This window comes from Nostoc sp. FACHB-888, from assembly GCF_014696655.1.
Taxonomy (GTDB): domain Bacteria; phylum Cyanobacteriota; class Cyanobacteriia; order Cyanobacteriales; family Nostocaceae; genus Nostoc.
Window position 1 is genome coordinate 1 of sequence record NZ_JACJQM010000011.1, and the last position, 115,343, is coordinate 115,343.

Annotated in this window: 90 protein-coding genes and 3 pseudogenes (1 of these 93 running past the window's edge); 59 read left to right on the plus strand and 34 right to left on the minus strand. The window is 43.0% G+C overall.

The annotated features are described in order from the left end of the window. Both H6G26_RS09205 and H6G26_RS09210 read left to right on the plus strand, forming a co-directional pair. Window positions 1-200 (plus strand): annotated as a pseudogene (locus tag H6G26_RS09205) (hypothetical protein); the annotation flags it as partial. Then, window positions 201-437, plus strand: a complete 237-nt coding sequence (locus H6G26_RS09210; protein ID WP_347242452.1) for a hypothetical protein — start codon at window positions 201-203, stop codon at window positions 435-437. 108 nt (window positions 438-545) lie between these two features. Here H6G26_RS09210 and H6G26_RS09215 read toward each other — a convergent pair. Continuing rightward, window positions 546-776 (minus strand): annotated as a pseudogene (locus H6G26_RS09215) (M24 family metallopeptidase); the annotation flags it as partial. Between the two features lie 129 nt (window positions 777-905). Beyond that, a complete protein-coding gene (locus tag H6G26_RS09220) occupies window positions 906-1,586 on the minus strand; it encodes a class I SAM-dependent methyltransferase (protein ID WP_190728966.1) in 681 nt (226 codons plus the stop codon). A gap of 791 nt (window positions 1,587-2,377) precedes the next feature. Between H6G26_RS09220 and H6G26_RS09225 the strand changes: the two genes are divergently transcribed. Continuing rightward, window positions 2,378-3,799, plus strand: coding sequence for a HAMP domain-containing sensor histidine kinase (locus tag H6G26_RS09225; protein WP_190728967.1), 1,422 nt, complete (start codon window positions 2,378-2,380; stop codon window positions 3,797-3,799). A gap of 76 nt (window positions 3,800-3,875) precedes the next feature. Continuing rightward, a complete protein-coding gene (locus tag H6G26_RS09230) occupies window positions 3,876-4,655 on the plus strand; it encodes a response regulator (RefSeq protein WP_190728968.1) in 780 nt (259 codons plus the stop codon). 259 nt (window positions 4,656-4,914) lie between these two features. Here H6G26_RS09230 and H6G26_RS09235 read toward each other — a convergent pair whose 3' ends face one another. The 8 genes from H6G26_RS09235 to H6G26_RS09270 form a co-directional block, all read right to left on the minus strand. Continuing rightward, a complete protein-coding gene (locus H6G26_RS09235; protein ID WP_190728969.1) occupies window positions 4,915-5,172 on the minus strand; it encodes a hypothetical protein in 258 nt (85 codons plus the stop codon). 41 nt (window positions 5,173-5,213) lie between these two features. Beyond that, window positions 5,214-8,555: a type 2 lanthipeptide synthetase LanM family protein gene (locus tag H6G26_RS09240; RefSeq protein ID WP_190728970.1), complete on the minus strand. Its 3,342-nt coding sequence runs from the start codon at window positions 8,553-8,555 to the stop codon at window positions 5,214-5,216. A gap of 51 nt (window positions 8,556-8,606) precedes the next feature. After that, the gene (locus H6G26_RS09245) at window positions 8,607-9,731 is read right to left on the minus strand and encodes a zinc-binding alcohol dehydrogenase family protein (RefSeq protein ID WP_190728971.1); all 1,125 of its coding nucleotides are present in this window, start codon (window positions 9,729-9,731) and stop codon (window positions 8,607-8,609) included. A 684-nt stretch (window positions 9,732-10,415) separates the two neighbouring features. Beyond that, window positions 10,416-10,754, minus strand: coding sequence for an NHLP leader peptide family RiPP precursor (locus H6G26_RS09250; protein WP_190728972.1), 339 nt, complete (start codon window positions 10,752-10,754; stop codon window positions 10,416-10,418). A gap of 495 nt (window positions 10,755-11,249) precedes the next feature. After that, window positions 11,250-11,597, minus strand: a complete 348-nt coding sequence (locus tag H6G26_RS09255) for an NHLP leader peptide family RiPP precursor (RefSeq protein ID WP_190728973.1) — start codon at window positions 11,595-11,597, stop codon at window positions 11,250-11,252. Between the two features lie 86 nt (window positions 11,598-11,683). After that, window positions 11,684-12,034, minus strand: coding sequence for an NHLP leader peptide family RiPP precursor (locus tag H6G26_RS09260; protein WP_190728974.1), 351 nt, complete (start codon window positions 12,032-12,034; stop codon window positions 11,684-11,686). Window positions 12,035-12,095: 61 nt separating this feature from the next. After that, window positions 12,096-12,413 (minus strand): NHLP leader peptide family RiPP precursor, encoded by a 318-nt coding sequence (locus H6G26_RS09265; RefSeq protein ID WP_190728975.1) that lies wholly within the window; start codon window positions 12,411-12,413, stop codon window positions 12,096-12,098. An 85-nt stretch (window positions 12,414-12,498) separates the two neighbouring features. Beyond that, window positions 12,499-12,831: an NHLP leader peptide family RiPP precursor gene (locus H6G26_RS09270; protein ID WP_190728976.1), complete on the minus strand. Its 333-nt coding sequence runs from the start codon at window positions 12,829-12,831 to the stop codon at window positions 12,499-12,501. A gap of 700 nt (window positions 12,832-13,531) precedes the next feature. On the opposite strand from H6G26_RS09270, the gene H6G26_RS09275 reads away from it, so the two are divergent. The 7 genes from H6G26_RS09275 to H6G26_RS09310 all read left to right on the plus strand — a co-directional run bounded on the left by H6G26_RS09275 (window position 13,532) and on the right by H6G26_RS09310 (window position 20,295). Then, window positions 13,532-13,813: a Nif11-like leader peptide family natural product precursor gene (locus H6G26_RS09275; protein WP_190728977.1), complete on the plus strand. Its 282-nt coding sequence runs from the start codon at window positions 13,532-13,534 to the stop codon at window positions 13,811-13,813. Between the two features lie 101 nt (window positions 13,814-13,914). Continuing rightward, on the plus strand, window positions 13,915-15,189 hold the full coding sequence (locus H6G26_RS09280) for a nif11-class peptide radical SAM maturase 3 (RefSeq protein WP_347242453.1): 1,275 nt from the start codon (window positions 13,915-13,917) through the stop codon (window positions 15,187-15,189). After that, window positions 15,186-15,395 carry a hypothetical protein gene (locus H6G26_RS09285; protein ID WP_190728979.1) on the plus strand — a complete coding sequence of 70 codons (210 nt, stop codon included), beginning with the start codon at window positions 15,186-15,188 and terminating at the stop codon, window positions 15,393-15,395. Before H6G26_RS09280 ends, H6G26_RS09285 begins: the two co-directional genes overlap by 4 nt. Before the next feature lie 30 nt (window positions 15,396-15,425). Continuing rightward, on the plus strand, window positions 15,426-17,135 hold the full coding sequence (locus H6G26_RS09295; protein WP_242053647.1) for a Nif11-like leader peptide family RiPP precursor: 1,710 nt from the start codon (window positions 15,426-15,428) through the stop codon (window positions 17,133-17,135). Between the two features lie 56 nt (window positions 17,136-17,191). Then, window positions 17,192-18,004, plus strand: a complete 813-nt coding sequence (locus H6G26_RS09300; protein ID WP_190728980.1) for a MinD/ParA family protein — start codon at window positions 17,192-17,194, stop codon at window positions 18,002-18,004. Continuing rightward, entirely contained in the window at window positions 18,001-19,149 is a 1,149-nt protein-coding gene (locus H6G26_RS09305) for a hypothetical protein (protein ID WP_190728981.1), read from the plus strand. Before H6G26_RS09300 ends, H6G26_RS09305 begins: the two co-directional genes overlap by 4 nt. Before the next feature lie 63 nt (window positions 19,150-19,212). Continuing rightward, on the plus strand, window positions 19,213-20,295 hold the full coding sequence (locus H6G26_RS09310; protein ID WP_190728982.1) for a cyclic nucleotide-binding domain-containing protein: 1,083 nt from the start codon (window positions 19,213-19,215) through the stop codon (window positions 20,293-20,295). Window positions 20,296-20,458: 163 nt separating this feature from the next. Here the strand turns inward: H6G26_RS09310 and H6G26_RS09315 are convergent, their stop codons facing one another. After that, on the minus strand, window positions 20,459-21,139 hold the full coding sequence (locus tag H6G26_RS09315; protein WP_190728983.1) for an SDR family oxidoreductase: 681 nt from the start codon (window positions 21,137-21,139) through the stop codon (window positions 20,459-20,461). 351 nt (window positions 21,140-21,490) lie between these two features. Here H6G26_RS09315 and H6G26_RS09320 point away from each other — a divergent pair, with 351 nt between their 5' ends. The 6 genes from H6G26_RS09320 to H6G26_RS09345 all read left to right on the plus strand — a co-directional run bounded on the left by H6G26_RS09320 (window position 21,491) and on the right by H6G26_RS09345 (window position 35,299). Continuing rightward, window positions 21,491-22,936, plus strand: a complete 1,446-nt coding sequence (locus H6G26_RS09320; RefSeq protein ID WP_190728984.1) for an NHLP bacteriocin system secretion protein — start codon at window positions 21,491-21,493, stop codon at window positions 22,934-22,936. Next, the gene (locus H6G26_RS09325; protein ID WP_190728985.1) at window positions 22,923-25,208 is read left to right on the plus strand and encodes an NHLP family bacteriocin export ABC transporter peptidase/permease/ATPase subunit; all 2,286 of its coding nucleotides are present in this window, start codon (window positions 22,923-22,925) and stop codon (window positions 25,206-25,208) included. The genes H6G26_RS09320 and H6G26_RS09325 overlap by 14 nt, the downstream gene beginning before the upstream one ends. A gap of 2 nt (window positions 25,209-25,210) precedes the next feature. Continuing rightward, window positions 25,211-28,126, plus strand: a complete 2,916-nt coding sequence (locus tag H6G26_RS09330) for an NHLP bacteriocin export ABC transporter permease/ATPase subunit (protein WP_190728986.1) — start codon at window positions 25,211-25,213, stop codon at window positions 28,124-28,126. 450 nt (window positions 28,127-28,576) lie between these two features. Continuing rightward, window positions 28,577-30,016 (plus strand): NHLP bacteriocin system secretion protein, encoded by a 1,440-nt coding sequence (locus H6G26_RS09335; protein ID WP_190728987.1) that lies wholly within the window; start codon window positions 28,577-28,579, stop codon window positions 30,014-30,016. 131 nt (window positions 30,017-30,147) lie between these two features. After that, window positions 30,148-32,382, plus strand: coding sequence for an NHLP family bacteriocin export ABC transporter peptidase/permease/ATPase subunit (locus H6G26_RS09340; protein WP_190728988.1), 2,235 nt, complete (start codon window positions 30,148-30,150; stop codon window positions 32,380-32,382). Between the two features lie 7 nt (window positions 32,383-32,389). Next, entirely contained in the window at window positions 32,390-35,299 is a 2,910-nt protein-coding gene (locus H6G26_RS09345; protein WP_190728989.1) for an NHLP bacteriocin export ABC transporter permease/ATPase subunit, read from the plus strand. Here H6G26_RS09345 and H6G26_RS09350 read toward each other — a convergent pair. Then, window positions 35,296-37,638 (minus strand): response regulator, encoded by a 2,343-nt coding sequence (locus H6G26_RS09350; protein WP_190728990.1) that lies wholly within the window; start codon window positions 37,636-37,638, stop codon window positions 35,296-35,298. The genes H6G26_RS09345 and H6G26_RS09350 overlap by 4 nt on opposite strands. 247 nt (window positions 37,639-37,885) lie before the next feature. After that, window positions 37,886-39,007 (minus strand): ferrochelatase, encoded by a 1,122-nt coding sequence (locus H6G26_RS09355; protein WP_190728991.1) that lies wholly within the window; start codon window positions 39,005-39,007, stop codon window positions 37,886-37,888. Between the two features lie 329 nt (window positions 39,008-39,336). Between H6G26_RS09355 and H6G26_RS09360 the strand changes: the two genes are divergently transcribed. The 5 genes from H6G26_RS09360 to dacB all read left to right on the plus strand — a co-directional run bounded on the left by H6G26_RS09360 (window position 39,337) and on the right by dacB (window position 45,603). Continuing rightward, entirely contained in the window at window positions 39,337-39,930 is a 594-nt protein-coding gene (locus tag H6G26_RS09360; protein ID WP_190728992.1) for a hypothetical protein, read from the plus strand. Window positions 39,931-40,095: 165 nt separating this feature from the next. Continuing rightward, window positions 40,096-41,358 (plus strand): MFS transporter, encoded by a 1,263-nt coding sequence (locus H6G26_RS09365; protein ID WP_190728993.1) that lies wholly within the window; start codon window positions 40,096-40,098, stop codon window positions 41,356-41,358. Between the two features lie 133 nt (window positions 41,359-41,491). Beyond that, on the plus strand, window positions 41,492-43,405 hold the full coding sequence (gene ilvB / locus H6G26_RS09370; RefSeq protein ID WP_190728994.1) for a biosynthetic-type acetolactate synthase large subunit: 1,914 nt from the start codon (window positions 41,492-41,494) through the stop codon (window positions 43,403-43,405). A 191-nt stretch (window positions 43,406-43,596) separates the two neighbouring features. Beyond that, window positions 43,597-44,064 carry a tellurite resistance TerB family protein gene (locus H6G26_RS09375; RefSeq protein ID WP_190728995.1) on the plus strand — a complete coding sequence of 156 codons (468 nt, stop codon included), beginning with the start codon at window positions 43,597-43,599 and terminating at the stop codon, window positions 44,062-44,064. 75 nt (window positions 44,065-44,139) lie between these two features. Next, on the plus strand, window positions 44,140-45,603 hold the full coding sequence (gene dacB / locus H6G26_RS09380) for a D-alanyl-D-alanine carboxypeptidase/D-alanyl-D-alanine-endopeptidase (RefSeq protein WP_190728996.1): 1,464 nt from the start codon (window positions 44,140-44,142) through the stop codon (window positions 45,601-45,603). 16 nt (window positions 45,604-45,619) lie between these two features. Here the strand turns inward: dacB and H6G26_RS09385 are convergent, their stop codons facing one another. Next, on the minus strand, window positions 45,620-46,123 hold the full coding sequence (locus tag H6G26_RS09385) for a GNAT family N-acetyltransferase (protein ID WP_190728997.1): 504 nt from the start codon (window positions 46,121-46,123) through the stop codon (window positions 45,620-45,622). A 208-nt stretch (window positions 46,124-46,331) separates the two neighbouring features. Between H6G26_RS09385 and H6G26_RS09390 the strand changes: the two genes are divergently transcribed. Then, the gene (locus tag H6G26_RS09390; protein ID WP_190728998.1) at window positions 46,332-47,378 is read left to right on the plus strand and encodes an alcohol dehydrogenase catalytic domain-containing protein; all 1,047 of its coding nucleotides are present in this window, start codon (window positions 46,332-46,334) and stop codon (window positions 47,376-47,378) included. 133 nt (window positions 47,379-47,511) lie between these two features. Here the strand turns inward: H6G26_RS09390 and H6G26_RS09395 are convergent, their stop codons facing one another. Next, window positions 47,512-47,796: a hypothetical protein gene (locus H6G26_RS09395; RefSeq protein ID WP_190728999.1), complete on the minus strand. Its 285-nt coding sequence runs from the start codon at window positions 47,794-47,796 to the stop codon at window positions 47,512-47,514. 36 nt (window positions 47,797-47,832) lie between these two features. On the opposite strand from H6G26_RS09395, the gene H6G26_RS09400 reads away from it, so the two are divergent. The 3 genes from H6G26_RS09400 (at window position 47,833) to hetR (ending at window position 54,723) form a co-directional block, all read left to right on the plus strand. Next, window positions 47,833-49,110 (plus strand): inorganic phosphate transporter, encoded by a 1,278-nt coding sequence (locus tag H6G26_RS09400; protein WP_190729000.1) that lies wholly within the window; start codon window positions 47,833-47,835, stop codon window positions 49,108-49,110. 701 nt (window positions 49,111-49,811) lie between these two features. Beyond that, on the plus strand, window positions 49,812-52,145 hold the full coding sequence (locus H6G26_RS09405; protein WP_190729001.1) for an EamA family transporter: 2,334 nt from the start codon (window positions 49,812-49,814) through the stop codon (window positions 52,143-52,145). A 1,678-nt stretch (window positions 52,146-53,823) separates the two neighbouring features. Continuing rightward, window positions 53,824-54,723, plus strand: a complete 900-nt coding sequence (hetR, locus tag H6G26_RS09410) for a heterocyst differentiation master regulator HetR (protein WP_190729002.1) — start codon at window positions 53,824-53,826, stop codon at window positions 54,721-54,723. Window positions 54,724-55,177: 454 nt separating this feature from the next. Here the strand turns inward: hetR and H6G26_RS09415 are convergent, their stop codons facing one another. Further along, window positions 55,178-55,876 carry a hypothetical protein gene (locus H6G26_RS09415; protein WP_190729003.1) on the minus strand — a complete coding sequence of 233 codons (699 nt, stop codon included), beginning with the start codon at window positions 55,874-55,876 and terminating at the stop codon, window positions 55,178-55,180. 454 nt (window positions 55,877-56,330) lie between these two features. Here H6G26_RS09415 and rpsD point away from each other — a divergent pair, with 454 nt between their 5' ends. Continuing rightward, window positions 56,331-56,939: a 30S ribosomal protein S4 gene (rpsD, locus tag H6G26_RS09420; protein WP_190729004.1), complete on the plus strand. Its 609-nt coding sequence runs from the start codon at window positions 56,331-56,333 to the stop codon at window positions 56,937-56,939. Window positions 56,940-57,270: 331 nt separating this feature from the next. Here the strand turns inward: rpsD and moaA are convergent, their stop codons facing one another. Next, window positions 57,271-58,257: a GTP 3',8-cyclase MoaA gene (gene moaA, locus H6G26_RS09425; protein WP_190729005.1), complete on the minus strand. Its 987-nt coding sequence runs from the start codon at window positions 58,255-58,257 to the stop codon at window positions 57,271-57,273. 162 nt (window positions 58,258-58,419) lie between these two features. Between moaA and H6G26_RS09430 the strand changes: the two genes are divergently transcribed. Continuing rightward, entirely contained in the window at window positions 58,420-59,463 is a 1,044-nt protein-coding gene (locus H6G26_RS09430) for a hypothetical protein (protein WP_190729006.1), read from the plus strand. A 323-nt stretch (window positions 59,464-59,786) separates the two neighbouring features. On the opposite strand, the gene H6G26_RS09435 is transcribed toward H6G26_RS09430, so the two are convergent. Both H6G26_RS09435 and H6G26_RS09440 read right to left on the minus strand, forming a co-directional pair. Then, the gene (locus H6G26_RS09435) at window positions 59,787-62,129 is read right to left on the minus strand and encodes a filamentous hemagglutinin N-terminal domain-containing protein (protein WP_190729007.1); all 2,343 of its coding nucleotides are present in this window, start codon (window positions 62,127-62,129) and stop codon (window positions 59,787-59,789) included. A gap of 429 nt (window positions 62,130-62,558) precedes the next feature. Then, entirely contained in the window at window positions 62,559-62,837 is a 279-nt protein-coding gene (locus H6G26_RS09440) for a hypothetical protein (protein ID WP_190729008.1), read from the minus strand. 426 nt (window positions 62,838-63,263) lie between these two features. Between H6G26_RS09440 and H6G26_RS09445 the strand changes: the two genes are divergently transcribed. Next, a complete protein-coding gene (locus H6G26_RS09445; RefSeq protein WP_206757533.1) occupies window positions 63,264-63,458 on the plus strand; it encodes a hypothetical protein in 195 nt (64 codons plus the stop codon). Window positions 63,459-63,462: 4 nt separating this feature from the next. Here the strand turns inward: H6G26_RS09445 and H6G26_RS09450 are convergent, their stop codons facing one another. The 3 genes from H6G26_RS09450 to H6G26_RS09460 all read right to left on the minus strand — a co-directional run bounded on the left by H6G26_RS09450 (window position 63,463) and on the right by H6G26_RS09460 (window position 67,416). Beyond that, window positions 63,463-65,907, minus strand: coding sequence for a filamentous hemagglutinin N-terminal domain-containing protein (locus H6G26_RS09450; RefSeq protein ID WP_190729010.1), 2,445 nt, complete (start codon window positions 65,905-65,907; stop codon window positions 63,463-63,465). A 172-nt stretch (window positions 65,908-66,079) separates the two neighbouring features. Then, on the minus strand, window positions 66,080-66,343 hold the full coding sequence (locus H6G26_RS09455; RefSeq protein ID WP_190729011.1) for a hypothetical protein: 264 nt from the start codon (window positions 66,341-66,343) through the stop codon (window positions 66,080-66,082). Window positions 66,344-66,588: 245 nt separating this feature from the next. Further along, window positions 66,589-67,416 carry a carbohydrate ABC transporter permease gene (locus tag H6G26_RS09460; protein ID WP_190729012.1) on the minus strand — a complete coding sequence of 276 codons (828 nt, stop codon included), beginning with the start codon at window positions 67,414-67,416 and terminating at the stop codon, window positions 66,589-66,591. A gap of 179 nt (window positions 67,417-67,595) precedes the next feature. On the opposite strand from H6G26_RS09460, the gene H6G26_RS09465 reads away from it, so the two are divergent. The 5 genes from H6G26_RS09465 (at window position 67,596) to folE (ending at window position 72,554) form a co-directional block, all read left to right on the plus strand. Continuing rightward, on the plus strand, window positions 67,596-68,294 hold the full coding sequence (locus H6G26_RS09465; RefSeq protein WP_190729013.1) for an aldehyde oxygenase (deformylating): 699 nt from the start codon (window positions 67,596-67,598) through the stop codon (window positions 68,292-68,294). Window positions 68,295-68,455: 161 nt separating this feature from the next. Continuing rightward, complete coding sequence (locus H6G26_RS09470; protein ID WP_190729014.1) at window positions 68,456-69,475, plus strand: long-chain acyl-[acyl-carrier-protein] reductase; 1,020 nt, start codon at window positions 68,456-68,458, stop codon at window positions 69,473-69,475. 201 nt (window positions 69,476-69,676) lie between these two features. Next, window positions 69,677-70,657, plus strand: coding sequence for an acetyl-CoA carboxylase carboxyltransferase subunit alpha (locus H6G26_RS09475; RefSeq protein WP_100898945.1), 981 nt, complete (start codon window positions 69,677-69,679; stop codon window positions 70,655-70,657). A gap of 355 nt (window positions 70,658-71,012) precedes the next feature. Beyond that, entirely contained in the window at window positions 71,013-71,738 is a 726-nt protein-coding gene (locus H6G26_RS09480; protein WP_190729015.1) for an SDR family oxidoreductase, read from the plus strand. A 108-nt stretch (window positions 71,739-71,846) separates the two neighbouring features. Continuing rightward, window positions 71,847-72,554: a GTP cyclohydrolase I FolE gene (gene folE, locus H6G26_RS09485; RefSeq protein ID WP_190729016.1), complete on the plus strand. Its 708-nt coding sequence runs from the start codon at window positions 71,847-71,849 to the stop codon at window positions 72,552-72,554. A 191-nt stretch (window positions 72,555-72,745) separates the two neighbouring features. On the opposite strand, the gene H6G26_RS09490 is transcribed toward folE, so the two are convergent. Next, window positions 72,746-73,399: a phosphoribosylanthranilate isomerase gene (locus H6G26_RS09490; RefSeq protein WP_190729017.1), complete on the minus strand. Its 654-nt coding sequence runs from the start codon at window positions 73,397-73,399 to the stop codon at window positions 72,746-72,748. Window positions 73,400-73,521: 122 nt separating this feature from the next. On the opposite strand from H6G26_RS09490, the gene psaK (H6G26_RS09495) reads away from it, so the two are divergent. The 11 genes from psaK (H6G26_RS09495) to H6G26_RS09545 all read left to right on the plus strand — a co-directional run bounded on the left by psaK (H6G26_RS09495) (window position 73,522) and on the right by H6G26_RS09545 (window position 86,370). Next, complete coding sequence (gene psaK, locus H6G26_RS09495; protein ID WP_190729018.1) at window positions 73,522-73,776, plus strand: photosystem I reaction center subunit PsaK; 255 nt, start codon at window positions 73,522-73,524, stop codon at window positions 73,774-73,776. 262 nt (window positions 73,777-74,038) lie between these two features. Beyond that, entirely contained in the window at window positions 74,039-74,317 is a 279-nt protein-coding gene (psaK, locus tag H6G26_RS09500; RefSeq protein ID WP_190729019.1) for a photosystem I reaction center subunit PsaK, read from the plus strand. A 334-nt stretch (window positions 74,318-74,651) separates the two neighbouring features. Continuing rightward, the gene (locus H6G26_RS09505; RefSeq protein WP_190729020.1) at window positions 74,652-75,848 is read left to right on the plus strand and encodes a site-2 protease family protein; all 1,197 of its coding nucleotides are present in this window, start codon (window positions 74,652-74,654) and stop codon (window positions 75,846-75,848) included. Window positions 75,849-76,188: 340 nt separating this feature from the next. Beyond that, entirely contained in the window at window positions 76,189-77,559 is a 1,371-nt protein-coding gene (der, locus tag H6G26_RS09510) for a ribosome biogenesis GTPase Der (protein ID WP_190729021.1), read from the plus strand. 128 nt (window positions 77,560-77,687) lie between these two features. Next, window positions 77,688-78,605, plus strand: coding sequence for an energy-coupling factor transporter transmembrane protein EcfT (locus tag H6G26_RS09515; RefSeq protein ID WP_190729022.1), 918 nt, complete (start codon window positions 77,688-77,690; stop codon window positions 78,603-78,605). A gap of 117 nt (window positions 78,606-78,722) precedes the next feature. Beyond that, window positions 78,723-80,225 (plus strand): anthranilate synthase component I, encoded by a 1,503-nt coding sequence (locus tag H6G26_RS09520; protein WP_190729023.1) that lies wholly within the window; start codon window positions 78,723-78,725, stop codon window positions 80,223-80,225. A gap of 478 nt (window positions 80,226-80,703) precedes the next feature. Beyond that, window positions 80,704-80,982 (plus strand): transcriptional coactivator PipX, encoded by a 279-nt coding sequence (pipX, locus tag H6G26_RS09525; protein ID WP_069068710.1) that lies wholly within the window; start codon window positions 80,704-80,706, stop codon window positions 80,980-80,982. Continuing rightward, on the plus strand, window positions 80,979-81,647 hold the full coding sequence (locus H6G26_RS09530) for a YggS family pyridoxal phosphate-dependent enzyme (RefSeq protein ID WP_190729024.1): 669 nt from the start codon (window positions 80,979-80,981) through the stop codon (window positions 81,645-81,647). The genes pipX and H6G26_RS09530 overlap by 4 nt, the downstream gene beginning before the upstream one ends. Window positions 81,648-82,031: 384 nt before the next feature. Continuing rightward, window positions 82,032-82,634, plus strand: coding sequence for a cell division protein SepF (locus H6G26_RS09535; RefSeq protein ID WP_190729025.1), 603 nt, complete (start codon window positions 82,032-82,034; stop codon window positions 82,632-82,634). A 107-nt stretch (window positions 82,635-82,741) separates the two neighbouring features. Next, window positions 82,742-83,560, plus strand: coding sequence for a pyrroline-5-carboxylate reductase (gene proC / locus H6G26_RS09540; RefSeq protein WP_190729026.1), 819 nt, complete (start codon window positions 82,742-82,744; stop codon window positions 83,558-83,560). A gap of 134 nt (window positions 83,561-83,694) precedes the next feature. Beyond that, window positions 83,695-86,370, plus strand: a complete 2,676-nt coding sequence (locus H6G26_RS09545; RefSeq protein ID WP_190729027.1) for a DEAD/DEAH box helicase — start codon at window positions 83,695-83,697, stop codon at window positions 86,368-86,370. A 515-nt stretch (window positions 86,371-86,885) separates the two neighbouring features. On the opposite strand, the gene H6G26_RS09550 is transcribed toward H6G26_RS09545, so the two are convergent. Beyond that, the gene (locus H6G26_RS09550; RefSeq protein ID WP_190729028.1) at window positions 86,886-87,260 is read right to left on the minus strand and encodes a hypothetical protein; all 375 of its coding nucleotides are present in this window, start codon (window positions 87,258-87,260) and stop codon (window positions 86,886-86,888) included. 540 nt (window positions 87,261-87,800) lie between these two features. Between H6G26_RS09550 and H6G26_RS09555 the strand changes: the two genes are divergently transcribed. The 3 genes from H6G26_RS09555 (at window position 87,801) to H6G26_RS43725 (ending at window position 90,907) form a co-directional block, all read left to right on the plus strand. Further along, window positions 87,801-89,789, plus strand: coding sequence for a heavy metal translocating P-type ATPase (locus H6G26_RS09555; RefSeq protein ID WP_190729029.1), 1,989 nt, complete (start codon window positions 87,801-87,803; stop codon window positions 89,787-89,789). A gap of 111 nt (window positions 89,790-89,900) precedes the next feature. Then, a complete protein-coding gene (locus tag H6G26_RS09560; protein ID WP_190729030.1) occupies window positions 89,901-90,575 on the plus strand; it encodes a hypothetical protein in 675 nt (224 codons plus the stop codon). A 197-nt stretch (window positions 90,576-90,772) separates the two neighbouring features. Next, window positions 90,773-90,907 carry a hypothetical protein gene (locus H6G26_RS43725; RefSeq protein ID WP_277883781.1) on the plus strand — a complete coding sequence of 45 codons (135 nt, stop codon included), beginning with the start codon at window positions 90,773-90,775 and terminating at the stop codon, window positions 90,905-90,907. A gap of 423 nt (window positions 90,908-91,330) precedes the next feature. On the opposite strand, the gene H6G26_RS09565 is transcribed toward H6G26_RS43725, so the two are convergent. The 4 genes from H6G26_RS09565 to H6G26_RS09580 form a co-directional block, all read right to left on the minus strand. Then, window positions 91,331-92,419 carry an aromatic ring-hydroxylating dioxygenase subunit alpha gene (locus H6G26_RS09565; protein ID WP_190729031.1) on the minus strand — a complete coding sequence of 363 codons (1,089 nt, stop codon included), beginning with the start codon at window positions 92,417-92,419 and terminating at the stop codon, window positions 91,331-91,333. Window positions 92,420-92,719: 300 nt separating this feature from the next. Next, window positions 92,720-92,947, minus strand: a complete 228-nt coding sequence (locus tag H6G26_RS09570; RefSeq protein ID WP_190729032.1) for a hypothetical protein — start codon at window positions 92,945-92,947, stop codon at window positions 92,720-92,722. Between the two features lie 19 nt (window positions 92,948-92,966). Continuing rightward, window positions 92,967-95,285, minus strand: a complete 2,319-nt coding sequence (locus H6G26_RS09575; RefSeq protein ID WP_190729033.1) for a heavy metal translocating P-type ATPase — start codon at window positions 95,283-95,285, stop codon at window positions 92,967-92,969. 83 nt (window positions 95,286-95,368) lie between these two features. Beyond that, window positions 95,369-95,563 (minus strand): heavy-metal-associated domain-containing protein, encoded by a 195-nt coding sequence (locus H6G26_RS09580; protein WP_190729034.1) that lies wholly within the window; start codon window positions 95,561-95,563, stop codon window positions 95,369-95,371. Window positions 95,564-95,765: 202 nt separating this feature from the next. Here H6G26_RS09580 and H6G26_RS09585 point away from each other — a divergent pair, with 202 nt between their 5' ends. From H6G26_RS09585 to H6G26_RS09615, 7 genes and pseudogenes are all read left to right on the plus strand, one after another. Further along, window positions 95,766-95,915: a hypothetical protein gene (locus tag H6G26_RS09585; RefSeq protein ID WP_229562233.1), complete on the plus strand. Its 150-nt coding sequence runs from the start codon at window positions 95,766-95,768 to the stop codon at window positions 95,913-95,915. 605 nt (window positions 95,916-96,520) lie between these two features. After that, a complete protein-coding gene (locus H6G26_RS09590) occupies window positions 96,521-98,938 on the plus strand; it encodes a sucrose synthase (RefSeq protein WP_190729035.1) in 2,418 nt (805 codons plus the stop codon). 438 nt (window positions 98,939-99,376) lie between these two features. Next, a pseudogene (gene pgmB / locus H6G26_RS09595) lies at window positions 99,377-102,430 on the plus strand (beta-phosphoglucomutase). 245 nt (window positions 102,431-102,675) lie between these two features. Next, window positions 102,676-104,025: an ATP-binding protein gene (locus H6G26_RS09600; RefSeq protein WP_190729036.1), complete on the plus strand. Its 1,350-nt coding sequence runs from the start codon at window positions 102,676-102,678 to the stop codon at window positions 104,023-104,025. A 238-nt stretch (window positions 104,026-104,263) separates the two neighbouring features. Next, window positions 104,264-104,701 (plus strand): Rrf2 family transcriptional regulator, encoded by a 438-nt coding sequence (locus tag H6G26_RS09605; protein ID WP_190729037.1) that lies wholly within the window; start codon window positions 104,264-104,266, stop codon window positions 104,699-104,701. A gap of 66 nt (window positions 104,702-104,767) precedes the next feature. Continuing rightward, the gene (locus H6G26_RS09610) at window positions 104,768-105,160 is read left to right on the plus strand and encodes a pentapeptide repeat-containing protein (RefSeq protein ID WP_190729038.1); all 393 of its coding nucleotides are present in this window, start codon (window positions 104,768-104,770) and stop codon (window positions 105,158-105,160) included. A 97-nt stretch (window positions 105,161-105,257) separates the two neighbouring features. Beyond that, window positions 105,258-105,746, plus strand: a complete 489-nt coding sequence (locus H6G26_RS09615) for a DUF2243 domain-containing protein (RefSeq protein ID WP_190729071.1) — start codon at window positions 105,258-105,260, stop codon at window positions 105,744-105,746. A gap of 106 nt (window positions 105,747-105,852) precedes the next feature. Here H6G26_RS09615 and H6G26_RS09620 read toward each other — a convergent pair whose 3' ends face one another. Continuing rightward, complete coding sequence (locus H6G26_RS09620; protein WP_190729039.1) at window positions 105,853-107,136, minus strand: acetylornithine/succinylornithine family transaminase; 1,284 nt, start codon at window positions 107,134-107,136, stop codon at window positions 105,853-105,855. A 149-nt stretch (window positions 107,137-107,285) separates the two neighbouring features. Between H6G26_RS09620 and H6G26_RS09625 the strand changes: the two genes are divergently transcribed. Next, window positions 107,286-108,350 (plus strand): potassium channel protein, encoded by a 1,065-nt coding sequence (locus tag H6G26_RS09625; RefSeq protein ID WP_277883783.1) that lies wholly within the window; start codon window positions 107,286-107,288, stop codon window positions 108,348-108,350. Between the two features lie 55 nt (window positions 108,351-108,405). Here H6G26_RS09625 and H6G26_RS09630 read toward each other — a convergent pair whose 3' ends face one another. From H6G26_RS09630 to rsmH, 5 genes are all read right to left on the minus strand, one after another. Next, window positions 108,406-109,350 carry a DUF3445 domain-containing protein gene (locus H6G26_RS09630; protein ID WP_190729073.1) on the minus strand — a complete coding sequence of 315 codons (945 nt, stop codon included), beginning with the start codon at window positions 109,348-109,350 and terminating at the stop codon, window positions 108,406-108,408. Between the two features lie 171 nt (window positions 109,351-109,521). After that, a complete protein-coding gene (locus H6G26_RS09635; RefSeq protein WP_190729040.1) occupies window positions 109,522-110,079 on the minus strand; it encodes a methylmalonic aciduria and homocystinuria type D protein in 558 nt (185 codons plus the stop codon). A 583-nt stretch (window positions 110,080-110,662) separates the two neighbouring features. Further along, window positions 110,663-110,869 (minus strand): glycogen debranching protein, encoded by a 207-nt coding sequence (locus tag H6G26_RS09640; protein WP_190729041.1) that lies wholly within the window; start codon window positions 110,867-110,869, stop codon window positions 110,663-110,665. Between the two features lie 138 nt (window positions 110,870-111,007). Then, window positions 111,008-111,661, minus strand: a complete 654-nt coding sequence (locus H6G26_RS09645) for a MotA/TolQ/ExbB proton channel family protein (protein WP_190729042.1) — start codon at window positions 111,659-111,661, stop codon at window positions 111,008-111,010. A gap of 268 nt (window positions 111,662-111,929) precedes the next feature. Then, entirely contained in the window at window positions 111,930-112,826 is an 897-nt protein-coding gene (rsmH, locus tag H6G26_RS09650) for a 16S rRNA (cytosine(1402)-N(4))-methyltransferase RsmH (RefSeq protein ID WP_190729043.1), read from the minus strand. 676 nt (window positions 112,827-113,502) lie between these two features. On the opposite strand from rsmH, the gene H6G26_RS09655 reads away from it, so the two are divergent. The 3 genes from H6G26_RS09655 to H6G26_RS09665 form a co-directional block, all read left to right on the plus strand. Further along, a complete protein-coding gene (locus tag H6G26_RS09655; RefSeq protein ID WP_190729044.1) occupies window positions 113,503-114,687 on the plus strand; it encodes an NAD(P)H-quinone oxidoreductase subunit H in 1,185 nt (394 codons plus the stop codon). Between the two features lie 183 nt (window positions 114,688-114,870). Continuing rightward, the gene (locus tag H6G26_RS09660; RefSeq protein ID WP_190729076.1) at window positions 114,871-115,008 is read left to right on the plus strand and encodes a hypothetical protein; all 138 of its coding nucleotides are present in this window, start codon (window positions 114,871-114,873) and stop codon (window positions 115,006-115,008) included. Window positions 115,009-115,061: 53 nt separating this feature from the next. Next, window positions 115,062-115,343: the 5' portion of a Uma2 family endonuclease gene (locus H6G26_RS09665; protein WP_190729045.1), read on the plus strand. The gene runs 279 nt beyond the window's last position; only the first 282 of its 561 coding nucleotides appear in the window; the start codon lies at window positions 115,062-115,064; its stop codon lies beyond the right edge, outside the window.

The window sequence follows — 115,343 nt, forward strand, 5'->3', positions numbered from 1 at the left end:
AAGCCATTAACCCGATCTCAAAATCCACAGGTTTCTCTTTTGAAGATAACCTTGTTTACAACGGCAGTTTCAAAAATACTGGAAGCGGTAACATTATTGGGCAAGACCCTTTATTTGTTAACCCAGCAAGCGGTAACTTTGATTTGCAAGCTTTAAGCCCTGCAATTATAGGAGCAACAACATTAGGAATTATTGATTAGATGGCAATAACATTCCCTAGCGATCGCATAGTGAAAGATGTTGTGGATAGGATACGCCAAAGGATTAAAATCCCCAATCCTTACCATATTGGTGAAATATGCATTCTCTTGCCAAAAGATAACCCAGACTTGAGAGGTAAAGCGGGTTATTGGGGCGTAGTCAGTCATGTTAAAGAATACAGTTGTACACTCCAGACAGCAATACCTGCCGCCAATCGTCAGCGCAGAAATGGTTAGCTAGCGCATTCATGTTGATCCAACAGGCTAGCATCGGTGGGACGAAGAGATGTTGGCGTTTGCGCCTCCAATTTATGAAAGAGTCCAAATTTCCACTCCTGTTTCTGTTCCAATATCACCAATTCTTGCACCAGGCTTAATTTCAGCAATTCCCCGCATCATGCTTTCTTGAGTAACTTCAACTAGTTTTTTGGCTACTGCTGATGGGTTGCCAAAGAGAAACATTCTAGAAGTATCACCGTAATAACCGTTTAGAATTGGAGTCACATCGATATTGATGATGTCTCTGTCTTGGAGAATTTGTTTAGAGTTGGGGATTCCATGACAAACAACTTCATTGTCCAGCTTCAAATCAATCTTGTCGAGTAACTTCTGTGCAAACGCCACTGGGGTAAATACCTCCGAAATATTCAAATATTTCTTAATAACTTGCGGATGCTCCACTGCGATTAAACAAACCTTTTAAGGTTAAGTTGGTCGATACCCACCAAATACTGCAAAGCTAAAATTTTTGTACCAGCAATCTACATTTTGAAAACCTGCGGCTTCTAACCAACTAATTTGAACATCGAGGGGTGTCATGCAATCGTATTCCATACGTTTTTGTGCGGTTTTGAGATCCTCCTGTGAAACACCCAAAGCAAGTACAGAATTCAGCCAGTGTTGACGATAGAGTTTTTCTAAATCAGTAGTTTTGCCTAACACCTGATCAGCGTTAACAAACATCCCTCCTGGATTGAGAATATTATAAATTTTTTGATACAGAAGTTTCTTATTATAATCAGGCAAATGGTGAATAGATAAGGCTGATATAACAAGGTCATAGGAATCACCCAAATCAACTTCTACATAGTTACCAATTAAAAGTCGGGGAAACTTCCCCATCTTGCTAAATCGCAACTGAGCTTTTTCTAGCATCTCAAAAGCTAAATCCAGTAAGGTGAATTCTGCATTAGGAAAGACTGATTGAACCATACCTGAGTAAAGTCCAGTACCAGCGCCCAAATCTAAAACTTTCAGGGATGCCTGGCGATTAATTGGAATAATTTCAACTGCTGTTTTATAAAACTCATCAAAACAGGGGATTAAGATGCGGCGTAAGTTATCATAATCTGCGGCAGCGTTATTAAAAGCTTCTTGAATGTTCATTGTTTTAATTTTTAATAAAGGTAATACCTTTTGCTTTAACAGGTTAGATTACTAGAAAGGAATCATACCTAAACCACCTTCTAAACGCAACAAAGCCACCTCTGCTGCATCTACCGATTCAAAAGCATCTGCTAACTCTGCAAATAAGGAAAGGATATCTCCTAGCAAGTAGATCCAGGTTCAGCAACAATTACGGTTGCTGCTGTCGAAATTCCAGAGTTGACAGAGGAAGAACAGCGTGATATGCCTGACGGCATGGCTACGCTTACCGCCTACATCTGACGGGGGGACAAAAAACGTTAGGATGCAGATAAAATAAGCTCCATAGCCCTTAGACTTCGTTGATAATACTTATGCTTATTGCAATTTATTTTTATTAAATCTGTGACTAAATCTTGACATTTTTCAAGACAAGGGACAACCTCCTGATTAGTAATCCGAAGCAAAAAACTGACTTTTGCTTAAAAAGCTAAGTAAACTTTTGTAACCAAAATCCGATACTCGCGTAAAAAAAGTTGCATTAGCAAGAGAAACAAATAGGGGCTGTATCGAAACTACATAGGTTATGAGTATAAAAAACTCCACGCACAAAGGAATAAAGTTTATCGTCGCTTTCGATGAATTCGAGAAAACAAAGCCTGACTTAAAGGATTGAAATGCTTTCGTAGTTTGCAGGAAGCGGTAATTCTGGTTTAATACGACAAAAGTCGTATTAAACCAGATGTAACCAGCAGCTTAGTGATGAAAAGTCATTTTTAAAAGCTTATTCAGTAATTGCAGTGGCTTGAACTATGGTTATTAGCAACCGCATTTTAGAGCAAAACAACTTTCCAATCAGACTGCTACTAGAAAAAGAGTTACAGCATACTAGGTCCGTAATTGTTGATATGGAAGATGCAGTTTTCTGGGTAAAGCCAGATGCGCGGTTTCTCTACGCTAATGATGCAGCGTGTAGTTTGGTGAGATATTCTCGTGAAGAATTACTCTCTATGACTATGCACGACATCAAACCAGACTTTTCGCCAGCAGTCTGGTCAAAGCATTGGAGAACTATTAAAGAGCAGGGCTACCTATATTTTGAATCTTTATATAGAACTAAAGAAGATCATACCTTTCCCGTAGAAATTACTATTATCTATTTGGAATACAACTCTAGGGAATATGGCTGTATCTTGATCCGCAATATCAGTCAACGCCAGCAGGTGTCTATCCTCTTACAAAAGGTTAATGAAGTATTAGACTGCAAAGTCCAACAGCTTACAGCTGAATTAAGAGACGCTAATCAGCAGTTATGCCAGGAGAAAGTTTTGCGCCAGCAGGTAGAGACGGCTTTAAAACAAGAAAAACTACTCACTGAACACAGAGCGCACTTTTTCTCTATGCTTTCTCATGAATTTCGCACTCCGTTAAATATCATCTCACTATCCGCTAGTCTACTGAAACGTCATCTTCATCGGTGGACTGAAGAGAAAAAATTACAATACTTGCAGCGCTTGGAAATGGCAGTTGAACAAATCAGCCAATTGATGGATGAAATTTTCCTCAACGGTAGAGCAGAAACAGGAAAGCTCAAGTTTGAGCCAAAACCACTTAACCCGATTCAACTGTGCACTGAGATATTGGCAGAAATGAATTTGAACGAAAGCAACGCCCCTTGCTTGATGCCAAGAGACCCTTTTGAAATTTTCTCCTGCGAAGAACCACACCACTTGGTACTACCGAGAGAATCCCCCGTCGCGTCTTTTAAGGGAGAAGTTTCGAGCAAAGAAAGCTTCTACTCCAACAACTCTGAACAACAGAAAAACTTCCCAATATCCGCGTTACCAAAGACGCCTCACAAGGCAGTCACCTTAATTAGCCAAGGTGATTGTACAGTCTGCGTAGATCAAAAATTGCTACAGCCTATTCTCAGGAATTTGCTCTCGAATGCGGTCAAGTATTCACCGAGTGATAGCACGATTGATTTAGTAGTTTCTTGCCAGGATGGAAAAGCGATTTTCCAGATTAAGGATCAAGGAATTGGCATTTCTGTAGCAGATCAAAAACGACTATTTAAGCCATTTCATCGCGGTACGAATGTCGGCAATATCCCTGGTAATGGATTGGGATTAGCACTTGTCAAAAAGCTTGTAGATATGCATGGTGGTCAAATTTCAGTTGCCAGCGAGGTTGGGATAGGTACTACATTCACAATTGCCCTGCCAGTGCAGTGACAATCTCTGCAAGCGGACAGCCAGAAAGTCTATGAAAATTCATAATTTATCTGACGCTTAACATCAAGGGGACACTATGACTAAAATTCTAGTGATTGAAGATGAAACCGAAAGCCGAGATATATTTTTAGATAGTTTAGAAGCAGAAGGGTTTGAAGCGATCGCTGCGGAAAATGGTCTTGTTGGTATTCAGCAAGCACAAGAACACTTGCCTGATTTGGTACTGTGCGACATTATGATGCCAGAACTAGATGGTTATGGTGTTTTGAATACATTGCGCCAAAACCCTTTAACGGCAACAATTCCCTTCATTTTTCTCAGCGCCAAATCTTCTAAAACTGAGGTTCGTCAAGGCATGAAATTGGGAGCAGACGACTATCTTACCAAGCCCTCAACAGTAGAGGAATTATTGGAAGCGATCGCAACTCGACTGGAAAAACAAGCAACTGTAAGGAACTGGTACACTGCTCAATCTCAGAGCGTGGAAACATCAAATATCACTGACACCGGAAAAACAGCAGCTTTGCATTTCATCTTTCCGGACTGTCCCCAGTTGAGTAAAGTCTTCGATTTTATTGAAGCGAATTATGATCAATCTATTGGGTTAGATGAGGTAGCCCAAGCTGTTGGTTACTCTCCGGCTTATTTAACTAGCCAGGTAAAACGCTTAACTGGACAAACAGTAAATCGCTGGATTGTCGCTCGTCGTATGGCAGAGGTATGTTTTTTGCTTCGAGAAACTGACCAGTCAGTAAATCAGATCGCAGAGGCGGTGGGCTATCAGACAGAGGGTCATTTCTTTCGTCAGTTTCGTCAATATCACGGAACTACTCCCCAAGCTTGGAGAGAGGCATAGTACAGCAATTCGTAAAGTAAGCGGGCGAGCAGATCGTCCGCTTACTTTACTAGTACAGCTTGGTGTAAATAAGCCACCCATTTGAAATGTCTAAAACCCTTACGCAACAGTAATTACGAATTACACGAAGCGGTACTATAGCAATCCTAAATGAGTTGTAAAAATCGATAGACTAAGATCCCCGACTTCTCAAAGAAGTCGGGGATCTTATTATTCATGAATGATTTAGGACTGCTATAGATAGTGATTGTCGGAATGGTTAAACTAAACGTCCATCTACAAAAAGCTCAAATTCAAAACCAGTTAAACCTCCTAAAGTTCCCGGACGTATTCGCAAAATACACGAATTCCCATTCACGTCAAAACGATGCTCACTGCCTGTGTCAAACAACTTTTGTGACTCTTCTACCAGTTGTCCGTCTACTTTTATGATCCTTTTTCCAGACCAGTATCCGTGATCTAGCTCAACAGTATGTTGACCATCGGAAAGATTAAATGTCCAAACTTTAGTTTTCATACTTAACTCCTTAGTTCTGTCAATAATGCAAATGCGGGTAATTATTGCCACAGTAATACTGAGGGCAGTAAATGTGGATGAACCAACCTTAATAACTCGTAGCCAATACCAGCTTTTCCTAAGAAGAAACCAGGATTGTAAACCTCATCTGGCAGATTTGGGAGTAGTTGAAAACAACCAGATTGGTTTGCCCTGGTTACAACCGAGGCTGCCTGCTTTTGGGCTATTTCTAGTAATTCCGGGCGCGAAAGCTGCCTAGCTGCTATTAGTAGCAACTCAATGTGACCAAAGTTACCGCAGTACAGGTTATCTAATGCTTGTAAGTCTAACTGAGCTGTTATTTGTAAAGCAATTTCAGTCTCTTGGAGAATTTCATCTTGAGCTAAAACTGCTAAATGTTCCAGGCAAGCTATAGCAATGCCGGATGCACCATTACACCAGCCAGTCATAGATGAGAGTGTACCGTTGTCCATACAAGTTGACTTGAAGTCTGGGCAATTGCCTTTTACAGAAAAGACTTTTTGCTCGTAGGCAATAGCTTCCTCAGCAGCTGAGAGAAAGACAAGGTTTTTAGTAGCTATATATAACTGTAGTAATGCGTAGGCAATACCAGCTGCACCATCAAAAAATCCAGTTACTAGCTTCTGATCGCTGTTTGTGCAAGTTTTATAATTGCCATCAGTAGTAATGCAGTTATCTAACAGATGCTTACCCCAAGCAGTCGCCTGCATCAGGGTTGCACGTTCTTGAGTTGCTTTATACAAAGCTAATAAGCTGAGAATAGTTCCAGCACCACCGTTCATAATTCCGAAGCTTTGATGAACAGCAGTTTCATTTAGTGTCATCCAAGAGGCTATTTTTTGGGCATCTTGAATTAGCTCCGCCTCGCCCAAAAATTCGCCGATGCGAACGAAGGTATAAACAATAGATGCTAAACCTTTAACACCACCGATACCCATCTGCTCAGTTAGCTTTTGCTGAGAATCACCATCTGAGCCATATAGAGTTTTGCGTAAGGACTGTAACGAAGCCAAGGCTAAATCACCAAACTCTGCTCTGCCCGTAACGGATGCTAGTGCTGCCAAAAATAGAGATATGCCAGAACAACCATCATATAAACTATAGCCTAGCGGTTGTAGTTGGAACTTTTGCGTCTCAGAGATATATCCCATACCGATCCAAGCGACAGTGCCATTATTGCCACGAATTGCTCGCTGCTGTACTTCTTGAGCGATCGCGATCGCCTGCTGCAACATTGCTGCTTGACTTAAGGGAGTAACTGTGTATTCACACAGTTCGGTGCTTTGTAGTGGCAACGAATGCAGATGCTCGTTGGACAGACATGAGTAGAGTGAACCCTGAATAATGCTAATCTGCTGGGCTAAATCTCCATCATTAAGTTGTTGCAAGCGGGAAATTACATCATCATAACTAGGGCGATTGAGAAACTTATCGATTGTTTGCTCAGGGTTGATGGCTATGGCATCACTGTCTGAATAAGCAGTGAAAAAGGGAATATCTAACTGTTCTAGAGCCTGTTTTTCTGCGGCTAACAGCGCCCAGAAAGGATGTTTATCTTTTGAGGTTAGAAACGCTCTACTTAGAATGTCTAACTCTATACTATGTTCTACACCATCTCGAAGACACTTATGATTCAGGGACTTCTGTAAGACTGAAAAGTAAACGCTAGTGTTACGAAGTACCAGGCGTACTTTCTGGTGAGCAAATGCTGCTATCGGGCTATCAGCCGCTAAGAGCGCTTCTTGATGTTCCATTAAGAACTGGTACATCTGGTGAAAACCATCTATGAGTTCTTTGTGATGGTTATTCAGCGATGCATCAACACCTTCCCCAAAAGGTCGATTTTGTTGTGGTAGCATCTTGGTGTATTCGTGCGCGATCGCCATACCGTCTGTATTTATGTGTTTCCATTTCAGCGCCCGGTAAGGCATTTCTTGTTCGCCAAAACCTCCCAAACCACTCAAATCCAGCCTCAGCCCCTCAGTCTGTCCATAAGGTATAAGTTGCCATCCTGGTAACAGAGCAGTACCAGCTACAGAATCTTGTAAGCGTTCATTTGCTAAAGCTTGAGCCTCAGCATCATCTTTATTCGCCCAAGTGCGGTGATGTAAAAGTGTCTCTAAATCTACGAGGACTGGCTGTTCTCCACAAGCAATTAGGTTCTCACAATGACAGTCTGTTCCTCTTAAGGCATATACGATGCACAACATCATCCCAGCACGCTGATAATAGCGTTTAACTGCCTGTTGGTCTTGACAGGGTATGGCATCCACAAACTCCATCCAGCCGTGACTGGAGCAGTTAATAACCTTAAGCAGCTTGAACAGTAGAGAAACACCTTGTTGGTTAACCCAGGCTAACAACTCAAAATAAGCTTGCTCTAAGCCCAGATTTTTAGGTTTGTAAACCAGCTTTAAGTCTGAGGCAAACTTAACGATAATCACAGAACGTCCGCAATTATGGGGGTCAGAAAGCGCTGAGTCAACAGCAACTACTTGTCCTAGTTCCTCTCCCTGAAAGGTCAGCTGAATTTTGCCCCAATCTGAAGCTAATCTGAGGAGGAATTCAGCTACAGCATCAACCCAAAAATCCATAGCTGTTGCTACCAATCGAGCCAGTACGCTGTATTCTTGGAAGAAAGATAGCAACCCATCGTTAAGCAAGTTTTTAACAAACTTAGTGTACTGCTGCCGAGAAAAATTATCTTGTAGTTGTGCGATCGCTCGAATTAGTGGAGAATCGTTAAAAGAGCGAAAAATTGAAAATTCCAGATCCAAAGGAGAGACACAAAGACCAGTTAACTGTTTTAAAAGACTACGTTCTAGTTGGGTGTGAGCTGCTTTTGATAATAGCTGATAGCTAGAACCAGCTCGCTCAACCAATCTCTTACTTGCTACATCAACAAATGGTAACAGCACTTCTTCAAAAGGAAGTGGCTTTTGGGGATTTAAATACTGACGCTGCTCTAAATCATTCTGATTAGAATCCCAGTCAGCAGCTTGCATCGCCTCCCTCAAAGTTTCTACCCAACTTGGTAGATATCGCTGATCAGCCAAACTGACGCTACCTAAAGCGCGGCGAACAGTACTAATGTCTAAACCATCCCAATCTAAACGCTTTTCAAATTTCTGCTGATTTCCTTTAGCAACAACCTGACACCATTTCTGCGATCGGGAGTTGATTAAATGCTCATCTGCTTCAGACTCATTGGCAACAAATCCCGCGCTCAGACGTTCAGGAATTGTACTAGCTTTTTCGACAATTTTAATTAAGTCTTGCGTAGAAAATTTGTCTTTAAAAACCAGCCTTTCCTGATAAAAATCAATTGATATATCTGATGTCGGAACAATTTCACTAACCATGTTCTCTAACCTGTAGTATTTAAATTGAACAAATGTTGACTTTCAGTTAGATTAATCATATTTATAGACGACTTTCCCAAATCTATCTTGAGCGTTATAGGTGCGATGGAAAAAAGCACCTATCTGTTTACCACTAAATACAGAATCTACGACTACGTTTAGATTACCTGAAACATAATCTTGTATGGCATTTTTGAGATCATCTGTCTGACCAATACAATTACCAATTATTTGCAAATTATTGAGCATGACTGATGACATGAGGCGTGAGCAATTTAAATGTAATGAGGGGATTTTTTGGCCAATGAGGTCAAAATATTGATCGTAAAGTCCACAGGTAATATATCTGCCACCAGTAGCCATCAAATTAACTACTTGTCCCAGATAGAGGTCGAAAAAGGGATCTAACACGCAATCAAATCCACCAATGCCTGAAACAATCTTTTTAAGAGCTTGATTCTCAAGTAAACTGTTAGGCGATCGCTCAATCAAAATAACTTCCTTAACTCCCATTGCTCTGAGTTCTTCCTCAAAACGCATTGAAGTAGTTGTGGCATGGATATTGACACTATGCTTTCTTAATGCATTAATTGCAAACAAGGAAGTATTGGACTTAGCAGCAGTAACTAAAACGTTGGAACCTTTAGTTACATTCAGTTTCCGAATCATGCTATAAGTAGTTTGTGCCCCAATACTAAATGCAGCAGCAACTTCATCAGGCATTTCTTGAGGCACTTTTGTTAACTTTACCTGATGAAACACCTGATATTCTTTTGAGGCATTGTTGGTAGGTATACCTGGGAGTATACCTTTAACTCCTGATTCTGGATAAGCATTATTGTTAATAACCCTATCTCCAATTTGTACCTCTGTTACTTCTGAGCCAATATCAATTACTTCACCAACAAAGTCTGAACAAACGACATAAAAGGAATTATCAGACCCTTTAGTAGTCATTTTAAAAATGAAATTCTTATCACGGTAGTTACAAGAAAAAGCTCTTTTTTTTACTAAAACACTGAAGCGATTCTCTGGAGCATTTCTGTCAAAATGAATATCTCCAGTATGAATCAAACCACAAAATACAGAAATCCCATTCATCTCTATGGTTTCAACAGAATTATAGTTAGATATTGAATTTTTGATTTTGCTACCACAAATTGCAACGTTTCTCATGAGCTTAATTCTCTTAAACGATAGTAATTCAAGCTATTTGCTATTCAATAGTCACAAGTTTCAATTAAAACGTATATAGCAGTCCCAAATCATTTGTCAAAAACTACAAATGACTAATGACAGCCTTAACGAAAAAACTACAACTCAAATAGGATTGCTATAGCTGCTAAACTTTCAAACCAATTTTTGAGTAAATTAGAAGTTTTAAAATGGAGTGACTCTGTAGATACTCGCTGTACAATTTGCTTTTACTATTGTTATTTAGGTAGTAACAATTAGTAGTGGCTTATCGCACTAATTAGGAGTCAAAAATGAGTTCGTAGTCGGTACTTTAGTTCGGGATTTTTCAGCACTTAAGTGCTTATTACCAACCTAAAAAATAACTAACGCAGTTGAGTTCAGAGTAGTTATCACCCCGTCATATCCAAAGTATTTAAAAATTACTTATATATACTTTGCTGTACGGGGTGAAAGCTAAACCCGCATTTCTCACAAGCGGTGCGTAGCTTGCCGCCGTAGGCATCGCTATGACCAAACCTTTATCAGGCTTAGATTTTGAGCGTTTTAGACACTGCATGAATCACAGCAGTATGTGAACGGGGTATTTTATCTCAAGTCTAAATGGCATAAGCGTTTTGGGCTACTCGTTTAAACCTTTGTGAGAAATCCGGGATTATAGCAAAACTAATCTGTAAGAGCTTTACTAAGAGCGTTACTAGCGTAAAAAGCAACACTACCAACCAAAGCAGGTATAACGCCACCAGCGACAGCTTCTAGTTGCGCATCAGATAATTCGACTTCAGATAAGTTAGGACGTATCGGTAGGACAAAGTAGAGGGTAGTAGGATTCTCTTCCAGGACTCTCACATTGACCTCAGAGGGCAGTTGTACACCAAATTCGCGCTCAATCACTGGCTTAGGATTACTTAGCAGTTGCTGCTTATAAGCTTCATCTTTCCAACTTTGAGCAATGATGTGTGCTTCAATATCTTTGCGAGTCCGTTGAGTAGATTGTTCGGTCATTTTTTTTATCTCCTATCAAGGGTTAACAATCAAAATCTGATGACTGATACCAATTCACGAAAATAATGAGATAGATGCGTAGGTTGGGTTGTCTTGCGGTAGCGTAAAGGTACGCAGTGAAACCCAACATTTAGAAGACTTTGAGGTGTTGGGTTTCGTTCCTCAAACGCCACTTCACTCAGGTCGGGAAACCTGCCCAGGTGAGTGGCTCCCCAACCTACATCTGCATCACATTTTTTGTGAAATAGTATTATGCGTGAAGACTTTAGCTATTAGTCTGAGAATTTATTCTCAGGGGGTTATTGCAACTGGTGCAAGTTGAGAGATCAGGACTTACGCAACTGGCATACCTGTCTTCTGATATAAGAGTCAAGGGTCAAAAGTCAAATGATTTTTAACTCTGGACTCTGGACTTTTGACTCTGGACAGCCTAAACGAAAAAATATAACACCTGCGTAAGTCCTAAAGATGACAAATTGAATCAAATTGCTAGCCTTAATCAGACAGATCCTCGATAATTCCTAGTGCTGCTCCCATATTAGCCGCTATCGTTACAGCAAGAGCACCAGGTGTAACGCCACCAGCGACAGCTTCTAGTTGTGCGTCAGATAATTCAGATCCAGATAGATTAGGGCGTATTGGCAGCACAAAATAGAGGGTAGTGGGGTTTTCTTCCAGCACTCTCACATTCACCTCAGCAGGTAGTTGCACGTTAAATTCCCGTGCAATCACTGCTTTAGAATTGCTGAGTAATTCTTGTTTGTAAACCTCATTTTTCCATGCTTGAGCAATGATGTGTGCTTCAATATCTTTACGATTCCTTGAGGAAATTGGTTCAGTCATGTTTTTTATCTCGTATCAAAAGTTAACGACTGGTTCACAAATTTTTAGTGTTCTAATAGTTTCAACTGGCTATACCCTAGAGAAATTTACTTAACCAAGTCAGAGATTTTATCAGCCGCAGCTGAAGCTGCGGATGCTAGTACTCCTATTGCAAAAGTACCAGGTGAGGTACCACCAGCAACAGCCTCTAGTTGCTCGTCAGATAATTCGGCTCCAGACAAGTTAGGACGCACTGGCAGCACGAAGTAAAGAGTGGTAGGGTTCTCCTCTAATACTTGCACTTTGACCTCAGAGGGAAGTTGCACACCAAATTCACGCTCAATCACTGACTTAGGATTATTCAGCAGTTGTTGCTTGTAAGCTTCATCTTTCCAAGATTGGGCGATGATGTGTGCTTCAATATCTTTACGAGTGTGTGAGGTAGTTTGTTCAGTCATGTTTGTGATTTCCTATCAAGAGTTAACAACTGGTTCAGAAATTTTTAGCTCTTAGAGAAATTTAATTAATCAAGCCAGTAACAAATTGGCTAACAATAGGAGCTACTACAGTGCCACCAGCAACAGCCTCTAGTTGCTCGTTAGATAATTCGGATCCAGACGAGTTAGGACGCACTGGCAGCACGAAGTAAAGAGTGGTAGGGTTCTCCTCTAATATTTGCACTTTGACCTCAGAGGGAAGTTGCACACCAAATTCACGCTCAATCACTGACTTAGGATTGTTCAGCAGTTGTTGCTTGTAAGCTTCATCTTTCCAGGTTTGAGCAATGATGTGTGTTTCGATGTCTTTGCGAGTGCGTTGAGAGGGTTGTTCGCTCATGTTTCCTATCTCCTAAATTACAATTTGAGAATTGAAGTCTGATTGAAGGCTATGAACTTGACAAATGGTATGTAATCTTAACCTCTCATGAATTTTCGCCAGCAAGGTAACTAATAGTAGCGGAAACTAGAGCACTCGCCGCTGGTAAGATACCACCAGCGACAGTCTCTAGTTGCTCGTCAGATAATTCGGCTCCAGATAAGTCAGGGCGCATTGGCAGCACGAAGTAAAGGTTAGTGGGATTTTCTTCTACTACTTTCACACTGACATTAGCAGGTAGTTGTATGCCAAATTCCCTTTCTATAACTGCCTTGGAATTACTCAACAATTCCTGTTTGTAAGCCTCATCCTTCCAAGATTGGGCGATGATGTGTGCTTCAATATCTTTACGAGTGCGTGGGGTAGATTGTTCGCTCATGTTTTTTCTCCTAAATAGAGTAAAGTTTTCCTGAGTTACTTATTAGACTATTAACTTTAATTTGCACCTCAATTATTATCTGGTGATTATTAACAGCCTTTTTTGTAACGTTCGTCTTTTTACGCTTAAACAATCAGGTTAGGATTGTTGAAGACACAACTATATTAATCCTGTATTTAAAACAATTACTATGCTTTATTTTTAGATGTAACTCACCATTTTTTTGATTCTATGATGATAGGTTTAATCTATTACTTTGCAAATGAATTGAATAATAATTCATAAAGCTAAATTAATGTCAAGAGCAAAAAGATTGAATTTTTAAGAAAATTTCAAGTTTTGAAATTGCAATTAACACCCTCTAGAATGTAGTGTATAGGCTGTATATATGAAGTTATAAGCCAAGAGTTGCTCTATTTGAGCTAACCAGCGATCGCATTCCATAACGTATCTTACAAAACCGAAAAATTGGTTAGTCTGACTGAAAGATTGTGCATTGTGAGCAGAACTTATATTTCCTAAGCTAAGTTGATAGTTCTTAGGTAAATCCTACTCGTGGTGATGCTCTTGATTTTGAGAAAACTTTTTACCAAACTCAAGTTTAGTTAGTGGTAATTGATAACTCAAGCTCCTCTTCAATTGAATGAAGCGATCGCATCCCGCTACACACTAAGCAATACCGAAAAAATGGGAGAAATCTATGTCTATTGAAAGTGCAAAGGCATTCTATTCCAGAATGACTACAGATGAAACGTTCCGATCGCAATTGGAGCAGGCGACTTCTATAGAAGAACGTCAGCAAATCTTGCAAGCTGCTGGTTATGAATTTACTTCCGAAGAATGGGAAGCCGCCAAAGCTCAATTTGAAACGTCAAATGCTAGTAGCGAACTGAGTGACTCGGAATTGCAAGCAGTTAGCGGTGGATTACCGATGGTGCTACCAGTTTATGGTACGCCAGCACTCTATAACCTTGCTGATTAACTGAGTACAGCTAATGGCCAAAAAGGAGAGAAAAACGTATTTTCTCTCCACAACACAGCATCCACATAACTGAATTTATTTCCTAAATGGAGAAAAATGTTGTGTCCAAGAAATACCGCAGAATCAGTTATGCCGTTTGGGAGATTACCTTAAAGTGCAACCTTGCTTGTAACCACTGTGGTTCGAGAGCAGGGCAAGCCCGCACTCAGGAACTTTCTACAGAAGAGGCTTTGGATTTAGTCAAACAGTTGGCTGAAGTAGGGATTAAAGAAGTGACGCTGATTGGCGGGGAAGCGTTTATGCGTCCCGACTGGCTGGAGATTGCTCAAGCCATCACGCAAGCGGGAATGCTCTGTGCCATGACTACAGGAGGCTTTGGCATTTCCCTAGAAACCGCACACCGGATGAAGCAGGCAGGGATTGCCAGTGTCTCTGTTTCTATAGATGGTGGCACAGCAGAAACCCACGATCGCCTACGTGGTAAAAAAGGTTCATGGCAGTCTGCATTCAAAACTATGAGCCACTTCCGAGAAGTTGGCATCTATTTTGGCTGCAATACCCAAATCAACCGCTTATCTGCTCCAGAATTTCCTCTAATTTACGAGCAAATTCGTGATGCAGGTGCTAGGGCTTGGCAGATTCAACTTACGGTTCCTATGGGCAACGCGGCAGACAACGCAGACATTCTCCTCCAGCCGTATGAACTACTAGATCTTTACCCAATGCTTGCCCGTGTGAGCAAGCGGGCTAGCCGTGAAGGAGTCAGGATGCAACCTGGTAATAACATCGGCTACTACGGCCCGTATGAGCGGCTGATGCGCGGAGGTGGGAATGAATGGGGATTTTGGCAAGGGTGCGGTGCAGGGCTGTCTACACTGGGTCTTGAGGCAGATGGGGCGATTAAAGGCTGCCCTTCACTACCGACAGCAGCTTACACTGGCGGTAATATCCGAAACCGCTCTCTACGGGAAATTGTTGAACAGACAGAAGAACTGCGGTTTAACCTTGATGCCGATACTCCCAAAGGAACAGAACACCTGTGGGGATTCTGTAAAACTTGTGAGTATGCTGAACTTTGCCGGGGAGGTTGCACCTGGACGGCGCACGTATTTTTCGATCGCAGGGGGAACAATCCTTATTGCCACCATCGCGCCTTAGAGCAGGCAAAGCGGGGGATGCGAGAGCGAGTTTATCCAAAAGTGCGGGCGCAGGGGCTTCCCTTTGATAACGGGGAATTTGCCCTAATTGAGGAACCTATTGAAGCTCCTTGGCCTGTTGATGACTCACTTCACTTTACTAGCGATCGCATCCAGTGGTCAGATAGCTGGCAGGATGAACCCAAATCTACTTACGCCCTAGCAAGAGGTGTAATATGAGCCAAACAACTAATTCTCCTGCTTTAGAGAAAGAACTACTTCCCAACGAAGGAACCGATGATTTTGAGTCTTTGAATGTTTCAGATGTTCGGTCTCCGATCCTACCGCGTTCTGGTTGGCAAAATCGGCGAGCCTTTTTAAAGGTTCTTGTTAAAGCGAAGCAGTCCCTGGACATGGCAGAAATTACTGCTACTCTCTGGGATTGAGGCAACTGATTTAATAGCCTCTTAAAATGTATGTCTGTTGAAAGCGCACGAGCCTTTTATGAGCGGATAGCCACGGATGAACTGTTGCAAAAGCAACTCCAAAACGCTGCCAGTGATGAGCAACGCCTAGAAATTGTACTAGCTGCTGGCTATACTTTTACACTGCCAGAATGGGAAGCTGCTTTAGCTAAAATCTCAAAGTCAGGTGATAGTATCAGTGATGCAGAGCTAGATGCAATTGCAGGTGGGCTAAAGGTTGCCCCTTACGAACCACCTACCAAGGTATGGTCGAGTTTAGAGCAAATCGGCTCAATTAAACTCTTGCGTCGGTTATTTAACCCCTCTGCCTGGTCTATCAGAACAAAACTCTCGGTAGCACTGCTTGCAGTTGCCCTCATACCGATGAGCTTCACCACCTATCACAACCTCCAAGAGAGCCTCAAGAGTGCAGAGGGCAGCGAATACCGCAAACTGGAACTCTTAGCCACCAGTAACGCTAGTCGCCTCGACCAGCTAATTATCGATATCCAGCGTGTTGCCGTCCAAGTCAGTACTGATAAGGATGTAGTGGGTTTTCTGGCTGCTACTAATCTCCAAAAGCAAACAGCCTTCCGCTCCTCGATGCAACGAACGCTAGATAACGTCTTTCGCTCCAACCCCGACTATGATGTTGTCTACATCATAGATACAAAGGGGCGCTGTCTTGGTGCTACCGACCCCACATTCATTGCTCAAAACTACGCTTTCCGTGAATACTTCCGCTTTAGCATTCAGGGACGCCCTTACGTCTCTAGCATTATAGTTGGTACAACGAGTGGACGAGCAGGCATTTACTTCTCCAATCCTGTACGGTCTGAGGGCGGTAAGATTGTCGGTGTAGCGGTTTTAAAAATCAAGGGAGAAGACATCTGGGCGATTGTAAATGCGTTGCAGGCTGGCTCTCAAAGTTATGCCTTCTTGGTTGACGAGCGTGGCGTAATCATTAGCCATCCTGATAAATCGCTACTTTATCATAGCCTAGTCCCCTTGCCAGCTAACAAACAACAGCAGAGCGAAACCGATAGGCTTTATGGTGTCGATCACATCAAAAGCTTGGACGTTCCAGAGTTGGCAGCTGCGATCGTGGGAGCTAAACAGACAAGTCACACCAGCTATTATTCCCCAATTGAGCAGACGCGCCAAATGATTGGCTTTGCGCCCTTACAAGAGCAACCTTGGGTTTTAGGGGTGAACAAAGCCCACGCACAGTTTGATGCTCCCTTGAATGAACTCATTTGGCAGAACAGCTACAGGTTACTGGCAGTAGGAGCGATCGCAACAATCATCGCCTTGATTTTAGCGCGGAGTATTGCCAAACCGATTCGTGCGCTAACAAAAGCAGCACAATCACTGGTAGAGCAGGATGATTTTGATACTCATCAGTTAACTAAAGTGTCTGATGCGAATGATGATATTGGTCAGCTGGTGCGCGTTTTCCTGCAAATGGCTCAAGAGGTGAAAGCGCGAGAGCGAAAGCTCAAACAGCAAGTGATGGAATTAAACGTTGAAATCGACGAAGCGAAAAAGGTACGTCAGGTAGCTGATATCACACAGACTGATTACTTCCAGGAACTGCAACAAAAAGCCCAAAAAATCAAGGGGCGAATGGCCAAAAATGATGAAACAGAAACCGACTATTTCCAGCAGTTACATCAAAAAGCACAAAATCTTAAAGGTCGCGTTGTAAAAGTAGCTGATTGAAGAAATCCGCAGATAGCAACTATATCAAAGTTTTCACATAGCTAGGGTATGACATTATGTCCAAAATTGTATCTATTCACTCGTTTCGTGGTGGTACGGGCAAATCAAATTTAACTGCTAACTTAGCCGCTACTATTGCACGTCTTGGAAAACGTGTAGGTATTATTGACACCGATATTCAATCACCAGGGATTCATATTATTTTTGGTCTAGACGAGTCAAAGATGAATCGCTCCCTCAATGATTACTTATGGGGGCGCTGTGTAATTAAAGATGCTGCCTACGATGTTAGTCATACTTTAAATGCGGAAGGGGAGACATCTAGAGCAAATGGCAGCCTCTACCTGATTCCTTCCAGTATTAAGGCAGGGGAAATTTCCCGTATTTTGCGCGAGGGTTATGACGTAGGCAAACTCAACGAAGGCTTTGAGGATTTAATCCGCTATCTCAACCTGGACTATTTGTTGATTGATACTCACCCTGGTTTGAATGAAGAAACCTTACTAGCGATCGCTATTTCTGATATCTTAGTCGTCATCCTGCGTCCAGACCGCCAAGACTTCCAGGGTACTGCGGTAACGGTGGAGGTGGCGAAAAAATTAAAGGTGGACAAAATGTTGCTGGTAATTAATAAGGTGCTACCAGCAATGGATTTCAACGCTCTCCAAGAACAAATGGAAACAATCTACAACATTCCAGTGGCTGGTATTGTGCCTCTTTCTGAAGAGATAATTCAGTTAGCCAGCAGTGGTTTGTTTTGCCTGCGTTACGCTGACCATCCATTTAGCCAGACGGTGCAAGAAATTGCTCGGCAGATTGTAGATAAAGTTGAGTTAAAAGAGGCATTGGTGGGAGGCGATCGCTCTTGAGCAATCAACACCAACTTCGTGCTAATGTACTTGCCTCCTATGGTGCTACTGCAAGGGAGACAGAAGAATTGCTTGCCTACAATCAAAACATTTTTGATCGCAGTTTTTCAAGACTCCCCGCCAAGTTTCCGCTTCCACCCGAACCCCATGTAGCCGCCTGGGAAGAATACGCCACTTTGGCTCAAGAGGTAGGAGTCTTTCAAGCTTTATCAACCAAGTTGGTACAGTTAAAGTTCCCCATACTCGAAGGCATCAGCCAAACAGAGACATACCGCTTTGCTACTCGTAAGGGTATTCCAGTGGATGGGATGATTGAGGCGACTGGTTTGATTTTGCAGCAACCTGAACAACTCCAGTTGATGCTACATCAAAGCTTGGCTGGAGTTATCCCGGTTTTGCTCACCAGAAACCGAGAAGATTTTGTTTCTTTGGTACAGGCGCTAACAATGCGGAATGAACCTAAGCCAGTCCCCGCTTCTATGGGAGCTTGCATAGTTACTGGTTTCAACAACTGGGATCGGGTTCGCCAATATCGCCAACAATGGTCAGTGAAAAATTTTGGTAACTGCTCCGAAAGTAGTTGGTTAGAAGAATTTGGGCGACTAATCCCGCAAAAGCAGCTCTATCAAGATCGGTTGATTATTTTGAGTGACGGTTTTTATAGCAATGTTTCAGCCAGCGACATCGGACTTTCGGAAGTAGAATGGCGGCGTATTTCCCTAAATATTCGGCTAGAACATGAATGTACTCACTACTTCACACACCGCTTATTTGGCTCAATGCGGAATAATCTACTCGACGAATTGATTGCCGACTACAGAGGTATTGTGGCAGCTATCGGACACTATCGGGCTGATTGGTTTTTGCGTTTTCTGGGGCTAGAGTCATTTCCAGATTACCGAGAAGGAGGCAGATTGCAAAATTATCGAGGTCAACCGCCGCTTTCAAAGGGCGCATTTAAGATTCTGCAAGCATTAGTGAAGTCTGCTGCTGAGAATTTGGAACGCTTTGATGCTGAACATGGAGGTGGGTTAAGAACTCTTAATAGTCAACCGATTATGTTAATAGCTTTAACTTATTTGACATTAGAAGAATTGGCTGACTCTCAGGCGCATTCGTATATCCAAAAAATTCTAGACCAATGACTGACAACTCTCACAAAGAGGCAAGCGGAGCATCCAGAAACTGAACTTAAATTTATATGAGTTATGACAGAAGTTCTACTTAAAGAATTGAATAATAGCGACATCAATTGGATGATCGCTACGGGTCAAAAAAAGGAAATACCTGCTGGCACTATCCTTGTGCAGCAAGGAAAAGCCCTGGATACCCTACACATAATACTTGATGGAACATTCACAATTACTGTTTCGCAAGCTACAAACAATCCTCTCGATCGAGCTTTTGCAGCGATGGAGGATAGCGAAACATTAGGACGAGAGATTGCACGGGTTTCAAGTGGTGAGATAATAGGAGAAATCCCGTTTATTAATGTCCGTCCATCTGCTACCACTGTTGAAGCAGCTGAAAAGTCAGTGGTAATATCGATTTCTCAGCAGCAATTGAGGGCAAAATTGCAGCAGGATATTGGTTTTGCTTGCCGATTTTATCGAGCGATCGCTATTCTACTTGCAAACAGAATCACTCAACTTGGTCATAGCAAACTTGTTAAGAGCAATACGCTCAGAGATATGCTGTTTGTTTTGGAACAATTGCATGATAGTGACATCGATTGGATGATTGCTACAGGAAGCAGCCAAAAAATTGCCGCTAACACAGTACTCATCCGTGAGGGAGGGCCTGTGGATGCGCTATATATCCTCCTAGATGGAACAATGACAGTTTCTGTTTCTGAGGATGAACGCAATCCTTTAACTCGTGCCTTTGCAGCTTTAGAGGGTGACGAAACTACAAGCAGAGAGATAGCAAGATTATCTAAGGGCGAAATCGTTGGAGAAACAGCTTTCATTGATACCCGTTTACCCTTTGCAACTATCAGGTCTACCGGAGACTCGCTTGTATTGTCAATTCCTCGACAACAATTAGCAGCAAAATTACAACAGGATATAGGTTTTGCTTCTCGATTTTATCGGGTGATTGCTACCTTGCTTGCAAATCGATTACAGGAAATGTTCAGTCGGTTTGGTTATGGTAGACGCATTTATAGCAAAGGTCAATCATTGGATGAAAATGTTGAATATGAAGATGAACTGGATTCTAATATTTTAGATAGTATGGCACTGGCTGGAACAAGATTTGATTGGATGTTAAGCCGTTTAAGAAAAAATTAGATTTATTTCGATACTGATAACTGTTTTAACAGTGCTGTCTGTTTGTCACATCTCCTCAAGATGCACACTATGAAAATCGACCGATTGCAGGAACTTAAGCAAAAACTGACGGACGGCAGCGATGTCTACGACGGGCTACGCCTACGCAATTGAGATTCACTCTTTAATGTATAGTCAAAGGAATCCCGTTATCTTTGGGTTTTAGTTTGAGAATAAAGGGAACAGCTTTCAATACCCAATCGGATACGGGTGTATAATTAGCAGCTTCTTCTCCAAAGCTAATAGAGAGCATATCTGTATGAATAATCCCTGGATTGAGAGGTATAGCTGCCATACCAGTCGGCAATTCTTGCGCCAAAGAACGAGTTAATCCTTCTATTGCCCACTTGGAAGCACAGTATGGTGCAACTTGGGCTGAAGTAGAACGTCCCCAGCCAGAACTAAAGTTAACAATAATACCCCGTTTGTTTTTCACCATTGCTGGTACAAAATGGCGAATTATATTCACTACTCCTTTGATATTGATATCTATTAAATCAGAAAATTCTTCGGAGGGAATTTCCCACAAAGGTGCTGGGTAATTAGTAATTGCCGCATTATTAATCACTATATCTGGCGGTGCATATTTGTGAAGTACGTCTTGGGCCCATTTTTTTACAAGCTGTTCATTTGCCACGTCTACAGATGTGAAATCATTGGGCGCACTAAACTTTTGGCGTATTTTATCGATAGCGTCTGATGAACGGGCGCAACCAATAACAGTATGTCCTTGTTGAATAAAACCCTCGGTCATGGCATAACCTAGACCTTTGCTTATGCCTGTAATCAAGATGAGTTTAGTCATATTTTTCTGTCATAATCTTCTACAAGAGTATCTAAAATTCTATCCGTTGTTATTAAAAAAATAAATCTAAAAAAATGCTAGTTTTATCAAAAAAAAGTAGATTGTTTTCAGAAATTTTACTACTTACACTTTTAAATAGAACAGGTACTAATGACGAAACAGAAAATAACTCTCCTAAAAAACTCATTAAACCTGGAATTGATTGAATACAAGGAGAAATAAAAGTGGAAAATATTTAATGTAAGCCATTTAACTTCAGCACCAACGGTAGCCTTTGATGAGGAATTCAGACCCGCCACCAAATTTTCCCAGTCCTCAGTTTAAGCACAAGTGATTGTCGAGGAATCCTAAATGGTCGAACAAAAGCAAAATTTATTCCGAAAAGAGTCATTAGAGCGTTTATCTTCACCTGAAAGACTAGACCAATTAATGCAGGTAGTCAGCCCTAAAAGCTGGCTGCCTCTAACAGCTTTGGGTTCCTTGGTAGCAGTCGCTGTAGTCTGGAGTATCTATGGACGGATTCCCATCACTGTAGAAGGTCAAGGGGTACTAATTTATCCACGCAACGTTTTGCCGTTGCAATCCAAAGGTGCAGGGCAGTTACTGGCTCTAAATGTCAATCCTGGAGATGTGGTCAAGAAGGGAGATGTACTGGCAACAGTTGACCAAGTTGACCTGCGTAAGCAATTACAACTAGCACGAGCTAAACTAGCCCAACTGGAGGATCAGGATCGCAACGCTAGTTTGTTACAAGGGCAGCGTCAGCAACTTGACACAAAAGCAATCCAAGAGCAACGCTTAACTCTTGAGCAAAGACTCAAGATTGTACAGGATTTGACACCCGTGTTGAGGGAGAAAGGGCTAGTGTCAATCGGGCGCGATCGCCTAAACCTACAGCGACGCTTACAAACACTCCAAGGGCTGCTTCCTACTCATAAAAAGAGATTAGAAAATCGCCAGAAGCTTTTAAAAGAAGGCGCAATTCCTGATGATGTAGTATTAGAAGCGCGGCAACAATACGACAATGCGCGTGCAAGCATCGATGAAGCACAATCTCAGTTGAAGCAACTAGACCTGAAAGAAGCAGATGCACAACAGCAATATCTCTCAAATCTGAACGAAATCAAAAACATCCAAGCTCAGTTGCAAGAACAAAATAGTAAAGTAGCTACTCTAGCTCAAGAAGACCTGCAAACTGCAACTACCCGCAAAAATGAGATTCAAGAAGTCAAGCGAGAGATTGCCAAACTGGAACAGCAGTTAGGCAATAACAGCCAGATTATCTCTCAACACTCAGGGCGTATTCTCGAAATCACTGTGACAACGGGGCAGGTGGTTGATGCTGGAACCCGTTTAGGGAGCATAGATGCAGAAAATCCATCTAGCAAAATGGTTGGCATTACCTATTTTCCGGTTGGAGAGGGTAAGAAAATTCAACCAGGTATGACGCTGCAAATTACACCCCAAACCGTGAAACGGGAACGCTTTGGCGGTATTGTCGGTAAGATTACCACTGTCTCACCATTTCCCATTACCAGAGAAGCAGCCGCTAGTGTAGTGGGTAATCCTGAAGTGGTTGCAGGTTTGGTGGGGGAAAAGCAAGAGGCACTTATTCAAGTATTTGCTGACTTGGAGCCAGATTCTACCACCTTTAGCGGCTACAAGTGGTCTTCTTCTGATGGGCCGCAGCTGAAAATCTCTTCCGGAACGACTACATCTGTGCGAGTCAAGGTAGAAGAGCGATCGCCGATTACGTTTGTTTTACCTATTATGAGGTCTGTCAGTGGTATCTACTAATCCATCATTAGTGGCACCGATTAATCCTTTGCAGTACCTGCAAAACCTGCTGGAAAATCCAGGTAAGCGGGTAAAGACACCCACGCTTTTGCAAATGGAGGCAGTAGAATGTGGTGCCGCAGCTTTAGGAATTATTTTGGGTTACTATGGTCGGATTGTGCCTTTGCCAGAACTGCGTGGGGAGTGTGGAGTCTCCCGCGATGGCAGCAAAGCTTCTAACGTCCTCAAAGCTGCCAGAAGCTATGGACTCCTTGCAAAAGGCTTTAAAAAGGAACTGGATCAACTTCTAGACCTCAGCCCTCCCTATATTGTGTTCTGGAACTTCAACCACTTCTTAGTAGTAGAGGGATTTAGTTCTAGTTGGGTTTATCTTAATGACCCAGGCACTGGGCCGCGAAAGGTGTCCCGACAGGAATTTGACGAGGGGTATACCGGAGTGGTGCTGGTTATGGAACCAGGGGCGGAGTTTGAAAAAGGGGGACGTAAACCTAGCCTGATTTTATCGCTGTGGTCACGGCTAAAGAGTGCTACTGGTGTCTTAATTTACTGTCTGCTGGCAGGATTTTTGTTAACACTCGTCGGGCTGGCAGTACCAGTATTTAGTCAAGTGTTTGTAGACGAAATCCTGGTACAAGGACGGCAGCACTGGTTGCGTCCGTTGTTATTGGCGATGGCGATCGCAGCAGTCCTCCAAGGAGTATTAACCCTACTGCGGTTGCGATATCTGCGTCGCTTGAAAGTCAAGCTGTCTGTGGGAATGTCCAGCCGTTTTCTGTGGCACATCCTGCGCTTACCAGTTAGCTTCTACGCCCAACGGTTTGCAGGTGAAATTAGTAACCGCACCAGTCTCAACGACCAAGTTGCTGATGTGCTTTCGGGGCGATTGGCGACTACAGTCATTGATGCGGTGATGGTAATTTTTTACGCTTTAGTCATGCTCCAATATGACTGGGTACTGACTTTATTGGTAGCTAGTTTTGCTACTGTGAATGTCTTAACCTTGCAGTGGATCTCCCGTCAGCGCGTCGATGCTAATCAGCGATTAATTCAAGAGTATGGTAAAGCTGCCGGCGCATCCATAGCGGCTCTCCAAAGTATAGAAACTCTCAAAGCATCAGGGTTAGAATCAGATTTCTTTTCGCGATGGTCAGGGTATTACACCAAGGCGATCAATTCTCAGCAAGAACTGGGGGTGACAAACCAGACTTTCTCAATATTACCTACACTTTTGTCTTCGCTCTCATCAATGGCTTTATTAGTTGTAGGTGGTTTACGAGTCATGGATGGACACCTCAGCATCGGAATGCTGATAGCCTTTCAAGCATTAATGCAGAGCTTTTTGCTACCTGTTAATAATCTTGTGAACTTCGGTAGTACCCTCCAGGAAATGGAGGGCAATTTGATTCGCCTAGATGATGTGTTAGATAACCCAATTGATGAGGCAGGGGAGCAGGGGAGTAGGGGAGCAGGGGGAGCAGGGAGCAGGGAGCAGGGAGCAGGGGGAGAAAAAATCTTTTTATCTGACTCATCTTTTCTGCCTAGATTACAAGGGTATGTCGAACTAGAGAATGTGACATTTGGCTATAGCCGTTTAGATCCGCCTTTGATTGAAAACTTTAGCCTCTCGGTCAAGCCTGGACAACGAGTAGCTTTAGTAGGCGGGAGCGGCTCTGGCAAGTCTACTGTTGCCAAACTGGTAAGCGGACTCTACGAACCTTGGGAGGGAGAAATTTGCTTTGATGGTCAACCTAGAAACCAGATTCCGCAATCGATATTAACTAACTCCGTCGCTTTGGTGGAGCAGGATATTTTGATGTTTGGCGGAACTGTCCGAGAAAACCTGACTTTATGGGATACCACAGTACCAGATAAAAATCTAGTGCGGGCTAGTAAGGATGCTGCTATTGATGATGTAATTTTCTCCATGTCTGGCGGATTTGATGCAGAACTAATTGAAGGAGCCGCTAATTTAAGTGGAGGTCAACGACAGCGATTAGAAATAGCCCGCGCTTTAGTTAACAATCCCTCAATCCTGATTATGGATGAAGCTACTAGCGCCCTAGATTCGGAGACGGAAAAAATTATTGACCAAAATCTGCGGCGACGTGGGTGTACCTGCCTAATTGTTGCACACCGATTAAGCACGATCCGCGATTGTGATGAAATCATCGTCCTTGAACGTGGAAAAGTAGTGCAACGAGGCACTCACGAGGAATTGTGGCAAGTAGAGGGGGTGTACTCACGGTTAATCAGTAGTGAAGAGGGAGCTTAATTATGGTCATCAACCAAGTTAGGATCAAAGACTTTGAGGGGCAACTGTACACCCTTAAAGGAAATGAACCAATACTGCTAGACGACCCACAGACCATTTGGGTGGTGCAGTCCGGCTCTGTAGCGTTGTTTGCTGTCACAATTAAAAATGGCATCACGGAAGGAACTCGCCGTTATTTGTTCACTCTTCATCCCGAAGAAGCACTTTTCGGAACAGCTTCTGACTGTATTCATCAGCACCGCCAACTTTTAGCAGTGCCGATGGGAGAAACAGAATTGCTGAAGGTAGAGCGAGAATACTTTGAGGAGTTAGTTGTTGATGGGGATACTAGAATAGTTTCTTTGGTGGAGGGTTGGGTCGAGCAAATCAACACTACACTTTCCCATATCGCCAGCCCAGCAATTCAAGTCCAGGCAGCAGGAGAAGCGCGATTTTCTCTAATTGATGGTCAAACTCTCCAGCCGGAACCCCAGGCGATCACCTGGGTACAAATTCAGCAAGGAAATGTCCGATGGATGGGGCTTGAGGAACTAACTCTAGATCCGACATCGGGAATTTTCCCCCTCAGCGATGGTATATGGTTACAAGCTGTGGGGGAGGTTCAGCTTGCCACGGCTTCCACAAGCGCTATCCGCAACGCAGATATCCTGCTTGAGGGACTTTCCCAGTTTCATACTCAACTGCTGGAATATATCAACTTCGTAGAACAACAGGAAACCCAAGAAGAACTACAACGGCTGAGTGATCGGGAACGTCTCAATCGTCAGGTGACAGCAGAAGCTCTAGGCGAACTAGCATCTTCTTTAGGAACTCAAGAAGCAACTTTTTTCCTGCAAGGTGCGCCGTTGTTAGTTGTTGCTGGTGCTGTGGGCAGGTGTTTAGGTGTAAAAATTCGCTCCCCAGCTAAGTCAGAGAACCTCAAGCGGGTGAAGGAGCCATTGGAGGCAATTGTTAGAGCTTCGCGGTTAAGGATGCGACAGATTTTGTTGCGGGATAACTGGTGGGAAAAGGACTGTGGCCCTTTGGTTGCCTACACCCAAGAGGATAACCGACCAGTGGCACTTCTGCCCGTTTCTGTCACTCGCTACGAAATCTTTGATCCTAGCGTTGGCACTCGTCATCCTGTAGATGCCCTTATTGCTTCTACACTAGCGCCCGTTGCTTATATGTTTTATCGGTCTTTGCCCGATAAAGTTCTCAACGCTAGCGATTTATTTCGGTTCGCGCTTAAGAATCGTGGCAGAGATATACTAATCGTTTTTTTGACTGGGATTGCCGCGACACTGCTGGGAATGCTCACACCCCACGCCACTGCCATTTTAATTGACAACGCCATTCCAGATAGCGATCGCGGATTATTACTACAAGTTGGTTTGGGGTTGCTGGTTGCAGCTTTTGGGATGGCAGTATTTCGGCTGGCTCAAGGATTTGCCCTCTTGCGGGTGGAAACTATTTCCGATGCCTCCACCCAAGCTGCTGTGTGGGATCGGCTGCTAAACTTGCCAGTATCGTTTTTTCGCCAGTACACCACAGGGGATCTTCAGTCTCGTGTGACATCGATTAGTACAATCCGTCGCCTACTAAGTGGCACAACCCTGATTACTCTAATCACTGGTTTGTTCTCATTATTAAACTTAGGACTTTTGTTTTACTACAGCTGGAAATTAGCTTTAGTTGCTGTGGCTGTAGCAGTAGTTGTGATCGCTGTCACTACACTTTCTGGTATGCTGCTCGTCCGCAAAGTTCGCCCACTGCTGGAAATAAAGGGAAATATCTTTGGGCAGACAGTACAACTAATCAATGGTATTTCTAAACTGCGTGTGGCTGGGGCCCAAGAGCGCGGTTTCGCCTCTTGGAGTAAAAACTACAGTCGGCAAATAAAACTGGAACTTAGCACCCAGAATGTTGAAGACGGTGTTGCCCTTTTCAATACAGTGATGCCCACGGTAACTTCTGGCATTCTGTTTTGGTTTACCATCCAACAGCTTCAGGAGGCTCAGACGACAGGTGCGATCGGACTAACAATTGGGACTTTCCTAGCTTTTAACAGTGCTTTTAGTACTTTTATTAAAGGTGCTACAGACGTAAGTAATACAGTTACAGGCGCTTTGCAAGTTGTTCCTCAGTGGAAACGCGCTCAACCAATTTTAGAAACTATACCAGAAGTGGATCTGGGCAAAGCCGATCCTGGTCAGCTTATGGGCAAAATCGCTGTAGATCATGTCACATTCCGCTACCGACAAGATAGCCCTCTGATCCTAGATGATGTGAGTTTGTATGCCGAGCCTGGGGAGTTTATTGCACTTGTAGGCGGTTCTGGGAGCGGTAAATCTACTATATTTAGATTGCTATTGGGGTTTGAGACTCCTGAAGATGGCACTATCTATTATGATGGTCAAGATTTGTCTGGCTTGGATGTTGAGGCAGTGCGCCGACAGTTAGGTGTCGTTCTGCAAAATGGCCGGATTATGTCAGCTTCTATTTTCGATAATATTGCTAGCGGCGCTGGGATCACACTCGATGAAGCTTGGGAGGCAGCGCGGATGTCTGGCTTTGCTGACGATGTTGCAGCCATGCCAATGCAAATGCATACTGTGATTAGTGAAGGAGGTGGCAATCTCTCTGGAGGGCAACGACAACGATTATTGATTGCTCGCGCTTTGGCATTAAAACCCCGCATTTTATTATTCGATGAAGCTACCAGTGCGCTAGATAATAGAACCCAGGCGATTGTCAGTGAAAGCTTGGATAAGTTACAAGTTACCAGGATAGTTATTGCTCATCGACTTAGTACAATCCGTAATGCTAACCGTATTTATGTACTTCGAGCAGGTAGAGTTGTACAACAGGGAACTTTTCAAGAGCTAGCTGCTGTTGAAGGGCTGTTTGCCCAGTTAATGGCTCGGCAAATGGCGTAATTACTTGAGATTTATGAATAATACGATTCCCCTACACCCCACAAGACAATCGCACACCACAGACTTATACCCGCTTCTAAAGTTAACCCAAACCTGCCACTTGCCTAAATACCCATTCCAGTAAGGCTCACCGTCAGTAAGGCATCATGTAAAAATAAGTTGTACAAATTTAATTTGGAATAAGCTGTTAGCCTTACTTTCCAATCAAAAGTGTTCAAGTTATTTTTGCGCGACTCCTAACACCGACAGCCTCACCAACTGTGGGGGTTGGGTTATTTATTGATGGGGCGGTTGATTCTATAGCACACTTCAAGAGAAGCATTATTAATTAATTGAGGCAGCAAAAGCGATCGCTTACTCTAATTCTCCCCTAGTTCTCCCCGATCACACTTTAATCTTAAAAGTCTAGAAGACTTAAGGCTCTAGGCGCTTTCAGTAGAGAGGAGAACAATGCAACTAAAACATAGCCACATCTTTCGCCCAGAAGCCCTAGATCGCTTATCTTCACCAGAACAACTAGATCAAGCAATCCAAGTTGTCAAACCTCAAGCTTGGTTAACTTTATCTACTTTGAGTTTTGTGGTTGCTGTGGCTGGTGTCTGGAGTGTGTTTGGTAGAATTCCTCTCACTGTCACAGGTCAAGGTATATTGATTAAGCCGCACCATATTGTGGAATTTCAAGCACCCAGTTCTGGCCCATTACTAACTTTAAAGGTCAAGGCAGGGGATATTATTAAACAAGGTGATGTACTAGGGATAATCGACCAATCAGCACTGAAGCAGCAACTACAACAAGAGCAAGTAAAGTTGCAACAGTTGCAAACCCAGAATCAAGAAACTGACAGGCTACAAAAGCTGCTGATTGACCAACAAATTATCACTCTTGGACAGCAAAAATTGGATTTAGAAAATAATCTGCATCGAGAGCAAAGTGCGCCCAAGTTACGCGATCAGACACTGAGAGCGATCGCTCAAAAACGTCAAAGCATTAATTCCCGCAAACAACAAATTAATTACTTACTCAAAACTCTTAAAGGACGGGTTGATAACCGTCGTCAGCTTTTTGAGCAGCATGTCATCAGCCAAGATATGCTGGTGCAAGCTGAACAGGAATATTTTAATACTCAAAGCGAACTATCAAATATTGACGTGCAACTGAAGGATCTTGAAATTCAAGAAACCACCACGCAACGAGAATATCTGGAAAATCTTAATAGAATTGACGAAATTAAAACCAAAATTAAAGATATCAATAGTCAAAATACTAAACTACGCGAACAAGACCTGAAGCAATCAATTGACAAAACTAATCAAATTCAGGAAATAAAGCGCCGTATTGCCCAATTAGAATTGCAACTATCTCAAGAAAGTAGAATCATTAGCAAATACAATGGTCATATTTTAGAAGTAAGTGTTGTTCCTGGTCAAATGATGAATCCGGGTATTCGCTTGGGTTCAATTGAAGCTGAACAGCCAAATTCAAAACTTGTGAGTCTTGTTTACTTTGCTAATAAAGATGGTAAGCAAATCAAGCCAGGAATGGCTGTACAAGTAACTCCCAGCTTTGCCAAACGTGAACGCGAAGGTGGCATTGTCGGAACGATCGCAGATATTTCTTCATTTCCGGTAACTACACAAGATATTACAGCGATCGTTGGTAACAAAGAAATAGCCGCCAGTCTCGCGGGTAAAAGTGAAGGCCAGGTGCAAGCTTTTGTCCAACTCCAAGAAAACCCGACTTCAATCAGTGGCTACAAATGGTCATCATCTGATGGCCCAGCCTTAAAAATATCTTCCGGCACAACTACCTCTGTTCAAGTCAAAGTCGGAGAAAAAGCACCTATTTCTTATATTATTCCTATGCTACGCTCTTGGACGGGGATTTATTGAATTGGGGATTAGGGACTAGGGATTGGGGTTAAAACTTGAAGGTTCACCCTCAGAAGCTCAACTTCCACCCTCAGAAGCTCAACTTCCATCCTCAGAAGCTCAACGTCTAAGTTTTAACTTTCCCTTTCCCCATGTCCAATACCCAATCCTCAATTCCAAAATTTAAACCGCATCGTGTTCGTACTTCTACACTTTTACAAATGGAAGCGGTGGAATGTGGTGCAGCTGCTTTAGGAATAATTCTTAGCTATTACGGACGGATTGTGCCACTGGCTAAATTGCGTGAAGAATGTGGTGTCTCACGGGATGGAAGTAAAGCTTTTAATATCCTCAAAGCTGCCAAAAACTATGGACTCAATGCTAAAGGTTTAAAACTGTCTCTAGAAAAAGTGACAACTACCCGTCTTCCTTACATTGCTTTTTGGAATTTTAACCATTTTCTTGTGGTAGAAGGATATAGCAAAAAACGCGTCTACCTCAACGATCCTGCTAATGGTAAAAGAACAGTGAGTTGGGAAGAGTTTGATCGCGCATACACGGGTGTTGTGCTGGTGATGGAACCAGGAGCAGACTTTCAGAGGGGAGGCAAAAAAAATCACATTGTCTCAGCTTTAAGTAACCGCTTACAAAACTCATGGGGTACTATTTTATTTTGTTTGCTAGCGGGCTTATTGCTAACATTGCCTCGATTAGCTGTGCCAGCATTTTCTCAGGTATTTCTCGATGAGATTTTAATTCAAGACCGACAAGATTGGTTACGACCTTTACTGTTAGGAATGCTGATCACTACTTTATTGCGGGCGTTTCTGGCTAGACTGCGGCTTACCTACCTGCGCCGATTGATGGTGAAGTTGTCAGTCAGTATGTCAGGACAGTTTCTTTGGCATATCTTGCGATTACCCATCGGGTTTTATGCCCAACGCTTTGCTGGAGAAATTAGTAGTCGGATGCAACTAAATGACAAGGTTGCGGAAATACTTTCAGGGCGTTTAGCAACCACTGTAATTGATACAGTAATGATGGTCTTCTACCTGCTGATTATGATTCAGTACGATCGCTTGCTGAGTGCGATCGCAGTCAGCTTTGCTGCTATCAACATTCTTGCTCTCCTATTTTTATCGCAAACTCGCGTCGATGCCAATATGCGGCTGGCTCAAGAACATGGCAAGGTAGCTGGGGTAGCGGTTAGTGGTATCCAAACAATAGAAACAGTCAAAGCTTCTGGACTGGAGTCAGATTTATTTGCTCGGTTTGCCGGTTATTATGCTAAAGCAGTTAACGCCGAACAGCAATTAGGTTTACAAACTCAAATTATCACTACGTTACCGACGATTTTAACAGCCCTGACCACAGCTTTTATATTGCTAGTTGGTGGTTTACAGGTAATGAATGGAAGTCTTAGTATTGGGATGCTGGTTGCCTACCAAAGTTTAACGCAAAGCTTCTTAGAACCAGTTAATAGCCTCGTCAATTTTGGCAGTACTTTGCAAGATTTAGAAGCTGACTTAAACCGCCTTGATGATGTGCTTCAAAATTCCGTTGATTCGGAAGTGGAGGAGAGCAGGCGGGGAGGGGGAGCAGGGGGAGCAGGGGAGGCAGGGGGAGCTAGGAGAGAAATTACTTCTTCATCTCTCTGGCAATTACAGGGTAACGTTGAGTTACGAAATATCACCTTTGGCTACAGTCCTATAGAACCTCCGTTAATTGAGAATTTGAGCTTGAGTGTCAAGCCAGGGCAAAGGATAGGGCTGGTGGGGGGAAGTGGTTCTGGTAAATCTACAATTGCCAAATTAATTTGCGGTCTTTATCAGCCTTGGGAAGGGGAAATCTGCTTTGATGGTGTAGAGCGATCGCAGATTAAACGCTCTGTCCTTGCTCATTGTTTGGCAATGGTTGAACAGGATATCTTTTTATTTGCAGGGACTGTGCGAGAAAATATCACTCTTTGGGACTCTACTATGCCAGAAGCTGATTTGGTGCAAGCTTGCCAAGATGCAGCTATTCATGATGCGATCGCATCTATGCCTGGAAAATATGACTTTGAGTTGATTGAGGGCGGCATGAATATTAGCGGTGGACAACGCCAACGTTTAGAAATTGCCCGCGCTTTGGTGAGAAATCCCGCAGTATTAGTACTTGATGAAGCAACAAGCGCTCTAGATGCCCAAACAGAACTGATTATTAATCGCAATTTACAACAGCGTGGTTGTTCCTGTATTGTAGTAGCCCACCGCCTCAGCACAATTCGCGATTGTGATGAAATTATTGTGCTAGAGCAAGGTAAAATCGTGCAGCGTGGCACTCATGAGGAATTATGGCAGCAAGGCGGAACTTATGTCCGCTTACTTCACGCGGTAGAGGCATAGTTGAGTAATGAATAGCCCGCAGGTGAATCCTTCTTCTAAACTTTACTCCTTTCAAGCAAACGAATCAGTACTGTTGAATGACTCCGAAAGATTCTGGATAGTGCAGTCTGGAACATTGGCGGTGTTTGCGACTAGAGTTAAGAACAGTTTACCAAAGGAACATCGCCGCTATCTATTTCATGTCAGCGCTGGTGAAGCCTTGTTTAGTGCAGTGTTATTACCGGAAGTAGTTGCACAAAGCCAATGGAGTTTTGTCGCGATCGCAATTGAACCCACTCAATTATGCCAGATATCAATGGTTGATTTGGTTCAGGGAATTGCGGCGGCTGACTCGCAAACCATAGAACTTTTAGAAGGTTGGGTAAATCATTTAGGGCAATCTCTTAACGTCCAGCAAACAGTTTTGGCTACACCATTAAACCAAGTGTCGGCATTTGAGCGGGATTTTTCATTATCGCCTGGTGAAACGCTACAGTGGAGGCAACAAACACTCCGATGGCTGAAGTTACAGCAAGGCAATACTCACTGGATGGGAGTTGAGGAACTAACCTTGAATTCCACCTCACCAGCATTTCCAATCACCAATGCGATGTGGCTGGAGGCAGAAAATGCGGTTATCGGAGAGATGTTGTCAACGGCAGATTTAAAAAATTCTGAGGAACTTCTGACAGGTTTAGCTAGTTTGCAGACTTATTTCTTTGACTACTTTAGTTTGTTGGCAAACAAAGAAGCAGAAGCAGAATTCCGGCAGTTTCAAGAACGCGAACAATTTAATCAACAAGTAATAGAGGCGGCACTCTCTGATTTAGCAGCAGTTTTGCAACCGCAGCAGGAGGCAGTTTTCTTTCAAGAGGGGTCGCCCTTACTGGTAGCATTTGGGGCAGTTGGGCGATCGCTGGGAATAGAGATTCGTCCACCAGTAGAGGATTTGAATTCTATTAAAGACCCTGTAGCAGCGATCGCCAGAGCATCACAAATTCGGATTCGGCGAATAACTTTAAAAGATGGTTGGTGGCAGCAAGATCAAGGGCCTCTGTTAGCTTATACCCAGTTAGAAAATCGCCCAGTAGCTTTGTTACCCACAGACAATAAGAGTTATATCATATTTGATCCTATAGCACAAACTCGCACACCTGTAAATGCTTCAATAGCAAAAACACTGAAATATGTAGCTTACGTTTTGTATCGCTCGTTACCCAAGGTTGTGAACAATGTCATTGAGCTACTTCAGTTTGGGGTGAAGGGCTATGAAAAAGACATTATTAATATTGTGATTGTGGGGATAATGGGGACATTGCTGGGAATGATTGTACCCCAGGCAACCATAATATTAATCAACAATGCCATTCCTGATAGCGATCGCGCCTTACTGTGGCAGATAGGATTGGTATTGTTAGCAGCAGCTTTTGGGCAGTTAGCTTTTCAAATTGCCCAAAGTATTATCACCCTACGAGTCGAAAGTGCTACTAACAGCGTATTGCAGCCAGCCATTTGGGATCGGCTGCTGAGATTAAGTCCAGGTTTTTTTCGTCAATACGCTTCTGGAGATTTGGTCAACCGCGTCATGGCGGTGAGACAAATTCATGATCAACTCAGTGGTGCGACCCAAAGGACTTTGTTGAGTGGAGTTTTTGCCTTATTCAACTTAGCGCTGATGTTTATTTACAGTTGGCAACTTGCTCTTGTGGGAGTCAGTTTAGCAATTATTGCTGCTGTAGTAACGACTATTTCTAACTTTCTATTAATCAAGAAATCACAAAAACAGCAAGAACTAGATGGTGTAATTCAAGGACTCACCGTGCAACTGATCAATGGTGTGGCCAAGCTGCGGGTAGCAATGGCAGAAGAACGAGCATTTGCAGCTTGGGCAAAAAAGTACAGCCAGCAGATCCGCTTGAAGGCAAGTTGGCAACAAATAAAAGATGGCGTTTCTATATTTAACGAAGCCCTCCCTTTAATCAGTACATTGCTGCTATTTGGGTTTATTATGCTGTTGATGCAGACACGCTTAAATATTGGTACATTTGTTGCTTTTAACTATGCTTTAACAATTTTTATCAAGGGAGTGACTGACCTGAGCAATACCGTAACCGACATCTTGGGTATCGTACCAATTTGGGAACGGGCCAAACCGATTTGGCGATCGCAGCCAGAATCAGACTCAACTAAGACAAATCCTGGTGAGTTAAGCGGTCGCATTGTGCTAGATCGTGTCAGCTTTCAATACTCCCAGAACAAAAGTTTAATTCTTAACGATGTCAGTCTCCATGCCGAACCAGGAGAATTTATTGCGATCGTTGGCCCTTCTGGAAGCGGAAAATCAACAATATTGCGGTTGTTATTGGGGTTTGAGACTCCATTAACAGGCAGCATTTACTATGACGGTAAAGACTTGACAGAGTTGGATATTCAGGCTGTGCGAAGACAGTTAGGAGTGGTGCTGCAAAATGGCAAAATCGGCACAGGCTCAATTTTTGATAATATTACTGCTGGAGCTTTGGTGACGCAAGAACAAGTCTGGGAAGCGGCACGAATGGCAGGCTTGGCTAGTGACATTGAGCAAATGCCAATGGGAATGTACACCATAATTAGCGAGGGAGGTACTAATCTTTCTGGTGGACAACGACAAAGATTATTAATTGCGCGATCGCTTGTTTCAAAGCCTAAAATTATCTTGATGGATGAGGCTACCAGTGCTTTGGACAATCGCACCCAGGCAATTGTGACTGAAAGTTTAGCGAAATTAAATGCTACCAGAGTGGTGATTGCCCATCGCCTCAGCACGATTCGTAATGCCGATCGCATCTATGTTATTGATGCTGGTAAAGTCGTGCAAGTAGGTAATTTTGCGGCATTGATTGCCCAAGCAGGTTTATTTGCCAAACTGGTAGCCCAACAGTTAGAAGGTGAGCTTTAGTTCTGCTTCAGCATGGAATTAGCAACTTGGTATAGAGATTGTATGTTTATTCCATCATTAGGATACTCAACCACAGCAAAATTGCAACTAGCCTGGAAGCGATCGCCATTGGGGGCTGTAAATACTTGCTGCCGGAGCTTGGTTAAAATGTCATTAAGGCGATGTTGGATGACGAGCCGTTCTGTTTCAGTAAAGCCAGAAATTCCCACCATAAATTCTCCGTTACCCCAATAGCTCAATATTTCACCATTGCAAAATGCCGACTGGAATAGACGACTCCATCGTTGCAACACTTGATTACCAGCCTCATGGCCGTACTGGATATTAATTTGGCGTAAATCATTGAAATTCAAGATCGCCAAGCAAACCGATTGCTGATTTTTCTCGGCTTTAGCAATCAGGTGCTGTAAGTCCCGGCTAGACTGGAACTGATTTGCTAGTCCGGTTATGGGGTCTTTAGTAGAGAGTGATTGGAGTAGGCGACTGCGTTCTAGGCGATGGGTAATCCTTGCCAGCAATTCTGCCCCCACAACGGGTTTAACTACATAATCATCTCCTCCAGCAGCAAACACCTGCTGCACAGTTTCCATCTCTCGGTGAGCCGTTAGAAATACAATTGGCAATTCCTGCCATTGAGGATCTGTGCGAACTGCTTGGCAAAGTTCAATACCACTTATTTCTGGCATTTCCACATCCAAAATCAACAAATCTGGTGCAGTAGATTGCAATACCTCCCAGAAACGCCGAGGATCGTCCAATCCGGTAATTCGCATTCCCCAAGGTTCTAACATTGGGCCTAGCGCTGCTAAAATTAGTGGATCATCATCAACTACTAATACATTTACTGTTAAAGAACGGGTAAACTCTAATATTTGAGACGCAGTTTCCCAAACTTGGCTTGCTGTGACAGGCTTGACGAGAAAACCCCGTGCCCCAGACTGAGCCAAAGTTACACGATCCACTAGCTGATCAGTGACAGCCAGCGCCAGAACAGGTACAGGAGGGGTATGTGTTGCTAAGTCCAACATTAATGCCAAACTTTCCTCTCGCAGCCCAATCTCATCTATATTTAGCACTACTAAATCTGGTGATGTGGTTTGCAAGAAGTTTTTTGCACCTTCTAACGTTGTTGTTTGCTGCCAGCGCATTTCCAGAGAATATGCCAGTTGTTGCAACTGTGAACCAAGTTGTAAATCAGGGTCAATCAGCAGTAACTTAGGACTTATCTCTTCCTCAATTGAGGTAGCAGTTTGATTAACTACCTTTTGCGCCATTAGGTTTAATAATTTACCTAACTCTTGTATCAGCGATATTAATTGGCTTTTTTGGGCTGCTAATAATTCTGTATCTTTGTCTAAAATCTGTTCAATTTCCCGTGCTATTTGAGTTCCTGCTTCTTGCTCAAACATTCCCAAAACACCAGCTAGCTTGTGCGCTTCCCGCCCAGCCGATTTACGTGATTCTGTAGTTAGTGTGCCGCTAGAGAGTTCTGTTGCAGCTTGTTGCAGTACCTCCATTCGCTGCATCATTAGCCCCTGGTATTGACTCCACAACCCACTCATTGCTTGCTTAAACTGTTGTTCAACGGATGGGGAAGTATCGGGTATGGAGGAATTCTGAACTGGATTTTTTTGAGTTATTTCTTTTTCGCTTTTTCCACTACTAATAGCTTTTTGAGATAAGCGATATCCCAAACCATAAACGTTTTCAATCCAGTCTACGGCTCCCACTACTTTCAACTTGTGTCGCAACCACTTAATATGGGACTTAACAGTTTCCTCTTGGGGTGGGTCGTCAAAAGTCCAGAGATGTTCGATAATATCTCCCCGACTAAAAACCCGCAATGGATTCCGCAGTAATAGCTCCAGCAGACTATATTCTTTGGGTGTCAAATCTAGAACTTGATTATCGTATGTTACCTCGCAAATGCTTGGATCTAAACGCAATGCTCCAACTTCTAGCACTGGAGAACGGGGAGTATCGCTGCGACGTAACAAAGCGCGTACCCTTGCTTGGAGTTCTCCCAAATTTAAAGGTTTAATTAGATAATCATCTGCTCCAGCATCGAGTCCACGAATGCGATCGCTAGTTTCATCTTTTGCTGTGATCAATAAAATAGGAGTGGAACAGCCAATAGAACGTAAGCGCTGACATAAAGTAATGCCATCCACTTTCGGCAGCCCCACATCTGTTAATATTAGGTCGTAGTTAGTACCTTGAGAATATTCCCAGCCAATTTGTCCGTCTTGTGCGAGTTCAACAGCATAATGTTGTTGGCTAAGAGACTGCAACAAAACACTTGCTAAAACTTCGTCATCTTCAATCAGCAAGATTCTCATTGCAACACTACCTTTCTTGATCACACAGGGGTATTTTTGTGATCATATACCTGACTTAAAACATCCTCTTAAATCTAATAATAAGTAGTGATGAAGATATTCCCTTATTTTCAGAGCAGGGTCGGGAAATAAATCAGTTGACACTTCTCATTCTAAGGAAATAAATATCTCCAAAATTATGCGTTACCTGAAACTCTTGTAGAGACGTTGCATTGCAACGTCTCTACATTCTTTTTCACTCCTATGTCTAATGATGATGGTGATGGTGATGGTGGTTATCCCCAGCGACTTGGGGATTAACTGCTAAAGTTTCTTCTGACAACAACTCTGCAATATGAGCATCAGCCCATTGTGCCGCCATAGCCAAGAATTCTGGATGATCGTTTACGCAAGCCATTTGCACGTAGTTCGTACCAGGATGCTGTTTTTCCAAAGCATGGATGATGTGGTGTACATCCAATAAAGTTTCGTGGTTTTCTGTGGCAAAGCCAATTGGCATAAAAATTACCACTTTTGCACCCAGTTGAATCAGGTTATTTGCGGCTTGCTCGGCGTTTGGCTGTGTCCAATCAATTAAAGGCGTGTCATGATTAAGCCAACCCACCGAGATTAACGGATAGCGGTTAATTAACTTATCCCGAACTAAATCGTACATTGCTTCACTTTCGGCAATCCCAGAAGTAAAGCCTTTAGCTTTATGGGGACAGCCGTGATTCATTAACACAATACCGATTTGAGAAGGTAGATAAGCTGCGCCTAACTCAGCAATTTTCTCCTCAACCAGATGAGCCATCAAATCGATGTAGGCTGGTTCGTTGAAGAAAGAAGGAATGTAACGCTGTGCTTTAATCCAGTGTTCCTCACCATCAGTCAACTCAACGAGAGCATTGTTAACTTGCTCGATCGCAATCCCACTAGTAAAGATAGAATCAACAACCAGCAGTGGGTAGATCAGTAGTTTCTCGAAGCCTTGGTTTTTGACTTCTGCCAAGACTTGATTAGGTAGAAAAGGGGCGCAAAAGTTAAAAGCTTTGAAAACTTGAACCTTATCACCCCATTTTTCTTGTAATTGCTTCTCAATCCCAGCCCGTTGCTGTTCAAAGATGGCATTGTGTGGGGAGATAAAATCGTGGTGTGTGTGTCCCCACTCATGGCGGTCAAATAGCGCCAAAAGCTTTGCCAGAGGCGGATAAATCCAGGTTGGTACCGGTGCAAATTTTGCTGTCAGTAGATTTAAAGCCTGTTCGTTATAGTTGGCGAAATCTTCGTAGCTTTCGACTTCGCCGTAGCCCATAAGCAGTACGGCTACACGGTCTTTACCTGATAGATGCTCGTGGGTGTGTTGTACTTTTTCCGGCGTGGCAACCACAATTAGTTCCTCAATATAACCAGAGTGCAGAGAAATATAAAATAAGGGAATAGCTTACACATTTCCCCTTCCTTACTTGTAACTTATTATCCCATCCAGGGGCATAGGATAGGTGAGAAAATTAAAACAATACATCAAAAGTAAGACTTTCGTGGGGGATTGGGTATTAAAAAAAATCTTTGGGCTTGCACGGTTGTGTATATCGTGTTAAGGCGGCGGTTCTCGTTTACGTGAGGTACACCTGTAAGGGCACGGCAGTGCCCATTAGTGTCAACTTAACTTCAATTTTCTATGCTCAATACCCAATAACCAATTTTTAGAATATACAGATGAGTATAATTATTTGCCCTGGAATCCATGAGCCAGACTTAAGTGAAAGCTTTAAAGTCGGATTATTAGATATGGTTGCTAATGGCACTATCAGCCAAAATCCAGCAAATATACTGCTTTATCCCGGTAAAGATATTTTAGTTTTATCAGCATTTCATATCTTGCAGTTTTTGCGCGTTAGCGTAGCTCACAGCAGGTATGGCTTGAGCGACTCTTTAAAATCACCAATTATATTTATTAGCTTTAGTGCTGGCGTAGTCGGGGCAATAGGAGCAGCGCATTTGTGGCAACTCTTGGGTGGTCGTGTCAAAGCGTTTATTGCTATAGATGGATGGGGAGTACCTCTACAGGGTAATTTTCCTATTCATCGGATGAGCCATGATTATTTTACTCATTGGAGTTCATGTTTGCTAGGTAGTGGGCAAAATAACTTTTATGCACAGCCAGCAGTTGATCACTTGTCAATTTGGAAATCGCCCCAAACTGTACAAGGCTGGTGGGTAGATTCATCCATTGGAATTTATCCACCTAAAGGTTATCTGACAGCTACTGAGTTTTTGCTTATGCTGTTAAAGCAGTATGAAGCAAATTAGTCCGGACAATAGAATTATGAGTTAGGAGTTAGGAGTGGGGAAGGGAGAAGCTTACAGGTGACAGGGTACAGGGGATAGTCAAAAAAAACTATGCCCAATGCCCAATGCGACATACCCCATGCCCCATGCCCCATGCCCCATGCCCCATCTACCCAAAGTATCTAAATGTTTCCAACTGAACCGGCTGCTGTTAATAACGGGTTTAGCGCACTGCTAAAAAACCGTGGTTTTATGCTCCTGTGGATTGGGCAATTGGTGTCCCAGTTAGCAGATAAGGTCTTCTTCGTTTTAATGATTGCTCTGCTGGAGAACTACTCACCACTTCCTGGGTTGGCACAAAACTCGATGTATTCAACCTTGATGCTGTCGTTTACAATACCAGCAATTTTGTTCGGCTCTGTCGGTGGTCTCTTTGTTGACCGCTTGCCAAAAAAGCTGATTATGATCGGCTCAGACATTGTGCGTGGACTGTTAACACTGTGTCTTCCCCTTTTGCCACGAGAATTCCTGATTCTGTTAATTCTTACTTTTGCCATTTCCACAGTGACGCAATTTTTTGCACCAGCTGAACAAGCAGCCATTCCCTTGTTGGTGAAGCGAGAAAATTTGTTGGCAGCCAATGCGCTGTTTAGCAGCACAATGATGGGAGCTTTAATTGTTGGCTTTGCTATAGGAGAGCCGATTTTGAGTTTGGCGAAAGACTTGATGGGAGCAGAATACGGTCAAGAAATTGTAGTTGGTGGATTATACATATTGTCGGCTGCGATCATGCAGCCAATTAAATTTAAAGAACACAACCCTCAAGGGGAAGATAAGGCATCAAATCACCCTTGGACCGAATTCACCGCAAGTCTGCGCTATCTCAAGAAAAACCGTTTGATATTGAATGCCATGCTGCAACTGACAACCTTATATTGCGTGTTTGCAGCCTTAACGGTACTGACAATTCAATTAGCCGAGGAGTTTGGCTTAAAAGAAAAACAGTTTGGCTTTTTCTTGGCAGCAGCAGGCGTAGGTATGGTATTTGGCGCAGCGATTTTAGGTCACTGGGGTGATAAATTGCATCACAAGCCTTTACCTTTAATTGGATTTTTGATGATCGCATTAGTTTTAGGGGTGTTTACTTTTACGCACAACTTATTACTGGCACTAGGACTCTGTGCAGTTTTGGGTATAGGTGCTTCCCTAATTGGCGTACCCATGCAAACTTTAATTCAACAGCAAACACCATCTACCATGCACGGTAAAGTGTTTGGCTTTCAAAATCATGCCGTCAACCTCGCTTTGGCCTTACCTCTGGCGATTACTGGGCCATTAACTGATGCTCTCGGCTTGCGAACTGTGCTTGTAGCAATGAGTATTGTTGTGGTACTTGTCGGTGTTTGGGCTTGGAAAAATACTCGCAATGTCTTGCAAGACGTAATTTAATTAATGTAGGCTAATAGTCTAGATTTATATTTAATATAAGAATTAATAAGATTTTGATTGAAGTTTTCAATTAAAATGAAATCTTAAATACAGAATTTCAGCATTAACTTAAGCTATAGTCTGAGGTTTGACCGTGCGTTCACAAAGTGTCTCCGCAAGAGAATCGCTATCCCAAATCAGTCTCCCACAAACCGAGAATCACAAAGAATCTCGTATTTCTAGCCAGCCAGTCGTGCCCAAACGTGCATCTGGGGGTTTTGCTCTGCTTGACAGCCTTCATCGCCACGGCGTTGATTATATTTTTGGTTACCCTGGTGGGGCAATTCTACCAATTTACGACGACCTGTATAAGGTGGAAGCAACTGGTGCTATGAAGCACATTCTCGTGAGACACGAACAAGGCGCAGCCCACGCCGCTGATGGTTACGCTCGTGCCACAGGCAAAGTAGGAGTATGCTTTGGTACATCTGGCCCAGGAGCAACTAACTTGGTGACAGGGATCGCCACTGCCTATATGGATTCAATCCCCATGATTGTAGTCACCGGACAGGTAGCACGTCCATCGATTGGGACAGATGCCTTTCAGGAAACCGATATTTACGGGATTACGCTACCAATTGTGAAACACTCCTATGTAGTGCGTGACCCCAAAGATATGGCGCGAATTGTCGCCGAAGCTTTCCACATCGCTAGCAGTGGGCGTCCGGGGCCAGTTTTGATTGATGTCCCCAAAGATGTTGCATTAGAAGAATTTGACTATGTACCTGTGAAACCAGGTTCGGCAAAATTACGCGGTTATCGTCCCACCGTAAAGGGAAATCCTCGCCAAATTCATGCTGCGATCCAGTTGATTACTGAAAGCCGTCGTCCTCTACTGTATGTCGGTGGTGGTGCGATCGCAGCTAGCGCTCATGAAGAAATCAAAGAACTAGCTGAATTATTCAATATCCCTGTCACTACAACCTTAATGGGGATCGGTGCATTTGACGAACATCATCCCCTAGCTTTGGGAATGTTGGGGATGCACGGCACAGCTTACGCTAACTTCGCCGTTAGTGATTGTGACTTGCTGATTTGCGTCGGCGCTAGATTTGACGATCGCGTTACAGGCAAATTAGACGAATTCGCCTCCCGCGCCAAAGTAATTCACATCGATATCGATCCCGCAGAAGTCGGCAAAAACCGCATTCCTGAAGTGCCCATCGTCGGCGATGTGCGGAATGTGTTAGTAGACTTGTTGCGTCGCTGCAAAGAAACAGGCGTTAAGGCCACCCCTAATCAAAACCAAGAGTGGTTAAATTTAGTTAACCGTTGGCGCGATGAGTATCCTCTAATAGTGCCGCAGCATCCCGACACCATTTCACCCCAAGAAGTGATTGTAGAAGTCAGTCGCCAAGCACCCCAAGCTTACTACACTACAGATGTCGGACAACATCAAATGTGGGCAGCACAATTCCTCAAGAACGGGCCAAGACGCTGGATTTCTAGTGCTGGTTTAGGAACGATGGGTTTTGGCTTACCTGCGGCAATGGGTGCTAAAGTGGCGTTTCCTGATGAAGAAGTTATTTGTATCAGTGGCGATGCTAGTTTCCAAATGTGTTTGCAGGAACTTGGTACGCTTGCACAGTATGGGATAAATGTCAAGACAATAATTATCAATAACGGCTGGCAAGGAATGGTGCGCCAGTGGCAGCAAGCCTTCTATGGTGAGCGTTACTCATGCTCAAACATGGAAGTAGGGATGCCAGACGTAGAGTTATTGGCAAAAGCTTATGGCATTAAAGGCATGATAATCAGCGATCGCAGTGAATTAAAAGATGCGATCGCCGAAATGCTGGCACACAAAGGCCCAGTGATCTTGAATGTCCACGTCACCAGAGACGAAAATTGCTATCCAATGGTAGCTCCTGGCAAGAGCAACGCTCAAATGGTCGGTTTACAGAAGCAACCGCCGAAAGCAGCAGCAGAGCCAGTTTATTGTAGTAACTGCGATGCAAAAAATGCTCCCACCCATAACTTCTGCGCTGAGTGTGGGACGAAGTTGTAACGCTTTTTGATAAATTAAGACAATTTAACTGTTTTTATACGCAGAGCAATATATCCTCTGCGTATTTTTTATGAATAAATATTTATACCAATGTATATTTTGACATTCTTTTGGGAAACCTAAATTTAGGAAGCTTGATAAACCGCAAGGTATTACTTCCTGAAATATCACGTAACTTTTAAAGGATAATTATGTCTAAACGCAAGTTGCCCAAAGGCCGTAGCACCAGTTCAGTTGCTTTAGAACCAGAAGTTGCGATCGCAGTTATTGGACTCTTTTCCGCAGCTATTGACGGTGAAGGCATAACCATAGAAGAAGAATACGCGTTGAGTGAAATGTTGGGTGCTGTTTCCCAATTTGAAGATTACTCTGATGAAGACTTTGAAGAGTTGACCCAAAAGGTTGTCAGCTTGCTAGAAGAAGAAGAACCTGAAGTTTTAATCGAACAGGCGATCGCATCCTTACCAAATAAAGGTTATCGTGAAGCTGCATACATCACAGCTATCTTAGTTGTGGGGATTGATGAGGAAGTACCCGAAGCTGAACAAGATTATATCTCTGAGCTTCAAGAAGCCTTAAAGATTTCAGACGAACGGGCACAAGAACTTATAGACGAATTATTCGGGGCAGAGGAGGAAGAAGAGGAAGAAGAGTGTTAATTTCCTGCCGTCGAATTGACGTAAAAAAAATGCCACACCAAGGTATTATCATCAGGTAGTTTTACGAGCTATGTGATGACCAGAAAAATTTCTCTTAGCTTGATGCTGCTGTTTCTAGGTACTCAAATTGGTGTTACCCAGCCAGCAGCTAAAGCACAAACCCCAGCTGTACCAACAACTACCACAAAATCAATTTGCTCTACCCAACTAGGAACAGCTATAGATGCTGTAATCAATCGCCCATTATTCAGTCGGGTGCGCTGGGGAATTTTGGTGCAACCCCTGTCAACGGGGCCAATTCTTTACAGCCGGGATGCTCAAAAATATTTTACTCCCGCTTCTAACATCAAATTGCTGACAACAGCAGCAGCATTGCAGCAATTGGGTGCTAATTTTCGGATTCGCACTTCTATTTATCAGAATGGTAATGGTGTTTTACGTGTTGTCGGTAGGGGAGATCCCAGCTTAAGTGATACTCAACTGCAAACATTGGCACAGCAGTTAAAACAGAAAGGTATTACGCAAATTCAGCAGTTGATAGCTGATGATAGTTATATTCAAGGTGATATTGTTAATCCCACCTGGCAATGGGAAGATGTGCAGTCAGACTATGGCGCACCAGTCAGCAGCTTTATTCTAAATCAAAATATTTTTAGCTTAAAACTTGTACCGCAGGCTGTAGGTAAATCTTTACAAGTAGTGTGGACTGATATCAACGAGGCGAGACAGTGGCGGACAATTAATCAGTCTGTAACGGTTGCACAAAATCAACCAACTTACGTTAATGTTACCCGCGAATTATCAGGAACAGTATTACGGATTCAAGGACAATTAACAGCAAACTCTGAACCGTCTTTAATAGATTTGCCCGTAGTTGACCCTAATTATTACTTCTTACGGCGCTTCCGTACTGCTTTGGCAACAGAAAAAATTCCTTTGGGTCAAACATTAGTTGTAAGCGGTGGTGTTAATCAAGAAGAAATGGCATTTGTAGAGTCGCCACCTTTATCTGAATTATTAGCAGAAACGAATCTAAATAGTAATAATCTTTATGCTGAGGCCCTGCTGAGAGCATTAGCTGTAAAAAAACTCCGACTGAAAAATCAAACTAGTGCTGATCTAGGTTTGGAAGTTGTTAAAGCGAGTTTAACTCAATTGGGAGTTGATCCAGCAAATTATATTTTAGTGGATGGTTCGGGTTTATCACGTCGAAACTTAGTGACACCAGAAGCTTTTGTCCAAACTTTGCGAGGAATAGCAAGAACACCAACAGCATATCTGTATCGCGCATCTTTACCTGTGGCGGGTAAAAGTGGAACCTTGAAAAACCGCTTTCAAGACACATCTGCTGAGGGCATTGTGCAAGCAAAAACAGGTACGTTAACGGGTGTAGTTTCTTTATCTGGATATATGAATGCGCCTAAATATGAGCCGTTAGTTTTTAGTATTATCGTTAATCAATCAGAACAACCTGCAACAGTTGTGCGGCAGGTAATTGATGAAATTGTTGTGTTATTGACGCAATTACAGCCTTGTTAATATTATTGGCATCAAATCAAACAACAGGTTGACTAATTCGGAGTCCCATGATGTTCAAATCGCATTCAATGCTGTCAATTTCGGCAACTTTAGGTAAATGTCCCCAATCTTGAAAACCAAATGTTTCAAAAAGTTTTAAACTGGGTTGATTGTGAGCAAAAATGAAGCATACTAGGGTCTTTAAACCCAAACTAGGGCTTTCGCTAATTGCTTGTGCTAATAGTTGTCGCCCCAAACCACACCGTTGAAAGCGAGGGGCGATATAAATACTAATTTCGGCAGTAGAACTATAGGCGGGTCGTCCATAAAAGGATTGGAAACTAAGCCATCCAGCGATTACTCCTTCTACTTCGATTACCCAAAGTGGGCGTTGTAAAGGCGATCGCCCCTTAAACCAGGGAAGGCGACTTTCCACAGATACTGGCTCTAAATCAGCAGTTGCCATGCGGCTAGGAATTGCAGCATTGTAAATTGCCACAATGGCAGGCAAGTCAGTTTCAGTCGCATGGCGAATAGTCATTGCTACCGTCTCGGAAAAAAAATCTTGAGAAAATATTTAAAAATAATACAGCGTTACGGAAGCTGTAATACTATCTCACCAGAATAGTTTTGGCTCCCCGTTGCGCCGCTTGGATGGCAGCCGCAGTTAATATTAAATCTCAAACTTGATAACCTAACCTGAACCACTAAATGTTACATCTAGTATCGTTGAGCGGGAAAAAACCAACGTGAAAGCACAGGTATTTAGAGGCGTTAATCAACTTTCTTACGAAGATATCCCAGTTCCAACCTTAGAACCAGATGAAGTACTGGTACAGGTGCGGGTTGTGGGGTTATGTCAGTCAGATATTAAAAAAATTCGTTATCCACTGTATGAACCACCGCGCATTTTTGGACATGAAACTGCCGGCACGATCGCAGCAATAGGCAATAATGTCAAAGGTTGGCAAGTTGGACAACGGGTAGCAGTGATGCACCACATCCCTTGTATGCGTTGCGCCTACTGCCTAAATGATAATTTCTCCATGTGTGATGTTTACAAAAACATCTCCACTACCGCAGGCTTTAACGCCAGTGGTGGCGGTTTTGCTGATTATGTCAAGGTTCCCGGACATATTGTGGAAAATGGTGGGTTGATTCCTATCCCGGATAACATCAGTTTTGAAGAAGCGAGTTTTGTAGAACCAACTAACTGCTGCTTGAAGGCAGTGAGAAAAGCTCAAATTGCTCCAGGACAAACTGTATTAGTTACTGGTGCTGGGCCAATTGGGTTAATGTTTATCATGTTGGTGAAGTATTTCGGAGCAAAAGCGATCGCTACCGATTTACTACCCTCTAGAATTGACAAAGCCTTGAGTGTCGGTGCAGAGGCGGCTTTTGATGCCCGTGATCCCGATTTAACAGCAAAGATCCATGCCCTAACTGGTGGACTGGGTGTTGATGTTACCCTGCTGGCTGTTCCTAGTGAGAAAGCCTTTTTTCAAGCACTTGATAGTACTCGCAAAGGTGGCAAAATATTATTTTTCGCCGAATTCCCTGATGAGGTGGAAATTCCAATTAATCCCAATATCCTCTATCGTCGAGAAATTGACTTGATAGGAAGTTATAGCTCATCTTATCGGCTTCAGAGTTTATCAGCTGATATTGTATTTAATCAGCGAATAGATGTAAAAGCGTTGATTAGCGATCGCTATCCATTGAAAAATTTATCAGCAGCTGTTGAGCAAGCGATCGCACCTACACCCGATACTTATAAAATCTTAATTTATCCGTAACAGGGAGATTAGGGAGATGGGGGAGTGTTAAACCAATTCGCAATTCGCAATTCGCAATTACATTTTGTGTTAGCGAAGCGTTAGCGAGTCTGCGAGCGTCCGGGGATTTAGACCCCGACACAAAACGCGCTGCCTATAGAGGTAGGGGACTTAAACCCCCAAAGTTCGTTAAAAGTAGAATTTTAAAGCTCAAAGGTTTGACGATAAAGCTCAGAGGTTCAAAGATGAAGCTCAAAGGTTCAAAGATGAAGCTCAGAGGTTCAACGACCAAGCTCAGAGGTTCAACGACCAAGCTCAAAGGTTCAACGACAAAGCTCAGAGGTTCAACGATGAAGCTCAAAGGTTCAACGATGAAGCTCAAAGGTTCAACAATGAAGCTCAAAGGCTCAACGATGAAGCTCAAAGGCTCAAGTCTCATCCTCATCTCTCTCACTTTCCCCTTGTCCCCAACAAAATGCTTATTACCCTACTTTTCGTAGCTCTACTAGCTTTCTATGTCGCCTGGAATCTCGGAGCAAATGATGTTGCTAACGCGATGGGAACCTCTGTAGGCTCCAAAGCTGTTACCCTCAAACAAGCGATAATAATTGCCGGGATATTAGAGTTTACGGGTGCTGTATTGTTTGGACATGAGGTCACGGAAACTCTCGCAACGAAAATTGCGAATCCTGCTTTATTCGCAGCTACACCCCAAATATTCGTAACTGGAATGGTAACGGTATTAATATCCTGTGGTGTGTGGTTGCAAATTGCCACATCACGAGGTTTACCAGTCTCATCTTCTCATGCGGTTGTTGGTGCGATCGCTGGATTTAGTTGGGTAGCTTTGGGAGTAGGTGCAATTGATTGGTCATCAATTGGCTTGATCAGCATTGGCTGGGTTTTAACGCCATTAATTAGTGGTGCGATCGCTGCTTTATTTTACAGTCAAATCAAGCACTGGATTTTGGATCAACCCAATCAAGTAGTGCAGTTACAAGAATGGATTCCCTGGTTGAGTGCTGCGCTGCTAGGGGTATTTGGCGTAATTGTATTACCATCGCTGACTCAACCGCTAACCAATTTTGTAATTGAGCTTGGCTTTAATATCCCCGCTTACGACATCCCACTGTTAACGGGTGCTATAGCAGCAGTTGGACTCACAATCATTAGTTGGCGACAATTAGAGAAGACGGGAGATAACAAAGAACTACTCTCCACTTCCCAGTCCCCAATCCCCAATCCTGTAGAAAGATTATTCGCCCGATTCCAACTGCTAAGTGCTTGCTTTGTAGCTTTTGCTCACGGTTCTAATGATGTGGGAAATGCGATCGCTCCTTTAGCTGCGATCGTCTACATCAATCGCACTGGTAGCGTACCTACAGATGGTATCACCATCCCCATTTGGATTTTAATCCTTGGCGGTGCTGGTATTGTTGGTGGTTTGGCTGTCTGGGGTAAAAAAGTCATCGCCACTATTGGCGAAAATATTATTGCTTTGCAACCTAGTAGTGGATTTTGTGCCGAACTTGCTACTGCTACCACCATCCTCATCGCCTCCCGGCTAGGTTTACCAGTCTCCACCTCCCACGCTCTTGTCGGCGGTGTAGTTGGTATTGGACTAGTCCAAAATATCAAGTCGATTAAGTTTAAAACACTACAAGGCATTGCCGCCGCATGGCTAATTACAATCCCCGTGAGTGCTATCCTTAGCGCTGCCATCTTTAGCATCGCCAGGATTTTATTTCTCTAATAACTATTAATATTTCTCTAACTTTTTCTTCTACTGCATCTACTCATAGTAAACCTGGACTGCAACAACACCAAAAAAGCGCGTTTTTGCAGAACTGCTGCTCATTCATTAGAATGTTGTGCAGGGGATAGCGTAACTTTGAATTTCCACAACAAGATACTTTAATCTCCGTTTAGAGATATAAACTGTCACACAAGTTACATTCCACAAAAATTTACAGTTAATTTTGCAAGTCAGACAATTTTGTGGCGATGTCTGGGGACAAGCCGCTTTGCGCCTACGCACACGCATCTGTAAATCTTTGACAACTACTATCGGCAGCACAACAATAAATATCTATCTATTTGGAGTGGGATTTATTTAAAAGTAAAAATCTCATTAGCAAATAGTTGATGTAAATTAAACTGACCAAAAAAAAGGTTTTAGTTCAAGGCATTTACAGCCATACAGACAAACTAAAACTCAAAATCTAAAATCCAATGACAAAACACTTGTCAATGCTGAAGAAAATACTGTGTATTCAGTATTAGTACAAATTTAATACTTTGCCAAGTTGTGCTCAGTATGACAGAATTGCGCTGAAATGCGGAAGTGCTGTTAGAATTTTTAATTTATCTGACAAAATACAAGAAATTAGTATGAGCGCTAATAAAGTGTACCGGAAGCAGCTTTATCGTCAAGATGTTAGAGGTTAGAAGCTAATGGGGCGATTCGAGAAGCAACCAGAAAACCCAAGAGTCAGAGGCGAGCTATCCAGAGCAGCAGAAAATGCTCTTTGGGCTGTAGTTGAAGATTTAGAAAATCTTCAGCAGAATGTCCTCAGAGGGTTACAAGAAGACGTAAAGCGGCTTCAGTCAGAAAAAAATCGATTGTCTGATGACATTCAAAGCTTGCTAGAGGAAAAAGAGCATTTACAACAAGTGCGCCAAATTACTGAGCAGCAAGTGTTAATTCGGCAACTTGCAGAAGTTCTAGCAAAGCATATATCTTCACAATTGCAATCTTCTCTGGCAACTTTAGCGAACCAAACCATAGACGGCAAGTCTTATGAACAAGCTGCGCTTAAATCCGCTGAAGTAAGCACCAATGTAGTAGGTGAAATCAATGAAAAAGTCGAACATATGTTTGACAGCTTAGATGACACCGTTACTGTTACCTTTAACTCCCTGCAACAGGAGCTGAAGAACTATCAAAGTAATCTTTCCCAACAGTTGTCACGGATGTACAGCCAGCAGCAGCAAGGGGAAACGATTTTGACGGAGTTTGTTAATCGCCTGCATGGAGAACTAGAAAAAACTATAGAAGAAACTTCACGTAAATCAGCAACAACAGGTACACCTACTGTTTTGCAATTTACGGAACCAGAAAAAAACAGTTCTTTTGGGACATCCTCGCCACAAGTTGGCGAAGTAGCAAGAAATTTCTCTGAGCCAATTTCCCCCATCCCTAATAAATTTTCACCAAGGGAAACAATATCAGAGCCGACTGTTGTTAGAGAAAATCCCGCGAATCCAATTTCTGCCCCTAGCAAAGACTTGTCCCAAAGGGAAACTAAATCAGAGCCGACTGTTGTTAGAGAAAATCCCGCGAATCCAATTTCTGCCCCTAGCAAAGACTTGTCCCAAAGGGAAACTAAATCAGAGTCGACTGTTGTTAAAGAAAACGCCGCGAATCCAATTTCTGCTCCCAGCAAAGATTTGTCCCCAAGGGAAACTAAATCAGAGCCAAATCCTACCGTAGTTCCGCCACCAAAAGAAAACCCTACTGAACCAATTTCTGTCCTCAATAAAGATTTATCAGAAAGCGAAACTACATCAGAGCCTCCTATTGTATCTGTGCCACCGACGGAAGCAATACAGCGTTTACGGAGGAGAAACGCTGGTGAACCAACTTCTGTTACCCGCAAGAACGTGTCGCAGAGCAAAGTTAAATCCCCGCCTTCTACTGCGCTAGAGCCGCAGGCGGGAGCAAAACCTCCACAATCACGATCGCGCAATTCTTCAGGTTTATCGCCGCTCCAAATCGGTTTCTTATTAATTGTCTTATCGGCAGTATTATCGTCGCTTTACAACGTAGCCATTAAGATAATTTTCCACGAAGGTTCTCAAATTTTTGGAGTATTAGAGGTAGAGCGCTTGCTGCCGCCGACTTTGGGCAATACTCTGTTAATTTTGACCCTACGGTTTATGGTAGTGGTACCACTGATGGTACTGTTATCTCCAATACTGCATCCAACATTGTGGCAAGACTTAGAAAACTTGGCTAACTCAGCCCGAGGAAATCCCACAGCTGCTAATACAGCTAGCAAGCGGATTTTGCTGTATTCAATTATGAGTGGGTGCTTTTTGTTTTTGTCTCAGGTACTCATATACACTGCGATCGCCCAAGTCACAACTGGAATGGCGATCGCACTGTTCTTTATCTATCCAATGGTTAGTGGTCTATTCTCGTGGTTTTTGTTCCGTGATCGCCCTACCATATTCCGCATCGGTGCGATCGCCGCGATATGCTGCGGTGAATTGTTGGTTTTGGCAGGTTCTCCCAGCACAGGTATGGGTAATACTTCATTAGGAAGCAGCACCGCCATTCTTTCAGGCGTAGCTTTTGCTGCCTACATAATTCTGACGCGGGTTTGTGCTAGCAAACTGCATCCCGTGACTTTTACTTTAATTAACTTCGCTACCATGTTGCTGTTGAGCTTTATCTGCTTGATGCTACCTTTACCAGGCAGTTGGAACTTAGTAGTTGACCCCTCTAAGATGCTGGAACTGGTTTTAAGCGCATTTATTTTGGGTGTGCTGACTCTTGCGGGCTATTTGCTAAACAATATTGGTATCAGTAAACTAGGTGCCTCACGGTCAGCGCTCATCGGTGGTAGCATCCCAGTTTTAACCGTGATTTTCGCTGGGTTAATCATTCAAGAAAATTTAGATATTGTGCAAATCTTAGGAGTGTTGTTAGTAACCTTTGGCGCGGCTGCTTTCAGTTTTGAAACAATGAAAAATCAGGTTAAACCCTCTAGCCCTACCAATTAAATGACGAGTTCAATCAGGTCGTTAACTGTTAACTGTTGACGGTTAACGGTTATCAGTCAGCAGTAATCAGAATAACTGGACTTGTAATATATTTTTAGGAATTTAGCCTGATACGGGCAGGGAAAACACGTATATATAAGCAGTATGAGTAGTACTAACTCAAGCAATTGAGTACAAGTACTTGCTTAAGGAGGAGATTTGCAAACAATTAAGAGCATTGCAGCACCTTTTGGAACTAGGAGATGAAAAACTAGCAGAAGTGTTTAGAGTAACCCGGTTTTGAAGCGTGGTAGACTCAGTAAGTGGGTAAGAATAAATTAAACTATGTTACGGAATGTAAAATCGATTATATTCACTCTTAGTAAGGGTTTCACGCCTATTCTAAGGTTTGAAGCCGCTTAATAAACCTTTAATTATTCACGCCCACTGGCTTATTGTGTTTGCTGAGATGGTATATTTGTTTTTGTCAGTCTGTATTAGTCAATCTGGGCGATCGCCTAGATGCCTAGAGGAAGAAGTTTATATCGCACCTTGCTACGGATTCTCTTCCTTTTCTAGCAAAAAATTCTCTACACAATTCAAGCCAAGAAAATATATAAAACAGCGAGGTAAAAACATACTTGAAAGTAGCCAATAAATTAGTCAAATCATGCAAACAATACCAATTCAGTGGGAAAAAACATTTAAAAAACCATCAAATTGAATCTAATACGTTTTATGATATTTCTGGCTAATAACTAATTATTAGGCTGTTAGCATGATCAATAAAGCTTGATGGTTATACGATGAATTCAAACTAAATTGAGGCTTTCTGTGTAAAATTATCAGCACAAAAAGCTAATTAAGATTTAGACTTAGGACGAAAAATAAAAATATAATTAAACGTTGATTTAACAAGAATACAAATTATTTAAACAAGCATAATTTTTAAATTAAAAAGGCACAGATTTATTGCAAACCAAAAAAATAATGATATGATAAGGAACGATATGTGAAACAACAGGTATTTTTGAAATTGGAATTAATTACTCTAATTGATGTCTACTATCTTCCCTCAAGCCAACGGCTTATAGTGGCGAGACATCAGTGGAGGTTGTGAACAAGATGATAGTTCGCAACGAGTTGTATGACTCAACCTCTGAATGTTTCTACACCTGGTAAGCGATTTATTTTTAGGCTATTCCCAATGCTCTCTAGCCATTTGTGTACTACAAATAATTCGTCAAAGCCGAATTAAAATCATATTTTTTGAGTAACACATATTCTAGATGAACCGCGCCAATTACTTTTTACTCCGAGTCGGCATAGTGCCATAATTAGGCGTAAGCAGCTTGATATTGTTGCTCTTAAAAGATAAGAAAAACCCCAGAGAACTTAAAGGCTTTGTAGATTAATTGCAACACACAAAGTTGACTTTTGGGATTTAAACCGCCTTCAAGCTAAACCTGGTGATCTATGTAATTTTCCGGTCAGATACAGCGACAGTTATCGTAATAACAACTGAATCTGCCTGTATATGAGAAAAATATGCGAAAATAGTAGTTTGGACTACCACCGATTTCAGAGTTATCGCATATTAATATAGTCTGAAGTAAAGACATTCCCTTCAGCCAGGTGTATACTACCTATTTTCACTCGATTAAAAATTGTGTAAACGTGCTATTCAATTGTCTGTAATATGAGTAACGACATAGATCTGATCAAACGTCTTGACCCCAGTGCGATGGATCAGATCATGCTTTATCTGGCTTTTAGTGCCATGCGGACGAGTGGGCACAGGCATGGGGCATTTTTAGACGCAGCCGCAACAGCAGCAAAGTGTGCAATTTACATGACCTATCTGGAGCAGGGGCAAAACCTGCGGATGACAGGGCATTTGCACCACCTGGAGCCGAAACGGGTAAAAATTATTGTAGAAGAAGTCAGACAGGCTCTAACAGAAGGCAAACTATTAAAGATGCTGGGTTCTCAGGAACCGCGCTATTTGATTCAATTGCCTTATGTCTGGCTAGAAAAGTATCCTTGGCAACCGGGGCGATCGCGCGTTCCTGGTACCAGCCTGACAAGTGAAGAAAAAAAACAAATTGAGCAAAAACTTCCAAATAATCTACCTGATGCCCAGTTAGTTAGCTCTTTTGAGTTTCTGGATTTGATTGAGTTTTTACACAGGCGATCGCAAGAAGACTTGCCGCCGGAACACCAAATGCCTTTGAGTGAAGCTTTGGGTGAGCATATCAAGCGCCGTCTGCTCTACTCAGGAACGGTAACACGCATTGATTCTCCTTGGGGAATGCCCTTCTACGCTCTTACCCGTCCTTTTTATGCTCCCGCAGACGATCAAGAACGCACTTACATCATGGTAGAAGATACCGCTCGGTATTTCCGCATGATGAAGAATTGGGCAGAACGGCGGCGAAATGCCATGCGCTTACTAGAAGAACTTGATATCCTCCCAGAAAAAATGGAGCAGGCTATGGAAGAATTGGATGAAGTTATCCGTGCCTGGGCAGATAAATATCACCAAGACGGTGGTATTGCAGTGGTTTTACAGACAGCTTTTGGTGAAAGAGAAGACTAGTCGCCCTAGGGACTTTCAAATAAAAAAATATCCCATCCCTGCGGGACGCTACGCGTAGCAAGATCCCCAAAGGGGTACGATTTTAATCCAGGGTATATTTTACTTGAGTGAGGAAAATTCGTTTTGATTCCAAAAATTAGATAATTTATTTTTTGGAGTTCCACTACCCAAAATTCAAAAAGCTTACTTTATAAGCTTTTCACTGATTTTGTCCCTTGCTTAGTAGTAGGGGTATCGTTGATCTATTTAAACTGTCATACTGTACTGGTAGTACAAAAGTCACAAGCAATTTTGTGACTTTTGTATTGTAAATATTTGGGTTGCATAATTGCAAGCAGGGGTAATTATAGCAAGTTTTATATAAATATTTTTGCTCAAACCATAGTAGGGTAGACATTTTAATGCCTACCCTACTAATTAACCTGTATTCTCAGTCAATTACAAAGGACTGTAATTAATTTGTCGTGCCGGGTTGCGTTGGAACAATCGGTTGCGTTGGAATAACCGGTTGTGTTGGAACAATCGGTTGCGTTGGAGTAACCGGTTGTGTTGGAAATGGGGTAGTCTCTAAACTTGGAGTTGAACCCGCAGGTATTATAGTTGGCGGTGTAGACGAAGATGAAGCACCTATAACACTATCATCAGCACTGATACAAGTATCTAATGCCTGTGTAGCAGGAAAGTCGATTTGACTACGCAAGCCAACCACACACTGGCCAAAACGCACAGGCAACAAACTACGTCCACAGTAGTTTAAAACTGCCGGATTAGCTTCTTCCTTAGTACTTAAGCTAACACCAACTACACAGGTAGCTAACTCCTCAGGACGTCGGGCATTCCCACAAGTAGAAAGCGCATCTGTCGCGGCAATTTGGGTTTCCTTATCAATTTTAACCACGCAAGCAGCCAAATCCCTTGGACGCAGTGCTGCTGCACAAGCTTGTGATGCCGCTTCTGCTGTTACACCCACGCTCAAAAGGCGACCCGCACAGACACTATAATCGTTGCTGTAAGAGGCAGCGATCGCTGTATTTGGTAAAATCGTTGCCAAGCATCCAGCTATAGCCACTGGTACTGTTAAAATCCTAGAGGTGGAACTGGCTTGTTTGTTCTTACCTCTATTAACCGCTTTATTGCTCATTGATGTTGCCATTCTCCAAACACCCAAAGTTATGCTAACTCAAATATTTTAAAAATCCTCTGTAATTAAAGAATTTCAGCGTGAGTAAGGTATGGACATAATTAATTATGCCGAAAATTATGTTAATATAACTGTTTGAAAGATAAGTAGGCAACGTAAAAAGTATTTCAGAGTAAGAATACTGCGTAAACCAATCTGATGATTGAGTAGCCTACGAAACTAAATAAACACAAAAAACTTATTGGCAAGAGTACGGCGTGACAGGCCGGAATTCAAGCTTGGAAGCTAGTGTGTCGGCTTTACCGACTTAAAGCAACTGGCGTAAAAAAGATGCCTTTACTTTTGTAGGATACGTCATACCAAAGTAAAGGCATCAAAGAACCAAGAATCCACTGATTTTTAATCAGGGGAATGTCAAAATCGAATGTTTGGGTAAAGTTTAAACAGGATTAGATTAAGGAAACTCATGTCCCGATATAGAGGGCCACGCCTCAGAATTGTACGCCGCTTGGGCGATTTACCAGGATTAACTCGTAAAAGCGCTAGACGCGCTTACCCACCTGGGCAGCATGGTCAGAACCGCAAGAAGCGCTCTGAGTATGCTATCCGTCTAGAGGAAAAGCAAAAGCTTCGCTTCAACTACGGTTTGACTGAAAAGCAATTGCTGCGCTATGTGCGAAAAGCCAGACGTGTTACTGGTTCTACCGGACAAGTGCTGTTGCAATTGCTAGAAATGCGCTTAGATAATACCGTTTTCCGCTTAGGTATAGCTCCGACTATCCCAGCAGCTCGTCAACTGGTAAATCACGGTCACGTAACTGTTAACGGTCGTGTAGTTAATATTGCCAGCTACCAATGTCGTCCTGGTGAAGTAATTGCTGTTAGGGATCGGGCACAATCACGGAAGTTGGTGGAAGCTAACTTGCAATATCCCGGTTTGGCCAACCTCCCCAGTCATTTGGAGTTTGACAAAAATAAGTTGGTTGGTAGAGTCAACAGCGTTGTTGAGCGAGAATGGGTGGCACTACAAGTTAATGAACTACTTGTGGTGGAATACTACTCACGACAAGCCTAATTGTCATTTGTCCTTAGTCATCTCTTACAAAGTTCTGATCGGAGGAAACCTCCGCTCAGACTTTGCGCTTTGTCCTTAGTTATTTGCAAAGGGCAAATGACCAATGACCTTTTTTTAATTAAAAGTTAAAAATTAAGAAGAATAATAATTTTTAATTAATTTGGGGTACAGAGCCAACAATGAATCAAAGATTCAGTGGCCTACAAGACGCTCGCGGACTCGCTTTCCGCGTCGCTATCAGTGGTGGGTTCAAGCCCCGACTGATTGCAATTTTTAATTAATAATTTTTAATTGGAGCGTTCGCGTAGCGTCTCGTAGAGAAGCGACTTGACTATCCGCCAATTTGCGACATGGTGCGGCTATATGTACCTAAAATGCCAGAATCGCGCCCTTTAAAGTTAATTTCTGGCTTGATTCCCAGTAAATGCCTTACCTGCTCTTGTAATTGAGCGGTGGTAGTGCCAGAACGTAGAGCAGTTTTTAAATCTATTTGACCAGTTTCATTCAATAAACAGGGACGCAGCCAGCCATCGGCACTCAGACGCATCCGGTTACAACGATCGCAAAAACATTCTGACATTTGACTAATGAATCCCAGTGTCCCCTTCGCACCGGGAATCTGAAAGACATCAGCAGGGCCTGCGCCACGAACTTGTGATTCTGTCAAGCCCCAGCGATCGCGGATAGATTCTCGTAAATCGGCTGAAGATAGCCAACCGCGATCGCCAAATAAATGTACATTACCAATAGGCATAAATTCAATAAATCGAACGTGCCACTGTTTATCAATTGTCAGGGCGGCTAAATCTAGAACTTCGTGGTCATTAACGCCAGGAATCACCACTACATTCAGCTTTAGGGGGTCGAATCCGACCTGATGGGCAGCTTGAATCCCATGCCAAACTTGTTGCCAACGAGAACGCCCCTGATTACCAATAATTTGATCAAAAATGTCGGGATCAAGGGAGTCCAGACTAATATTAATTCGTCGCAAACCAGCATTGTAGAGGTTTTGTGCCATCGGAGCTAGCAAAAAACCGTTGGTGGTCATTGAGAGGTCTTGAGTTTGAGGAAAAGAGGCGATCGCGCTTACTAAATCTACCACACGCGGACGCAATAAGGGTTCACCCCCAGTCAACCGAAACCGATTAAAGCCTACCGGAATAAATACCTCTTCAATTAGGGTGAGCAGTTCTTCATCAGTTAATAGCTGTTGCTTGAGAATATAATCCAGTTCTACTCCCTCTGGCATACAGTATTGACAACGAAAATTACAGCGATCGATTAAGCTAATGCGGAGGTAGTCTACCTGGTTCATCGTTTTATTTTTATTGTCTCTGATTAATTAAAGACTTTACAAAGTTGGTTTACGCCTTCCTACTATATTTGTTGTAGCTCAAAATACCTTACTCCCCCTTAAGTGAGAGTCCACAGATTGTGGCATAATAAGCCGATCGCATCCACTCGTTAGTCATCAATCGTGCAAGATACCGACTCCATCAACGACCTTGCTGCTGCTTTACAGCAGCCAGCCGATATCAGCTTTGAACTGCCCGATCCAGAAGATGAACAGATTCTAGAGTCAGATTTTCAACAGCAGCTAGAAGTAGCTTGGCAGGTATGCGATCGCTTTGATTTGCAAACTGAAATCTGGCGGGGGCGAATTTTACGGGCTATCCGCGACAGAGAGAAAGTGGGTGGTGACGGACGTGGTACTGGCTTTCTGCGATGGCTAAAAGAGCGGGAAATCAGCAAGAGTCAAGCATACTCTTGGATTCAACTGGCGAATAGTGCCGATACTCTCATCGAAGACGGTAAACTTGATCCCGGAACTGTAAACAACTTCAGCAAACGGGCATTTGTTGAAACCTCCAAAGCAGTCCCAGAAGTGCAACAGATGGTGAGTGAAGCCGCCCAAAAAGGCGATCGCATCACCAGGCGCGAAGTGCGTCAACTCAGCGATGAATGGACAGCCATGTCCTCAGATTTATTACCTGAAGCAGTCAAGGAAAAAGCAGCAGATAATACCCTTCCACCGCGCTACATCGCCCCACTGGTGAAGGAAATGGAAAAACTGCCAGAATCGCACCAAAAGTTTATCCAAAAGGAAATTGCTGCTAATCCTGATGTGGATACCCTGAAGCAGGTAACTACCGAAGCGCGTAACTTGGCCAAATATCTCAAAGGGGCGGCTCAAGTCCAGGCGCTAACGCAGGAAAATATTGATATTGAAACAGCCTTAGAAGAAGCGCAAAGAGTCGGCTGTCTGAGTATTGCTGCTGATTTGGTTAATCAAGCATCCCAGATTGAACAAACGATCGCTAAACTGTACATGACTTGGAAACGCATTGGTAATTTGGCGGATAGATTATATGTAGATACTGGCGCAAGTACACCCAACTTGCGATCGCTCCTCACTTGCCTGGAACCTCTGGGTGGTGAAATCATGGAATTGCAACTTAGTGGTGCGACTGAACACACTGTACGTCTACAAATTCAGGAAACGAGTCAAAAGGGCGGTTAGAAACCGCGTCTACATAGACAAAACCCACCTCCGTGGGTTTCAAAACCTTAATTTTTCCTTAGGATTTGTGTAAAAATAACCTGAACAATTTTTGTGCGAAAGCTAGATTTAGCAAGCTATTCCAAATAAATTTTGTACAACTTATTTTTACATGATGCCTTAGCCCCCGGAGGCGGACTACCCTTCTCTTCGAGAGTCTACGCCCTAACCGTAGCTATGCCGCAGGCTTTACGGAAAGGCTTCTCTACGAGACGCTACACGAACGCCTACGTTTGTGTAGCCGCGAATTCCATTGCCTTGGCTCTAGTTTGACTGTTTATTTTCTAATTAGCAGCGCAAGATGTAGCGGTGAGCGCAGAGTTATGGGGCGAGGCAGTAGGAACTTGAGCAACTAAAACCACATTCCCATTGGCATCCATAACCCATCCTTGAGCTTCCACAATTTCATCAGGTTCATTGACAGAATTAACTTTCTGTGATTTTTCTTCTGTGTCTCGCTGCGCCTTAACAGCCACTCTTTTCTGAATACCACCAGCAATATTCTGACTCTCTGGAGAGAGTGCGATCCAATCTGCCAGCACCGCATCATCAGATATCAATGGCTGCGTAGGATCGGCTACTATTCCTCCACGCCCAGTAGCAATAAATGAACTCCTGGCTATTTTTCCACCAGAATCACAACCAGCAGCAATTTGCTGCGAAGCATCAACCAGATTTACGGGTAGTTCGATTAATCCTTTACTGGGGTCAACATCTGGTGAGTTGATTTGTACAGTGCCATTTAATGTAGGGTTTTGCTGAGAAAACGCGGTGATGTCACTTGTTAGCAGTCTACTTGGGTCTAGTGGCTGTTTAGGGTTTAACAGCCTTTCTACCTCTGCACGGGTGCGCGGCACAAAACCAAAGATACTCTTAGCGTTGATTGTGATTTTACCACCAGAGGCAGAGAAGGCATTAGCGGTGATATCATTATTTTCGGAGGGATCGGTGACAAGGAAGCCATTAGGTGCATTGATGGTAATATTACCGCCATCTCCATTACCCTCTGCATTAGTGGTTATTTTACTTTCATGGCGCATCATCAATATGTCTTGCACGTCTAAGGTAATATTCCCGCCCCGACCTGAGTCACTGTCAGATGTAAGTTTTCCTTTGTTGTCTAGAAGTATGGAGCGGGCTGTTACATTTACATCGCCTGCTTTACCTAGAATATATCCATCTCCTGGATAAATGTAATTCTGGTCAAATTGACTGCTTACAGTGACTTCAGCCCCATCCTGGATAATGAATTTTCCTGTAGTAATTGTTACTTTCCCGGCATCTCCAGAAGTGTTAGTCGAAGCAAACAAGCCGCTAGACAAACCGCTTGAGGTTCCGATTAGTTCTACGGACTCTAAGGCGTTCACAGTTAAATTGCCTCCTGCTCCTGTACCTGGTATAAGTTGTGAATTCTGATTCGATGCAATAGAGTCTGTTGCCGCTTGTCCGCCATCTTGGATACGTAACCTTCTAGTATTGATCGTTATCTCGCCCGCTTTTCCGGCAACAGCAGTTGAACTAAACAATCCACTAGATGTAATCGACCCAGTATTTGGGTCGGTAAAGCTACCAATTACCTCCACGGACTCGGAGGTGTTCACGGTCAACTTTCCCCCATTACCCTCTCCCCTAGTAATAGTAGATACTGCTGCGCCATCCCGAACAATTAATTTCCTGGCATTAATCGTTAAATCTCCACCATCTATTGCACCTGTAACCTGGGTTCTTAAGCGAACAAGATAACCTTTTAGTTCAATGGTGTTGCCCTGCACCTGGATGTTGCCTCCACTGCCATCTCTGTTACTAGCATCTACCTGAGATGGAATATCAGAACCGTTAACAGTTCGCCGGATTAGTTGAATATTCTGGAAATTTTGGACATCTTTATATCCCAAAACCCAACCTTGGGTCGTTGGGTTCAGACTAACCAAACTATTAGCAGCGACACTTCCTAGCTCAATTCGTCCAGATATTGCAGTTAAATTCCCGCCCTCCAGAGTTATATCACCGCCTACAAGTGCCAAGGTTTTATCTGGCTGCACTTGTAGACCAACAGGGTTACGTGCCCCATTTGGATTTGCTTGGGATTGATTGCGGATGGGAGCCGCAGTTGCTCCGAATTGTAACCCAGTGGGTACACTTACTGTTAGCAGGGGCGTAGTTCGGGGATCTGTGGCACTAAACTTTGTACCATCAACAAAGTTCAAACTACTTGCAGTACTCGCCACAAATGAACCTTGAATTTGTAAAGAAGCATTGTTACCAAAAATAATCCCATTGGGATTAATTAGAAATAGGTTAGCTGGGCCGTCTGGTTTCAGGATGCCATCAATATTAGAAATAGACTTACCTGTTACCCGGCTAATAATGTTTTGAATATTTAAAGGATTTTGAAAGTGAGCCGTAATCCCTGTAGGTACAGAAAATTCCTCAAAACTGTGGAACAGATTGTTTCCTGCTCTGGTTCCACCTTGAATAATTGTGATATTACCCTGTGGTGTAACCTGAGAATTAGTAGGTAGAGTTCCATCCTGGGTAATTTGAGCAATAGCGGAGTTTCCGCAGAAAGCTATTGCACCACATACTGCAAATCCTATCCTTTTAAACCAGACCCACAGATTACTCATACTTGATATTCTACCGCTCTAAAAAAGCATTAATTGCTGAACAATAGTTACGCTAAACCTGTATTAACGTGAGTGCGATAATTAGACTACATCTGAATGGAATCGGCAATTTGCGTTTCCCTCTTTACCAACACCTTATAGCGTTTATCATTTGCAAACAATATTATGTGATAGGGCACAACAGTTTTGTACCCTTTCAAAAAACTGTATTTCACACAATTCAAAATGGCACTATTACCTTTACTCTCAATAAATTGAGGCAATAGCAATTAAGTGGAAAATAGTGTTAAGGCTAAACTTTAATGACATATCATACCGTCATCCATTTTTGTTGACCTACGAAAAACTTGTGTTCCACGCAATTAAAAACAATGTTATTGCCTTTACTATCAAAAATTTGACACTATAGTAATTAAATTGACAATACTGTTAAGGCTTACATACCCTATTACCATCATCATCCACCCAGCAACTCTTTAACTCCTTCTTTCTAGGTGGAATTCCTTGGGTAACATCCTGAACATTCTTTTCTCCAGTAGGATCATTTAATTCAGTTTTATTAAGGTCTATATTGCTTTGCAGGTCATGATAATTATCTCCTGATATACCATGATTTTCCCTTAAACTACTAAATTCTGAGTTATTCAAGCTCTGACTAATTTCCTTTTGAATCTTGTCTGTTAGCAGTTGTGTGTTTTGAGAATTCATGACTTTTGCTCTCCTTGCAGATTGGTAAATGTGTGAACTTATCTTGTGATGTACTAATTTAACCTGACTTCTATTAGTACAGTTTGGCAATTAAGAAATTAAGAATACGGGATCTATAAGGAAACGAAAGAGTTAAGCTACTAAACTTGCGAACTCTCATAATTATGACTTCAGCTTGGCTAGTAACAATTACGCATTGCCTAATAAAACTTCATATATGCTGAATTTTCTTAAAGCATTCATGAATCTGGCTGCTAACCGTTCATCACTTAAGAGGATTGAGTAATTGATATCATCCTCAACTCTCATACCTGCTTACGATTTGGATAACCCCACAGGCTAAAGCCTTAGCGTTAGCCGTTTCATCTTTCTCATACCGTCAGAAAAAGCCAACACCCCACAGATGAGTTGGATAGGAGGAGCGGCTTGTATAAAGGTCATAGCAAATCAGCGATGTCTACGGCGGACTACGCCAACGCACCCACAGATGAGTTGAGTAGAAAAGGCGATCGCTTATATCAAGGTCATTGCGAAAAAGGGATGTCTACCACAGGCTACGCCAACGCCCTGACACTTGAATTCAGCCAAAAGGGCGATCGCACCAACAAAACCAGAATCTAGATTTTTAATTACCAGTGCAAGATGAAGCGACGAGTGAGGAGCTACGAGGCGAGGCAGTGGGTACTTGAGCAACCAAAACCACGTTACCATTGGCATCCCTTACCCACCCTTGGGCTTCCACAATTTGAGTAGGTTCATTGACAGAATTAAATTTCTGTAATTTTCTTCCTATGTTTTGCTGTGCCTTAACAGCCACTTTTTTCTGAATACCGCCAGCACTATTCTGACTCTCTGGAGAAAGTGTGATCCAATCTGCTAGCACCGCATCAGCCATCAGTGGCTCTGTGGGATCGGGTGCTAGCCCTCCACGCCCAGTAGCAATAAATGAACTCCTTCCTATTTTTCCACCAGAATCACAACCAGCAACAATTTGCTGCGAAGCTTCAACCAAATTTACAGGCAGTTCAAGTAAGCTTTTACTGGAGTCAGCATCTGGTATGTTTATTTGTACAGTGCCATTTAATGAAGCATTTTGGTTAGAAAATGCCGTGATGTCACTTGTTTGCAACTTGTTCGGGTTTATTTCTTCTGGGTCAAGCTTTTCTACACCTGCACGGGTACGGGGCACAAAACCAAAGATGTTCTTAGCGTTGATTGTGATTTTACCACCTGAGCCAGAGAAGGCATTGGCAGTGATATCGCTATTTCCCAAGGAAGGCGTAACAATGAAGCCATTAGGTGCATTGATCATAACATTACCGCCATCTCCACTAAGCCCTGCTGTACCTGCATTAGCGGTTATTATACTTTCGTCGCGCATCAATAATAAGTCCCGCACCTGTAGCGTAATATCTCCGCCTTTACCCGACTCACTATTAGATGTAAGTTTTCCTTTGTTGTCCAGAAGTATGGAGCGAGCGGTTATATTTAAATTGCCCGCTTCCCCTAACTTATTTGAATCTCCGATATTAATTACATTTTTTCGAGCTTGGCTGCTCACAGTTATTGCAGCCCCATCCTTGATAATCAATTGCCCTGTAGTTAGGGTCAAGTTTCCACCATCTCCAGGCCCTTCAGTTCCAGAAGACAAGCCACTGAGTATAGAACCATTTGGTGAGGTTCCAATTAGTTCTACCGACTCAGAGGCGTTCACTGTCAAGTTTCCTGCTTTTCCTGTAGCTGGTATAAGTTCGTTAAAAATATAGTTATATATACTCTCAGAGCTTGTTGATATTCTCGCCCCTCCTTGGATAAGCAGCTTTCTAGTGTTAATTGTTATACCGCCAGCGTTTTTATCGCCATAAGTTGCACTAAATAATCCACTGGATATTAAATCACTACCATTTTGGAGGATAGGAATGGGAGTACCACCGATTAGTTCCACGGAATCTGAGGCGTTTATGGTCAATTGCCCCTGCAATTGTGCTCCATCTCTGACCACTAACTTCTTAGTAGTGATATTTATATTTCCAGGGTTTCCAGTGGAGAAACTCTGAGTAAACAGTTGCGTCTCTTGTTCAACTACTACAGACTCTGAGGCGTTCACTGTCAAATTCCCTGATGATTGCTCTTCAAAAGGATTAACTAGAACTAGGAAACTGCCAGCTATCCGCACAAGCTTGCCTTGCGTATGGATATTGCTGCCACCCTCTCCATGAGTATCTACAGTAGATGGAATTTTATTTAACTGGATGAGTTCGATATTTTGGAAATTTTGAACACCTTCATATCCAAATGCCCAACCTTGGTTCGTTGGACTTAAACTGACCAGACTATTACTCGCGACGCTTCCTAACTCAACTCTTCCGTCCTTGGCTGTTATATTCCCCCCTTCTAGCGTTATATCACCGCCTATAAGTGCCAAGGTTTTGCCTTCCTGCACCTGTAAACCAACGCCTTGTCCAAAGATATTAATTGCACCATCTGGCGCTGCTTGGGATTGATTGCGGATGGGAGCCGCAGTTGCTCCGAATTGTAAGCCAATGGGAACACTTACTGTTAGTAAAGGTGTAGTTTCAGGAGATGTAGCACTAAACTTTGTACCATCAGCAAAGTTCAAGCTACTCGCCGTACTAGCCACAAACGAACCGCCAATATTTAAAGAAGCATTGGGCCCAAAAACAATGCCGTTAGGATTAATCAGAAACAGGTTGGCTGTGCCGTTAGCTTTCAGAATGCCATCTATATTAGAAATCGAATTGCCTGTTACCCGACTGATGATGTTTTGAATATCTGTTGCATTGTTAAAGTGGGCTGTGCTTCCCGCAGGGACGGAAAACTGTTCAAAGCTGTGGAACAAGTTTGTACCACGAACAGCTCCACCATCAATCTGATCTATGGGCTGACCATCGATTAACTTTGGTGTAACGATTGAACTTTCAGATCCAAGTGTGCCATCCTTTTGTATTTGGGCTAAGGCAAAACTCTCAAACAAAGTGAGCACTCCAGCAATTGCTAAAGTACTCACTATCCCTAATTCCCAGCACCAACTGCTTTGGTATCGAGACATCACTAACCTGCACCCAGAAAATAAGAGTATATTGAAATACTGTTCCTTGCTAATCAAGTTAAGTATAGTGATACTTGAGATTATCTTTTTAACCTAACTAGTAAATTCAAGGTTCAGCCTTTTTATACTCACTAGAATAAACTCTTTGCAGTCTGAAGAGTAAATTAATTATTTAGCAGTTACAGCCTAGAGGATTTCCATTTGACGGGCAAGGGACACACCATGACCTTTGCATTAGCACAATTCCCTGTTCATCAGCTGCATCACCAGATTTGATTTCATTTGGGTCAAGATTGCACTGCCACTGAACTTTCAGAGTTTTATCATCTAATACTCCGTATTTTTCAAGCACGCTGTCTAAGCCAGCATTCTGAACGCTTTCAAGCAATTTCTGTTGAATCTCGTCTTGTAACTGCTGTAATGTTTTAGAGTCCATAACTGTTGCCACTACTTATAAGATATGTATGATTTTTGCTTCAGCTTGGCTAGTCATAATTACGATTAGTGTCACAAAAATTAATATTCGTAGTGCTAGATTTACTTTAAGCATTGATGAAGGTGATAGCGATTCTTATTCATATTCGGTACAAATTATACTCAAAAGTCTAAGGGCACGGCACTGCCGTGCCCCTACGGGTGTACCTCACCAAAATCTAAAATTCCCTCCCATACCTTCTCTCGCTAATTCTTAATTCCCGTGGTGGCAATACCTTGGATAAACTGACGCTGACCGATGAGAAATAATGCCATCACTGGAACTGTCGCTATTGTTACCGCCGCCATCATTAAGGGCCAATTATTCGTAAATTGCTCTTGAAACTCTGCCAACGCTAGCTGTACCGTTCTTAGTTCTGGTCGTGTTGTAAATACCAGAGGCTTAAATAAATCATTCCATTCGCCGATGAAGGTGAACAAAAACAACGTCACCAAAGCTGGACGGGCTAAAGGTAACATTACCCGCCACAAAATTTGCAGTCGGTTCGCCCCATCTATGGCTGCGGCTTCCTCTAACTCCACGGGAATTGTCTGGAAATATTGACGTAACAAAAAAATCCCAAATCCGTTGACAGCAGTGGGTAAAATGAGCGCGCCGTATGTATTTATCAGGTGTCCCCATTTCAAAACCAAAAAGATGGGAATCACTAATAACTGAAAGGGAATCACTAAAGTTGCTAACACGACCAATAGCAGTGCTTGACGGCCCCGAAACTTCAGCCGTGCTAGGGCGTAACCCGCTAAAGCGGAAGTGACAATCTGAAACGCCGTCACAGCGATCGCTACCAAGGTAGAATTAGCAAACGCCAGCAAAAATTTTCCCTGTTGCCATGCAACCCGGTAATTAGCTAAAGACCAGTTATTTTTGGACACATTTTCCGCGCTGTTGGCCGTCGGTTCAAAGGAGGTGAGAAAGACCACAAACAATGGTAGTAGAACGATAAATGCCCCTAGCAGTAAGACTACTAGGCTCAAAAAATCGCCAGATTTCAGATTTGGGTTTGGTTTAAACATAACTTGAGCTGCAAAGCATTTGTTTCGCTAGTACTAGAGCATCTCACCCAGCAACAGTTAATCTATAAACATAGTTACTTGTTAAGTTAAATTAAACCACAGTGATTATTGCCCTCAGTTCATGGGGTAAATTGAATCCTGGTGTCAAATAATTCTTCTTTTACAGGAGTAAACATACCATGCAGCAACTTACAGACGAATTTAAAGAATTAGATTTCAAGAGCGAAACATACAAAGATGCTTATAGCCGGATTAATGCGATCGTGATTGAAGGGGAGCAAGAAGCCCATGAAAATTACATTACACTAGCCCAATTGCTGCCAGAATCTCATGATGAATTGATTCGCCTATCTAAGATGGAAAGTCGGCACAAGAAAGGGTTTGAAGCTTGTGGACGCAATTTGCAAGTCACCCCAGATTTGCAATTTGCCAAGGAGTTTTTCTCTGGACTACACCAAAATTTCCAAACAGCCGCCGCAGAAGGAAAAGTTGTTACTTGCTTGTTAATTCAGTCTTTGATTATTGAATGTTTTGCGATCGCAGCATACAACATTTACATCCCCGTTGCCGACGATTTTGCCCGCAAAATTACTGAGGGAGTAGTAAAAGATGAGTATAGCCACCTCAACTTTGGAGAAGTTTGGTTGAAAGAACACTTTGCAGAATCCAAAGCTGAACTTGAACTTGCAAATCGCCAGAACCTACCCATCGTCTGGAAAATGCTTAACCAAGTAGCAGATGATGCCCAAACAATGGCAATGGAAAAAGATGCTTTAGTAGAAGACTTTATGATTCAGTACGGTGAAGCATTAAGTAACATCGGTTTTACGACTCGCGATATTATGCGCTTGTCAGCCTACGGACTCATAGCCGCTTAATAAAGTGCTGAGTTATGAGTGCTGAGTTATGAGTGAAGAATGAAGAAATTATCTGAAACTTATTCAATATTTTCTACTTAAAATATTGTCTCAGCACTCAGCACTACTGAACCACTTGATATTCCACCCTTTCGAGACAGCATAAGCCTAATAATCACTACATGTTTGGTCTAATTGGACATCTGACTAGTTTGGAACACGCTCAATCGGTAGCTCAAGAATTGGGATACCCAGAATATGCCGATCAAGGGCTAGACTTTTGGTGTAGCGCCCCGCCGCAAATTGTTGATAGCATTATTGTCACCAGTGTGACTGGACAACAAATTGAAGGAAGGTATGTAGAATCTTGCTTTTTGCCAGAAATGCTAGCGAGTCGCCGCATCAAAGCCGCAACTCGCAAAATCCTCAACGCCATGGCCCATGCACAGAAGCATGGCATTAACATTACAGCTTTAGGCGGATTTTCCTCCATTATTTTTGAAAACTTTAAGTTAGAGCAGTTTAGCCAAGTCCGCAACATTAAACTAGAGTTTGAACGATTCACCACAGGAAACACGCATACTGCCTACATTATTTGTAAGCAGGTGGAAGAAGCGTCAAAACAATTAGGCATTGATTTATCAAAAGCAACTGTTGCTATATGTGGAGCAACTGGCGATATTGGTAGTGCAGTTACACGCTGGCTAGATGCGAAAACAGATGTCCAAGAACTTTTGTTGATCGCCCGCGATCAAGAACGCCTCAAAGAGTTGCAAGGCGAACTGGGGCGAGGAAAAATCATGGGTTTGACAGAAGCACTACCCCTAGCCGATGTTGTGGTTTGGGTTGCCAGTATGCCCAAAGGTGTGGAAATTGACCCCACCACTTTGAAACAACCCTGTTTGTTGATTGATGGAGGTTATCCTAAAAACTTAGGGACTAAAATTCAGCATCCTGGGGTATATGTGTTAAATGGTGGAATTGTCGAGCATTCCCTGGATATTGACTGGAAAATTATGAAAATCGTCAATATGGACGTTCCAGCCCGCCAGTTGTTTGCTTGTTTTGCCGAATCAATGCTGCTGGAATTTGAGAAGTTATACACGAACTTTTCGTGGGGACGGAATCAGATTACCGTAGACAAAATGGAGCAGATTGGTCGGGTGTCAGTAAAACATGGATTTAGACCATTACTGGTTTAACAAAGAGTTAGGAGTTAAAAGTTAAGGGTTAGCAGTTAGAGTTAGCATTTAGAGTTAAAAGTTAAGAGTTAATAACTTTCATAGGCCTACACCTTCTAATACCTAACTCCTCACCCCTAACTCTTAACTCCTCACTCCCAACTCATAACTCCTCACTCCTAACTCTGAAAAACCTATAACTCATAACTTATAACCCCTACGATGGCAACTACCGAGCGTAAACCGCTACTGTTAGATTTTGAAAAGCCCCTAGCAGAACTTGCAACCCGAATCGATCAAATTCGGCAACTTGCAGAAGAAAATGGTGTCGATGTTTCTGGTCAAATTCGTCAACTAGAAGCACGCGCTATGCAACTGCGTGAGGAAATTTTCAGTAGTCTATCCCCGTCTCAGCGACTGCAAGTTGCTCGTCATCCGCGTCGCCCCAGTACTCTCGATTACATTCAGGCTATTAGTGATGAATGGATGGAATTGCATGGCGATCGCTGTGGTGGTGACGATCCGGCTTTAGTTGGTGGTGTTGGTCGTCTAAGTGGGCAACCTGTGGTGATGTTGGGTCATCAAAAAGGCCGTGATACCAAAGACAATATTGCTCGTAACTTTGGAATGCCTTACCCTGGTGGCTACCGCAAAGCAATGCGATTGATGGAACACGCCAACAAGTTTAGTATGCCAATACTAACTTTTATCGACACGCCAGGAGCTTGGTCTGGAGTAGAAGCAGAACACCAAGGTCAAGGAGAAGCGATCGCCTACAACTTGCGGGAAATGTTTTGCTTAGATGTACCAATTATCTGCACAGTTATCGGTGAAGGCGGTTCAGGTGGCGCACTCGGTATTGGTGTAGGCGATCGCCTACTCATGTTTGAACACTCAGTTTATACTGTCGCTACTCCCGAAGCCTGTGCCGCTATTTTGTGGAAAGATGCTGCTAAGGCTCCCCAAGCAGCTGTTGCTCTAAAAATTATTTCCCACGACCTGAAAAAGTTGGGAATTATCGACCAAATACTGCCTGAACCCACCGGTGGCGCTCATTCCGATCCTTTAAAAGCCGCTACCATTCTCAAGCAAGTGCTATTGGAAAATTTAGACGAACTCAATCGTTTAACCGCTCCAGAACGCCGTCAACTGCGTTACGAAAAATTCCGCAAAATTGGTGTTTTTACAGAAGTTGCCCACTAACAGCACTACATAGTGATTGATTAGCCGAGCAGCAATGCTATAATTGCCTATGTGCTTAAAGATTTTTAACAATCTAGCCATAGGCATTTCCATGTTTGGTAAATCTACTCAATTTTATTGAGTAAGTTTTATGTTATCTAAGTAATCTAATTTGAGTGTACGGCATGGTTTTCCAGGCGATGATTTGTTGTCTTCACTGGTAAAACTCAAAATACAGCCACTATTGCACTGCATCATAGCAGTTGTTTAATAGAAATCATCAGATTTTTAGATTCCTTTAATCTATCTAAACCGAGAAGTGTAAATAATTGGGTGGTAATAGGCTTTGGGAACTGCCAAAAAATTGGGAGACACCATGAGTGTTGAGCAAAAACGACGCGCCCTGATTACTGGGGCAAGTAGTGGAATTGGGAAAGCAACGGCTTTAGCCTTTGCGAAAGCAGGAATAGATGTTGCTTTAGTCAGCCGTTCTTTGGATAAGTTGGAGGCGGTAAGAGAAGCTGTAGAGCATACTGGGGTCGAAGCGAAAGCTTACGCTGTAGATTTAGCGCGGATCTCCGAAGTAAAAGAAAAGATCCAAGCGATCGCTCTTGACTTTGGTGATATAGACATTCTGGTAAACAATGCTGGCATGGCCTATACAGCTACTTTGAGTGAAATCCCTCTAGAGGGCTGGCAGCAGGTAATTGACTTGAATCTTACCAGCGTGTTTCAGTGCATTGTGGGAATTTTGCCTTCAATGCGCGATCGAGGCATAGGCACAATTATTAACGTTGCCTCAATTGCCGCCAAGCAGCCCTTTCCCGGTTGGGGAGCATACAGCGTCAGCAAAGCTGGTTTGATTGCCCTTTCTCAAACCCTGGCACAAGAAGAACGCACCCACGGCATTCGTGTCACAACTATTTGTCCTGGCGCAGTCAATACCGAACTTTGGGACACAGAAACAGTCCATGCCAACTTAGACCGTTCCAAGATGTTAACCCCAGAAATTGTGGCTCAGTCAATTCTCCACACTGTTCTATTACCACAACAGGCAGTTATTGATGAATTGCTCCTGATGCCCAGTGCTGGCGCACTCTAATTGCAAAGTTAGGAGTTAGTAGTTAGGAGTTAGGAATTAGAATTTTTAACTCATAACTCATAACTCATAACTCATAACTAATGACAAAACCATAACCAAGATTGAATCATGACTACCGGTAGTTCCAACGGTTCCAATTTCTCTCAATCACCTCTGATCCCTGATTTGGCAGAAGCCATAACTCCTAGACCCGATCGCAACACCCACAACGGGCGACAAGCGGATGTGTCCCCCCCAAAAGAGGAACATCTGGAGGAAATGAAGGACGCCGTGCGGACACTAATATTGGGAGTTGGCGAAGACCCAGAACGCGAAGGACTCCTCAAAACACCCAAGCGAGTGGCTGAGGCAATGCGGTTTCTTACCAGTGGCTACACCCAATCCCTTGAAGAACTCGTTAACGATGCCATCTTTGATGAAGGGCATAACGAGATGGTACTAGTGCGAGATATTAATTTCTTTAGTCTGTGCGAACACCATATGCTGCCATTTATGGGTAGAGCGCACGTTGCTTATATCCCCAACCAAAAAGTTGTGGGACTGAGTAAGCTGGCCCGCATTGTTGAGATGTATTCCCGTCGCTTGCAAGTGCAGGAGAGATTAACCCGCCAAATTGCCGAAGCAATCCAAACCATTTTGGAACCTCAAGGGGTAGCCGTTGTGATGGAAGCTAGCCACATGTGTATGGTGATGCGCGGCGTTCAAAAACCAGGCTCTTGGACTGTCACTAGTGCAATGGTTGGTGCGTTCCAAGACGAACACAAAACCCGCGAAGAATTTTTTAACTTGATTCGCCATCAACCAGCATTCTTTTAAGGAATGGGGCATGGGGCATGGGGCATTGGGCATTGGGCATTCAAAAGAGGCAGAGGGGCGGGGTGCAGGGGGCAGAGGGGAAAACTCTTCTCCCTGCTCCCTGCTCCCTGCTCCCTGCTCCCTGCTCCCTGCTCCCTGCTCCCTGCTCCCTGCTCCCTGCTCCCTGCTCCCTGCTCCCTGCTCCCTGCTCCCTACTCCCTACTCCCTGCTCCCTGCTCCCTACTCCCCAATTTCTCAAACAACTTGGCTACTTTATCTAAATCTTTATTTCCAGGTGCGCGTTCCACTCCACTAGATAAATCAACGCCACTGGGATTAACCTGACTTAGAGCTTCCACAATATTATCTGCTGTTAATCCCCCAGCTAAAAACCAAGGGCAATTGGGGTTAAATTGCTCTAACATTGTCCAATCTAAGGTTTTGCCTGTACCACCCAGTTGTTGCGGATGGTAGGCATCCAGTAGTAAAGTATCTACGTAGCCTGTGTAATCAATTGCTGTGTCAAGATCCTCAATACTCCGAATTCTTAGCGCTTTAATAATTTCGACATTGGGTAAAACTTGACGCAATTGGTAGCAAAAATCTGGTAATTCATCTCCGTGTAACTGGACACCAGTCAACCCAGAATCAACAACTATCTGACTGATTTCGGGGATACTGGCGTTGGCAAAAACACCAATTGTGTCAATATTAGCCGGGAGTTCTGCTACTGCTGCCTGAATTTGGGATGTAGTCACATAGCGAGTTGAGGTTGGCACACAAATAAATCCTAGTGCCGTTGCGCCCAGAGAGGCGATCGCTATAGACTGCTGTGGTTGAGTGATGCCGCAAATTTTAACGCGCATGGAAATTTAGCAAATTTAAAATAATTATCAAAAAAGTCTAAACTATCCGAAAAACTTTTGTGCCTTGGTAATTTTATAATTTTGTAGGTCTACATTAACTTTTCCATTTAGGAGACAAAAGCTTGATTTCATCTATCTTACTAGCAGCTGCCCCAACTGTTCCCACAACACCTGCGTGGAATCCTACAGTAGGCATCATCATCAGCATCAGTAGCTTAGTAATTGTTTTGCTAAGTACTAGGATTGAAAAACCCTTAGTTGGCCCCAAGTTCCCCATCCTGCCGATTAGTATTCCAACATTCGTTGCAGCAATGGCTTTTGGTCATATTATCGGCGTTGGCATCGTTTTAGGACTGACTAACATCGGTCGTCTGTAGTTTTGCAATGATAAAGGCGTTGCTTGTAACGCCGCGATCCATACAAAACTCCTAAAAAGGATTTTAGTTCTTTCTCCAGCAAGAAAACTCATAAGCATCAGCCAGCCTCTGTGTAATAAGTCTAACTAAGGGGAGAGAGATTAACCTTCCCCTTGAGGGACGATTCTAAATACTTCATCAGCGGAGGATTTATATGGCTCTAGAGACGGGATTAATCCCTTCTGTAAAGCTTATTCAGTTAATTCATGCAGGAGAAAGAACTATGATGTCATCAATTTTATTAGCAGCCCAAGCCACTTTACCCAAAACTGGCACAGAATGGAGCTGGACTGAAGCTGGAATTATTATCGGCATTTGTCTATTATGTCTTTTGATTATTCCTCGGACAATTCGCTATCCTCACGTTGGTCCTAAGATGCCTTTGCCTTTTCCCTCGCTGTTCAATAATCCTAGTGCCGCTACATTCCTCGCTGCAATGAGTGCTGGTCACCTGATCGGTACTGGTACCGTTTTAGGATTGAGTAATCTCGGCGTTATTTAAATTTGATTTCTATCTAACACACTCAAAACGACGGACAGGGGGCAGGGAGTGGGGAGTGGCGAGGCGAGCAGTGAGCAGGGAGAAGAGTTTTCCCCTCTGCCCCCTGCACCCCGCCCCTCTGCCTCTTTTGAATGCCCAATGCCCAATCCCCTATTCCCAATACTCAATCCCCCACTTCAGAGTTTTGCTCACAGGCACTAATTGTCTATTCTAGAAATAAGAGCATCTTGTAACTCGGCACTACCGAATTGATGCTCAGAAATATATGTATAAGGATATACGCAAATATTGCAGTAGAGGAACTACTAGCGATATCTAGTTTTAGGACAATGTAATGCAAACAAATTGGAAAATTGGGTCTTTATTTGGAATTCCCCTGTTTTTAGACCCGTTATGGTTTGTGATTTTAGGGTTGGCAACTCTCAACTTTGGGGTAGCTTATCAAGAATGGGGGCCTGTTATAGCTTGGAGTGCTGGAATAGTTATGGCACTGTTGCTATTTGGTTCGGTGTTACTACATGAGTTGGGTCACAGCTTGGTAGCCCGATCGCAAGGCATTAAAGTTAATTCAATTACCCTATTTCTGTTTGGCGGAATTGCTGCTATTGAAGAAGAATCTAAAACTCCGGGCAAAGCCTTTCAAGTAGCGATCGCTGGGCCTTTGGTAAGTATCGGACTATTTTTCCTGCTAAGTCTGGGAAGCCTTGTGATACCTGATACTAGTCCACTCAGTGTCATGGTCGGAGATTTGGCGAGAATTAACTTGGTGGTAGCTCTATTTAACATGATTCCAGGCTTACCTCTAGATGGAGGGCAAGTGTTAAAAGCAGCACTATGGCAAATAACAGGTAATCGTTTTCAAGCCGTACACTGGGCTGCAAAGGCTGGGCAAATTTTGGGTTACAGTGCGATCGCTTTAGGATTTGTTGTAGATTTTGTGACTAGGGAGTTAGTAGCTGGTTTGTGGATTGCCCTGTTAGGTTGGTTTGCTGTCCGCAACGCTAACACCTATGACAACATGACTACGTTGCAAGAAAGCCTACTCAAAGTTGTGGCGGCTGATGCGATGACTCGTGACTTTCGGGTAATTGATGCTGATCAAACATTGCTATCGTTTGCGGATTTATACCTGTTGGAAACCGTTCCCTCACAGATTTATTTTGCTGCATCTGATGGACGTTACCGAGGTTTAGTTTCCATTGACGATTTTCGTTTAACCCAAAGAAGTGAATGGGAAATCCAAACCTTACACAGCATTGTGCATCCCTTGACAGAAATACCGACTGTTTCTGAAGCAACAACGATAGCTGAGGTAATTAACAAACTGGAAAATGAGCAGTTACCTCGAATTACCGTACTTTCTCCGGCTGGCGCTGTAGCTGGTGTAATTGACCGGGGAGATATTGTACGGGCGTTGGCACAAAAGTTAAATTTACGGGTAGCAGATGATGAGATTAAGCGGGTCAAAGAAGAAGGTAGCTATCCGCCTGGGTTGCAACTGGGAGCAATAGCGAAGTCAATTATAAATTAAACTTCATACCTTCGTCATAGCTTTGCAATAGATTCGTCAAAAGCTTGTGTGATATTTAATTTGGTATTTGGTTACAAAATGCTTTTTTTGGGTAAAAGGTAGGATTTCCTACCTTTTTTATTTTTTAAATTAACGTGAGTTCAATAAAGCTCTCCCTGCCTTGAAGTAAAGTTCAAGTCTTTCCCTCTCCGATTCGGAGAGGGACGGTTTTACGTAGTAAAACCAGGGAGAGGTTTCTTTGACATTGCCTCAAAGGATTGGAAAATTATTAAAACTTCCAGTTTAAAGAGAGTAAAATGTAAGTACGTGATATACTACGTCTCTCACTTACCCTGGTTTTATGGCACTGCCAATTGTTGCAATTATCGGACGCCCAAATGTGGGCAAATCCACCCTGGTTAATCGACTCGCCGGGGAACAAACGGCGATTGTCCATGATGAACCGGGAGTGACACGCGATCGCACTTATCTACCAGCTTTCTGGAATGGTCGTGAATTTTTGGTGGTAGACACTGGTGGTTTAGTTTTTAATGATGATACCGAATTTTTACCACTGATTCGCCAACAGGCAATGACAGCCCTTGCAGAAGCGTGTGGCGCTATTTTTGTCGTAGATGGTCAAACAGGCCCTACATCGGCAGATTTAGAAATCGCCGAATGGATGCGCCAACAAACCGTACCCGTTCTACTGGCTGTAAATAAATGTGAATCTCCAGAACAAGGCTTAATGCAAGCTGCCGAATTTTGGGAATTGGGATTGGGCGAACCTTACCCCATCTCCGCAATTCATGGCAGTGGCACAGGAGAGTTACTCGACGAGTTAGTTAACCACATTCCTGCTGTTGAAGACATCCCAGAAACTAATGAAATCAAAGTAGCAATTGTGGGACGGCCGAATGTTGGTAAATCGAGCTTACTGAATTCTTTTGTCGGGGAAGAAAGGGCAATTGTCAGCCCAATTTCTGGCACAACCCGCGATGCTATTGATACCGTAATTGAACGAGAGGGACAAACCTACCGTTTGATTGACACCGCAGGCATTCGCAAAAAGAAACACATCGAATACGGCACAGAATTTTTTAGTATTAACCGTGCTTTCAAAGCGATTCGCCGCGCTGACGTGGTTTTATTAGTAATAGATGCCGTAGATGGAGTTACTGAGCAAGACCAAAAATTAGCTGGGCGGATTATTGAAGAAGGTCGAGCTTGCATCATCGTCGTTAATAAGTGGGATGCTGTCGAAAAAGACTCTTACACAATCTACGACTACGAAAAAACTCTGCAATCACGGTTACATTTTACCGAGTGGGCAGAAACAATTTTTGTAAGTGCCTTGTCAGGACAACGGGTAGAGAAGATTCTCGAATTGGTGAAAACTGCGGCTGAATCACACAAACGCCGTGTCAGCACATCAGTAATTAACGAAGTCTTAACAGACGCTGTGAGTTGGCATTCACCGCCAGCATCTCGTGGTGGGCGTCAGGGCAAGATTTATTATGGTACACAAGTAAGTAGCCAACCACCAACGATCGCACTATTTGTCAATGATTCCAAACGCTTCAACGACAACTACCGCCGCTACATTGAACGCCAATTCCGGCAACAGCTAGGATTTAAAGGCACACCAATTATTTTACTGTGGCGGAGCAAAAAAGTGCGTGATGCTGAAGTTGGTAATGTTAATAGAGCAACTCGCGTCAAAATAAGTTAGGAGACGCGATTCATCGCGTCTGTACAGGAGTTATGAGTTAAAACCAAAATTGCTATTTTTAAACCTATGTCAACATAATAGGTTAACCCAGAAGTCAAAACTCCTAACTCCCAACTCCTAACTTTCAAATGGATTTATTACGATCGCTGCCACTTGGACTTTATTTAGAACAACCCCAAACTTGGCTGCATAAAATCGACCCGCGAGTCAAGTTCGCTTGGTTGATGAGCTTTTTAACAAGCTATGTTTTAGCTAACAACTTTTGGCGGGTGCTGCTGGTAGTAATATTGATTCTTGCCACTTTAATTGCCAGAATTCCCCGAAGAGTATGGCAGCAGCAAATGGGTTGGCTGTTAATGCTATCGTTTTTTATCTTAGTGATCGGAGCCATTAGCCCTGATGCAATGGGTGTAGATTATCAGCCACGCCTCCCAGCTAATGAACAAATATTAACCCAGCAAGCATTCTCCAAAAATATTGTTCAAGAGCCAGCAAGTAATAGCAAATACAGCTATGTGCTATTTCACAAAGGCCCAGTTAAAGTAACTCGCCGCTCCTTGGATTTGGCTGTACGTCTGAGTACAATTATATTTACCGTAATTTACAGTACCAACCTGTATCTGCTGACAACCGCACCAGAAGAAATCACATCTGGTATAGAAAGCCTAATGCAACCCCTGCGACGCTTCAAGTGGCCTGTCACCGAAATTGCTTTAACTTTAACCTTATCCTTGCGCTTTATTCCCCTGGTTTTAGAAGAAGTGCAAAACTTATTTCGCTCTGTGATGACAAGGGCAATAAATTGGAAAAAGCTGGGATTGAAAGGAGGGTTCAAGGTTTGGATGACAGTTGCAGAGAGACTTTTGGAAAATCTGCTCTTACGAGCCGATCAAATGGCAAATGCAATGATGGTACGGGGTTTTACTAGTCCCAACGAGCATCGAGTGCAGTGGCACGACTTACGATTCAAAGGGCGTGACTGGCTTGCTATTGCTAGTTTAATTTTATTCTGGGGAATACGCATAGCTATAGGAACTCAGGTCTAATTTTGTACAGAGAGAGTGGTAAGAGGTAATTATATTTTGTCATTCGTCAGTAGTTGTAGTTATTTCTACTCACTGCTGAAAATTGTTAACTAACTATTGACAACGCTTTTAAACAGTATGACCAAGGCTTGGTATTGGCGATCGCTACCCTTAGAAAAGCGCACAGGTTCGGAAGTTTTTGCTGCTCTTTTTCGCCCCACCTCCGCACCGGGAATTGCTACCCTACTGGAAAGTCCCTACCCAACGCCAATCGATCATCCTCAACTCAGCCGATATTCTATCTGTGCAGGCTCTCCTCGTATAGTCAATGGCATCGCCCAGATGTGGACACCAGAAGTAGGAGAAGTTTTTCCCTTCCTAGAAAAGTTGTTACAGCAAGAGGTAGGGAAAGATGAGGGGGATGAGGTAGCATTTTCTCCCCCATCTTTGCCAGCTTCCCCACCTCCCCATCTCCCCTTCACGGGCGGTTGGTTAGGTTGGCTAGGCTACGATGTAGCATGGGAAATTGAACAGCTACCTCGTCATAAAATTGATCCCCTGCCATTTCCCGTAGCTTTTTGGTATGAACCAAATTGTTTTGCTGTTTTGGATCACGCGCAACAAACTCTTTGGCTAGCCGCCAGTGATCCAAATGGACTCGATGAGTTAGAGGAGAAGTTAGTAAAGAAAGACCCAGGGAAAAGTCCCCGCGTCCCGGTGTTTTCTTCGCTTCCTCTCTTTTTGACATCGCAAGCAGATTATGAAACAGCAGTAAACCAGGCGAAAAAATATATTCAAGCTGGAGATATCTTTCAGGCAAATCTTTCATTGCGATTTCAAGCGTCCACATCGGCTTCTGGTTGGGAAATTTATCAAGCTTTGCAAAAAATCAATCCTTCTCCTTTTGCCAGCTATTGGCAAACACCTTGGGGGGAAGTGAGCAGTTGTTCGCCAGAACGGTTAGTAATGTTGCAAAATCGACAAGCCGAAACCAGACCAATCGCCGGGACGCGATCACGCGGTGTCACTCCAGAACAAGATATGCAACTGGCACAAGATTTACTCAGCAACACCAAAGAACGTGCAGAACACATCATGCTGGTGGACTTGGAACGTAACGATTTAGGGCGAGTCTGTGAATGGGGAACGGTTACAGTTGACGAATTGCTGACAATTGAGCGATATAGCCATGTGATGCATCTTGTCAGCAATATCAAAGGGACTTTAAAAGGCGAATACACCACCATTGATTTGATCCGTGCCACGTTTCCAGGTGGCACAATCACAGGTTGTCCCAAAGTCCGTTGCATGGAAATTATTGAAGAACTAGAACCCGTGCGGCGCAGCTTATTCTACGGTTCCTGCGGCTATTTAGATTGGCGTGGTCATTTAGATTTAAATATCTTAATCCGCACCCTGCTACTAGCTCCCATGTCTCAAGAAGGAGAGGCAGGGAGAGCAGGGGGAGCAGGGGAAGTAAATTCTTTCTCACCTCCCCACTCAGCGCTCAACACCGTCTGGGGGCAAGTTGGCGCGGGAATTGTTGCAGACAGCGATCCTGAGAAAGAATGGTATGAATCTCTGCACAAATCCCAGGCACAACTGGAAGCCCTGAAAATGTTAGATAATCATAGGAAGTAGGGAATAGGGAATAGGGCATTGAGCATGGTTATTCTCCTTGTCCCCTTGTCCCCCACTCCCAATTTTGTGCCATTCAGCGACAGTTGTGGCAGTATGGAAAGAAGTTGAAAAGTTCGCTGTTGCCCTTGGGAACTTCAAAGGGTGTTTTCCCTTGCCGCTTCAAACTTTCAACAAGAGGATCAGGACTGTTTTATGCCTTGTGCCGCCAAGTTGGTGAATTTGAGTTACCAAAGCACATAGCGATATCTATCGACAATCCTCTACTCTTCGAGTCTAAGCTTCGCGGGTCATATTGGACCATTTCGCCTCACTACCACTAGCTTCATCTGCCTATTAAAAACTAGATCAAGGTCTTCGTAACCGCAGTTTTGCATTTTAAGCAAATATTCTGACGAATGTTGGTATTATCGTCTGAATGTTTGGAATTCACTGCGAAAAGATATATATACTCCCACCTTGACTACACCTTGACTCTTAAATGAATCCAGAAAACGCAGAAACTTACATAAACCATCCAACTTGGGGTTTACTCTACAAAATCTGTATGGTTGATGAGAACCAGGATTTGTTCACCACACTTTATGCCCAGCGCCTGTTTTTTTTGGTAGCGAATGACGTTAAAGGTGTTAAATTCCAGTCTCTAGGACGTACTGAGGCTAGAATGATGTTGGAAAATCGCTTACGTACCCTGCGGCGCAGTGGACATTCTCAGGAGTACGATCAGCTTCAGAGTGTTTTCCAACGCACCTTCCAATGAATAGTTCGATTTCCGAACGTATTGTTACCATTCGCTCCTCACTGCCAACTTCAGTCCGATTGATTGCTGTTAGCAAGCAAGCTTCTGCCCAGGCCATTCGGTCTGCCTATGCCGCAGGAATTCGTGATTTTGGGGAGAGTCGCATCCAAGAAGCTGCCAGCAAACAAGCCGAGTTGCAAGACTTACCGGATATTACCTGGCACTTTATTGGACATTTGCAAAGCAATAAAGCCAAAAAAGCCATTGAACAATTCCATTGGATTCACTCCGTGGATAATTTGAAACTGGCACAGCGCTTAGATCAATTGGCGCAACAGCTAGGAGTAAGCCCCCAGGTTTGCCTGCAAGTGAAAATTCTCCCCGATCCCAACAAGTCTGGTTGGAGTGTGCCAGAACTGTTGGCTGATTTACCTACACTCGATCAATACAAAAATTTACAAATTCAAGGTTTGATGACAATTCCGCCTTCAGGATTAAATGATCCCGAAATTCTAAATGTGTTTAATCTCAATCGTGAACTGGCAAAAGAAATCCAGCAGCAAAACTGGTCGCACATTAAAATGCAGCACTTGTCTATGGGTATGTCAGGCGACTACGAACTGGCAGTGCAAGCAGGCGCAACGATGGTACGATTAGGAACAATTTTGTTTGGCGATCGCTCTTAGCCCATTGTTCATCAACTTTGTAGGTCAGTATTAATACAGATCAGGATTTGATGACAACAATTTTGTAACAGACTGGTGCAATTGGAAACAAAGGATATAGTATTGACAAGAGCAATCGTCAAGGAAAAATGGGGTAAAAGGAGCTTTCCTTCGGACAAACCTTAGGATATAATCTTGACTCATTATTAGGTTTAGGCGATGCACAAAACTTTTCAAGAAGTGCCAGTTCATCGCCAAAACCAGTAGTATGGGTTACAAATAGCAAGAGGCTTGCTGAAGTATCCACGGATGTAGCCTAGTTTACCTAAGTAGGCATCGCTCCTAGCTCAATTTATCCTAAGCCAAGTCAATGCTGGCTATTCGCACCAGGAGAGTACACACACAATGAACAATATATTTTCCAAACTCAGAGACTTTGTGGGTCTAAATGAGCAAGTGGAATACGAGTATTACGAAGAAGAACCAGAAACAGATAATAATTACCAAAACCTGTATCAGCAAGAAAATCCCCAACCACCTGCACCACAGGAGAGCGCAACCGCTCAAAATCGACGCTGGCGAGAACCAGTGCCTACAATGGGAGATGAGATAGCAGCAGGTTCAAAGCCAATGGGGAATGTGATTGGTATGCCAGGAGCAATTAACGGAATTTCGGAAGTTTTAGTCCTCGAACCACGCACTTTTGAAGAAATGCCCCAGGCAATTCAAGCGTTGCGAGAACGCAAGTCAGTGGTATTAAATCTGACAATCATGGACCCAGATCAAGCTCAACGAGCAGTAGATTTTGTTGCAGGTGGTACTTACGCACTAGATGGACATCAAGAACGCATCGGTGAAAGCATCTTCTTGTTTACACCAAGCTGTGTCCAAGTTAGTACTCAAGGTGGTGTTCTTCATGAAGTACCACAACCACCAGCACGTCCATCTCGTCCTACAGGTTCTCCAAATCAAAACTGGGGCAACGAAACTAACCGGATGGCACAATAAAGTTAAATTAGTTGTTAGTCCTTTGTCCTTTGTCATTTGTCCTGAGTCTTGATATATAGTGACAAATGACTAATGACAAACGACGAGTGACTAATGACTAATTAGCAATGACTATAAAATTTGGCTTAATTGGTGGTGGGGTAATGGGAGAAGCACTCTTATCCCGCCTTATAGCGCGTGGAATTTATCAATCATCAGAAGTCATAGTTAGCGAACCGCTACCTTCACGCCTAGATTTTTTAAAACAGCAATACGATGTTGCTGTAACGACAGATAATACCGAGGTTTTCACGCAAGTAAAAGAAGTTGTCTTTTTGGCAATAAAACCGCAGGTGTTTAGTGCGATCGCTCAAGAATTAGCAGATATTGATATTATTAATAAAGAACACTCACCCCTGATCATTTCCATCTTGGCGGGTGTGCCTTTAAGCCAGCTAGAAGCTGCATTTGTGCAATTGCCAGTTATTAGAGCAATGCCCAACACTCCAGCAACAGTGGGAGCGGGAGTTACAGCGATTTGTTTAGGTGCATACACCAGCCCCAAGCACCACCAAATAGCACAGCAAGTTTTTTCTGCTGTGGGAGAAGTAGTGGAAGTGTCAGAAGCGCTGATGGATGCAGTAACAGGGCTATCTGGTAGCGGCCCCGCTTACGTGGCGCTTTTGGTAGAAGCACTTGCTGATGGCGGAGTATCCGCAGGTTTACCTAGAGCAATTGCCAATCAATTAGCTTTACAAACCGTACTAGGAACAGCGAAACTGTTACATGAAACCAAAATGCACCCAGCAGAACTCAAAGATCGGGTTACCAGTCCCGGAGGTACAACCATTGCGGGGATTGCCAAGTTAGAACAGGCAGGATTTCGTTCAGCTTTAATTGAAGCAGTAAAAGCTGCCGCAGAGCGATCGCAAGAACTGGGAAAATAATAAAGAGTCCTTTGTCATTTGTCCTTTATCCTTTGTGAAAAACTAATGACTAATGACAAATGGCAAATGACTAATAACGAAGTTGACAAAAGACTCGTTAATATAATAAACAATCTGGTTGCAAATGTGATTGAGTGAATTATCCTGCGCCGTCTCCAGAACTTGACTTAGGGTCTATATTTCCCTTTGATCTGGATCAGTTTCAAAAAGAAGCGATCGCGTCCCTAAACGCCGGACGCTCCGTAGTCGTGTGTGCGCCCACAGGTTCGGGCAAAACATTGGTTGGGGAATACGCCATTTATCGCGCCCTGGCGCGAGGAAAACGTGTATTTTATACTACTCCCCTAAAGGCGTTGTCGAATCAAAAATTACGTGACTTTCGAGAAAAATTCGGGTTTGATCAAGTCGGACTGTTAACTGGAGATGCCTCCATCAACAGAGATGCACCGATTTTGGTGATGACCACAGAAATTTTCCGAAATATGCTCTATGGCACACCCATTGGGCAAATAGGCATCTCATTAGTAGACGTTGAAGCGGTAATACTTGATGAGTGCCACTATATGAACGATCGCCAGCGCGGTACAGTTTGGGAAGAATCAATCATCTATTGTCCCCGTGAAGTGCAACTGGCAGCCCTCTCAGCAACGGTTGCTAACAGTGATCAACTCACGGACTGGTTAAATCGCGTTCATGGCCCAACAGACCTGATTTACTCCGATTTTCGCCCAGTCCCCTTGGAATTTCACTTTTGCAATCCCAAAGGGTTATTTCCCCTGCTGAATGATAGCAAAACCAAAATTAACCCCCGCCTTCAGAAGAAGAAGGGGAGAGGGGGAGAAAAGGAGAGGGGAAGAAGTGGTAGACCCGAAGCTCCGGGAATAATTTATACCTTGAGCCAGTTAGAGCAACGTGATATGCTACCAGCCATTTACTTCATCTTCAGCCGCCGGGGATGTGATAAAGCAGTGGCAGAAGTAGGTGATTTATGGCTGGTAAATAATGAAGAGTCCCAGATTTTGCGGCAACAGATTGATGACTTTTTAGCCCGCAATCCTGAAGCCGGGCGTTCTGGACAAATTGCACCCCTATATCGGGGAATTGCTGCCCACCACGCCGGAATTTTGCCTGCTTGGAAAGCATTAGTAGAAGAACTGTTTCAGCAGGGACTGATTAAAGTCGTATTCGCCACTGAAACGCTGGCTGCGGGAATTAATATGCCCGCGCGGACAACAGTAATTTCCACCCTTTCTAAGCGGACTGACACCGGACATCGCCTGTTGAATGCTTCCGAATTCTTGCAAATGGCGGGACGAGCAGGCCGCCGGGGGATGGATAAACAAGGTCATGTTGTAACAGTCCAAACTCCCTTTGAAGGAGCCAAAGAAGGCGCGTATTTGGCAACATCCAAGCCAGACCCCCTTGTAAGCCAGTTTACGCCTAGTTATGGCATGGTACTCAACTTGCTGCAAACACACACCCTAGAGCAAACCAGGGAACTGATAGAACGCAGCTTTGGACAGTACATGGCCACCTTGCATTTAAGACCAGAATACGATGAGATTGCCGAACTGCAAACTCAATTAGCTCAACTTCATGAGCAAATCGCCGCAGTTGATGAAAATGAACTGGCTGTTTATGAAAAATTGCGGCAACGCCTGAAGGTGGAACGCCAGATATTAAAAACCTTGCAAGAGCAAGCACAGGATGACAGACAAGAAGAACTGGGGATGATGTTGGGCTTTGCAGTGTCAGGAACTCTGTTGAGTCTCAAGGGGAAAAACATCACAGTGTCTGTACCTGTAACCGCAGTGTTAGTGGGAAAATCGCCGGGTTCTGGTCAAGCTCCTTACTTGGTATGCTTAGGGCACGATAATCGCTGGTATGTGGCAACGACAGGGGATGTAGTCGATTTGTATGCTGAACTGCCGCGAATTGAGGTGCCACCTGATTTACTACCACCCCCAGAGATGCCCTTGAAGCCAGGACAGTCGCGCCGTGGTAACCAAGAAACATTTGCGATCGCAGCACGTATTCCCGATCCGATAGAATCTTTGAATCTGGCTCCAGAAGTAGCAGAACAACTCAGCCGCACTACCGCCGTCCAAGAGCAATTAGAAGCTCATCCTCTGCATCAATCAGGCAATGCTGCTACGCTTTTCAAGCGCCGGGCCCGCTATGTCGAACTAGAAGCCGAACTTGAACAATTGCAAGGACAAGTAGACCAACACTCACAACGTCATTGGGAAGAATTTCTCAATTTAATCTCAATTCTGCAACACTTTGGCGGTTTAGATAACTTAGTGCCCACAGAATTAGGGCGAATCGCTGCCGCCATTCGGGGTGAGAATGAGTTGTGGTTAGGTTTAGTATTCGCTAGTGGTGAATTGGACAATTTAGATCCGCATCATTTAGCCGCCGCTGCCGCTGCTTTAGTGATGGAAACCCCACGTCCAGATAGCAAGGTTAACTTTGAGCTTAGTAACGAAGTGGCAGAAGCCTTAGCAAAATTGCGGGGAATTCGCCGCCAAATGTTCCAACTACAACGGCGGTATAATGTAGCGTTGCCTATATGGTTGGAGTTTGAGTTAATTGCCATAGTGGAACAATGGGCGCTAGGAATGGAGTGGGTAGAACTCTGCGAAAACACCACCTTAGATGAAGGCGATGTGGTGAGAATTCTCCGGCGGACGTTGGATTTATTATCGCAAATACCCCACGTTCCGCATTTGCCAGACTCTTTCTTGCGTAATGCCTATCGGGCGATGCAGTTGATTGATCGATTCCCTGTGAATGAGGTGGTTGAATAAAACCAATTCGCAATTCGCAATTCGCAATTCGCAATTCGCAATTAAACTAAGCCCGACACTAGGGGTGGGGTTTTTATCTACGCTTGCGATACAAGGACTGTTTCGCCCACCAGGGGCGAGGTTTTTAACCTTCACTTTTTGATAAACAGGACGCTACGCAAAATTAGACGTGCTGTAGGAGCAATTCATGAATTGCTCCTACAAACCGCCCCAAGAATGAATTTAGATTTGACCAAATAATAGTAGTGGTACTTAGAGGATGTTTGAAAAGTCCTCATCTTGGTAGCAAAACGTTTTAGATCCCCCTAAATCCCCCTTAAAAAGGGGGACTCTGATTCCGGTTCCCCCCTTAAAAAGGGGGGTTAGGGGGGATCAATAAGTGCCTAAAATCACAGCCAACCACTTTTCAAACAACCTCTTAGTTAAAAATGCTTTTTTGGTTTCGTATATCTTCTATACATGATTAATCACGTGTATATAACAGAAGTTATAGCGGCTATAAGCACTATTCAATCTTAGTACACTAAATTTCCAGTACCGCGCAACTGACGCAAAGAATTTACACAGTAGGGACAGTCACAGCCAAATGTCTGGATTGCAGCATCACTTTCTTCCTCAGTAAAGTTCAACATAGCAATATTGTCATCTGATACTGATGTGACAACGCTTGAGGAACGCGTAGAAGCATAGGGTTGCTTTCTTTCCGAATCTCGAATGCACACAAAATCTTTTCCACCATGTGGGTTAGTGATACAGGTACGACCGTCTTGTGTGTGCATTAGTCGCTGAGTAATACTAGCATGAGCAGGATTCAATACCGCCAACGTAGACATCAGCGACACAAAAATTGAGGAACTGGAAAGCAAATTTAAGATAATTTTTTTGTTCATAGATTTCTTTGAGAAAATTGTTTACTAGCTTAGGGTATTCGATTTACTTTCAAACTTCAAGTGAATTTCCTCTAAGAATAGCTAGCTTGACAGTTATTATCTAAGAAAGTTCCATATCTATCCAATTAGTTTGAACAGCAATTAGTTGCTACAGCAGAATTCAGCAGCAAACAAGCTTGATGTCTGGTTTTAAGACCTAAGTAGTCTACTTTACAAAAATTAAATCTGCTGTATATCCCTAAGATAGTAATTGTTTGCTTGATGTAAGCAGTTATAGCCCTTTGAAATCTTATGCAGAGCGATAAATCGTTCATTACGAACAAAAATTATATTTTATATTCTTATATAAAATGGAGAACCACGATCGCTATCTTTAAAGCTTAAAAAGCTTAGTGTTAACCAAAAGATAGTATAACTATTTAGCAATTAAGCTGATATAGATTCTCATTCTTAAATGTTTGACTTGTAAAAAGTTCTTTTTTTCATTACATTTGGAAAAAGGCTCATGTACCAAGTAATTTACTAGCCTAAACATAAAAAATGAAACGGAAACTACATTCAGAATCTTCAGGTTGTTGCAACGGTGAACATGAGCATCACGAGAATCATAACCATGTTCATAATCATGAAGAGAATCATAACCATGACCATAATCACGAACACGATGGAGAATTCAATCTGAAAAATGAGGTATTGCCTTTGGTAGTAATTTTAAGTTTATATGTGCCCGGTGTAATTTTTGAAGATCAATTACACAATACATTCTATTCAATAGGTGAATATCTGCTTTTCATTCCTGCCTATTTATTAAGTGGATGGAGTGTTTTACATACTGCCGGACGCAATATACTCAGAGGTAGAATATTCGATGAAACATTTTTGATGACAGTAGCCACACTGGGTGCGATCGCAATTCATAAATTACCCGAAGCTGTCGGAGTCATGTTATTTTATAAAATTGGGGAATTGTTTCAAGATATTGCCGTTAGTCGTTCTCGTAATTCTATTAAAGCCTTATTAGAAGTCCGCCCAGACTATGCAAATATTCAAACAGAGGGAGAACTAAAAAAAGTACCCCCAGACACAGTAAATATTGGAGATATTATCCTTGTAAAGCCTGGAGAAAAGATTCCCTTAGATGGTGAGATTATAGATGGGAATTCCCAAGTTGATACGTCTGCATTAACTGGAGAATCTGTACCGCGAACAGTAAGGCTGGGGGAGACAGTTTTGGCTGGGATGATCAACAAAATGGGTGTGATCAGCATCAGAGTAACGAAACTATTTGATGACTCTTCCATTGCTAAGATTTTAGACTTGGTACAAAATGCCAAAAGTAAAAAAGCAGAAACAGAAAAATTTATTACTAAATTTGCCCGATATTATACACCAATAGTAGTTTTTATATCTTTAGCAGTCGCAATATTACCTCCTTTATTCATTTCTGGCGCAACTTCTTCAGAATGGATTTATCGCGCCTTAATTTTATTAGTTATTTCCTGCCCGTGTGGACTAGTTATCAGTATTCCATTAGGTTACTTTGGAGGCGTGGGAGGTGCAGCTAGACGCGGGATATTGGTTAAAGGTTCTACTTTTCTAGATACTTTAAATGCAGTCAATACAGTTGTTTTTGATAAAACTGGAACCCTAACTCACGGGGTATTTAAAGTAGCAAAAATAGTACCATCAAATGGCTATGTTGAACAAGGATTGCTGGAATTAGCTGCCAAAGTAGAATCGCACTCAAATCATCCCATCGCTCAATCTATCCGCAAGGCTTATGGTGGAAAAATCGATGATTTTGAGGTGAGGGATTATGAAGAGATAGCAGGCTATGGAATTAAAGCCAAGCTTGAAAATAGGGTAGTGATAGCGGGAAGCGATCGCTTACTCCGTAGAGAGAATATTGCTCATGATAATTGCCAGTTAGAGGGAACAGTTATTCATCTAGCAGTGGATAATATTTACGCTGGGTATATTGTTATTGCTGATGAGTTGAAAGAAGATGCAAGACAAGCTATTCATGCACTCAAAAGAATGGGTGTAGAGAAAACAGTAATGTTGACAGGAGATAATCAAGCGATCGCATCCCGGATTGCTCAACAGCTAGGCATAGATGCTTGCGAAGCAGAGTTATTACCAGAAGAAAAAGTTAATGCCATTGAGAAGTTACTAAGCACTGTTGGTAAGCATAATAAAGTTGCCTTTGTTGGGGATGGTATTAATGACGCGCCAGTGATTGCTAGAGCAGATGTTGGCATAGCGATGGGCGGATTAGGCTCAGATGCGGCAATAGAAACTGCCGATATTGTGATCATGACAGATGCACCCTCAAAAGTGGCAGAAGCAATACAAATCGCTAGAAAAACAAGGCAAATCGTTTGGCAAAATATCGGTTTTGCGTTAGCAATTAAAGGTGTATTCATTGGATTGGGTATTTTAGGCGTAGCGACAATGTGGGAAGCCGTATTTGCTGATGTGGGAGTAGCTTTACTTGCAATTTTCAACGCAACTAGAGTGATGAAATAAAGTTTTTGGAAAATCGGGAATCCGTAATTGGAAAATTGTAGAAGTTAAAACTGAAAAGAAATAATTGAATATATTGAACACTCCCAAATCGAATTCCCGCAAAGGTAGACTATGAAATTATCTATTAAAGGTATCGCTACAGCTGCGTTGGCTTTGGTGTTAACTTTAGCAATTTCAGTAGTTGCATTACCCCAGAAAACCAATCAACCGCCAACCGATGCGCGAACGCAACCCTTAAAAGACACCTTAATCGTTCCTGGCGAACGAGTTGGGCCGATAACACGCACAACCACCAAGCAGGATTTAGTCAAGCTGTTCGGTGCATCCCACCTTACTGATAAAACCATTTCTGGCCCTGAAGGAATGGGTAGTTTCACAGCTACTCAGGTAAACCTAAATCAGGGACGTTCTTTGTTGGTAGTTTGGAGTGATAATACTCGTACCAAACCTGTAGATGTACGTAACCTGGGTTCAGCTTGGAAAACCCGCGAAGGTATCGGTATTGGAACCGAATTGAGCGAGTTACGCAAGAAGTTAGGTAACTTTAAACTCTATGGATTGGCGTGGGATTACGGCGGCACTATTTTGCTGGATAGTAGCCGATTATCTAGCTATCAGGGCAAACTCATCCTGCGAGTAGATACTGCTCCCAATGCTGCACAGAAATATGCCAATGACTACAAAGCAGTGTCAGGCGATCGCACTTTTTCTTCTAGCAATCCCCATTGGAAACCTCTGGGAATCAGGCTAGCAGAAATAATCGTTGTACTCAACCCAAGTCAGTAGTGGTACGCTAATGCTAAACATCAGTTTGCTTGCTAATACCTAAAAAAGCAATTCCGTAGGCAGCTTGTTTTGTAGTATATTCACTGTCGTTCCAACAGCTTTCTACTAGCTTAACTGCTGGAGGGCGACAGCGATCGCAACAAAAACTAGATGCACTTCAGGCAGAATTTGACATCCACAGCGAGAAGTTTAAGCAGATGAAGAAAGCTGTAACAATTGAGGCTGGTACGGCAGTCAAGTTTCAATTAGAACAGCAGTTTCTTGATGAAGAGGCAAAACTGGCACATCTTAGCGATGAACTAGATAAAATTGAGTCTGCATTGCAATCATGAGACTTATGTAAATATACAGTTATTTGGCGGATGAAAATTAGGATTGCCTAACCCTGGAAACAAGAAAAACATAGATATTAAGTTAATTGGTGTTTGTTTATACTATTTCAATTTTTTGTAGTCGTTATACTCATGACTTAGGTTCTACCTGGGAATTAGGAAGTGGCTTTGCCACTTCTTTTTATTTATCTAGTGACCCAGTAAAAATAAATTAAAAGTTAAAAGTAATTCGTTCAACTTTTAAACTTTATTAATTGTTATACCATTTGGCAAAATACCTACTATAGCTACATTGCTAAGGGCGTACAGCTGTACGCCCCTATACCCCATTCATTTGTTGCAAAGATTGTTGACAATAGGATGATTTTGTGAATGTTTAATTGACCAAGTAGTTTGACGGAATTCTAGTCAATAGACATGATCTTAATCATTACTCATTGTATCTTGCCATCTCTCACGCTTGGGCTTGCTCTCGACATCACGCGATCGCCCTTCTTGCCAAGTTCCCCACATTAGGGATTGCTGTTTTTCAACATGGTTAATAAACTGCATGATTGACTGATCTGCTTTGATGGGAGTTTTCAAATCAAACTTAATTGTTTGGACAATCTTAATATCACCCACAAGAAAGAACTTACCTGCAATCTTAGTCAGCCATAGCACGATTCGATTGCATAACCAACTAAAAAACCCTTTACGCTTCTTAGTAATTAACAAGATTTGGCCTTCAGCTTTTCCCCCTTCGTGGAGGCGAACTGCAAACATCATGTGGACATGGAAGAAATCAGGGCCAACTGTCACAATGCCAATGCTACCGAACCAATAGCAAATACTGTAAGTTATGGCATTTTTATAAAAAAGACGGATGAGCTTGATCAAAAAGGAATTTTCTTGAATAGGTGTAGTGTTGTTAAAGATAATCGCATTTTCGTTCAGTTCCTGTCTTTCAAAAATAATATCTATTGGCAGTTTGTGAACTACATTGAGGTGTTGAGCATCAATCGCATTAATCATCACCACATTAGGGTGACAGTTCATTACAAAGTGAGAATGGATAGCAACATTACACTCTTTGTTTTCCAACTCTGGAACAAAAGGTAGGGGTTGTTGTGGTATTTCTCCAGTCCAAACCCAAATCATCCCGTACTTTTCAGCAGTGGGCCAAGTTTGTAATTTCAAAGAAGGCGGCGTATCTAAACATGGGATATCAACACACATCCCCTCAGCATCAAACTTCCAGTGATGGAAAAAACAACGTAGTGCATTACCCTCAACTTGTCCTTCAGCAAGGTGAGCACCCATGTGGGGACAGTAAGCATCAAAGGTAACAACTCTTTTGTCTTTACCACGGTAAATTACTAGTTCTCTGCCCAAAATCGTGACAGGTTTTACTTCACCCACCCGCAGATTTTGAGAAGGTATTACCCAATACCATCCCTCAATAAAACGCTCTGGATTATTAAAATTTTTAGGTTTACGGATTGAGCTAAAAGTCTGCGAGTTAAGATTCATTTTTATGGTTTCACTTGAGGTGAAGCAGTTGATCTAGAAGTAACATGAGAACTATAAAAAAACAGTTACTTTCAGTACCATGACAAACATTTGCCCAATAAATAGAGCAAGTTAGAGAAGTAAAATATTGAATGGAATTTATTAAAAATGTTAAAATTAGACTTAGTTAAATATCAGCTTATGTAAACTAATAAGCTGTAACGCATTTAACTTGAACATTTACATGAAGGCTGATGATCGATGACTGATGACTGATGACTGATGACTGATAACCGTCAACAGTTAACACAAATCATCTGGTTAAGAATCAGGATTTTTATAGAGAAGAAACCACCACAACTCTAATCCAACCAAGGCTAAACCAGCGATCGCAACCCCAACTTTTAAACCCAAAGGTTGCTCGATACGGTGAAATTGGCTGGTTTGCTCTGATGAGTGGGCTGACATTTCTGCTAATGTTACACCTGATAATCCAGTGAGAAGCATTAAAGCTGTAAGGGTTCCCCAAAGCATTTTTTTACTGAACATTTCCTAAATTACCCTGCAATTATGAGATAGCTTTTGGTTGAAATTTACGCAATCTGAGAGCATTGCTAACAACAGACACCGAAGAAAGAGCCATTGCAGCGCCGGCAATAATTGGATTAAGTAACCAACCAAAGATAGGAAACAGAATTCCAGCTGCAATAGGAATACCAATGACGTTGTAAATAAAAGCAAAGAAAAGATTTTGCTTGATATTGTTGATCGTGGCGCGACTAAGTTGAATTGCTGTGACAATTCCTTGCAAATCTCCAGAAATTAGAGTGATATCGCTAGCTGCGATCGCAACATCTGTTCCCGTCCCAATAGCAATTCCCACATCAGCCTGTGCTAAGGCTGGGGCATCATTTATGCCATCACCTACCATTGCGACAATGGAGTGGGGGGATGAGGGGGATGAGGGAGAATAATAATTGTTTGCTTGCTTCCTCTGCTTCCTCTGCTCTCTTTGCAGAGATTGGATAATCGCTGCCTTTTGATCTGGACGCACTTCGGCAAATATTCGCTGAATGCCGACTTGCTTTGCGATCGCTTCAGCAGTTTTACGATTATCTCCGGTGAGCATTATTACTTCTAAACCTAACTTCTGTAAAGCTTTCACCACTGCTGTTGATGAAGGTTTGAGGGCATCGGCAATACCCATTATTCCTTGTAGTTCGCCATCTACAGCAATCAAAATGACTGTTTTACCAGCAGCTTCCCATGTATCTTTATACTGCTGGAGACTTATGGTGTTAATTCCCAGTTCTGTTAACCAGCGTTGTGTACCAATTTGCACAAGGCTATCTGAAACAAATGCTTGCACCCCACTACCGGCGATCGCCTGAAAGTTTCTGACCTGTGTTAAACTCACTTCTTGAGACTGGGCATATTTCACCACTGCTGACGCTAAAGGATGCTCAGAATTATGTTCCACCGTTGCTGCTAACTGTAAAAGCTTGATTTCATTACCATTAGCTGTACCGTTAACAGTCACAAAGTCTGTAACTGTAGGTTTCCCCTGAGTCAAAGTGCCAGTTTTATCTAGAACGATGGTTTGAATTTTGTGTGCTAGTTCTAAGCTGTCTGCACCCTTAATCAGAATGCCATTTTCTGCACCTTTGCCTGTCCCCACCATTACAGAAGTGGGGGTAGCTAAACCCAAAGCACAAGGACAAGCGATAATTAGTACACCCACCGTTGTCATTGTTGCTAGGGTGAGGTTGCCAGTGAAATTAAACCAAATGACGAAAGTGGCGATCGCAACGGCAATCACAGCTGGTACAAACCATCCTGTCACCTGATCTGCCAAGCGTTGAATTGGTGCTTTAGAACCTTGTGCTTGTTGCACTAATTTGACGATTTGAGCCAAAAATGTATCATTTCCAACTCGTGTCACCCGAAACTGAAATGCACCCGCACCGTTAATCGTCGCCCCAATCACCTCATCTCCTGGCTGCTTTTTGACTGGCAAACTTTCACCCGTCACCATCGCTTCATCTACCGTCGAAGCGCCTGTAATCACTTCGCCATCTACGGGAATCTTTTCACCGGGACGCACCAAAATCACATCGTTGATTCTGACTTCGGCGATGGGAACATCAATTTCTATTCCATCACGGATAACTCTGGCATCTCTGGCTTGCAATCCGATGAGTTTGCGGATGGCTTCAGAAGTTTGCCCCCTAGCGCGATTTTCCAACAACCGCCCCAACAAAATTAAGGTAATGACAATGGCGGCAACTTCATAATAAATATGAGGTATCAAGCCCTGAGCAATAAAAAATTTCGGTAAAACAGTGACAAACAAAGAATATAGATACGCTGCACTTGTACCCAAAGCAATCAGCGTGTCCATCGTCGCTGTATGGCGCTTGAGGGATTTCCAGCCATTGCGGAAAAAAGATCCACCACACCAGAACACGACGGGTGTTGTCAGCAGTAATTGTATCCAAGGATTTTGCAGGAAACTTGGAATCAAGGGTAAATTTAGCCCAGTCATCATGGGCAACGATCCCAAAAATAGGAAAATGCTGATTACACCTCCCACCGCTACCTTGAGAGAGAGTTGGCGTTGTAATGCCTGCCTGCTTGCAATCTCTGCATCATCCTCTTCGGTGAGCAATTCTTCCTGGAGTGAGTAAGAAGAGTATCCCGCAGCAGCGATCGCAGCTTGAATTTTCTCTAAATTGGCTAGAGAGCGATCGTACTTAATGGCGGCTTGCTCTGCTCCAAAGTTAACATTGCAGTCAATTACTCCAGAAACAGAGCGAATTGCCTTTTCTATGTTGTTGGCGCAAGCGGCGCAACTCATGCCTCGAAGTTTGAGTGTGAGAGTATCCATGCTGGAGATTGGGGATTAGGTATTAGGTATTGGGGATTAGGGATTGGACATTGGTTATTTACCCAGTCCCCAGTCCCCTTTCTTTAAACAACTGGATAGCCAGCAGCAGCCAACGCTTCCTTAATGGCTGTTTCTGATGCTTGAGTTTCTACACTGACAAGCTTGGTTGTTGGATCAGCCTGAACGCTAGCATTAGCATCGACTGCCTGAAGTGCTTTGGTAATGGTGCTTGCACAAACAGAACAAGCCATGTTGGGAACTGTGAGTTGGAGAGTCATAGATTTACGGGATAGAGTGGGAAAAGCTAGCCAAACCAAAATGGATGACTGGGAGATATCCTTCAACAGTCAGAAATAACTGGAAAGAGAGTCGCCTTGAATTTATCCTAGACTCTCCACTCGGCTAGAGAGTCTAGAGAATTTTAAAAGTTTTTAGCTAAACTTCAAATTTATTTACAGCATCAGTACAGAAATCGCAAAAATGCAACAACTTGCTCAAGAGAGCAAACGCATCTTTTTAGGTGGTTCAATGGATGGTAACTGGAAACTTGCGTCTGAAGAATTGCTTCCCGATATTGAACTAGTACGCGATGGCGGACTGGCAACCATTGGCGGCAGCAATCATTTGTAAAAGTGCAGCGAGTTGATAAAGTCGAAAATCGCTCACTCGTTCACGCTTGGGGAAATTCTGCCTGACATGGGGCGCGAAGGTTTGCAAACGGCAGAAATGATACTGTGGCACGGTTTAGCCCGGTATTGACATTTAGCTAAATAAAAAGCCCCTGGTCAACACCAGGGGTATCCATCTTTATTCCCTCAATTAGAATCGCATCTGTGAAGCTATAGTAAATCCGTATTAATGCAATTACCTCATAAGTTTGATGCTTATTTTGCATTCAGCTAATTAGATGTGAGTTTACCCACCGTCAAAAGCTTAATCATAGGAATCCGCTTTGATTTCTGTTCGCACAGTGTGGCGCAGCCAGACTTGTTTATACCAATTCACAAAAATCCTGATACATATAGATTTCTCGTAGGGGCATGAACATTGTTGTGCCCTTACAAATAATTGATGTGTCGCAAACATTATTTGAATTGGTATAACTTTTCATCCTAGAGCTAGACGCGGCTGGTTTTCATGGTTACATACCATTAAAGTGGGAATCTGCCTCACAGAACTGGAGACTGAAGAAAAAATGAGGTCGTGACCTAAGTAAAGTTCTGGTATTCGTCATCATGTATGAACTAGTTCAAGCTGTCTTCAACGGTGATGAAAAAACTGCTTTACATCAGTTGATTTATACGTTGAGTGCTTCAGGCAAGCATTACTTCCTGAGAAATGAAATTTTACAAGCTTTTGCCGATTACTGTCATCAATCCCAAAAGCCAGCCTATTTTTACTACTCTTCTTCTGTTGGCAAACTGATACAGTACACTCACGAAATAATTCTCGAAGAACAAAGTACCTGGTTTGTGGTTCGCCCCAGGATTGCTAGTCAGGAAGTTTGGAAACTGACAGCCGATTTTAATAGTTTCGAGCAGATGACGCCTCAAGCGCTGCTAAATGTGAGCGATCGCCTAGTCAACCGCTACCAACCTCACATCCTCGAAATCGACCTCCACCCCTTCTACGAAAGTTCTCCAAGAATCGATGATCCCAGAAATATTGGTCAAGGTTTAGCCTTCCTTAACCGTTACCTGTGCAATCAATTGTTGACTGACCCCCAATATTGGGTAGAAATGTTATTTCAAGCATTACAGGGGTTGCAAAATAATGGAATTCGCCTGCTGTTGAGCGATCGCATTCCTTCAGGTATTCACCTAGCCAAACAAATTAAGCTAGCGCTGAAATTGCTGAATCAGCTTGAGCCTGATGAACCTTATGAAAAATTCCGCTTCGATCTCGAAGAACTCGGCTTTGAGCCGGGTTGGGGTAACACTGCGGCGCGAGTTTCCGAAACCCTAGAACTCCTCGACCGACTCATTTACTCTCCAGAACCTGGCATCTTAGAAACATTTGTAGCCCGCGTTCCCGCCGTTTTTCGCGTCGTCCTCATTTCCATCCACGGCTGGGTTGGACAGGAAGATGTTTTAGGAAAAGATGAAACACTTGGTCAAGTTATCTACGTCCTTGAACAAGCCCGCAGCTTAGAAAACGAACTGCGTGAACAAATCAAACTTGCTGGTTTGGATGTGCTGGGTATAAAGCCCCATGTGATTATTCTCACCCGGCTAATCCCTAACTGCGAAGGGACATTTTGCAACCTGCGCTTAGAAAAAGTCCAAGATACTGAAAATGCTTGGATATTGCGCGTTCCTTTTGGTGAATTCAATCCTGAAATTACTAACAATTGGATTTCTAAATTTGAGATTTGGCCTTATTTAGAAAACTTTGCTTTAGATGCAGAAAAAGAATTGCTAGCTCAATTCCAAGGTAAACCTAATCTTCTTATCGGTAACTACAGCGACGGTAACTTAGTAGCTTTTCTTTTATCGCGCCGAATGAAAGTTACCCAGTGCAACATTGCCCATTCCTTAGAAAAACCTAAACATCTATTTAGTAATTTATATTGGCAAGATTTAGAAGACCAATATCACTTCTCGGTACAATTTACTGCTGATTTAATTAGCATGAATGCAGCCGAATTTATTATCACATCATCCTATCAAGAAATTGTCGGCACACCTGACACCATAGGTCAATACGAATCGTACAAATGCTTTACGATGCCGCAACTTTATCATGTGGTTGATGGCATTGATTTGTTTAGTCCTAAATTCAACTTAGTGCCGCCGGGAGTAAATGAAAAGATTTTCTTTCCCTATAGCCAAAAAGAAGACCGAGATATTAAGCTTGGCACACAAATTCACGACCTCCTCTTTACCCGCGAAGACCCCCAAATCTTTGGTCATTTAGATAACTTTAACAAGCGACCAATCTTTGCTGTTGCTCCCATCACTTCAATCAAAAATCTCACTGGTTTAGCTGAATGTTTTGGTCAAAGTCAGGCGTTGCAAGAGCGCTGTAACCTAATCCTTTTAAGTAGTAAACTGCATCCAGATGAAGCTACAAACCCAGAAGAAGCAGAAGAAATCCAAAAACTCCACAACATTATTGAGCAATATCATCTCAATGGCAAAATTCGCTGTGTGGGGATGCGTATCCCTAGCAACAACATCGGCGAAGCCTACCGAGTAGTTGCAGATTCTCAGGGAATTTATGTCCACTTTGCGCGCTTTGAATCCTTCGGTAGGTCTATTTTGGAAGCGATGATTTCTGGCTTGCCAACTTTTGCTACTCAATTTGGCGGTTCTTTAGAGATTATCGAAAACCAAGAGAATGAATTTAATGTTAATCCTACAGACTTAGAAGGTACAGCAAAGAAAATTTTAGGCTTTATTGAACAATGCAATACTCAACATGATTATTGGCAGGAAGTCTCAGAATGGATGAGTCAGCGAATTCATAATAGATACAATTGGCATTTACATAGTAATCAATTACTACAGCTTGCTAAAATATTTAGTTTTTGGAACTTTGTTGCTCCAGAAAATAACGAAGCCAGAGATCGCTATATGGAAACCTTATTTCATCTCATTTATAAACCTAGAGCCGAAAAGATTTTGGAAAAGCACATGGGGGCTAATTTGTAATTCGTAATTCGTAATTCGTAATTGTGACTGAATGGGGATTTTGAGTCTATCAGGAGATGTTAGAACTTGAAGCATTAGGCTCAAAGACTTATTCATCCACCTTTGAACTCGGTTAATCCACCTTTGAACTCGGTTCCTCCGCCTTTGAACTCGGTTCATCCACCTTTGAACTCGGTTCATCCACCTTTGAACTCGGTTAATCCACCTTTGAACTCGGTTCATCCACCTCTGAACTCGGTTCATCCACCTCTGAACTCGGTTCATCCACCTCTGAACTCGGTTCATCCACCTCTGAACTCGGTTCATCCACCTCTGAACTCCGTTAATCAACCTCTGAACTCCGTTAATCAACCTCTGAACTCGGTTCATCCACCTCTGAACTCCGTTAATCAAGCTCTGAATCAAATTTCCCCATTCCCATTCCCTACTCCCCACTTTATGCAAACAAAAGGTCATTCTCGCAATTTTATTTACACAGACTGGATTCTAATCGAAACCCAGTTTGACCCAGACCAATTACACTCTAAAGAAACCGTCTTTACAATCGGCAATGGATACCTGGGAACAAAAGGCAGTTTTGAAGAAGGTTATCCTCATGCATTACCAGCTACTTTTATCCACGGTGTCTACGACGATGTGCCGGTGGTGTACACTGAGCTAGCAAATTGCCCTGATTGGCTACCTTTGGTAGTGATTGTAAATGGCGAACGCTTCCGTCTCGATCAAGGTGAGATATTGCGCTATGATCGGCAGCTTGATTTACGCTACGGACTTCTCAGCCGTTATTTGCGTTGGCGCTCTCCCAGTGGAAAGACTATAGATATTCACTTTGAACGCTTTGCTAGTTTTGCAGATCGGCATGTGTTGGTGCAACGCTGTCATTTAACGCCAGTAGATTTTGATGGGGTAATCGAAGTTCAGGGAAGTATCAACGGCTATCCAGAAAACCAAGGTTTTAATCACTGGCAAGGGCTAGATCAGGGCAAGACTGACCAAGGAATCTGGTTGCAACGTCGCACCCGCCACTCCCGGATTGAAATCGGTATGGGCGCAACCATGAGAATCTCAGGCACTGAAGCATCTTTGCAAGTCAGTACCGCACCTGGTTATCCAACCTTGACCACGACCTACCTAGCTAAATTAAAACAGACCGTAACGGTAGAAAAAATCGTGACAGTTTTTACCTCGCGGGATACCGAGACACCAGTTTCAGCAGCTACAGAAAAACTCGCGCACCTGCCAGACTACGCAACACTACTAAAAGCCAATGAGCAGGCATGGGATGAGGTTTGGGAGCAAAGTGACATCCTCATTGAAGGGGATAGCACAGCTGCTTTTGCTGTTCGCTACAATCTATTCCAACTGCTGATTGCAGGGTCACGCCATGATGACAAGGTGAGCATTCCTGCTAAAACTCTTTCTGGGTTTGGCTATCGTGGTCATATTTTTTGGGATACAGAAATTTTTATGTTGCCCTTTTTTCTGTTTACCCAACCAGCGATCGCCCGAAATTTACTCAGTTACCGTTGGCACACCTTACCAGGAGCTAGACGCAAGGCAGCCCATTATGGGTATAAAGGGGCAATGTTTGCCTGGGAAAGTGCTGATACCGGAGATGAAGTGACACCACGTTGGGGACTCAATAGTGATTTTTATGGTGAAGACGTGCGGATTTGGTGTCGCGATCGCGAAATTCATATCAATGCAGATATCCCCTACGCCGCTTGGAATTACTGGCAAACCACCGGTGATGATGAGTGGATGCAACAGTGCGGCGCAGAGATTATTTTGGATGCCGCTATTTTTTGGGGTAGCCGGGTAGAATTCAATCCTGAGCGCCAACGGTATGAAATTCGGGGAGTGATCGGTGTGGATGAATATCATGAATTCGTTCACAATAACGCCTTTACAAACCGGATGGCGCAATGGCATTTAGAGAAAGCGATCGCAGTTTATGATTGGTTGGCTCAAAAGTTCCCCGAACGAGCTACTGAACTAGAACAGAAACTCAAACTCACCCCACAAGAGCGATCGCACTGGCAAGATATCATCGCCAAAATATTGTTTTTCCATGATCCATTAACAGAACAAATCGAGCAGTTCGAGGGATTTTTCCAATTAGAAGATATCAACTTAGCAGATTACCAAGGGCGCGATCGCTCCATGCAAGCCATCTTGGGTATTGAGAAAACCAATAAATATCAAGTAATCAAGCAGCCAGATATATTAATGCTCCTTTATTTAATGCGGGAATCAGCAGATTTTCCCTACAACCAAAAAGCATTGCAGACAAACTGGGACTACTACGCACCACGCACAGACATTACTTATGGTTCGTCCCTTGGCCCGGCAGTTCACGCCATTTTAGCTTCCGATTTGGGCAAATCAGCAGAAGCTTACGAAGTGTTTATGCAAGCGTTAATGGTGGATCTTGAAGATAACCGAGGTAACACCAGCGATGGAATTCACGGCGCTACTGCTGGTGGCGTTTGGCAAGCTGTAATTTTTGGATTCGGCGGCATTCAACTAACCGAAAATGGCCCCGTAGCCAACTGCCACCTGCCTGATGGCTGGACACGCCTAAAATTTAAACTGCACTGGCAAGGATTATGGCACGACTTCGATCTACGCAAAGAACAAGTCACGTCGCTTCGCTCCGAATTCAAAATTCAAAATTCAAAATTCAAAATTAATGATCCCTATAAATAAATTTAGTGTCAACTGAAATATCTCCAACTTTCCCTCTCCTCAAATCCCCCCTAATCTCCCCCAATGCCCCATACCCCATCTCCCAACTCCGACCCCATGCCCAACATCCAAGGATTCATCTTCGACCTAGATGGAGTGCTAACAGATACAGCAGAACTTCACTATCAAGCTTGGCAAAAGCTAGCAGATGAAGAGGGTATACCCTTTAATCGGCAAGCTAACGAAGCGCTACGGGGTGTATCCCGTCGTGCTTCACTGATGCATATTATTGGAGATAGAGCGTATTCAGAAGCACAAATCGAGGAGATGATGGAGCGTAAAAATGGCTACTATGTGGAATTGATCCAAAACATGACATCCAAGGATTTATTACCAGGTGCGATCGCTCTCTTAGATGACCTGCGACAAGCTGGGATTAAAATCGGTATTGGTTCAGCTAGCAAAAATGCCCGCACAGTGAGCGAGCGATTGGGCATTGCCGATAAAGTAAATGCGATCGCTGACGGTTATAGTGTACAGCAACCTAAGCCAGCACCCGACCTATTTCTGTACGTAGCCAAGCAGCTAGGACTCGAACCAACGCAATCTGTAGTTGTAGAAGATGCCGCAGCAGGCATTGAGGCGGCTCTAGCCGGTGGTATTTGGGCAGTAGGACTCGGCCCCGCCGAACGAGTTGGAGCCGCTCATATTGTTTTGTCCAGCTTAGAAGGGGTCAAATGGGCAGATTTAAGAGCCAAATTAAGCAATATTGCCAGACAAAAACATTCAGGCTCCAAAAGCTAAGATTGTCCAAGTAGGGAATCTAAATAGGACTTACGCAAAATATCCTCAAACTCTAATTTTTCCGTGCCGCGCCAGTTGTTACAAGTCAGGGAACTGCAAGGGCGCACTGGCTTCTCTGTGGCTCTGCGGTAGCCTGCGGCAAGTCGCTACTGCTTTGCTTTCTTCGTCTACGTTATTCCGTAACTCATGCGTAAGTCCTACTAAAATAAAACGCAAGTTTAGATATCCAAATTAGGAGTCAGAGCGTGAATTTGGACGAATTAGCCTTACAGATACAGAATATGCGTAAGCACGTCGCCCTTTTGCAACGTCAGAGTGAACAGGAAAAAACACAGGAAGATATTGAACTTGTCACCGCACTATTAAAAGAAGTCTACTTAGCTTTGGAAAAATTGCAAAGAGCTAATGAAGACCTACAGCAGCACAATGAAGAATTATCCAACACTCAACAATCCTTGATAGCAGAACGTCAACGCTACCAAGAATTATTTGAGGAAGTACCAGACGCTTATTTTGTGACTGATACAAAAGGGTTAATTCAGGAAGCTAACTCAGCCGCCACAACTCTGCTCAACATTTCTAAAAGTGGTTTGTTGGGTAAACTCCTAGAGATTTATCTGCTTGAGAAAGAAATAATTGCTTTTCATTTGAAACTGAATCATCTGCGCGATCATGCCGAAATTCCAGACTGGAAAATGCAAGAGTGGGAAGTAAACCTAAGACCACATAACAGAACGCCAATTATTGCTGCGGTTAAAGTAGTTGCTATCCGTAATCAACAAGGTAAGTTAGTTGGTTTGCGCTGGATATTACGGGACATTAGCGAAAGCAAGCGAACCCAAGGCAAGCTGCAATGGGCAGAACAGGCGATGCGACAAGCGCTTGCCAAAGAAAGAGAGTTTAGCGAACTTAAATCCCGCTTGCTCACCATCACCTCCCATGAGTTCCGCACCCCTTTGGCTACCATCTACTCTTCTGCGGAACTACTAGAATATTATCGCCATCTCTGGAGCGATGAGCGACAACAAACCCACCTGCGTCGCATTCAAACATCAGTTATGCACATGACTCAGTTGTTGAATGATGTATTGCTGCTGAGTCAAGATGAGACAAGTAAGTTAGAATTTAATCCAACACCCCTGAATTTGGTGGAATTTTGCCGCGATTTGTTAGAAGAATTAGAACAGAGTGATCGCTCACAACATGCGATCGCTTTTAGCAGTAAGTGCCAATGTACCCCAGCTAACTTAGACGCGAAACTACTGCGGCAAATCTTGAGTAATTTACTCTCGAATTGTCTAAAATACTCTCCCATTGGTAGCACAGTTAAGTTTTCTGTCACCACTGCCAACGACCAAGCTATATTCCAGACTCAAGACTCTGGGATTGGCATTCCCCCTTCTGATATTGAACACATCTTTGAACCTTTCCATCGCGCCAGTAATGCAGACAATATCCCAGGAATGGGGTTGGGAATGTCCATCGTCAAGCAGGCTGTAGATTTACATGGCGGCGAAATTTTTGTCGAAAGTGCGATCGGTGCAGGAACTACCTTTACAGTCATTCTGCCATTTTCGACAAATTTGCATATATAGCGCCTTGCACTAAGAATTTTGCTGCGCTTTAATTTTAAACTCAAAAAGACGTACAATAGTCAATCACTTTTATTTATCGAATTAAACATAAAATATAATTGCTTCTATCCTAAAAGGTCTTTAAACTGGAGTTAGCCGGTCGACAATAAGTTGTTTGTAAAGTTTTTCTTAACAGTAGCTTAGAAAAACCAACTCAAATAATTTGTATATTTAAGTGTGAGTTTAAAATATTACGCCTGTGGTAATCTCTAACAAATCAGAATACGCACTTCTAGCCCTGTTAGAGTTGGCAACCTGCTACCCTAACGGTGAAGCCCTGCAAATTCGGGAGATAGCGGCATTGCAGGACATCCCGAACCGCTATTTAGAACAACTTCTGGCCACATTAAGGCGTGGAGGTTTAATTAAAAGTATACGCGGAGCCAAAGGTGGCTATGTTCTGGCACGAGATCCCGGAAAGATTACAGTATTAGATGCTTTTACTTGCATGGAAGGCTCAGATATTGTTGTCTCTAATTCTGAGCCAACTCCCAACACGGTAGAAGGTGAGCTAATTCAAGAAGTCTGGCAGGAAGCACGTCAGGCTGCTAACTCCGTTTTGGAAAAATATACACTCCAAGACCTTTGTGAACGAAGAGCAATCCGACAGCAGAAGGAACTCATGTATTACATTTAGAGACGATAAAATAGGAAATTTTTCATCCATCCTTAGTATGAAAGTAATAAGCTGTGAGGCTGTTATATGCCCGAAGTCAATTCTCAACAGCCCATAAATAATGCCGCTACTCTTGTGGAGAGTTATGGAGCGGGAAAACGGGACTTTAGTAAAGCAGAACTGGGTAATGCTGATTTGCAGGGCATCAACTTGAAAGGTTCTGACCTCAGTTATACTGACTTGAGTGAAGCCAACCTGAGTGGTGCAAATTTGAGGGGAACTGACCTAAGCTTTGCCGATCTTAATCAAGCTAATCTGAAGGATGCTGATCTTAGGGGAGCATTGTTGATGTCAGCGAATCTCCGCCAAGCTGATCTCAAAGGAGCGAACCTGCAAAAAGCAGACTACGATCGCAGCACTCATTTTCCCCAAGATTTCGACCCAGTGAAAGCGGGTATGCAGATCAAATCTGAAAATTGATGAAATTAAGTTCACTGAACTTACTTGCCTCAAGATAGAAGATGTTTCTCCCAAAAGAGTTGTATTTTGGAGAAAAAGCCTATCTATGAGGTTGACAATGGAGGCGAAAAGTGAAACCCTCAACCGACGCGCACCCCTAATTACTGCTGGAATTTTTCTTGGTGTGGGTCTTGGAGGGTTTATTGATGGAATTGTACTGCATCAGCTCCTCCAGTGGCATCATATGCTTAGTAACATTCGACCTCTGAACAACACGGCGAATATAGATTTGAACATGGTATGGGATGGGTTATTTCATGCCTTGGATTGGGTATTCACCGTGATCGGAGTTGTCTTGCTATGGCGTGCCGGAGGGCGTGATGATGTTCCTTGGTCATCACAGACCTTTATTGGATCAATACTTATTGGTACTGGGTTGTTCGATTTTGTTGAAGGTTTAATTGACCACCAAATTTTTGGTATCCATCATGTGAAACCAGGTCCAAATCAGTTAGCTTGGGATCTGGGATTTCTTGCATTGGGTGCGCTACTTATTGTCATCGGCTGGATAATGATTAAAAAGGAGCCAGTAGTCAAAAGTCATTAGTCAAGCGATCGCAATGATTTTACCGTCAAGTTAACTACCGTGAAACTTGCCGTAGTTAGAAAAAGCGAGAGATAGGCACAAAGACTCATCCTCGCTTTTTGATTACTTAAGCTGTGAGACTTGCCATCGCCTTGTCTCCAGATTCCAAGGCAGTGTTTACTTCCGCTTCTGTGACAATTAGCGGTGGCACAAACCGGACTACCTTTGGCCCGGCTGGTACCAGTAATACGCCCTCCTTGATGGCAGCATTGACAATATCTGCTGCGGTTAGTTGAATATCGGCTCGTAACTCCAAACCGTTGATTAAACCCCAACCTCGAACTTCACCAATGTGCTGAGGGTATTTTGCTGCGATCGCTTTTAATCCAGTTCGCAACTGTTCACCCCTGTCTTGCACATTCTGCAAAATATTTTCCCGTTCCAATGTCTGGCAAACACTCAGTGCTACACCACACACAAAAGGATTTCCGCCAAAGGTGCTGGCGTGTTCCCCTGGTTGAAAAACATCACAGAACTTCTTGCTCATCATTGCACCGATGGGGATACCGCCACCTAAACCTTTGGCACTGGTAAAGATATCCGGTTCAACGCCGAGATGTTCGTAAGCCCATAATTTGCCGCTACGCCCCATGCCAACTTGCACTTCGTCGAAAATCAATAAAATGCCAGTTTCATCGCAAATCTGCCGGAGCTTTTTGAAATAGGCAACATCTCCCGGACGCACACCGCCTTCTCCCTGCAATGGCTCAATTAGAATTGCTGCTACACGGTAATCACCTTCATCCAACTCGCTAATCGCCACTTCTACAGCGTTAATATCGTTGTAATTTACGTAGTGGAAACCAGGAACCAAGGGATCAAAATACTTTTGATACTTTGGTTGTGCAGTGGCGGTAATTGTCGCCAAAGTCCGTCCGTGAAAACTGGCATTGGCGGTTAAAATAATTGGTTTTTCAATGTCTAATACTGTGTGGGCATATTTTCGCGCCAGTTTAATTGCAGCTTCGTTAGCTTCAGCTCCAGAGTTGCAGAAAAATACGCGATCGGCACAAGAATGATCAACAAGCCATTTTGCCAATTCACCTTGCTCAGGAATGTAGTACAAATTAGAGACATGGTGCAGCTTCTGAATTTGGCGTGTTACCGCTTCTACCATAATTGGATGGGCGTGTCCCAAAGTACAAGTGGCAATTCCTGCTACAAAGTCCAGATATTCGCGCCCCTGTGTATCCCAAACCCGGCATCCAGCACCCCGTTCTAAGGCTAAGGGAAACCGGCCGTAGGTAGACATGACAGCTTCATTAAAGCTATCTGCATCAAACGGACTAGATGCTACAGACCCTGAATCTGGGGGGATGGTGGTTTGTTCAACGAGAGTTTGTAGGCTCACGACCGCTCCTCCTGAGAGTTTTTCATCATATAGTTATTTACTAGTTTCCTAGAAATCCCTAAAAAATACTTTTTATTTAGCACAACTCGTACTTCTTCTTAAACTAACGCTTATATAACCTCAAACGCATGGCGGTGGTGAAAAAAAATTTGTACTCAACACTTGAGCAAAAATATCAACGTATCCAAAAAGAGTTAATGACTGGGGCGATCGCTCTTGGCGGTGTTTTCCTGATTGGCACTTTGTGGTATTGGCTAGTGGAGGGCTGGGCATGGGAAGATGCAGCTTACATGACAGTCATCACTTTAGCGACTGTGGGATATGGAGAGACGCATCCACTGGGTAGCCGAGGACGGTTGTTTACAATTGCCTTGATTTTGTTGGGTGTAGTCAATATCGGTTACATTGTCAACAGATTTACAGAAGCGATCATTGAAGGCTATTTTCACGAAGCAATTCGGCTACAGCAGCAGAGGCGGTTAATGGAATCCCTAACAGAACACTACATCATTTGTGGATTTAGCCGGACTGGTCGTCAAATTGCCAAGGAATTTCGGGCAGAAGACGTACCTTTTGTAGTGATTGATTCGGAAATGGAATCTGTGCAAAGGGCGCAGGCGGAAGGTTACACGGCATATCAAGGTGATGCTACCCTAGATGACACACTTCTGAAAGTTGGTATTGAACGGGCGATGTGTATCGTTGCAGCACTCCCTTCAGATGCCGAAAATTTATATATTGTTTTATCGGCAAAAACACTGAATTCGGGAATTCGGGTGATCGCACGGGCAAGTACAGAAGAAGCTTTGCAGAAGTTACGACGCGGTGGTGCAGATGAAGTGATATCCCCCTATATTACTGGGGGGAAGCGCATGGCTGCTGCGGCTCTCAGACCCCAAGTATTGGACTTTGTAGACGGGATTTTGACAGGTGCAGACCGCCAATTGTATATGGAAGAATTTTTACTTGACCCGGCTTTTTGTCCCTTTGTGGGTCAGAGTTTGCAAAAAGCGAGATTGCGATCGCAATCTGGGGCATTAGTTCTGGCAATTCGCCGCGTTGATGGCACTTTAATCGGTGGCCCCACTGGCGATACGGTGTTAATGCCAGGCGATCGGCTAATTGGTATGGGTACAGCAGAACAGTTGCGTAGCCTGAACCAAATTCTTGGTCCAATTGGTTCGCAGGAATTGCGTAAACCTAAGAATAGCTAATTTTATTTTTCCTTAACTACTTTTTTATACCAAATACCTCCACAGACAAAACATACTATTCCTGTAACCACTGTAAAATACTAGCTTTGCTCTCTACCAAGCCCTTATAAATCAGTGATTCCGGTGTCATGGATTGAATCGCAGCGTACAGCTTAGACCGTAACATTGGGTGTTTTTTCACTACACTACAATCTCGAAAATAAGTACGAATACTAAAAAGTGCCGCTTCATACTCCGGTAGTCCCCAAATCACTTGGCGCTCAATTCGCAGATAAAGCTGGGGATGTTGTGAATCAAAGCTTCTACCTTGCCATTGGCTAACTGACACACCAGAGGGCGGTTCGGGATGGTGGTTAAGGCGGGTATCGGTACTCAAACCCCAAGCAAAGCGCACCATCGGTTTCTGAGTAATCATTGTATTAGCGATCGCACCCCCTCGCCGATTAATTTTTTCCATCCCAGCGACAGGTGCATGAATTGTAGCGAAATCCTTACCAATTTTCTCTTCAGCTGACCAGTGGTTAGGATAGCAGAGATGAACTGCACCCAGCCAGTTGCTACCATCATCAGAACGACAGATAATTGTCAAGTCTTCTTGTACCTGTGCTGCAAGTGCATCAAGGGTAGAGGCGTAAGATGGAACAACAGAACTACCCTCAACTTCCTGTAACTGCAAATCTGCATCTAAATAGAGAGTTTCTTTGGTAAGTTGGCTGTGGAATTTTAGAATGTTATCTATTGACTTTTGATAGTGAAAATGCTGTGGGTGTTCTTGGGTAAGGCGATTAATTATTAAACGAGTGATCGCACCTGCCACAGCTTTAGAATAATTGCAGGTTTGGTAGTACTTGCTCAACCGTTCCCCACGAGCTAAAAATTTAGCCTGACGGTAATGGGCAAAATTATCATCAATTTGAAATACCTGCTGATCAGCCTGAGCGTTACCAAAATAGGAACCAAAAGCCATCATGCCCGGCTTGACTTCGTAGCGTCCACTCATGAGAGGGAAGTAGTAAGCCGTACTACTAGAGGCTTCGACTGTCTTAGTTTCCTGGAAGAAGTTGTCTAAAGACACAGATTCTATGATGCTTGTTTTTTATTCTCCTCATTTCCAATATATATGAAGGGATAAGGAAGAAATAACCAATGCCCAATGACAAATGACCAATGACTAATAATCAATTTCTTTCCATCCATGCATGGATGCTATGCCTTTTGTAACCCATTCGATCACAATTGGGGGAGCTTCTGATATCAAGATGCTAGGATAAACTGCTGTACCCCAATCGGGATGAATTAACACAGAGCATTGATTTTTAATTACTGGATAGTTAAGTAAAGCTTTGACAACTGCTGTGTCATCGTGGGGAATTGCACCAGGATGAGACAGTAAAGGATAGCCTGTACGAGGGTCGATTAAGTCTGTTAAATAACCGCGATCGCGCAGATTAAATGCTAAATCACAGCCAAATCTCATAAACTTTTCTCGCAAGCTTTCTTTCTCTGACTCTACTTTTGCTGTCTTTTCAACTAATTGATAACGCGATTGCTGTAAGACAATCACTACTCGTAAAAATGGCTGCCGTTTCCAATCTGGTAATATCCGTTCGCAGTTGGCACAGATATATTGACTGGGAGCATGAATTGAAATTTGAACCGCTTGTCCCGTTTCGCCAACTAAATTAATGGGACAGGCTTGCTCCGAAGTGTAAACTTTGGGATAGTTCACTAAATTGATTCGGCTTATACAAGTTTTTTAATTTAATCTACGGTATAGATGATACATCTTAAAAGTTCAGAAAAATCATCATTTTCCTATAATAAGTTACTTTTTTTAGAAGTAGTTGCTAATAATTTGATAATTTTAATCCGAATTTTATCCTTTATTAACCTGTTCTCATGGCATTTGCTGCGATCGCTGTAGGTATTGGCATAAATGCAGCGTGTGGTAGACAAGCGATGCCTATGGCAGACTATGTCTACGCTCCTGCAATCTGTTCGATCAAAATCCCAAAAAATTACCTCCATCTCTACCAATTCTCTGTAAACTTGCACTTAATGATTGCTCGTTTTCACTTGGTGTACTTGGCGGTTCGTTTAATAAATTATTAAGTGCAGCCTCATAGCGAAATGATATTAGACGATTTGCAGTCAAAAGCAAAATGGTCTAACTGCCAGCAAAGCTGGATTAAACAGCCATCTGATAAGGCAAAGCGCGTCGCAATTTCGCCCAAAGGTGAGCAAAAAAGACAAAGGTAATCTTGTCTGCTTAGAAAAAATTAAGCTCTTAGCCTAGTTTCCATAGCACTCAATTAATTGAGTTTTAAAGAATTCACCGGCACTTCATCCCAAGAATCGACTGTCCGCAATTGCGCTACCCAACCTGCTGCCTTTTGCGTCTCGGTCAAATTATTCTTAAAGGAATCATGACAATCTTTAGCTTGAGATTCATTACAAGTAGCAATACAGGCATGAATCATCCCGGATGGATCAATTTGCTCATTTACCCAAATAGTCATGGAATATTCCCTCAAAAACTGTAAAAAACTCTAGCGAAAAAAGCTATTCGTTATTTTAGAACACTATTAAAGTCAAAAATTCTAGAGCAAAATTGGTAATAAGTAGTGAATTAATATTACCGATTACTCAATTTAGCTTTATCTAGTAGGCACATAGGATTTATCTCCTCTTTCGTAGCGACGGCGGTAGAGTAATTCTAACTGTCCACCATATTCTTGAATCCAGGCAATTTGGCGCTGGTAGAGTCCTCGGAAGGTATTGGCAAATAATAGTGTAAAAATTGCCACTACCAACCCTGATGCTGTGGATACTAAAGCTTCACTAATTCCAGATGTTACACCTGCTGTTTTAGTACCTCCTACATCTCCGATATTTAGAGAGGCAAAGGAGTTAATTAATCCTAAAACAGTGCCGAGAAGTCCCAACAGGGGCGCAAGACCAATAATTGTCTCAAAAATATTTTGGGAACGCTTGAGTAAGGGGATTTCGGCTTGTGCTTCACTTTCTAATGCCAAACGAAATTCTTCTGGTGTTGGCTCCTCCAATTCTAAAGCTGCTAAAAAAATCCGAGCAATGGGTAAATCAGCATTTTTCTGCAATTTATCTAAAGCACTAACTACATTATCAAGGCGATAAAGCTGTAGCACCTCTCGCACTACCTTGTTTTGCCGATTATTTATTCTTACCCAAAAGATGATCCGTTCGATAATCAGCGCCACCCCTAACAAAGAGAACGCCAGCAGAGGCCACATAACCACGCCACCTGCTGTAAACAGATTACTAATTTCCATCTACTATTTTTTAACTCATCGACAACGCTAGGTTAACAGATCGTTGAGATGGAGCAGTTTAATGCTGCATTTTAGCTACAGCACCTTTTGAGCTATTCTCAGTTTGACCGATCGCGATCGCAAGTTATTAAGAATTTCTTTTTAGCAGTAACTTTAACAAAGGATTGAAATGCCACCCTTACAGTCAGAACAAGATTTAGAAAATTATCCTAAGTTCATTGAGCGTATTCGCAGCAGTTCTGAGCCACAAGATGGAGCAGTTTAAGGCTTACAGCAACTTTTCAGCTATTCTCAGTTTGGCCGATCGCGATCGCGGATTCTTACTAATTTCCTCTTCTTGTGCAATAATTGGCTTTTTTGTCAAGACTTTTAACAAAGGTGAATTTCTTAAACCATGCTTCACCGGACGGTCTTCCAAACTGTGAAAACTGATAATCGCAATTCTGCCACCAGGGACAAGGGCATTTGGTGCTTTATCCAAAAAGGTTTCTAGAGATTTTAACTCGTCGTTGACCACAATTCGCAGAGCTTGAAAAACACGAGTAGCCGGGTGAATTCTCCCATAACGGTATTTTGGAGGAACTGAAGAAGCGATCGCATCAGCCAATTCTGTAGTCGTGTACAACGGTCGCCGTTCTACAATACGACGAGCAATGCGCCGCGATAATCTCTCCTCGCCGTACTTAAAGAAAATATTGGCTAATTCTGCTTCATCCCAATTATTAATCACATCAGCAGCAGTTAGCGATCGCCCCCGATCCATTCGCATATCCAAACTTGCAGCTTGGCGAAAGCTAAAACCTCGTTCTGCTTGATCTAAATGGTAAGAACTTACCCCCAAATCGGCTAAAATACCATCGAAAGTATTAGGGGGAAACTCGTAGTCAGCAAAATTGCTATAAATAAATTGTATGCGATCGCTAAACTCAGCTAATTCTTTCCTTGCTGCGGTTAAAGCATCTTCATCTTGGTCAACAGCCGTTACTCGTACATCCGCAGCAGCTTCTAAAATTAAGCGACTGTGACCACCACCGCCAACTGTCACATCTAAATAATGTCCGCCTGGACGCACCGCCAAACCCTCAATTACCTCCCGACCCAAAACGGAAATATGGGAAAAAGCTAGTTCTTCTAAATCTAACGGCGTTTGTGAATCTGATTTCATCTTTAATTTTATTTTTGATAAATAAGGGACTTCCAGAAATTAAATTATTCAATTTTGGGAGCGACTATATGATCGTTAGATTCTTCCTCCCCTGCTTCCCCTGCGCCCCCTGCTTCCCCTACTCGCCAAAGTGATGGGATATTTTTTAATTGGAAGTCCCTAAATTAGCTCCTGTATTCTGATTTCTGAATTCTTCTTCAAAAATCTAAATAGCTGGTGGCTGTATAGGTAAGCTAATCGTCATTTAAATTGCACCATTTTTATGGTGATAAAAGCTGCAAACTCTTTCCCCTGCTCCCTGCCCCCTGCCCCCCTGCGATCTCAATGTGCAAATTAAATGCGTAACAGCTTACCATTGCCTTAGACACGAACTTATACAAGATTGAACAGGATTTAACAACATCAGGATTTTAAATGCAAAAAGAGATTACATGAAAAAAACCTGTGCCTCAATCCCTTGCATATCAAGCTTCCCTATAATAATTGAAGAGGTGCAACGAAATGAAACATCAATTACAACTCCTCGGCTGCTATCCTCTCTCCAACATAACCCTGTAGAGTCCTAATTATATAGATTGCCCATACAAACCTCATTTTGGCAAACTAGATAAATCGGGTCTGGTTGGCATCTGGGCGATTCAATTCAAAATTTTCACGAACGGAGAACACGAAATCTATGACCAGACTAGAAACCCGCACTGAACCAATGGTGCTAAACATGGGGCCACACCACCCCTCAATGCACGGGGTTCTGCGGCTAATCATGACTCTGGATGGCGAGGATGTCGTTGACTGTGAACCAGTTATCGGCTATTTGCACCGGGGAATGGAAAAAATCGCCGAGAACCGCACTAATGTAATGTACGTTCCTTACGTTAGTCGCTGGGATTACGCGGCGGGAATGTTTAACGAAGCCGTCACTGTCAACGCCCCAGAACAGCTTGCAGGTGTTGCTGTCCCCAAACGTGCTAGCTACATCCGCGTCATCATGCTGGAGTTGAACCGCATCGCTAACCACTTGCTGTGGTTTGGCCCCTTCCTCGCTGACGTAGGCGCACAAACTCCCTTCTTCTACCAATTCCGCGAACGGGAGATGATTTATGATTTGTGGGAAGCCGCCACAGGCTATCGGATGGTAAATAACAACTACTTCCGTATTGGTGGAGTAGCGGCTGATTTACCTTACGGTTGGGTAGATAAGTGTCTGGAATTCTGCGACTACCTATTACCCAAAATTGATGAGTACGAACGGTTAGTAACCGATAACCCTATCTTCCGGCGACGTGTTGAAGGACTTGGTACTATCACCCGTGAAGAAGCAATTAACTGGGGACTTTCTGGCCCAATGTTACGCGCATCTGGCGTGCAATGGGATTTGCGGAAAGTTGACCATTACGAATGTTATGACGATTTCGACTGGGATGTACAGTGGGAAACTGCGGGTGATTGCTTTGCTCGTTACGTAGTGCGGATGCGGGAAATGCGCGAATCTGTAAAGATTATTCGCCAAGCAATTAAAGGACTTCCTGGCGGCCCTTACGAAAATCTGGAAGCCAAGCGTTTAGCCGCAGGTAAAAAATCCGAGTGGGACGCATTTGATTATCAATTCATCGGTAAAAAAGTTTCCCCCACTTTTAAGATGCCCAAAGGTGAAATCTACGCCCGTGTAGAAAGTGGCAAAGGTGAATTGGGAATTTATTTGGTTGGCGATGATAACGTCTTCCCCGCACGTTGGAAGATTCGCCCAGCAGATTTCAACAACCTCCAGATTGTTCCACATTTACTGCGCGGAATGAAAGTTGCAGATATTGTGGTCATCCTCGGTAGTGTTGACGTAATTATGGGGTCTGTGGATAGGTAGAAAATATCTATCTAATGTAAATATGTAAATACTTTTTTAGAGCAGTTGTATTTTAGTGCAACTGCTCTTTTTTTTACACTTTAGTTAAGCATTTCTTTCTTCTCTCCTTTGAAGCAATCGCCGCACTTTCTGAATTCCGCATCCCCCGCGAACTTAATAATTTATTTGATTTCCAAAAAGCCAATGGATGGAACACTATTTGTTAGTGAAGAACTTTTAAAAGCAATTGATAAGATTCACCGTTATCCTTTGCGACAGTCAGCTATTGATACTCTCAACCGTCAACTGAGAAAGAGTAGGGTGCGTTACGCTACGCGATAACATACTCTACAAAGCTTTAAAGATATAATTAAATTATTTTAGGAGTAATATTTATGGTTATATTATCATCTAATCTTTCTTTAACAGAGTTTCTGCAATTACCAGAAACTAAACCAGCTAGTGAATATATTGATGCAAAAATCTACCAAAAACCAACGCCCCAAGGAAAACATAGCAGAATTCAAACTCGTTTATCAACTGAGATTAATCAGGTAAGCGAATCTGAGCAAAAAGCTTTAGCGTTAACTGAACTACGCTGCACATTTGGAGGACGTTCTTTAGTTCCCGATATTGCTGTATTTAACTGGTCACGGCTTATTGTTGATGAAGATGGG

Bases quoted from the DNA above. Each gene is read 5' to 3' on its own strand.
- H6G26_RS09385 (WP_190728997.1), bottom strand. From the start codon at position 46,123: ATGACTATTCGCCATGCGACTGAAACTGACTTGCCTGCCATTGTGGCA.
- H6G26_RS09265 (WP_190728975.1), bottom strand. From the start codon at position 12,413: ATGAGCGAACAACCCTCTCAACGCACTCGCAAAGACATCGAAACACAC.
- H6G26_RS43725 (WP_277883781.1), top strand. From the start codon at position 90,773: ATGAAGAAAGCTGTAACAATTGAGGCTGGTACGGCAGTCAAGTTTCAA.
- H6G26_RS09320 (WP_190728984.1), top strand. From the start codon at position 21,491: ATGGTCGAACAAAAGCAAAATTTATTCCGAAAAGAGTCATTAGAGCGT.
- rsmH (WP_190729043.1), bottom strand. From the start codon at position 112,826: ATGAAATCAGATTCACAAACGCCGTTAGATTTAGAAGAACTAGCTTTT.
- H6G26_RS09330 (WP_190728986.1), top strand. From the start codon at position 25,211: ATGGTCATCAACCAAGTTAGGATCAAAGACTTTGAGGGGCAACTGTAC.
- H6G26_RS09275 (WP_190728977.1), top strand. From the start codon at position 13,532: ATGTCTATTGAAAGTGCAAAGGCATTCTATTCCAGAATGACTACAGAT.
- H6G26_RS09255 (WP_190728973.1), bottom strand. From the start codon at position 11,597: ATGACTGAACCAATTTCCTCAAGGAATCGTAAAGATATTGAAGCACAC.
- H6G26_RS09230 (WP_190728968.1), top strand. From the start codon at position 3,876: ATGACTAAAATTCTAGTGATTGAAGATGAAACCGAAAGCCGAGATATA.
- hetR (WP_190729002.1), top strand. From the start codon at position 53,824: ATGAGTAACGACATAGATCTGATCAAACGTCTTGACCCCAGTGCGATG.
- H6G26_RS09375 (WP_190728995.1), top strand. From the start codon at position 43,597: ATGTCTAAACGCAAGTTGCCCAAAGGCCGTAGCACCAGTTCAGTTGCT.
- rpsD (WP_190729004.1), top strand. From the start codon at position 56,331: ATGTCCCGATATAGAGGGCCACGCCTCAGAATTGTACGCCGCTTGGGC.
- folE (WP_190729016.1), top strand. From the start codon at position 71,847: ATGACTACCGGTAGTTCCAACGGTTCCAATTTCTCTCAATCACCTCTG.
- H6G26_RS09285 (WP_190728979.1), top strand. From the start codon at position 15,186: ATGAGCCAAACAACTAATTCTCCTGCTTTAGAGAAAGAACTACTTCCC.
- H6G26_RS09505 (WP_190729020.1), top strand. From the start codon at position 74,652: ATGCAAACAAATTGGAAAATTGGGTCTTTATTTGGAATTCCCCTGTTT.
- H6G26_RS09480 (WP_190729015.1), top strand. From the start codon at position 71,013: ATGAGTGTTGAGCAAAAACGACGCGCCCTGATTACTGGGGCAAGTAGT.
- H6G26_RS09395 (WP_190728999.1), bottom strand. From the start codon at position 47,796: ATGAGACTTGAGCCTTTGAGCTTCATCGTTGAGCCTTTGAGCTTCATT.
- H6G26_RS09245 (WP_190728971.1), bottom strand. From the start codon at position 9,731: ATGAGAAACGTTGCAATTTGTGGTAGCAAAATCAAAAATTCAATATCT.
- H6G26_RS09210 (WP_347242452.1), top strand. From the start codon at position 201: ATGGCAATAACATTCCCTAGCGATCGCATAGTGAAAGATGTTGTGGAT.
- moaA (WP_190729005.1), bottom strand. From the start codon at position 58,257: ATGAACCAGGTAGACTACCTCCGCATTAGCTTAATCGATCGCTGTAAT.
- H6G26_RS09240 (WP_190728970.1), bottom strand. From the start codon at position 8,555: ATGGTTAGTGAAATTGTTCCGACATCAGATATATCAATTGATTTTTAT.
- H6G26_RS09460 (WP_190729012.1), bottom strand. From the start codon at position 67,416: ATGTTTAAACCAAACCCAAATCTGAAATCTGGCGATTTTTTGAGCCTA.
- H6G26_RS09565 (WP_190729031.1), bottom strand. From the start codon at position 92,419: ATGAATCTTAACTCGCAGACTTTTAGCTCAATCCGTAAACCTAAAAAT.
- H6G26_RS09490 (WP_190729017.1), bottom strand. From the start codon at position 73,399: ATGCGCGTTAAAATTTGCGGCATCACTCAACCACAGCAGTCTATAGCG.
- H6G26_RS09645 (WP_190729042.1), bottom strand. From the start codon at position 111,661: ATGGAAATTAGTAATCTGTTTACAGCAGGTGGCGTGGTTATGTGGCCT.
- pipX (WP_069068710.1), top strand. From the start codon at position 80,704: ATGAATCCAGAAAACGCAGAAACTTACATAAACCATCCAACTTGGGGT.
- H6G26_RS09570 (WP_190729032.1), bottom strand. From the start codon at position 92,947: ATGTTCAGTAAAAAAATGCTTTGGGGAACCCTTACAGCTTTAATGCTT.
- H6G26_RS09250 (WP_190728972.1), bottom strand. From the start codon at position 10,754: ATGACCGAACAATCTACTCAACGGACTCGCAAAGATATTGAAGCACAC.
- H6G26_RS09270 (WP_190728976.1), bottom strand. From the start codon at position 12,831: ATGAGCGAACAATCTACCCCACGCACTCGTAAAGATATTGAAGCACAC.
- H6G26_RS09520 (WP_190729023.1), top strand. From the start codon at position 78,723: ATGACCAAGGCTTGGTATTGGCGATCGCTACCCTTAGAAAAGCGCACA.
- psaK (WP_190729019.1), top strand. From the start codon at position 74,039: ATGATGTCATCAATTTTATTAGCAGCCCAAGCCACTTTACCCAAAACT.
- H6G26_RS09640 (WP_190729041.1), bottom strand. From the start codon at position 110,869: ATGACTATTTGGGTAAATGAGCAAATTGATCCATCCGGGATGATTCAT.
- H6G26_RS09400 (WP_190729000.1), top strand. From the start codon at position 47,833: ATGCTTATTACCCTACTTTTCGTAGCTCTACTAGCTTTCTATGTCGCC.
- H6G26_RS09655 (WP_190729044.1), top strand. From the start codon at position 113,503: ATGACCAGACTAGAAACCCGCACTGAACCAATGGTGCTAAACATGGGG.
- H6G26_RS09470 (WP_190729014.1), top strand. From the start codon at position 68,456: ATGTTTGGTCTAATTGGACATCTGACTAGTTTGGAACACGCTCAATCG.
- H6G26_RS09455 (WP_190729011.1), bottom strand. From the start codon at position 66,343: ATGGACTCTAAAACATTACAGCAGTTACAAGACGAGATTCAACAGAAA.
- H6G26_RS09350 (WP_190728990.1), bottom strand. From the start codon at position 37,638: ATGAGAATCTTGCTGATTGAAGATGACGAAGTTTTAGCAAGTGTTTTG.
- H6G26_RS09660 (WP_190729076.1), top strand. From the start codon at position 114,871: ATGGATGGAACACTATTTGTTAGTGAAGAACTTTTAAAAGCAATTGAT.
- H6G26_RS09555 (WP_190729029.1), top strand. From the start codon at position 87,801: ATGAAACGGAAACTACATTCAGAATCTTCAGGTTGTTGCAACGGTGAA.
- H6G26_RS09530 (WP_190729024.1), top strand. From the start codon at position 80,979: ATGAATAGTTCGATTTCCGAACGTATTGTTACCATTCGCTCCTCACTG.
- H6G26_RS09340 (WP_190728988.1), top strand. From the start codon at position 30,148: ATGTCCAATACCCAATCCTCAATTCCAAAATTTAAACCGCATCGTGTT.
- H6G26_RS09475 (WP_100898945.1), top strand. From the start codon at position 69,677: ATGGCAACTACCGAGCGTAAACCGCTACTGTTAGATTTTGAAAAGCCC.
- H6G26_RS09535 (WP_190729025.1), top strand. From the start codon at position 82,032: ATGAACAATATATTTTCCAAACTCAGAGACTTTGTGGGTCTAAATGAG.
- H6G26_RS09585 (WP_229562233.1), top strand. From the start codon at position 95,766: ATGCAACAACTTGCTCAAGAGAGCAAACGCATCTTTTTAGGTGGTTCA.
- H6G26_RS09550 (WP_190729028.1), bottom strand. From the start codon at position 87,260: ATGAACAAAAAAATTATCTTAAATTTGCTTTCCAGTTCCTCAATTTTT.
- H6G26_RS09440 (WP_190729008.1), bottom strand. From the start codon at position 62,837: ATGAATTCTCAAAACACACAACTGCTAACAGACAAGATTCAAAAGGAA.
- H6G26_RS09295 (WP_242053647.1), top strand. From the start codon at position 15,426: ATGTCTGTTGAAAGCGCACGAGCCTTTTATGAGCGGATAGCCACGGAT.
- H6G26_RS09560 (WP_190729030.1), top strand. From the start codon at position 89,901: ATGAAATTATCTATTAAAGGTATCGCTACAGCTGCGTTGGCTTTGGTG.
- H6G26_RS09365 (WP_190728993.1), top strand. From the start codon at position 40,096: ATGTTTCCAACTGAACCGGCTGCTGTTAATAACGGGTTTAGCGCACTG.
- H6G26_RS09415 (WP_190729003.1), bottom strand. From the start codon at position 55,876: ATGGCAACATCAATGAGCAATAAAGCGGTTAATAGAGGTAAGAACAAA.
- dacB (WP_190728996.1), top strand. From the start codon at position 44,140: ATGACCAGAAAAATTTCTCTTAGCTTGATGCTGCTGTTTCTAGGTACT.
- H6G26_RS09225 (WP_190728967.1), top strand. From the start codon at position 2,378: ATGGTTATTAGCAACCGCATTTTAGAGCAAAACAACTTTCCAATCAGA.
- H6G26_RS09315 (WP_190728983.1), bottom strand. From the start codon at position 21,139: ATGACTAAACTCATCTTGATTACAGGCATAAGCAAAGGTCTAGGTTAT.
- der (WP_190729021.1), top strand. From the start codon at position 76,189: ATGGCACTGCCAATTGTTGCAATTATCGGACGCCCAAATGTGGGCAAA.
- H6G26_RS09260 (WP_190728974.1), bottom strand. From the start codon at position 12,034: ATGACTGAACAAACTACCTCACACACTCGTAAAGATATTGAAGCACAC.
- H6G26_RS09465 (WP_190729013.1), top strand. From the start codon at position 67,596: ATGCAGCAACTTACAGACGAATTTAAAGAATTAGATTTCAAGAGCGAA.
- H6G26_RS09515 (WP_190729022.1), top strand. From the start codon at position 77,688: ATGGATTTATTACGATCGCTGCCACTTGGACTTTATTTAGAACAACCC.
- H6G26_RS09580 (WP_190729034.1), bottom strand. From the start codon at position 95,563: ATGACTCTCCAACTCACAGTTCCCAACATGGCTTGTTCTGTTTGTGCA.
- H6G26_RS09630 (WP_190729073.1), bottom strand. From the start codon at position 109,350: ATGAGTGGACGCTACGAAGTCAAGCCGGGCATGATGGCTTTTGGTTCC.
- H6G26_RS09450 (WP_190729010.1), bottom strand. From the start codon at position 65,907: ATGTCTCGATACCAAAGCAGTTGGTGCTGGGAATTAGGGATAGTGAGT.
- H6G26_RS09610 (WP_190729038.1), top strand. From the start codon at position 104,768: ATGCCCGAAGTCAATTCTCAACAGCCCATAAATAATGCCGCTACTCTT.
- H6G26_RS09575 (WP_190729033.1), bottom strand. From the start codon at position 95,285: ATGGATACTCTCACACTCAAACTTCGAGGCATGAGTTGCGCCGCTTGC.
- H6G26_RS09590 (WP_190729035.1), top strand. From the start codon at position 96,521: ATGTATGAACTAGTTCAAGCTGTCTTCAACGGTGATGAAAAAACTGCT.
- proC (WP_190729026.1), top strand. From the start codon at position 82,742: ATGACTATAAAATTTGGCTTAATTGGTGGTGGGGTAATGGGAGAAGCA.
- H6G26_RS09615 (WP_190729071.1), top strand. From the start codon at position 105,258: ATGGAGGCGAAAAGTGAAACCCTCAACCGACGCGCACCCCTAATTACT.
- H6G26_RS09235 (WP_190728969.1), bottom strand. From the start codon at position 5,172: ATGAAAACTAAAGTTTGGACATTTAATCTTTCCGATGGTCAACATACT.
- H6G26_RS09435 (WP_190729007.1), bottom strand. From the start codon at position 62,129: ATGAGTAATCTGTGGGTCTGGTTTAAAAGGATAGGATTTGCAGTATGT.
- H6G26_RS09335 (WP_190728987.1), top strand. From the start codon at position 28,577: ATGCAACTAAAACATAGCCACATCTTTCGCCCAGAAGCCCTAGATCGC.
- H6G26_RS09300 (WP_190728980.1), top strand. From the start codon at position 17,192: ATGTCCAAAATTGTATCTATTCACTCGTTTCGTGGTGGTACGGGCAAA.
- H6G26_RS09345 (WP_190728989.1), top strand. From the start codon at position 32,390: ATGAATAGCCCGCAGGTGAATCCTTCTTCTAAACTTTACTCCTTTCAA.
- H6G26_RS09405 (WP_190729001.1), top strand. From the start codon at position 49,812: ATGGGGCGATTCGAGAAGCAACCAGAAAACCCAAGAGTCAGAGGCGAG.
- H6G26_RS09220 (WP_190728966.1), bottom strand. From the start codon at position 1,586: ATGAACATTCAAGAAGCTTTTAATAACGCTGCCGCAGATTATGATAAC.
- H6G26_RS09310 (WP_190728982.1), top strand. From the start codon at position 19,213: ATGACAGAAGTTCTACTTAAAGAATTGAATAATAGCGACATCAATTGG.
- H6G26_RS09360 (WP_190728992.1), top strand. From the start codon at position 39,337: ATGAGTATAATTATTTGCCCTGGAATCCATGAGCCAGACTTAAGTGAA.